General features: G+C 61.5%; 97 protein-coding genes and 6 pseudogenes (1 of these 103 only partly in view). 41 read left to right on the forward strand and 62 right to left on the reverse strand.

Features of this window, described 5'->3' with window-relative positions:
- Window positions 1-725: IS66 family transposase (tnpC, locus tag ACIPZC_RS12685; RefSeq protein ID WP_400627256.1), on the forward strand; the 725-nt coding region annotated here is incomplete at its 5' end.
- Window positions 726-906: 181 nt separating this feature from the next.
- Here tnpC and ACIPZC_RS12690 read toward each other — a convergent pair.
- The 3 genes and pseudogenes from ACIPZC_RS12690 to ACIPZC_RS12700 all read right to left on the reverse strand — a co-directional run.
- Window positions 907-1,437 carry a DUF4303 domain-containing protein gene (locus tag ACIPZC_RS12690; RefSeq protein WP_400627258.1) on the reverse strand — a complete coding sequence of 177 codons (531 nt, stop codon included), beginning with the start codon at window positions 1,435-1,437 and terminating at the stop codon, window positions 907-909.
- Between the two features lie 9 nt (window positions 1,438-1,446).
- Entirely contained in the window at window positions 1,447-1,695 is a 249-nt protein-coding gene (locus ACIPZC_RS12695; RefSeq protein ID WP_400627260.1) for a hypothetical protein, read from the reverse strand.
- A 123-nt stretch (window positions 1,696-1,818) separates the two neighbouring features.
- Window positions 1,819-3,060, reverse strand: a pseudogene (locus ACIPZC_RS12700) (RHS repeat-associated core domain-containing protein); the annotation flags it as partial.
- Here ACIPZC_RS12700 and ACIPZC_RS12705 point away from each other — a divergent pair.
- A pseudogene (locus ACIPZC_RS12705) lies at window positions 3,050-3,353 on the forward strand (transposase); the annotation flags it as partial. The pseudogenes ACIPZC_RS12700 and ACIPZC_RS12705 overlap by 11 nt on opposite strands.
- A gap of 66 nt (window positions 3,354-3,419) precedes the next feature.
- Here ACIPZC_RS12705 and ACIPZC_RS12710 read toward each other — a convergent pair.
- The 7 genes and pseudogenes from ACIPZC_RS12710 to ACIPZC_RS12740 all read right to left on the reverse strand — a co-directional run bounded on the left by ACIPZC_RS12710 (window position 3,420) and on the right by ACIPZC_RS12740 (window position 14,919).
- On the reverse strand, window positions 3,420-3,884 hold the full coding sequence (locus ACIPZC_RS12710; RefSeq protein ID WP_400627262.1) for a hypothetical protein: 465 nt from the start codon (window positions 3,882-3,884) through the stop codon (window positions 3,420-3,422).
- A pseudogene (locus tag ACIPZC_RS12715) lies at window positions 3,878-4,995 on the reverse strand (RHS repeat domain-containing protein); the annotation flags it as partial. The pseudogene ACIPZC_RS12715 and the gene ACIPZC_RS12710, both read right to left, overlap by 7 nt.
- 571 nt (window positions 4,996-5,566) lie before the next feature.
- Complete coding sequence (locus tag ACIPZC_RS12720) at window positions 5,567-6,352, reverse strand: hypothetical protein (protein ID WP_400627264.1); 786 nt, start codon at window positions 6,350-6,352, stop codon at window positions 5,567-5,569.
- An 8-nt stretch (window positions 6,353-6,360) separates the two neighbouring features.
- Window positions 6,361-9,381: pseudogene (locus ACIPZC_RS12725) on the reverse strand (RHS repeat-associated core domain-containing protein); the annotation flags it as partial.
- Window positions 9,382-9,607: 226 nt separating this feature from the next.
- On the reverse strand, window positions 9,608-10,081 hold the full coding sequence (locus ACIPZC_RS12730; protein ID WP_400627266.1) for an SMI1/KNR4 family protein: 474 nt from the start codon (window positions 10,079-10,081) through the stop codon (window positions 9,608-9,610).
- Window positions 10,082-10,093: 12 nt separating this feature from the next.
- The gene (locus tag ACIPZC_RS12735) at window positions 10,094-14,302 is read right to left on the reverse strand and encodes an RHS repeat-associated core domain-containing protein (protein WP_400627268.1); all 4,209 of its coding nucleotides are present in this window, start codon (window positions 14,300-14,302) and stop codon (window positions 10,094-10,096) included.
- Between the two features lie 5 nt (window positions 14,303-14,307).
- Window positions 14,308-14,919 carry a hypothetical protein gene (locus tag ACIPZC_RS12740; protein ID WP_400627270.1) on the reverse strand — a complete coding sequence of 204 codons (612 nt, stop codon included), beginning with the start codon at window positions 14,917-14,919 and terminating at the stop codon, window positions 14,308-14,310.
- A 320-nt stretch (window positions 14,920-15,239) separates the two neighbouring features.
- Here ACIPZC_RS12740 and ACIPZC_RS12745 point away from each other — a divergent pair.
- The 4 genes and pseudogenes from ACIPZC_RS12745 to ACIPZC_RS12760 form a co-directional block, all read left to right on the forward strand.
- A pseudogene (locus tag ACIPZC_RS12745) lies at window positions 15,240-15,455 on the forward strand (MFS transporter); the annotation flags it as partial.
- A 9-nt stretch (window positions 15,456-15,464) separates the two neighbouring features.
- Window positions 15,465-16,244, forward strand: a complete 780-nt coding sequence (locus tag ACIPZC_RS12750) for a 5-oxoprolinase subunit PxpA (RefSeq protein WP_267818017.1) — start codon at window positions 15,465-15,467, stop codon at window positions 16,242-16,244.
- Entirely contained in the window at window positions 16,241-16,936 is a 696-nt protein-coding gene (pxpB, locus tag ACIPZC_RS12755; protein WP_400627273.1) for a 5-oxoprolinase subunit PxpB, read from the forward strand. The genes ACIPZC_RS12750 and pxpB overlap by 4 nt, the downstream gene beginning before the upstream one ends.
- Entirely contained in the window at window positions 16,933-17,850 is a 918-nt protein-coding gene (locus ACIPZC_RS12760; RefSeq protein WP_400627275.1) for a biotin-dependent carboxyltransferase family protein, read from the forward strand. Before pxpB ends, ACIPZC_RS12760 begins: the two co-directional genes overlap by 4 nt.
- 148 nt (window positions 17,851-17,998) lie before the next feature.
- Here ACIPZC_RS12760 and ACIPZC_RS12765 read toward each other — a convergent pair whose 3' ends face one another.
- The 3 genes from ACIPZC_RS12765 to ACIPZC_RS12775 all read right to left on the reverse strand — a co-directional run bounded on the left by ACIPZC_RS12765 (window position 17,999) and on the right by ACIPZC_RS12775 (window position 21,277).
- On the reverse strand, window positions 17,999-19,177 hold the full coding sequence (locus ACIPZC_RS12765) for a VWA domain-containing protein (protein WP_012315698.1): 1,179 nt from the start codon (window positions 19,175-19,177) through the stop codon (window positions 17,999-18,001).
- A gap of 12 nt (window positions 19,178-19,189) precedes the next feature.
- On the reverse strand, window positions 19,190-20,035 hold the full coding sequence (locus tag ACIPZC_RS12770) for a MoxR family ATPase (RefSeq protein ID WP_349974671.1): 846 nt from the start codon (window positions 20,033-20,035) through the stop codon (window positions 19,190-19,192).
- A gap of 168 nt (window positions 20,036-20,203) precedes the next feature.
- Complete coding sequence (locus ACIPZC_RS12775) at window positions 20,204-21,277, reverse strand: DUF748 domain-containing protein (RefSeq protein WP_400627277.1); 1,074 nt, start codon at window positions 21,275-21,277, stop codon at window positions 20,204-20,206.
- 132 nt (window positions 21,278-21,409) lie between these two features.
- Here ACIPZC_RS12775 and cysK point away from each other — a divergent pair, with 132 nt between their 5' ends.
- Window positions 21,410-22,384 carry a cysteine synthase A gene (gene cysK, locus ACIPZC_RS12780; RefSeq protein WP_241806033.1) on the forward strand — a complete coding sequence of 325 codons (975 nt, stop codon included), beginning with the start codon at window positions 21,410-21,412 and terminating at the stop codon, window positions 22,382-22,384.
- 277 nt (window positions 22,385-22,661) lie between these two features.
- Entirely contained in the window at window positions 22,662-23,597 is a 936-nt protein-coding gene (locus ACIPZC_RS12785; protein WP_241806034.1) for an aspartyl/asparaginyl beta-hydroxylase domain-containing protein, read from the forward strand.
- Between the two features lie 66 nt (window positions 23,598-23,663).
- Here the strand turns inward: ACIPZC_RS12785 and ACIPZC_RS12790 are convergent, their stop codons facing one another.
- Window positions 23,664-23,819: a hypothetical protein gene (locus ACIPZC_RS12790; protein WP_400627280.1), complete on the reverse strand. Its 156-nt coding sequence runs from the start codon at window positions 23,817-23,819 to the stop codon at window positions 23,664-23,666.
- 185 nt (window positions 23,820-24,004) lie between these two features.
- On the opposite strand from ACIPZC_RS12790, the gene ACIPZC_RS12795 reads away from it, so the two are divergent.
- Window positions 24,005-24,886, forward strand: a complete 882-nt coding sequence (locus ACIPZC_RS12795; RefSeq protein ID WP_400627282.1) for a DMT family transporter — start codon at window positions 24,005-24,007, stop codon at window positions 24,884-24,886.
- A 4-nt stretch (window positions 24,887-24,890) separates the two neighbouring features.
- On the opposite strand, the gene ACIPZC_RS12800 is transcribed toward ACIPZC_RS12795, so the two are convergent.
- The 18 genes from ACIPZC_RS12800 to ACIPZC_RS12885 form a co-directional block, all read right to left on the reverse strand.
- Window positions 24,891-25,361 carry a DUF4265 domain-containing protein gene (locus ACIPZC_RS12800; RefSeq protein ID WP_400627284.1) on the reverse strand — a complete coding sequence of 157 codons (471 nt, stop codon included), beginning with the start codon at window positions 25,359-25,361 and terminating at the stop codon, window positions 24,891-24,893.
- Window positions 25,362-25,561: 200 nt separating this feature from the next.
- Complete coding sequence (locus tag ACIPZC_RS12805) at window positions 25,562-26,791, reverse strand: hypothetical protein (RefSeq protein WP_400627286.1); 1,230 nt, start codon at window positions 26,789-26,791, stop codon at window positions 25,562-25,564.
- 387 nt (window positions 26,792-27,178) lie between these two features.
- Window positions 27,179-28,138 (reverse strand): PDR/VanB family oxidoreductase, encoded by a 960-nt coding sequence (locus ACIPZC_RS12810; RefSeq protein ID WP_400627288.1) that lies wholly within the window; start codon window positions 28,136-28,138, stop codon window positions 27,179-27,181.
- An 8-nt stretch (window positions 28,139-28,146) separates the two neighbouring features.
- Window positions 28,147-29,181, reverse strand: a complete 1,035-nt coding sequence (locus ACIPZC_RS12815; protein ID WP_241806040.1) for an aromatic ring-hydroxylating dioxygenase subunit alpha — start codon at window positions 29,179-29,181, stop codon at window positions 28,147-28,149.
- Between the two features lie 19 nt (window positions 29,182-29,200).
- Window positions 29,201-29,428: a recombinase-like helix-turn-helix domain-containing protein gene (locus tag ACIPZC_RS12820; RefSeq protein WP_241806041.1), complete on the reverse strand. Its 228-nt coding sequence runs from the start codon at window positions 29,426-29,428 to the stop codon at window positions 29,201-29,203.
- Window positions 29,429-29,438: 10 nt separating this feature from the next.
- On the reverse strand, window positions 29,439-30,407 hold the full coding sequence (locus ACIPZC_RS12825; RefSeq protein ID WP_400627290.1) for a VOC family protein: 969 nt from the start codon (window positions 30,405-30,407) through the stop codon (window positions 29,439-29,441).
- Window positions 30,404-31,894 (reverse strand): aldehyde dehydrogenase, encoded by a 1,491-nt coding sequence (locus tag ACIPZC_RS12830; protein ID WP_267817987.1) that lies wholly within the window; start codon window positions 31,892-31,894, stop codon window positions 30,404-30,406. Before ACIPZC_RS12830 ends, ACIPZC_RS12825 begins: the two co-directional genes overlap by 4 nt.
- 10 nt (window positions 31,895-31,904) lie before the next feature.
- Window positions 31,905-32,708, reverse strand: coding sequence for an aspartate dehydrogenase (locus tag ACIPZC_RS12835; protein WP_400627292.1), 804 nt, complete (start codon window positions 32,706-32,708; stop codon window positions 31,905-31,907).
- Between the two features lie 10 nt (window positions 32,709-32,718).
- Entirely contained in the window at window positions 32,719-34,401 is a 1,683-nt protein-coding gene (locus ACIPZC_RS12840) for a thiamine pyrophosphate-binding protein (RefSeq protein ID WP_241806045.1), read from the reverse strand.
- Window positions 34,394-35,191, reverse strand: coding sequence for an SDR family oxidoreductase (locus ACIPZC_RS12845; RefSeq protein WP_400627294.1), 798 nt, complete (start codon window positions 35,189-35,191; stop codon window positions 34,394-34,396). Before ACIPZC_RS12845 ends, ACIPZC_RS12840 begins: the two co-directional genes overlap by 8 nt.
- Before the next feature lies 1 nt (window position 35,192).
- A complete protein-coding gene (locus tag ACIPZC_RS12850; RefSeq protein WP_400627580.1) occupies window positions 35,193-36,011 on the reverse strand; it encodes an IclR family transcriptional regulator in 819 nt (272 codons plus the stop codon).
- Window positions 36,012-36,016: 5 nt separating this feature from the next.
- Window positions 36,017-36,874: an alpha/beta fold hydrolase gene (locus ACIPZC_RS12855; RefSeq protein WP_400627296.1), complete on the reverse strand. Its 858-nt coding sequence runs from the start codon at window positions 36,872-36,874 to the stop codon at window positions 36,017-36,019.
- A 4-nt stretch (window positions 36,875-36,878) separates the two neighbouring features.
- Entirely contained in the window at window positions 36,879-37,418 is a 540-nt protein-coding gene (locus ACIPZC_RS12860; protein ID WP_241806048.1) for a cupin domain-containing protein, read from the reverse strand.
- A gap of 15 nt (window positions 37,419-37,433) precedes the next feature.
- Entirely contained in the window at window positions 37,434-38,201 is a 768-nt protein-coding gene (locus ACIPZC_RS12865; protein ID WP_400627298.1) for an SDR family oxidoreductase, read from the reverse strand.
- The gene (locus ACIPZC_RS12870) at window positions 38,198-38,974 is read right to left on the reverse strand and encodes an ABC transporter permease (RefSeq protein WP_241806050.1); all 777 of its coding nucleotides are present in this window, start codon (window positions 38,972-38,974) and stop codon (window positions 38,198-38,200) included. The genes ACIPZC_RS12865 and ACIPZC_RS12870 overlap by 4 nt, the downstream gene beginning before the upstream one ends.
- 29 nt (window positions 38,975-39,003) lie before the next feature.
- Window positions 39,004-39,981, reverse strand: a complete 978-nt coding sequence (locus ACIPZC_RS12875) for an ABC transporter substrate-binding protein (RefSeq protein WP_400627582.1) — start codon at window positions 39,979-39,981, stop codon at window positions 39,004-39,006.
- 55 nt (window positions 39,982-40,036) lie between these two features.
- On the reverse strand, window positions 40,037-40,873 hold the full coding sequence (locus ACIPZC_RS12880) for an ABC transporter ATP-binding protein (protein ID WP_349974840.1): 837 nt from the start codon (window positions 40,871-40,873) through the stop codon (window positions 40,037-40,039).
- 359 nt (window positions 40,874-41,232) lie between these two features.
- The gene (locus tag ACIPZC_RS12885; protein WP_349974660.1) at window positions 41,233-42,117 is read right to left on the reverse strand and encodes a DMT family transporter; all 885 of its coding nucleotides are present in this window, start codon (window positions 42,115-42,117) and stop codon (window positions 41,233-41,235) included.
- Window positions 42,118-42,266: 149 nt separating this feature from the next.
- On the opposite strand from ACIPZC_RS12885, the gene aceK reads away from it, so the two are divergent.
- Window positions 42,267-43,976, forward strand: a complete 1,710-nt coding sequence (aceK, locus tag ACIPZC_RS12890; protein ID WP_400627301.1) for a bifunctional isocitrate dehydrogenase kinase/phosphatase — start codon at window positions 42,267-42,269, stop codon at window positions 43,974-43,976.
- 22 nt (window positions 43,977-43,998) lie between these two features.
- Here the strand turns inward: aceK and ACIPZC_RS12895 are convergent, their stop codons facing one another.
- Window positions 43,999-44,859, reverse strand: coding sequence for a DUF6279 family lipoprotein (locus ACIPZC_RS12895; protein ID WP_400627303.1), 861 nt, complete (start codon window positions 44,857-44,859; stop codon window positions 43,999-44,001).
- Window positions 44,860-44,991: 132 nt separating this feature from the next.
- Between ACIPZC_RS12895 and ACIPZC_RS12900 the strand changes: the two genes are divergently transcribed.
- Window positions 44,992-45,828, forward strand: coding sequence for a S1 RNA-binding domain-containing protein (locus ACIPZC_RS12900; protein WP_241806054.1), 837 nt, complete (start codon window positions 44,992-44,994; stop codon window positions 45,826-45,828).
- A 2-nt stretch (window positions 45,829-45,830) separates the two neighbouring features.
- Here ACIPZC_RS12900 and ACIPZC_RS12905 read toward each other — a convergent pair whose 3' ends face one another.
- Together ACIPZC_RS12905 and ACIPZC_RS12910 are read right to left on the reverse strand one after the other, a co-directional pair.
- Window positions 45,831-46,211: a hypothetical protein gene (locus ACIPZC_RS12905; protein ID WP_241806055.1), complete on the reverse strand. Its 381-nt coding sequence runs from the start codon at window positions 46,209-46,211 to the stop codon at window positions 45,831-45,833.
- Between the two features lie 110 nt (window positions 46,212-46,321).
- A complete protein-coding gene (locus tag ACIPZC_RS12910; RefSeq protein WP_400627305.1) occupies window positions 46,322-47,791 on the reverse strand; it encodes a nitrous oxide reductase family maturation protein NosD in 1,470 nt (489 codons plus the stop codon).
- Between the two features lie 245 nt (window positions 47,792-48,036).
- Between ACIPZC_RS12910 and ACIPZC_RS12915 the strand changes: the two genes are divergently transcribed.
- From ACIPZC_RS12915 to def, 3 genes are all read left to right on the forward strand, one after another.
- On the forward strand, window positions 48,037-48,216 hold the full coding sequence (locus tag ACIPZC_RS12915) for a CsbD family protein (protein ID WP_241806057.1): 180 nt from the start codon (window positions 48,037-48,039) through the stop codon (window positions 48,214-48,216).
- Window positions 48,217-48,370: 154 nt separating this feature from the next.
- Window positions 48,371-49,324, forward strand: a complete 954-nt coding sequence (locus tag ACIPZC_RS12920; RefSeq protein ID WP_241806058.1) for a YihY/virulence factor BrkB family protein — start codon at window positions 48,371-48,373, stop codon at window positions 49,322-49,324.
- Window positions 49,321-49,857, forward strand: a complete 537-nt coding sequence (gene def, locus ACIPZC_RS12925) for a peptide deformylase (RefSeq protein WP_267817967.1) — start codon at window positions 49,321-49,323, stop codon at window positions 49,855-49,857. Before ACIPZC_RS12920 ends, def begins: the two co-directional genes overlap by 4 nt.
- Here def and ACIPZC_RS12930 read toward each other — a convergent pair.
- Window positions 49,812-50,261, reverse strand: coding sequence for a GNAT family N-acetyltransferase (locus ACIPZC_RS12930; protein ID WP_400627308.1), 450 nt, complete (start codon window positions 50,259-50,261; stop codon window positions 49,812-49,814). The two genes, def and ACIPZC_RS12930, sit on opposite strands and share 46 nt — an antisense overlap.
- 276 nt (window positions 50,262-50,537) lie before the next feature.
- Between ACIPZC_RS12930 and ACIPZC_RS12935 the strand changes: the two genes are divergently transcribed.
- The gene (locus ACIPZC_RS12935) at window positions 50,538-50,795 is read left to right on the forward strand and encodes a DUF2790 domain-containing protein (RefSeq protein WP_008098787.1); all 258 of its coding nucleotides are present in this window, start codon (window positions 50,538-50,540) and stop codon (window positions 50,793-50,795) included.
- 66 nt (window positions 50,796-50,861) lie between these two features.
- On the opposite strand, the gene ACIPZC_RS12940 is transcribed toward ACIPZC_RS12935, so the two are convergent.
- Entirely contained in the window at window positions 50,862-52,223 is a 1,362-nt protein-coding gene (locus tag ACIPZC_RS12940; RefSeq protein ID WP_400627584.1) for a PLP-dependent aminotransferase family protein, read from the reverse strand.
- 76 nt (window positions 52,224-52,299) lie between these two features.
- Here ACIPZC_RS12940 and ACIPZC_RS12945 point away from each other — a divergent pair, with 76 nt between their 5' ends.
- From ACIPZC_RS12945 to ACIPZC_RS12970, 6 genes are all read left to right on the forward strand, one after another.
- Complete coding sequence (locus tag ACIPZC_RS12945) at window positions 52,300-53,268, forward strand: threonine dehydratase (protein WP_400627311.1); 969 nt, start codon at window positions 52,300-52,302, stop codon at window positions 53,266-53,268.
- 111 nt (window positions 53,269-53,379) lie between these two features.
- Window positions 53,380-54,024, forward strand: a complete 645-nt coding sequence (locus ACIPZC_RS12950) for a LysE family translocator (protein WP_241806062.1) — start codon at window positions 53,380-53,382, stop codon at window positions 54,022-54,024.
- 125 nt (window positions 54,025-54,149) lie between these two features.
- Window positions 54,150-54,575, forward strand: a complete 426-nt coding sequence (locus ACIPZC_RS12955; protein WP_241806063.1) for a nuclear transport factor 2 family protein — start codon at window positions 54,150-54,152, stop codon at window positions 54,573-54,575.
- Between the two features lie 44 nt (window positions 54,576-54,619).
- Window positions 54,620-54,964, forward strand: coding sequence for a YciI family protein (locus tag ACIPZC_RS12960; protein ID WP_241806064.1), 345 nt, complete (start codon window positions 54,620-54,622; stop codon window positions 54,962-54,964).
- A 21-nt stretch (window positions 54,965-54,985) separates the two neighbouring features.
- Complete coding sequence (locus ACIPZC_RS12965) at window positions 54,986-55,471, forward strand: SRPBCC family protein (protein ID WP_241806065.1); 486 nt, start codon at window positions 54,986-54,988, stop codon at window positions 55,469-55,471.
- On the forward strand, window positions 55,471-56,709 hold the full coding sequence (locus ACIPZC_RS12970; RefSeq protein WP_400627314.1) for an RNA polymerase sigma factor: 1,239 nt from the start codon (window positions 55,471-55,473) through the stop codon (window positions 56,707-56,709). Before ACIPZC_RS12965 ends, ACIPZC_RS12970 begins: the two co-directional genes overlap by 1 nt.
- Before the next feature lie 40 nt (window positions 56,710-56,749).
- On the opposite strand, the gene ACIPZC_RS12975 is transcribed toward ACIPZC_RS12970, so the two are convergent.
- A complete protein-coding gene (locus ACIPZC_RS12975; protein WP_012315672.1) occupies window positions 56,750-57,220 on the reverse strand; it encodes a MaoC family dehydratase in 471 nt (156 codons plus the stop codon).
- 33 nt (window positions 57,221-57,253) lie between these two features.
- Window positions 57,254-58,198, reverse strand: a complete 945-nt coding sequence (locus tag ACIPZC_RS12980; protein WP_400627316.1) for a lysophospholipase — start codon at window positions 58,196-58,198, stop codon at window positions 57,254-57,256.
- A 209-nt stretch (window positions 58,199-58,407) separates the two neighbouring features.
- Between ACIPZC_RS12980 and fadD2 the strand changes: the two genes are divergently transcribed.
- Together fadD2 and fadD1 are read left to right on the forward strand one after the other, a co-directional pair.
- Complete coding sequence (gene fadD2, locus ACIPZC_RS12985; protein WP_400627318.1) at window positions 58,408-60,096, forward strand: long-chain-fatty-acid--CoA ligase FadD2; 1,689 nt, start codon at window positions 58,408-58,410, stop codon at window positions 60,094-60,096.
- 309 nt (window positions 60,097-60,405) lie between these two features.
- Window positions 60,406-62,103, forward strand: coding sequence for a long-chain-fatty-acid--CoA ligase FadD1 (gene fadD1 / locus ACIPZC_RS12990; protein WP_400627320.1), 1,698 nt, complete (start codon window positions 60,406-60,408; stop codon window positions 62,101-62,103).
- 99 nt (window positions 62,104-62,202) lie between these two features.
- On the opposite strand, the gene ACIPZC_RS12995 is transcribed toward fadD1, so the two are convergent.
- Window positions 62,203-63,510 carry an NAD(P)/FAD-dependent oxidoreductase gene (locus tag ACIPZC_RS12995; RefSeq protein ID WP_400627322.1) on the reverse strand — a complete coding sequence of 436 codons (1,308 nt, stop codon included), beginning with the start codon at window positions 63,508-63,510 and terminating at the stop codon, window positions 62,203-62,205.
- Between the two features lie 30 nt (window positions 63,511-63,540).
- Entirely contained in the window at window positions 63,541-64,905 is a 1,365-nt protein-coding gene (locus ACIPZC_RS13000; RefSeq protein WP_400627324.1) for a glutamine synthetase family protein, read from the reverse strand.
- Between the two features lie 432 nt (window positions 64,906-65,337).
- Here ACIPZC_RS13000 and hrpA point away from each other — a divergent pair, with 432 nt between their 5' ends.
- Together hrpA and ACIPZC_RS13010 are read left to right on the forward strand one after the other, a co-directional pair.
- Window positions 65,338-69,243: an ATP-dependent RNA helicase HrpA gene (gene hrpA, locus ACIPZC_RS13005; RefSeq protein WP_400627326.1), complete on the forward strand. Its 3,906-nt coding sequence runs from the start codon at window positions 65,338-65,340 to the stop codon at window positions 69,241-69,243.
- A 145-nt stretch (window positions 69,244-69,388) separates the two neighbouring features.
- The gene (locus ACIPZC_RS13010) at window positions 69,389-70,510 is read left to right on the forward strand and encodes a beta-ketoacyl-ACP synthase III (RefSeq protein WP_400627328.1); all 1,122 of its coding nucleotides are present in this window, start codon (window positions 69,389-69,391) and stop codon (window positions 70,508-70,510) included.
- Window positions 70,511-70,638: 128 nt separating this feature from the next.
- Here ACIPZC_RS13010 and ACIPZC_RS13015 read toward each other — a convergent pair whose 3' ends face one another.
- The gene (locus ACIPZC_RS13015; RefSeq protein WP_349974645.1) at window positions 70,639-71,883 is read right to left on the reverse strand and encodes a putative porin; all 1,245 of its coding nucleotides are present in this window, start codon (window positions 71,881-71,883) and stop codon (window positions 70,639-70,641) included.
- Window positions 71,884-72,144: 261 nt separating this feature from the next.
- Here ACIPZC_RS13015 and ACIPZC_RS13020 point away from each other — a divergent pair, with 261 nt between their 5' ends.
- A complete protein-coding gene (locus ACIPZC_RS13020) occupies window positions 72,145-73,272 on the forward strand; it encodes a GNAT family N-acetyltransferase (RefSeq protein ID WP_400627330.1) in 1,128 nt (375 codons plus the stop codon).
- 13 nt (window positions 73,273-73,285) lie between these two features.
- Here ACIPZC_RS13020 and ACIPZC_RS13025 read toward each other — a convergent pair whose 3' ends face one another.
- From ACIPZC_RS13025 to ACIPZC_RS13040, 4 genes are all read right to left on the reverse strand, one after another.
- Window positions 73,286-75,118 (reverse strand): ABC transporter ATP-binding protein, encoded by a 1,833-nt coding sequence (locus ACIPZC_RS13025; RefSeq protein ID WP_267817933.1) that lies wholly within the window; start codon window positions 75,116-75,118, stop codon window positions 73,286-73,288.
- A 63-nt stretch (window positions 75,119-75,181) separates the two neighbouring features.
- Entirely contained in the window at window positions 75,182-75,739 is a 558-nt protein-coding gene (locus ACIPZC_RS13030) for a peptidylprolyl isomerase (RefSeq protein WP_241806077.1), read from the reverse strand.
- Complete coding sequence (locus ACIPZC_RS13035) at window positions 75,733-76,545, reverse strand: alpha/beta fold hydrolase (protein ID WP_400627333.1); 813 nt, start codon at window positions 76,543-76,545, stop codon at window positions 75,733-75,735. Before ACIPZC_RS13035 ends, ACIPZC_RS13030 begins: the two co-directional genes overlap by 7 nt.
- A 13-nt stretch (window positions 76,546-76,558) precedes the next feature.
- Entirely contained in the window at window positions 76,559-77,482 is a 924-nt protein-coding gene (locus ACIPZC_RS13040) for a LysR family transcriptional regulator (protein ID WP_012315658.1), read from the reverse strand.
- Between the two features lie 48 nt (window positions 77,483-77,530).
- On the opposite strand from ACIPZC_RS13040, the gene ACIPZC_RS13045 reads away from it, so the two are divergent.
- The 6 genes from ACIPZC_RS13045 (at window position 77,531) to ACIPZC_RS13070 (ending at window position 81,518) form a co-directional block, all read left to right on the forward strand.
- Window positions 77,531-77,845, forward strand: a complete 315-nt coding sequence (locus ACIPZC_RS13045) for a 3-phosphoglycerate kinase (protein ID WP_241806080.1) — start codon at window positions 77,531-77,533, stop codon at window positions 77,843-77,845.
- 109 nt (window positions 77,846-77,954) lie between these two features.
- Complete coding sequence (locus ACIPZC_RS13050) at window positions 77,955-78,554, forward strand: FMN-dependent NADH-azoreductase (protein ID WP_241806081.1); 600 nt, start codon at window positions 77,955-77,957, stop codon at window positions 78,552-78,554.
- A gap of 188 nt (window positions 78,555-78,742) precedes the next feature.
- A complete protein-coding gene (locus tag ACIPZC_RS13055) occupies window positions 78,743-79,618 on the forward strand; it encodes a carboxylate/amino acid/amine transporter (protein WP_241806082.1) in 876 nt (291 codons plus the stop codon).
- A 1-nt stretch (window position 79,619) separates the two neighbouring features.
- The gene (locus ACIPZC_RS13060; protein WP_400627336.1) at window positions 79,620-80,555 is read left to right on the forward strand and encodes an AEC family transporter; all 936 of its coding nucleotides are present in this window, start codon (window positions 79,620-79,622) and stop codon (window positions 80,553-80,555) included.
- Between the two features lie 400 nt (window positions 80,556-80,955).
- Entirely contained in the window at window positions 80,956-81,198 is a 243-nt protein-coding gene (locus tag ACIPZC_RS13065; RefSeq protein ID WP_400627338.1) for a hypothetical protein, read from the forward strand.
- A 74-nt stretch (window positions 81,199-81,272) separates the two neighbouring features.
- Window positions 81,273-81,518: a DUF3077 domain-containing protein gene (locus ACIPZC_RS13070; protein WP_400627586.1), complete on the forward strand. Its 246-nt coding sequence runs from the start codon at window positions 81,273-81,275 to the stop codon at window positions 81,516-81,518.
- Window positions 81,519-81,728: 210 nt separating this feature from the next.
- Here the strand turns inward: ACIPZC_RS13070 and ACIPZC_RS13075 are convergent, their stop codons facing one another.
- On the reverse strand, window positions 81,729-83,030 hold the full coding sequence (locus ACIPZC_RS13075) for a mechanosensitive ion channel family protein (protein ID WP_400627340.1): 1,302 nt from the start codon (window positions 83,028-83,030) through the stop codon (window positions 81,729-81,731).
- Between the two features lie 105 nt (window positions 83,031-83,135).
- Between ACIPZC_RS13075 and ACIPZC_RS13080 the strand changes: the two genes are divergently transcribed.
- Complete coding sequence (locus ACIPZC_RS13080) at window positions 83,136-84,497, forward strand: DEAD/DEAH box helicase (RefSeq protein ID WP_241807212.1); 1,362 nt, start codon at window positions 83,136-83,138, stop codon at window positions 84,495-84,497.
- Between the two features lie 94 nt (window positions 84,498-84,591).
- Here the strand turns inward: ACIPZC_RS13080 and ACIPZC_RS13085 are convergent, their stop codons facing one another.
- Complete coding sequence (locus tag ACIPZC_RS13085) at window positions 84,592-84,864, reverse strand: hypothetical protein (protein WP_039604425.1); 273 nt, start codon at window positions 84,862-84,864, stop codon at window positions 84,592-84,594.
- Window positions 84,865-85,049: 185 nt separating this feature from the next.
- On the opposite strand from ACIPZC_RS13085, the gene ACIPZC_RS13090 reads away from it, so the two are divergent.
- Together ACIPZC_RS13090 and ACIPZC_RS13095 are read left to right on the forward strand one after the other, a co-directional pair.
- Window positions 85,050-85,445 (forward strand): transcriptional regulator, encoded by a 396-nt coding sequence (locus ACIPZC_RS13090; RefSeq protein ID WP_241807210.1) that lies wholly within the window; start codon window positions 85,050-85,052, stop codon window positions 85,443-85,445.
- Window positions 85,446-85,550: 105 nt separating this feature from the next.
- On the forward strand, window positions 85,551-86,477 hold the full coding sequence (locus ACIPZC_RS13095) for a DMT family transporter (RefSeq protein WP_241807209.1): 927 nt from the start codon (window positions 85,551-85,553) through the stop codon (window positions 86,475-86,477).
- A gap of 247 nt (window positions 86,478-86,724) precedes the next feature.
- On the opposite strand, the gene ACIPZC_RS13100 is transcribed toward ACIPZC_RS13095, so the two are convergent.
- Complete coding sequence (locus ACIPZC_RS13100; RefSeq protein ID WP_400627343.1) at window positions 86,725-87,894, reverse strand: MFS transporter; 1,170 nt, start codon at window positions 87,892-87,894, stop codon at window positions 86,725-86,727.
- A gap of 106 nt (window positions 87,895-88,000) precedes the next feature.
- Between ACIPZC_RS13100 and ACIPZC_RS13105 the strand changes: the two genes are divergently transcribed.
- Both ACIPZC_RS13105 and ACIPZC_RS13110 read left to right on the forward strand, forming a co-directional pair.
- Entirely contained in the window at window positions 88,001-88,894 is an 894-nt protein-coding gene (locus tag ACIPZC_RS13105) for a LysR substrate-binding domain-containing protein (protein ID WP_400627345.1), read from the forward strand.
- A gap of 124 nt (window positions 88,895-89,018) precedes the next feature.
- Window positions 89,019-89,147, forward strand: coding sequence for a PA1414 family protein (locus tag ACIPZC_RS13110; protein ID WP_008090807.1), 129 nt, complete (start codon window positions 89,019-89,021; stop codon window positions 89,145-89,147).
- Between the two features lie 146 nt (window positions 89,148-89,293).
- On the opposite strand, the gene ACIPZC_RS13115 is transcribed toward ACIPZC_RS13110, so the two are convergent.
- Entirely contained in the window at window positions 89,294-90,673 is a 1,380-nt protein-coding gene (locus ACIPZC_RS13115; RefSeq protein ID WP_400627348.1) for a sodium:solute symporter, read from the reverse strand.
- Window positions 90,674-90,806: 133 nt separating this feature from the next.
- Window positions 90,807-91,757, reverse strand: a complete 951-nt coding sequence (gene speB / locus ACIPZC_RS13120; protein WP_400627350.1) for an agmatinase — start codon at window positions 91,755-91,757, stop codon at window positions 90,807-90,809.
- A 224-nt stretch (window positions 91,758-91,981) separates the two neighbouring features.
- On the opposite strand from speB, the gene ACIPZC_RS13125 reads away from it, so the two are divergent.
- From ACIPZC_RS13125 to ACIPZC_RS13135, 3 genes are all read left to right on the forward strand, one after another.
- Window positions 91,982-92,875 carry a LysR family transcriptional regulator gene (locus ACIPZC_RS13125; RefSeq protein ID WP_241804681.1) on the forward strand — a complete coding sequence of 298 codons (894 nt, stop codon included), beginning with the start codon at window positions 91,982-91,984 and terminating at the stop codon, window positions 92,873-92,875.
- Between the two features lie 137 nt (window positions 92,876-93,012).
- Window positions 93,013-94,578, forward strand: coding sequence for a PAS domain-containing methyl-accepting chemotaxis protein (locus ACIPZC_RS13130; protein ID WP_241804680.1), 1,566 nt, complete (start codon window positions 93,013-93,015; stop codon window positions 94,576-94,578).
- A gap of 74 nt (window positions 94,579-94,652) precedes the next feature.
- Window positions 94,653-95,252, forward strand: coding sequence for a tRNA-uridine aminocarboxypropyltransferase (locus ACIPZC_RS13135; protein WP_400627352.1), 600 nt, complete (start codon window positions 94,653-94,655; stop codon window positions 95,250-95,252).
- 121 nt (window positions 95,253-95,373) lie between these two features.
- Here the strand turns inward: ACIPZC_RS13135 and ACIPZC_RS13140 are convergent, their stop codons facing one another.
- The 3 genes from ACIPZC_RS13140 to ACIPZC_RS13150 all read right to left on the reverse strand — a co-directional run bounded on the left by ACIPZC_RS13140 (window position 95,374) and on the right by ACIPZC_RS13150 (window position 100,326).
- Window positions 95,374-96,729, reverse strand: coding sequence for an HlyD family type I secretion periplasmic adaptor subunit (locus tag ACIPZC_RS13140; protein WP_400627354.1), 1,356 nt, complete (start codon window positions 96,727-96,729; stop codon window positions 95,374-95,376).
- A 9-nt stretch (window positions 96,730-96,738) separates the two neighbouring features.
- A complete protein-coding gene (locus ACIPZC_RS13145; RefSeq protein ID WP_400627588.1) occupies window positions 96,739-98,874 on the reverse strand; it encodes a type I secretion system permease/ATPase in 2,136 nt (711 codons plus the stop codon).
- Window positions 98,875-98,952: 78 nt separating this feature from the next.
- The gene (locus ACIPZC_RS13150; RefSeq protein WP_241804676.1) at window positions 98,953-100,326 is read right to left on the reverse strand and encodes a TolC family outer membrane protein; all 1,374 of its coding nucleotides are present in this window, start codon (window positions 100,324-100,326) and stop codon (window positions 98,953-98,955) included.
- Between the two features lie 470 nt (window positions 100,327-100,796).
- On the opposite strand from ACIPZC_RS13150, the gene ACIPZC_RS13155 reads away from it, so the two are divergent.
- The gene (locus tag ACIPZC_RS13155) at window positions 100,797-108,401 is read left to right on the forward strand and encodes a retention module-containing protein (protein WP_400627356.1); all 7,605 of its coding nucleotides are present in this window, start codon (window positions 100,797-100,799) and stop codon (window positions 108,399-108,401) included.
- Between the two features lie 131 nt (window positions 108,402-108,532).
- Here ACIPZC_RS13155 and ACIPZC_RS13160 read toward each other — a convergent pair whose 3' ends face one another.
- From ACIPZC_RS13160 to ACIPZC_RS13195, 8 genes and pseudogenes are all read right to left on the reverse strand, one after another.
- Window positions 108,533-108,790: a PAAR domain-containing protein gene (locus tag ACIPZC_RS13160; RefSeq protein WP_400627358.1), complete on the reverse strand. Its 258-nt coding sequence runs from the start codon at window positions 108,788-108,790 to the stop codon at window positions 108,533-108,535.
- Window positions 108,787-109,590: a DUF6708 domain-containing protein gene (locus ACIPZC_RS13165; RefSeq protein ID WP_400627360.1), complete on the reverse strand. Its 804-nt coding sequence runs from the start codon at window positions 109,588-109,590 to the stop codon at window positions 108,787-108,789. The genes ACIPZC_RS13160 and ACIPZC_RS13165 overlap by 4 nt, the downstream gene beginning before the upstream one ends.
- Window positions 109,591-109,703: 113 nt before the next feature.
- Window positions 109,704-109,964 carry a PAAR domain-containing protein gene (locus ACIPZC_RS13170; protein WP_241804672.1) on the reverse strand — a complete coding sequence of 87 codons (261 nt, stop codon included), beginning with the start codon at window positions 109,962-109,964 and terminating at the stop codon, window positions 109,704-109,706.
- Complete coding sequence (locus ACIPZC_RS13175) at window positions 109,961-110,764, reverse strand: DUF6708 domain-containing protein (RefSeq protein WP_400627362.1); 804 nt, start codon at window positions 110,762-110,764, stop codon at window positions 109,961-109,963. Before ACIPZC_RS13175 ends, ACIPZC_RS13170 begins: the two co-directional genes overlap by 4 nt.
- Before the next feature lie 148 nt (window positions 110,765-110,912).
- Complete coding sequence (locus tag ACIPZC_RS13180; RefSeq protein ID WP_349974624.1) at window positions 110,913-111,053, reverse strand: hypothetical protein; 141 nt, start codon at window positions 111,051-111,053, stop codon at window positions 110,913-110,915.
- Complete coding sequence (locus ACIPZC_RS13185) at window positions 111,050-111,853, reverse strand: DUF6708 domain-containing protein (protein ID WP_400627364.1); 804 nt, start codon at window positions 111,851-111,853, stop codon at window positions 111,050-111,052. Before ACIPZC_RS13185 ends, ACIPZC_RS13180 begins: the two co-directional genes overlap by 4 nt.
- Window positions 111,850-112,125: pseudogene (locus ACIPZC_RS13190) on the reverse strand (hypothetical protein); the annotation flags it as partial. The pseudogene ACIPZC_RS13190 and the gene ACIPZC_RS13185, both read right to left, overlap by 4 nt.
- Before the next feature lie 95 nt (window positions 112,126-112,220).
- On the reverse strand, window positions 112,221-112,356 hold the final stretch of the coding sequence (locus tag ACIPZC_RS13195; RefSeq protein ID WP_400627366.1) for a DUF6708 domain-containing protein. The gene runs 485 nt beyond the window's last position; 136 of the gene's 621 nt are visible here — the last part of the coding sequence; its start codon lies beyond the right edge, outside the window; its stop codon occupies window positions 112,221-112,223.

The raw sequence follows: 112,356 nt of genomic DNA on the forward strand, positions 1-112,356 counted from the left end.
GCCCGCCTGATCGACAAGTTGTGCTGTTCGACTACACCACCAGCCGTGCGCAGGAAGTACCATTGCGTCTGCTGCAAGGCTATCGCGGCTATGTGATGACCGACGATTATGCGGGTTACAACGCTTTGGCGTTGCAGCCCGGTATCGAGCGACTGGCATGCATGGTTCACGCGCGCCGCAAGTTCGTCGAAGCACAAAAGGTGCAGCCCAAGGGTAAGACCGGACGAGCCGATGTGGCGCTGACGATGATCAATAAGCTGTATGACATCGAGCGCGACCTCAAGGAGGTCAGCGACGAACAGCGGTTCATCGGTCGCCAGGAAAGAAGCTTACCGATCCTCGGTCAGCTGAAAAGCTGGCTGGACAAGACGTACGCCCAGGTGACGCCGCAAAGCGTATTGGGCAAGGCGGTGCATTACCTGGCAAACAACTGGAGCCGCCTGGAACGGTATGTCGAAGCGGGCCATTTGCCAATCGACAACAACCTGGCAGAGCGTGCGATAAAACCGTTTGTCATTGGGCGCAAGGCTTGGCTGTTCAGTGACACGCCCAAGGGCGCCACGGCAAGTGCGCAGATATACAGCTTGGTCGAGACCGCCAAGGTCAACGGCCAGGAGCCCTATACGTGGCTGCGCCACGTACTTGAGCGCCTGCCGTATGCGTCGTCGGTCTCAGACTACGAAGCCTTGCTGCCATGGAACTGCTCGCCAGAGATACCACGGTAAGCTGAGGCCCTATCTTTTAGAAGGTGGGGTTCATGGATCGCACTCCTACCTTTTACGCGTCACTCCAACCACACATCAAAACCATAACATATAAAACTTAACTTTCGGATGACCGGCAATAATAATCGCTGAAATTTTAATCCATCTTACTGCCGATCATCTAACGCTCACGAAAACATGATCAAGCTTCATACCTGCTTGAAAACTCCTCATAAACATCCAAAGAATTAAGCCTGCAAGCCGTTCTATTTTCAAGCTCTTCAGCAGCATTGTCATCGGTAACGCTAACAAACAAAATAGGTTCTGTCACCAAGAAGCTCTGAAAGAAGCCTGTCTCTCGCAACGAACTTAAAACTCGTGTCATGACAGAATAAAGCCCCTCCCTGAAGGTCGAGATATCAGTACGCTCACTGTCCTCTCTCAACTCCTTACAAGCATTTTTAAACAGATCTCTACGCCAGCCCTCGTACACCCACTCCGAAGTAGCCCACTTAAAATACGGGACGGAATCCTCGCGATCTTCCTCATCTTCTTTCTGAACTTTTAGATCCAACGCTTCGAGAGAGTTGCCTGCAACGGCAATAGTCATTGCACTGCTGTCAGTATAAAGAGAAAATGCGTAAAATCTCTCGTCAGAGTGCGTCCTCTGCAACTCATCCAAAGCTTGTTTGACAAGCGGCGTAATTTTGCTTTCAAATTCCGTCCAGTTCATCATCCACTCCTACAAAGTACCAAAAACTTCAACACCTATTTTTTGCAGCTCGCCCTTCATGGCTGAAACAGCCTGATTGAAGGGTAAGTCTTGCCCCATGATAGCTCTATCTGCAGCCTCTAGTTTACTCGCAACGAGTTTTGCATTCGCAATGGTGTGACCCTGGTTTTCCGCCCACATCATCGCAGACGTATCATGCACAGGATCGATTTTATACCTAGCCAGTACAGCCCTGCTGCGCTCGAGCGCTTTTTGCATACTTGGCCATTTTGCGAACTCTCCCTTAAATACGATGTGATGTGCGTGGGGTCGCTCCATTGTAACTGGCGGGCGAGTCCCCGTCTGCCGCGCATAATACGCCCCCTAGTCCTTACCAGCGCATAGCCCCCACGCATCAATCCAGATAACTGGATTCGCAGCATATTGATATAAATTAAAACCACCCATCAAGCCTATTGGATCTTGTGACGCAAATCGCCCGACCTCAGGATCGTAATATCTAAAAGTATTGTAGTGCAGGCCCGTTTTACTTTCAAAATACTGGCCTTGGAATCGCAGATTCTGCTCGATTTCATTGATCGTCAGCTGCTCAATCGCCCCCCACGAACGATACGTCGCCTGCCAAACGATCTCACCTTCACTATTGCTCATTTCAAGGGGCGTGCCGATCTGATCGGTGTGGAAGTAGTAGACCTTCTGCTCTTGGCCTTCCGCCTGATCAACCCGAGCCAACGGCGCATAGCTGCCCGGCTCATAGCAATACAGAATACTCTGCCCAGGCGTCTCCTTACGCAGCATCCGCAGCCCTTGCCAGAGGAAGCGCTTCTGCTCCGTGATGCCGTTGATCTCCGATTGCTTGGCTACCCGGCGTCCCAGGCTGTCATAGCGATACGTGCCGGTGCTTTCCAACTTGCCATTGACCAGCGTCTCAGCCCGAACCAGCCGGTTCTCGCAGTCATAGCTAAAGCTCTGCAGCTTGCTGTGCCCCGAGTGCTTCTCGATCAGGTTGCCCCACGGGTCATAGCGATACTCCTGGTCGCGCCAACGCTTGATGCGGTTGTCTTGGACCTTCTCAAACTGACGCGCATTGAAGTCCAGCCTGTTGGCGGCCGGGTCGTAGCGGAACTCTTCACTACCTACGAGGGATCCGGTATCACGGCTGTGCAACTGGCCGTTGGCTTCGTACTCGTATTTGATTTCGCCACGTAATTTGTCGAGGGTGCGTACCAACTCGCCAGCCGGGTCGTACTGGTAACGGCGGTGAATCGGGTTGTACGCATGCTCCACCAGCAACGACGTATTGATCCCGGGGTTGTGCACTTGCGACAGCTTTTCCGCTGGCAAGGTCGACGCAAACTGCCACGCCTTGCGCCCCATGGCATCATAGCCAAAGCAACTGGTTAGCTTGCCCTGGGTGCGATACACCGCGCGGTGTAGGTCATCGCGCTCCATGTCGCTGATGACCTGGCCGTCCAGGTTCAGCTGGTGCAGGTGACCACTGCCGTAGTACAGGTGGTTGACTTTGCGCCCGTCTGTCAGGGTCAGTGTGGTCAGGTTGCTGAGGGGGTCGTATTCATTATCCAGCGCACCGCTCGGGGTCAGTTCCTGCGTCAAACGCCGCAAATGGCTGTTTGCCGACAAGGGCTACGACGCCGAAGCGCTACGCCGCTACTGCGATCAATATCGATATCCCTCTGCGTTCGGTGAAGCGGCAGCCAAAGCCTGATTTACCGGAATTCTTTATCGACCCAAATACCGGCAGCGCAACATCATTGAGCGCACGCTCCACTGGGCCGCCGGATCGTATCGCGCTTCGACAAACCCGTGAAAGCTACGCCGCCATAGTATCCCTGGCTTGTTCCATGCAATGTTTGCGAAGTTTTCGTACAGCACCTAAATCTACACCTCATCATTAACAGTAACATTGAAAAACACTATGCTTCGTCGCGAATAACTCAGCAGCCTGACCAGAACAAAACAGATCACCCAGATATTGACTTGTACATCCCCTTCAATTGAGCCGAATACTTCTTGGCTCCAGGAATTCGAATGGATTTCAAGTAATCCTCCAAGTCACTTGAATTGAAACGCAAGAAATGCAACTCTATTAAATATAAATTTAGGAAGTTCTGATAAAATGCATGTGTCTCTATAATCACGTCATCTTCATCGTCCGGGCTTTTGCCTTCTTGCTCATCAGGCACCTCGCTGAAAGCATTAAGCTTTTCTGCAATGTAGCGACAAGCCAGATCAGCATCCTGAGCGACCGCAATAAGTGCGGACGGCTCCAGCTTTGCCAGATTCAACTTATTAGCATCAAGCTGAAGGACCGTATCAGGAACAGGATCAGAGTTAACACTCAAGTTTAGATTTTCAACAACAGTATCTAGTAAACTTGCATACACAGTACTATTGATCCAAGCACGAACATCTTCTGCAGCTACCATATGTCAAGCCCCTTAATAATTTTAATCAAGTCATTACCTACATGCCTGAACGGGTCAACCGCTTCGTGCTCCCAGGGTGTCAGAGCGTCTAGGTTTTGAGTCTGGTGTACTCCGTCGCCACCTATTCGCTGCGGAATGTCTCTATGATGTAACTCCATAGAAACGTCCTTGGTCTGAGGAAGGCCCGTCCTTCTATTAACCACTTCTACAGTTATTTTTGGTGCCTTACCATCTGCCATGCGAGCCATGTTCCCAGCGGAGTATGTTCTCGTGGGTGCTTTAGCTTCGGCTTTCCAGTAATTTTTTCTTGCACTACTCCAACATTCCCACCCCCAAGGATCGAACCAGCCAGTCGGATTGGACACATAATTATATAGGTTAAAACCACCATCTATACCTATTGGATCCTGTGTGACAAATCGCCCGAGCCCAGAATCGTAATACCGAAACGTGTTGTAGTGCAGCCCTGTCTCATCATCTTGGTACTGCCCCTGGAATCGCAGATTCTGCTCGACTTCATTGATCGTCAGCTGCTCGATCGCGCCCCAAGACCGATATGTGGCCTGCCAGACAATCTCACCCTCGCTATTGCTCATTTCTACGGGCGTGCCGATCTGGTCCGTATGGAAGTAGTAGACCTTCTGCTCTTGGCCCTCCGCCTGATCAACCCGAGCCAACGGTGCATAGCTGCCCGGCTCATAGAAATACAGGATGCTCTGCTCAGGCGTCTCCTCACGCAGCATCCTCAGCCCTTGCCAGAGGAAGCGCTTATGCTCCGTGATGCCGTTGATCTCCGATTGCTTGGCTACCCTGCGTCCCAGGCTGTCATAGCGATACGTGCCGGTGCTTTCCAACTTGCCATTGACCAGCGTCTCAGCCCGAACCAGCCGGTTCTCGCAGTCATAGCTAAAGCTCTGCAGCTTGCTGTGCCCCGAGTGCTTCTCGATCAGGTTGCCCCACGGGTCATAGCGATACTCCTGATCCCGCCAACGCTTGATGCGGTTGTCTTTGACCTCTCAAACTACTGCGCATTGAAGTCCAAGCGGTTGGCCGCAGCGTCATGGCGGAACTCTCCGCTATGTACAAGCGAACCGGTATCGGGGCTGTGTAACTAGCCGTTGGCATCGCGGTTGACAGTCGCCAAAGCACTCGACCTTGGCGTCGCAGTTGAGATACTGGATATTCGAACACATTTAGCGACTGGCGACCTCAGATGTGACGACGCTGCGAATTGTATTTATCAGCTATTGAGGCGGCTACCGCCCCGCTGCCATTTTTTAAAAAACATCCACTTCGTGACGCCCCCTAGACAGACACGCTTAGGAATACAGAAGCATAGGCCGAGAACACTTAACCCAATAATTGCCGTTATTCTAAGCTTGAGACTGAAGTGAAAATGCTACACCACTCTGTGCCTGCCATGCTTAACAAGTATGTTCACAAAGCGCCTCAAGAGCTTTTCCGATCCCACCGCATCGATCAAACTACTTGAATCATCAGGCATGTCATGAACAACCCAAGCTTTTGAAATCATTCCGCCAGCATCCACTAATTGTATACAGCGTCATCCGAGTCGGATGCCAGCATGACCGCCAATTGCTCTTAAGGTCCCAAGCAGGCTCTGCGAACAAATAACTGGCCCAAGCAGCAAATTTCGCACCAAACCTTGCTCGAAATAAAAGTCAAAAGCGCTTTTTGACATCCGGTTTTTTCCATGAAATCAGGATGCCGGCCTCGCCCAAACACTGATTTACGTTTTGAAGCTGATCCGCTTCGAGGTACCACAGCCATGTCGAAGGAGTTAACGGCTCGAGCGCTCCTCGCCCGACACTCTCACCAATCCAATCTTTCAGTACCACCCCCGCAACATCCGCCTCCAAATGCCGGTCACTTAATACATTAACGGGATAAACCATCCTCAATAAATTCTCCTTGTAGCGCTCTCGACCCTGAAATCTGCCAGGAACTTCCTTCTTGAATGCAGATGAATTCTCGCACGGATATATCGTTACCATATTATTACCAGCAGCATAACTAAGTGCTTTACTTACTTTTTCGCACTGATAGATAATCCCATAAGGCACTACAATGTCAGCACTGAGATCTTTGACAAATTTCACCAGGCTCTCTAGCCCCACAGAGTCATCAGAGCATTGACCATCAAAGTGATAGAAACTGCCAAAATCATTCGTAGAATAACCAAAGGATGCAAACCACGGGATAGCACCTGCGGCCTCGTTGTATATTCTAAACGCCGTAGCTGTACCGTTATTCACTCTCTCCTCGAGTTCGGTCAACTCCACCGCTACAAGATCGTGATCGCCAACATGATCCCCATCACACAAATACCTATAATAACCCGCACCTGTAATCGACAGATTAATGCAAGCAAAAAAGTGCTTAGCAAATTTCAGGGCCAATTTAGGGTTAACTTCTTCGACACCGTATAAAGCCAACGCTACAGACATATAACCACCTATATTCCAGAAATCAAATCATCAAGCAAAGACTTCATGTCAGAAGCACTGTATGGATGCTCTAACACTAAAACTTCGCCTTGCTTACTAAGCGGCAAATTACTCATTGCGGTTTCGTTACGCGAAGTAAGCGTCGGAAGTTTTCTGCCCATATCCGTCTTGGAGGCAAGTTCGATCGCATGGACCTTACCGTTCACATCAATAGCCATAACATCTGGACGTCGAGCTGAGACGCCTCGCCCATTCGCGAAGCTATATGAACGATTCAAATACACATCCGAGAACTTTCCACTCATAGCCAATTTATTGGCGATTGCTTCTGAAAACTGATCATGTCCAGGCGTTCCGTCTACCTGCCCACGACCGTGAATCTTTGTGTTATTAACAACTCGCACTTGACATGGAGCGAGCCCCGTTGGATCAATCCAGTAAATCGGATTTACGTTGTATCTGAAAAGATTCACACCCCCGCGCAAGCCAATGGGGTCTGGACCAATGAATCTACCAACTTCAGGATCGTAATATCTTAGGGTATTGTAATGAAGCGACGTCTCGCGATCAAAGTACTGGCCCTGGAACCGTAAATTTTGGTCAATCTCATTGATCGTCAGCTGCTCAATCGCCCCCCACGAACGATACGTCGCCTGCCAAACGATCTCACCTTCACTATTGCTCATTTCAAGGGGCGTGCCGATCTGATCGGTGTGGAAGTAGTAGACCTTCTGCTCTTGGCCCTCCGCCTGATCAACCCGAGCCAACGGCGCATAGCTGCCCGGCTCATAGCAATACAGAATACTCTGCCCAGGCGTCTCCTCACGCAGCATCCTCAGCCCTTGCCAGAGGAAGCGCTTCTGCTCCGTGATGCCGTTGATCTCCGATTGCTTGGCTACCCGCCGTCCCAGGCTGTCATAGCGATACGTGCCGGTGCTTTCCAACTTGCCATTGACCAGCGTCTCCGCTCGAACCAGCCGGTTCTCGCAGTCATAGCTAAAGCTCTGCAGCTTGCTGTGCCCCGAGTGCTTCTCGATCAGGTTGCCCCACGGGTCATAGCGATACTCCTGATCCCGCCAACGCTTGATGCGGTTGTCTTGGACCTTCTCAAACTGACGCGCATTGAAGTCCAGCCTGTTGGCGGCCGGGTCGTAGCGGAACTCTTCACTACCTACGAGGGAACCGGTATCACGGCTGTGCAACTGGCCGTTGGCTTCGTACTCGTATTTGATTTCGCCACGCAATTTGTCGAGGGTGCGTACCAACTCCCCAGCCGGGTCGTACTGGTAACGGCGGTGAATCGGGTTGTACGCATGCTCCACCAGCAACGACGTATTGATGCCGGGGTTGTGCACTTGCGACAGCTTTTCCGCTGGCAAGGTCGACGCAAACTGCCACGCCTTGCGCCCCAAGGCATCGTAACCAAAGCAACTGGTTAGCTTGCCCTGCGTGCGATACACCTCGCGGTGCAGGTCATCGCGTTCCATATCGCTGATGACCTGACCGTCCAGGTTCAGCTGGTGCAGGTGACCGCTGCCGTAGTACAGGTGGTTGACCTTGCGGCCATCCGGCAGGGTCAGTGTGGTCAGGTTGCTCAGCGGGTCGTATTTATAATCCAGTGCTCCGCTCGGGGTCAGTTCCTGCGTCAAGCGTCCCAGCAGGTCATAGCGGTAACTTAGCTTTTCATCCGTGATGCCCAATTGCTTGCCCAGACTGCTCGGCGTGCGCTGAATGCTCAGCAGTCGGTCGGCCTCGTCGTACTCGAAATCCTGGCGGGCATCGCGGTTGACCTTGGCCAGCAAGCGGCCAATCGCGTCACGCTCGAACAGTGTATTGCGTTCCGGGCGCTCGCCGTTTTCGCCATAGCCGATTTCGTCCAAGCGAACCAGATTTCCGCCCGCGTCATAGCTGAAGCGCCGGGTCAGGTTGTCCACCCGCACTTCTTCACTCAGGCGGTCCGAGGCGTCATAGGCAAAGCGGTAGGCCGCGCTGTTTTCGTTGACCAACGCCGTCAGGCGAATCGCTTTGTCGTACTCGTAACGAATCCACTGCCCTTTGGCATCCTGGCGGCTGCTGGGCAGGCCACGCGAGGTGCGCTGCAGACGCGTGGTCTGGCCTTTGCCGTCGGTGTGGGTCAGCACCTGGCCCAGGGCGTTGTAGGTAAAGGATTCGGCGGTGCCATCCGGATGGCAGATGCGCAGCACTTCGCCGTCGGGTTTGCGCTCCAGCGTCGTGGTCTGGTTCAGCGCGTCGGTGACGGCGATCAGGTGCTGCCGCTCATCGTAGCGGTAGTAGGTGCTTTTGCCTGAGCAGTCCTCGAAACGATCGACCTGGGCGTAGGCGTTCCACCACAGGTACTTGGACTTGAAGTTCGCATCGATGATCGTGTGCGGCAGGCCGTCTTCGCCGTTGAGGTACTCGGTCTTGTGGCCTAGGGGATCGATTTCGGCGATCAGGTTGCCCTTGCCGTCGTATCGGGACTTCCAGACGCTGCCATCGGGGAACTGGGTTTCCGTTACCAGCGGGGTGGCGAGGTGGTGCTTGTAGCGGATCGTGCGGCCCAGGGGGTCGGTTTCTTCGACCAAGCGGCCAAAGTCGTCGTACTTGAGCGCCAGGTGATTACCGTCCGGCAAGGTGAAGCCAATGATGTTGCCGAACGCATCGAATTCCATGGCGTAGCGCTCGCCGCCAAAGTCACGGCTGGCGACGACCCGGTGGTCTTCGTTGTAGTGGATCTCCAGCTCCCGGCCCAGTACGTCCGTGGCCCAGCTCGTGCGCAGGGCGAAGTCGTAGCGGAAATGATAATGCTCGCCGTCGCTGGTCCAGTGCTCGACAACGCGGGGTTTGTCGCTCTGGGTTTGCCACCGGTATTCGCAGATCAGGCCGAGGGCATTGCTGTGGCGAATCATCAGGCCTTCAGCGTAATGGAACTGTCGGACCGAATCACCGTTACGGTTGATGACTTCAGTCAGTTGACCGCTGTCGTCATAGCGGTAACGGACCAGGGTTTCCACGGCCCACTGGTCGACGATGCGTTCTTCTTTAACCAGACTATAAATGTGCATGAGGGGAGAATAAATTCCCCCTATGCACCTACCAATATATTAAAGAGCCCTAGCGCTACTATAAAATTATCAATATACGGTAAAAATAGTAAATCTGAAAAACGGCACCAAGTGCATTACGCCTCGCACATCGCACTAGAATACCACCCATCATCACCATCCGGCCCTTATCACAGCCACCACCTAGTGATCAGTCCAGCTCTTTAATAGCCTGCCTGATCATATCACTAAAAAACTCTCTGAAACTTTGGTGGATGACATTTTTTTCACCTGTACGCTTAAAAGAAAGCTCCGTCTCTACCACCACTGGTTCTCCATCGTCACCAATAATTGAGGTGTCTATAGAGTAAATAGGCCCATACCCCGATGCTTTAATTACAATCATCGAGCTGTCAGCATCACCATCTGCACGCGCACTTTTTGTAGCAAAAGCCACACTCGGAATGGCTGTAGCGTCTACACCACTTTTTGTAATACCGTAGTATGTGTCGCCGGCAAAAGAGAGCGCTCCATATTTTTTAAGAAACAATATGTAAGATGGGGGGAAATTAACACCCAGAGCGCTCTCGAAATCACGTATCACGTCATCCGACGCTCCCCCAGCAAAAGCGGGATCCTCTCCACTGGCAATGATTTCAGCTTCCAATTTATCTATATAACTCATCGCATACCTCTCTTAAAAATCCAAAGCGCGAATTTTCCAGTATGATTTTTTCCAAGTATTGAAAGGCCCTCTATTCATACTTGGCGGGGCACTGTTATATAGGCGCCTAACACCATCGTGCCCGACCCAACTTTTATCCCACTGATTCGAATACATATGTAAAACCCTATCATGCTTCGAGTGGAAGCTACTCAAGACCTCCGCCATGGGGCCGGGTTCATCCTGAGTGAGATGATGAAGATTGACTTCTTTACCATCTCTGCCAATCGGTGCGTCGCCTTTCTTCATTCTCTGAATATTGGTCCTACCAAGGTCATCCATATAGTGGGGATCAAATATGTCATTTCGCTGATGGACTTTTCTTCCAGCCACACTTTTTGGTGACCAACATGCCCAACCTAAAGGATCGATCCACGCAATTGGATTCGAGGCGAATTTGTACAAATTTGTGCCACCACCCAGCCCAATTGGGTCCTGAGATGTAAAACGCCCGACCTCAGTGTCATAGTAGCGAAATGTGTTGTAGTGTAAACCTGTTTCACTATCAAAATACTGGCCTTGGAATCGCAGATTCTGCTCAATCTCATTAACAGCAAGGCTCTCAATCGCCCCCCACGAACGGTACGCGGCCTGCCAAACGATCTCACCTTCACTATTGCTCATTTCAAGGGGCGTGCCGATCTGATCGGTGTGGAAGTAGTAGACCTTCTGCTCTTGTCCCTCCGCCTGATCAACACGAGCCAACGGCGCATAGCTGCCCGGCTCATAGCAATACAGAATACTCTGCCCAGGCGTCTCCTCACGCAGCATCCTCAGCCCTTGCCAGAGGAAGCGCTTCTGCTCCGTGATGCCGTTGATCTCCGATTGCTTGGCTACCCGCCGTCCCAGGCTGTCATAGCGATACGTGCCGGTGCTTTCCAACTTGCCATTGACCAGCGTCTCCGCTCGAACCAGCCGGTTCTCGCAGTCATAGCTAAAGCTCTGCAGCTTGCTGTGCCCCGAGTGCTTCTCGATCAGGTTGCCCCACGGGTCATAGCGATACTCCTGATCCCGCCAACGCTTGATGCGGTTGTCTTGGACCTTCTCAAACTGACGCGCATTGAAGTCCAGCCTGTTGGCGGCCGGGTCGTAGCGGAACTCTTCACTACCTACGAGGGATCCGGTATCACGGCTGTGCAACTGGCCGTTGGCTTCGTACTCGTATTTGATTTCGCCACGCAATTTGTCGAGGGTGCGTACCAACTCTCCAGCCGGGTCGTACTGGTAACGGCGGTGAATCGGGTTGTACGCATGCTCCACCAGCAACGACGTATTGATGCCGGGGTTGTGCACTCGCGACAGCTTGTCGGCGGGTAGCGTTGACGCAAACTGCCAGGCCTTGCGGCCCATCGCATCGTAACCAAAGCAACTGGTTAGCTTGCCCTGCGTGCGATACACCTCGCGGTGCAGGTCATCGCGTTCCATGTCGCTGATGACCTGGCCGTCCAGGTTCAGCTGGTGCAGGTGACCGCTGCCGTAGTACAGGTGGTTGACCTTGCGCCCGTCTGGCAGGGTCAGTGTGGTCAGGTTGCTCAGCGGGTCGTATTCATAATCCAGTGCTCCGCTCGGGGTCAGTTCCTGCGTCAAGCGTCCCAGCAGATCGTAGCGGTAACTCAGCCTTTCATCCGTGATGCCCAACTGCTTGCCCAGACTGCTCGGCGTGCGCTGAATGCTCAGCAGTCGGTCGGCCTCGTCGTACTCGAAATCTTGACGGGCATCGCGGTTGACCTTGGCCAGCAAGCGGCCAATCGCGTCACGCTCGAACAGCGTATTGCGTTCCGGGCGCTCGCCGTTTTCGCCATAGCCGATTTCGTCCAGGCGAACCAGATTTCCGCCCGCGTCATAGCTGAAGCGCCGGGTCAGGTTGTCCACCCGCACTTCTTCACTCAGGCGGTCCGAGGCGTCATAGGCAAAGCGGTAGGCCGCGCTGTTTTCGTTGACCAACGCAGTCAGGCGAATCGCTTTGTCGTACTCGTAACGAATGAACTGCCCTTTGGCATCCTGGCGGCTGCTGGGCAGGCCACGCGAAGTACGTTGCAGGCGCGTGATCTGGCCTTTGCCGTCGGTGTGGGTCAGCACTTGGCCGAGGGCGTTGTAGGTAAAGGATTCGGCGGTGCCATCCGGATGACAGATGCGCAGCACTTCGCCGTCGGGTTTGCGCTCCAGCGTCGTGGTCTGGTTCAGCGCGTCGGTGACGGCGATCAGGTGCTGCCGCTCATCGTAGCGGTAATAGGTGCTTTTGCCTGAGCAGTCCTCGAAACGCTCGACCTGGGCGTAGGCGTTCCACCACAGGTACTTGGACTTGAAGGTCGCATCGATGATCGTGTGCGGCAGGCCGTCTTCGCCGTTGAGGTACTCGGTCTTGTGGCCCAGGGGATCGATTTCGGCGATCAGGTTGCCCTTGGAATCGTAACGAGATTTCCAGATGCTGCCATCGGGGAAGCGGGTTTCAGTCACCAGTGGCGTGGCGAGGTGATGTTTGTAGCTGATCTTGCGGCCCAGTGGGTCGGTTTCCTCGACGAGCCTGCCAAAGTCGTCGTACTTGAGCGCCAGGTGATTACCGTCCGGCAAGATGAAGCCAATGATGTTGCCGAACGCATCGAACTCCATGCCGTAGCGCTCGCCGCCAAAGTCACGGCTGGCGACGACCCGGTGGTCTTCGTTGTAGCGGATCTCCAGCTCCCGGCCCAGTACGTCGGTGGCCCAGCTCGTGCGCTGGGCGAAGTCGTAGCGGAAATGGTAATGCTCGCCGTCGGTGGTCGAGTGTTCGACCACCCGGGGTTGGCCATCGATGACTTGCCAGAGGTACTCGCTGATCAGGCCAAGGGCATTGGTGTGGCGGCACATCAGGCCGTCGGCGTAGGCAAACGTGCGGGTGGTATCGCCGTTGCGGTTGACCACCTGGGCAAGCTGCCCCTTGTTGTCGTAGCTATAACGCACCAAGGTCTCGACGGCTGCGTCGGCAATGATGCGCTTGACCGAGGCCAGTCGGCCAAAGGGGGCCTCGTAGTGCAGGTGCAGCCGTATGCCGCCTGGTGCGCTGATGTCGGTGAGGCAGCCATCGGCGTTGCGTGTGAAGTGCAGGTAGTGGCCCAAAGCGTTTTCCATACGCTGCAGGGGCACTTCCTGGTTGTCGTTGGGTACTTCGCCGAAGTAGAAAAACAGGTTGTCGAGTGTCTGCAGGATGTAATGGCCACCGAGGGTGCGCACCAGCGTCAACTGCTCGTGTGGATTGTAGATGCGCTCGCCCGGCTCGACATCGGCGAAAGGAACACTGCGCCCCTGGTTATCCTTGAGGTAAACGAAGCACCCATTGCGGCGCAGGCTCTGCTCCCAGGGCAGAGTCCAGCCGCGCCCTAGCACGCTGCCGGTATCGAGGTCGCTGGCGTAGAAGCGTGACCACTCGATGGGCATGAGGCCGGGGATGACGAAATCAGTTTCGTCCGCCAGTACCTTGCGCCCGCGGGTGAGGTCAACCGGGTTGCCGACGAAACCAGCGATGGCCCGCTCCACGGCAGGGCCGATCAGGTAGCGGCCTGCCAGATAGCTGCCGGCGATGGTCACCCCAACCTGCAAGGCGCAGGGCCCTGCGGCCTTGAGGCCTGCCTGCAAACCCATGGTCGCGACGTTGAATACTGAGCGGCCCATGGAGGCCACGACCATCAGCACATCGACGGTGACGCGCAGCTCGTCCGGCACTTCCTCACTGACCTTGAGGTAGCGCTGCGTGCCGCCGCCGATGAATACGTTGTTCGACCCAGCTGCGATGCTGGCACCACAGGTCAGCTTGTCACCCTTGCGTGCCGCCGCGACGCCGTTGATGAACACGTTGCTGGACCCCTCGGCAACTTGTACGGGGGCTGGGTGCTGCTCGCATACGGCGGTACTTTCGGTGACATGCGCAGCGTTGCGGCCGTTGATGAAGACGTTCGGGGAACAACCGGGCTGCTCGATCTGCCCTGTGGGTGAGCCAAAGGTCGAACCGAGATCCTCACCCAGACCGGGCAGGGCGCTCGCGCCCAGGCCAACGACCATGAGCAGCAGAAAAGCACCCAACCCGCCTGTACAGACCATGAACGTTGCGGCTGCAACCAGCGCCACCCCCGCAACCGCTCCGGCAAGGAACCCTGTGAGGGCTGAGGTGTGCTCGATGTCGTCACCCCAGCGTGCTGCTTCGAACATGGCAACTACTCCCGGGCCACGGCTGGCGCGCTGGTGATGTTGGCCAGCATGGCATCGAAGGTGATCAACCAGCTGGACAAGGGCTCGTGATCGGGGTCGACGATGGTGGTGAGCATGAGCGCCTGCGCTTCCTGGCCAACACGTTCAGGCACCAGAATCATTACCGCTCGACAGTGGCGGGCCTCTGGGCCATTGGTGAAGCGGTAGTCGAGATTGAGCGCGTCGTGCCCTGCCAAGGTGCAGGGGTGCTTGCGGATAAGGGTGACTTCCGTATAGCGCTGAAGCGCCTCTGCCAGATGCTGTTCAAGCAGATGGTCGAGTGTTTGCCCTTGTGCAACGCTTTGGCGTTTTGCAGCCAGGGTCACCTGGTGCGGACCCAGTTGCAGCGTCGTGATGGACTCGTGGAGGTTCAGGCCTGGCGGCATGACCAGGCGCAACCCGGCAGCATGCAGTTCGTTGTGATCGGCTACCAGTGGCAAAGGTCGGGCGCGCTCGGCAAGTGTTGCCGCTTGCAAGGCCGCTTCAGCGGCGGCCTGTCGTTCTGCTTCTTCCTTGGCGAGTGCTTCAGCGGCTTCGCGCCTTTGTGAGAGGCGGTCGTACATGTTCCCTTTAATCATGGCCTACCGCTCTTGTTCAACGGTGCTGAGACGGCCATGCGCAGTATTGCAATACTCATATCAGACGTATCTCCCTGTCAGTATGGCCAGCCCGTCAATGCGGTGCTCCGTGCTCTGGCCTTGAAACGGGGGGAAGTAAATACCTGGATAGACAGAGCTGTCAACGCGGGCATCTAGCAAAATCGCGGCATTCATGGAAGTTACGAGATATCGAATTACCGCTTTGGCTAGGGTTCAAGCGATGTTGTGTCCACCACGATAGGGGAGGGGGAGGGCGAATTTCAGAAGGGTCTGTAGGATGTGTTACTGCACGTCGGTGGCTGTTCCCCACCCGCATCCGTGGCTCGGGGCAGGGGTTCTGCTACAACGTCGGCAAGATCATCGCCGCGATGTTCCCCTTGCTGATCGGCCTGCTTGGCCAGAAGGTGCCGCTGGGGCTGGGCATTGGCGGGTTCGCCGCGGTGTCGTACGGTGTGGTGATCCTGGCGGCCTTGAGCCTGCCGGAAACCCGCGGCAAACACCTTCAGGCGCGTTAAGGTAGGCACATGAACATCGACACGGGAGCTCGCCAGGTGAAACGCCTGCTACTCAATTGTGACATGGGGGAAAGCTTTGGCAGCTGGCGCATGGGCCTGGATGCCGAGGTGATGCCCTACATCGACTGCGCCAACATCGCCTGCGGCTACCATGCCGGCGACCCCGGCACCATGCGCCGGACCGTGGCGCTGGCCCTGCAGCATGGCGTGACCATCGGCGCCCATCCGGCCTACCCGGACCTGGTCGGCTTCGGTCGCCGCTCCATGGCCTGCAGTACCGAGGAGATTCGCGACCTGCTGCACTATCAGATCGGTGCTCTCGACGGTATCTGCAAGGTCCAGGGTGGCCGCGTGGCCTACATCAAGCCCCACGGCGCGCTCTACAACGACATGATGGCCGACCCGCTCAAGCTGCGTGCCGTGCTCGAAGCCGTGGCGGGGTATGACCCCAGTTTGCCCTTGATGCTCATGGCCACGGCCGACGACAGCGCAGCACGGGCCTTGGGTGACGAGGTTGGCGTGCCGTTGTGGTTCGAGGCGTTCGCCGACCGCGCCTACACCGCCAGCGGCCATTTGCTGTCGCGGCGCCTGCCGGGTGCGGTTCACCACGATTCGGCCCTGGTGGTCGAGCAGGCCTTGCGCCTGGCCCGTGGTGAAACGCTGGTGGCCGACGATGGCAGTGCCTTGCGCCTGCAGGCGAGTACGTTGTGCGTGCACGGTGACAATGACAGCTCGGTAGCGGCGGTGCGGCAGATCCGCCAGGCGCTCGATGCGCTGGGGTCGGCATGAAGCTGCGTATCGAGGCGGTCGCGATCGATAGCCTGATGGTGCGCCTGTTCGACCGTATCGATGAGGCCAACATGCCGTGGCTGCTGGCGGCGAGCCAACGTTTGAGTGCCGCCTTCGGTGAGCACCTGGTGGACCTGGTGCCGTCCTATACCACGCTGATGGTGCAGTTCGATATGCCGCCAGGGCAGGCGAGGGCGTTGATCGGCCAGGCGCTGGAGGGGCTGCAGCCAAGCTCGGGCAGCAGCGGCCGCCGGCACGAGATTGCCGTATGGTACGACGCCTCCGTTGGCCCTGAGCTGCCCTTGCTGGCCGCACGCAGTGGCTTGAGCGAGCAAGCGGTGATCCGCTTGCACAGCGAGCGCGAGTACCCGGTGTTCGCCCTTGGCTTCGCTCCGGGGTTCGGCTTCATGGGGCTGGTGGACGAACGCCTGGCCTCCCCGCGGCTGAGCACTCCGCGCAAGCGCGTGGCGGCCGGCAGTGTCGGCATTGCCGAGCGCCAGACAGCGGCCTATCCGGCGGTGTCGCCGGGCGGCTGGAACCTGATCGGGCGTACCCCGGTTCGCCTGTTCGATCGCGAGCGCGAAGGCTACAGCCTGCTGCAGCCGGGTGATCGGGTGCGTTTCGTGGCGGTGTCCCATGCCGAGCTCCTGGCATTGGGCGGCGATGACAGCCCGTTGGAGGCACAGGCATGACGCTGTTGAAGATCGAAGCCAGCACTGCCTTGTGCCAGTTGCAGGATGCCGGGCGCTTTGGCGTGCGGCACCTGGGGGTAACCCAAGGCGGGGCGCTGGACTGGGTGGCGATGCAGTGGGCCAACTGGCTGCTGGGCAACCCGCTGGGCGCGCCGGTGGTCGAGGTGGCGCTGGGCGGCTTCACCGTGGTGGCCGCACAGGATTGCGTGCTGGCCCTGGCCGGTGCCGACCTGGATGCTCGCGTCGATGACCAGCCGCTGGCACCCTGGCGCAGCTTTGCCCTGGCCAAGGGCCAGCGGCTGACCTTGAAACAACCCCGGCAGGGCGTGCGTGCTTACCTTGCGGCGCCGGGCGGCTTCGAAGGTGAAGCCGTGCTGGGTAGCTGCGCCACCGTTGTGCGTGAAGCACTGGGTGGCATCGATGGGCGAGGGGCGGCGCTGGGCAAAGGGCAATCGCTGGCGTTCGCCGGCTCGCAGCCAGCCTTGCGCGAAGTGCCAGAGGTGCTGCGGCCCTGTTATCCGCACAAGCCCGTGCTCGATCTGGTCATTGGCGCGCAGATCGGTGATTTCAGCGGTAACAGCCTGTTCGAGGCGTTCAACCGTGACTGGACGCTGGACAGCCGAGCAGACCGTATGGGCATTCGGTTGCTCGGGCCGCAGTTGGTTTATCAGGGCGCGCCGATGATTTCGGAGGGTATTGCGCTGGGGGCGGTGCAGGTGCCACCGGATGGCCAGCCGATCGTGCTGCTCAATGACCGGCAGACCATAGGTGGCTATCCGCGGCTGGGGGCGCTGACGCCGTTGGCGTTGGCGCAGCTGGCGCAGTGCATGCCGGGGGCGTCGGTGCGGTTCAGGGCGGTGGTGCAGGAAGAGGCTTGGCGGGAGCAGCAGGCTTGTCTGAACCGGTGGCGGTGACCCGACCGGCCCTATCGCCGGCAAGCCGGCTCCCACCGCGACCGCACAGTTCTTCAGGCCTGCGCCAGGCAGCTGTCTTGCGCAATTTCTGAAAGCCGGCGTAATCCATGTGGCCGGCTTGCCGGCGATAGGGCCGGTACAGGCGAAACTACTTGGACAGATACCGCATCCCATCCTCCAACCCTTGCAAGGTCAGCGGATACATCTTGTCCTCGATCAGGTCACGCACCAGGTGTGTCGATGCGGTGTAATCCCACGCCTGTTTCGGGTAAGGGTTGATCCAGATGATCTTCTTGAATTTCTCCATGAAGCGCTGCATCCACACATACCCGGCCTCCTCGTTCCAGTGCTCCACACTGCCACCGGGCTGGGTGATCTCATAAGGCGCCATGGCGGCGTCGCCGACGAACACCACCTTGTAGTCATCGCCATACTTGTGCAGCAGGTCGAAGGTGGAGAAGCGCTCCGAAGTACGCCGCAGATTGTTCTTCCAGACCGACTCGTAAACGAAGTTGTGGAAGTAGTAGTACTCCAGGTGCTTGAACTCGGTCTTGCAGGCCGAAAACAGCTCTTCGCAGACTTTGACATGGGCATCCATCGAGCCGCCGATGTCGAACAGCAACAGCAGCTTGACCGTGTTGCGCCGCTCAGGGCGCATCTGGATGTTCAACAGCCCGGCGTCACGTGCGGTATGGTCGATGGTGCCATCGATGTCCAGCTCTTCGGCGGCGCCTTCGCGGGCGAACTTGCGCAGCCGGCGCAGGGCCAGCTTGATGTTGCGCGTGCCCAACTCCACTTGGTCGTCGAGGTTCTTGTACTCGCGCTGGTCCCAGACCTTCACCGCCTTGCCCTGGCGTTTGCCGGCGTCGCCCACGCGGATGCCTTCAGGGTTGAAACCGCCAGAGCCGAACGGGCTGGTACCGCCGGTGCCGATCCACTTGTTGCCACCGGCGTGGCGTTCCTTCTGCTCTTCGAGGCGTTTCTTGAATTCCTCGATGAGTTTGTCCAGGCCGCCCAGCGACTGGATCTGCGCCCGCTCCTCATCTGTCAGCGAGCGCTCGAACTCCTTGCGCAGCCAGTCTTCCGGGATCAGTGCTTCGAGATGCCGGTCGAGGTTTTCCAAGCCTTTGAAGTAGGCCGAGAAAGCCCGGTCGAACTTGTCGAAATGGCGCTCGTCCTTCACCAGGATGGCCCGTGCCAGGTAGTAGAACTCGTCCATGTCGGCGAACACCACACGCTGTTGCAGGGCGTTGAGCAGGTCGAGCAGTTCGCGCACCGATACCGGCACCTTGGCCGCACGCATTTCGTTGAACAGGTTGAGCAGCATGGCCGGCTCCTGTCAGCGGTTGCCGCGCCGGCTCATGAAGGCCAGGCGTTCGAGCAGTTGAACGTCCTGCTCATTTTTCACCAGGGCCCCGGCCAGCGGCGGGATGGCCTTGGTCGGGTCGCGCTCGCGCAATACCGCTTCGCCGATGTTGTCGGCCATCAACAGCTTGAGCCAGTCGACCAGCTCGCTGGTGGAGGGTTTTTTCTTCAGCCCCGGCACCTTGCGCACGTCGAAGAACACGTCAAGCGCTTCGCTGACCAGCGATTGCTTGATGTTGGGGTAGTGCACATCGACGATCCGCTGCAGGGTGTCGCGGTCCGGGAAGGCGATGTAGTGGAAGAAGCAGCGGCGCAAGAACGCGTCGGGCAGCTCTTTTTCGTTGTTGGAGGTGATGATGATGATCGGGCGTTGCTTGGCCTTGATGGTTTCGTCGATTTCATAGACGTAGAACTCCATCTTGTCGAGTTCCTGCAACAGGTCGTTGGGGAACTCGATATCGGCCTTGTCGATCTCGTCGATCAACAGGATGACCCGCTCTTCGGCCTCGAAGGCTTCCCAGAGCTTGCCCTTCTTCAGGTAGTTGCGCACATCGTGGACTTTTTCAGTGCCCAGCTGCGAGTCGCGCAGGCGGCTGACCGCGTCGTACTCATAGAGGCCCTGGTGGGCCTTGGTGGTGGATTTGATGTGCCAGGTGATCAGGCGCGCGCCGAACGAGGCGGCCAGCTGTTCGGCAAGCATGGTCTTGCCGGTGCCTGGCTCGCCCTTGACCAGCAATGGGCGTTCGAGGGTGATGGCCGCGTTGACCGCCAGTTTCAGGTCGTCTGTGGCGACGTAGTCGCGGGTGCCTTCGAACTTCATTGGGAATGTCCTCTGCGGGGTGCCTGTTGCGGCCCTATCGCCGGCTTGCCGGCGATAGGGCCAGTACAGGCAACACATGTTTATCGTTTGTCAGCGACTATACCCCGGCCCCAGGCGGCTGCAAACGCAGACCGGGTATTCAGTCCCTGAATGGCTCGTCACGCCTGTTCAGTCGGAATCAGGCGCAGGCTGCTCATAGCGTGCGTTGAACGCCTGGACGAAGCCGTTGCGCAAAATCTGCAAAAACGCCTCGAAGGCGCTGATGTTCTGCTGGTGCACGCTGCCGCTGAGCTCCACACGGGTGGCGAACTGGTTTTTCGGCTGGTTCTTCAACACCGTTTCGCTGGCCCCGACCAGTGCTTCCCACACCGAGCGGAAAAAGCCCTTGTCCTTGTCCTCTATGTCCTGCTGCCAGTTGAACACGTCCACGTCGCGCAGCAACGGCTTGATGTAGCCGTTGAGCCGGCCGTTTTCCGCCTGGGCCTCGATCACCACATCGCCGTGCCCGGCATTGAAATCGAACTTGCCATAGGCACTGGCGAAGTCGTTCAGCCTGCGCAGCTCCATGCCAGTTGCGCGCAGCCGGAATTCGAAATCATCGAAGTCGCTGAACGGGTCGAAGGTCGCGCGGCTCTCGACCTTGGCGTCGCCCAACAGCAGGGCCTTGGCTTCGAAACTGGCGTCGCGCCGGCCTTTTTCGTCACGTACGTTGGTCAGGTTGCGGATGTTGGCGTCGAGCCGGGTGGCCTTGAGATCGACCGGCGGCTTGGAGTTGAAGTTGTGAAACGTGAGCGTGCCGTCATCGATGCGCACATCGTTGAGGGTGATCGGCAGCAGCTTCTCCAGCTGTTGGCGCCAGTCGGTACCTTGGCCGGTCTGAGAGTCCTGCTTGTCGCCGCCGTCGACGAAGTTGAGCTCGGGGCGTAGGAAGGTGACTTCGGCCACCACGGCATGGTCGTACCACAGCGCGTGCCAGCTCACCGACAGGTCGATCAGTGGCGCATCGAGCAGTGGCACCGGGACTTTGCCGCTGGTCTTGACGATCTTCAAGCCGTCGATCTGGTAGGCACCGCGCCACCAGGCCAGCTCGACGTCCGTGACCTGGCCACGGTACTCACCCATGTCTGCCAGCTTGTCGTTGAGGTAGTCGCGCACCAGGTAAGGCAGCGCCAGGTGCAGTGCCACCAACAGCACGACCAGGCTGGCCAGGCCGACCAGTGGCCAGCGATAACGGGCTTTCATCGCAGCAATCTCCAAGGCGGGTTGTGAGGTTGACCGCACGCCGCCTGGGCGAGTTCGAACGGACTTTACGGGCCAGCGGGGCAGGCTTACCCTTTAAGTCTTTCCCTGCCACTTCATGCCAAGGACCCTGCCATGAGCCGTATCTACGCAGACAACGCCCATTCCATCGGCAATACGCCGCTGGTGCAGATCAACCGCATCGCCCCGCGCGGGGTGACCATCCTTGCCAAGATCGAAGGGCGCAACCCTGGGTACTCGGTCAAGTGCCGCATAGGCGCGAGCATGGTCTGGGACGCCGAGGGCAGCGGCAAGCTCAAGCCCGGCATGACCATCGTCGAGCCTACTTCAGGCAACACCGGCATTGGCCTGGCCTTCGTCGCCGCCGCCCGGGGTTACAAGCTGCTCCTGACCATGCCGGCCTCGATGAGCCTGGAGCGTCGCAAGGTGCTGAAGGCCTTAGGCGCCGAGCTGGTGTTGACCGAGCCTGCCAAGGGCATGAAAGGCGCGATCGAGAAGGCCAACGAGATCGTCGCTTCGGACCCGTCGCAATACTTCCTGCCAGGCCAGTTCGACAACCCGGCCAACCCGGCCATTCATGAAAAGACCACTGGCCCGGAAATCTGGAACGACACTGACGGTGCGGTCGACGTGCTGGTGGCCGGTGTGGGCACCGGTGGCACCATTACCGGCGTGTCGCGCTATATCAAGCACACCCAGGGCAAGGCGATCCTTTCGGTGGCGGTCGAACCTGTGGCCTCGCCGCTGATCAGCCAGACCTTGGCCGGTGAGGAGCTCAAGCCCAGCCCGCACAAGATCCAGGGCATCGGTGCCGGCTTTGTGCCGAAGAACCTTGACCTGTCGATCGTCGATCAGGTCGAGACCGTGACCGATGACGAGGCCAAGGCGATGGCCATCCGCCTGATGCAGGAGGAGGGGATCCTCTGCGGCATTTCCTGTGGCGCGGCGATGGCGGCGGCGGTGCGGCTTGCGGAAAAGCCGGAGATGCAGGGTAAGACCATCGTCGTGATCCTGCCCGACTCCGGTGAGCGCTACCTGTCGAGCATGCTGTTTGCCGACATGTTCAGCGAGCAGGAGAATCAGCAGTAAGCGGCAAGCGGCAAGCGGCAAGCTGCAAGCTGCAAGCTGCAAGCTAAAGCGGACTGTGGGGGCCTTTCGCTTGAGGCTTAAAGCTTAAAGCTTGAAGCTTGAAGCTTGAAGCTTGAAGCTTGAAGCTTGCGGCTTGCAGCTTTCGTTTATTGCAAAATCTTCATGAGTGAGTTCTCGCCCGGGTTGTTTTTACCTGGGCGTGATGGGTTTATGATGGCCGGATGATTTTTATTGGGGGTAGGCAGCGCTGGCCTGCGCCCTCTCCAAGGAGTGTTGCATGACCTTTTCCTTCGTCGCCAAGGCAGGTGTTCTGCTGGTTTTTTTCGGCAGCGTGCTGTTCGTTCACCTGCGCGGCAAGGCTCGGTTGCCGGTCCTGCGCCAGTTCGTCAACCATTCCGCGTTGTTCGCCCCCTACAACGCGTTGATGTACCTGTTCTCCGGGGTGCCGTCCAAGCCGTACCTGGACCGCCAGCGCTTCCCTGAACTGGACGTGCTCAAGGACAACTGGCAGCAGATCCGTGAGGAGGCCATGCGCCTGTTCGATGAGGGCTACATCCGCGCTGCTGAAAAAGACAACGACGCAGGCTTCGGCTCGTTCTTCAAGAAGGGCTGGAAGCGCTTCTACCTGAAGTGGTACGACAAACCGCTGCCGTCGGCCGAGGCGCTGTGCCCCAAGACCGTCGAACTGGTCAGCGCCATTCCCAACGTCAAAGGCGCGATGTTTGCCCTGTTGCCCGGTGGCAGCCACCTCAACCCGCACCGCGACCCCTTCGCCGGTTCGCTGCGTTATCACTTGGGCTTGTCCACGCCGAACTCCGACAATTGCCGCATCTACGTCGACGGCCAGGCCTACGCCTGGCGCGATGGCGAAGACGTGATGTTCGACGAAACCTACGTGCACTGGGTCAAGAACGAAACCGACGTCACCCGGGTGATCCTGTTCTGCGACATCGAACGCCCGCTCAGCAGCCCGCTGATGACCCGCATCAACCGCAAGGTCAGCGACTTCCTCGGCCGTGCCACTGCACCGCAGAACACCGATGACGAGCGCGTGGGCGGGATCAACCAGGCGTACGCCTGGAGCAAACGCTTCAGCAACCGGATCAGCACCCACGTGAAGCAGTTCAAGCGTGCCAACCCTAAGGCCTACCGCATTCTGCGGCCGGTGCTGGCGGTGGTCGTGGCCTACCTGCTGTATCGCTGGTTGTTCTGAAGGTTCGGTGCCTGTTGGGCTCAATCGCCGGCGGCGATGGGGCCCACCAGGCATCACAGCCGCCCGCTATTGTCCCGGCTCTGATTCACCGCTATAGTCCAGAGCATTCACCTCCCCGAAGATCTGCTCATGCCTGCCAATCTGTCCACCACAAGCTTTGCCCTCGCGCCAGTCGCGGGCATGGTCGTGCGTGGCAGCCAGCAGCCGGTCATGGTCAGTCATTACCCACCACCTGTCAGTGGCGTTGTAGGCGGCGTAGCTCCGCCTCCTTGTGTGGTCGTGCTGGGCTGATCGGCTTTTTGCCGAACCCCTTCACACACGCAACCTACTGAATACGGTCGGCTACTTCCCTCGCTGAAGCGCACGCCGTCCGTTTGGCTTATCTGCCTACTATCAGGTGGCAATACATGTCTGTCTTTACCAAAGCATCCGTGGCCTCGGCGGCCACTACCAGCCTGTTCGTCCTGCTGTGGAGCAGTGGCGCCATCGTCTCCAAGCTCGGCCTGGCCCAGGCCAGCCCGTTTGCCTTCCTGCTGCTGCGCTCAGCGCTGGCACTCACCGGGTTGCTGCTGATCGGCCCGTTGCTTGGGCTGCGCTGGCCGCGCACACGGGGCGCGATGCTGCGCGCCCTTGGCACCGGCTGCGTGCTGCTCGGTGCCTACCAGATCTTCTACCTGCTGGCGCTCAATACCCACGTGACCCCCGGCGTGATGGCCACGGTGATGGGGGTACAACCGATCCTCACTGTGGTGCTGATGGAGCGCCAGCGCTCCTGGCGTCGGCTGTTCGGTCTGGGCCTGGGGCTGGGCGGGCTGGTGATGGTGGTCTATCAGGGTATGAACCTGGGCGGTGTGTCGCTGGCCGGGATGCTGTTCGCCTTGCTGGCGCTAGGCAGCATGACCTTGGGTTCGATCCTGCAAAAACGCATCACGGAAAACCCCATGGGCACGCTGGGGCTGCAGTATCTGGCGGGGTTTGCCCTGTGTGCGGTGATCGCGCCGCTGCAGCCGCTGCACGTTACATGGAGCGGCAGTTTCATCGGTGCGCTGCTATGGATGGGGCTGGTGGTTTCGCTGCTGGCGACCCTGCTGCTGTACCGTCTGATCGCCAACGGCAATCTGGTCAACGTCACCAGCCTGTTCTACCTGGTGCCGGCGGTGACTGCGGTGATGGACTTGCTGATCTTCGGTAATCGCCTGGCACCGCTCAGCCTGCTGGGCATGGGGCTGATCGTGGTCGGTTTGCTGTTCGTGTTCGGCAAGCCTGCCAGTCGTCTGGCCCGAGCCTAGGCCGTCAGCGAAACTCTTCGGGGATGGGGTGGCGCAGCACGCCTTCCTCGAAGTCCAGGTTGCCGGCCTCGCGCTGTGTCAGCAGGTAGTAGAGCAGGGTGTCGAGTGAGCGCGAGGGCGGGACTTCGACGGCCAGCATCCTGACCGCTTTTTCGACTTCGCTGGTGCAGCCGAACTCTTCGAGTGCTGCACGCACCTGCTCAAGGTCGCCGGCTGCTTTCACAAGAATGCGAAATACCGAAGCGCCGCCACTGCGCAGCAAACCTTCGAACCAGCACTGCTCGCCCTCTTCGCTGATGCTGATGGTATCGCCGGGAGCGATGCCGTAGGCATAGAACGGGAGGCTGTCGACCTGGTAGCCAGCCGCGGTGCGTTTTGCCCACAGGCCTTCGACCGATGCGGGTGGATAGCCTTGGGCATCCTGCTCCAGGCGCCAGAGCACGATCTTGTAGGCTGGGGTTTGCTCGGGGGGCATGGGCGTTACGTGTCTTGAGGGCTGCTTATCGTAATGCCCTTTGGCGGCGTTGTCTGTACTGGCCCTATCGCCGGCAAGCCGGCGATAGGCTGCGCAGCAGCCCCCATAGCAGAGCTGTAATACCCCGAGCGTGCTCGATGGGACCAGCGAGCATCTGGGGCCGCTTTGCGGCCCATCGCCGGCGCAGGCAACCAAGGCGGTTAGAAGTAATAGCCGATATTGATATTGGTTCGGTAATACCAGTCATTGCTGCCCACCGAGCTGGTGCTGGTCCAGCCTGTGCCATTTTCCGCCCCACCAAACGGGTTGGCATTGCGCGCCCAGGTCAGGTCCACCCAGGCCATGATCGGCATGGCCAGGAACTGCGCGCCAACAGTGAACATCTGCGAATCATCCCAGCCGTGCTCATCCTTCATCATCCGGCTGTAGTCGGTATAGAGCTTGATTTTCTTAAGCTGCCCCAGCTTCGGGGTCAGTACGTCATAGCCGACGTTGACCGCTGCGAGGGTGGCCTTGGCGGCGATCAGGTAGGCAGGGGTCAGGCCGTTACCGCCCATCAGCACTGCGTCATTGCTGACGCCCGCCGGGTTCTTCGGAGCGTACTCATAACGGATCGCCTGGCCCGTGATCGTCCAAGGGCCTGTGTTGAGCAGCGCGTGGACCCCGCCTGCCCAGTAATCGCCATCGTCATGGGTGGTGGCGTTGTACAGCTCGGCAGCCGCCAGCGAGGCCCCCAGTTCGGTCTTCCAGCCATCACCGCTGAAGGTACGGGCGACACGGGCGTTGACCTGGTTGTGTTTCTCGTTGTCCTGGCGCGATTGGGTAAACGGCACGGCATTGTCGTCCAGGTCGGCATAACGCCCGACTTCTGGTGAGTAGCGCAGGCTTGAAGGCAGCATGCGCGGGAAGTAACCCAATTGCAGATCCCACTGCGCATCCTTGTAGCTGTATTTGAGGCCTGTGCCTGCGCTGACGCCGTAACCCATGAAGAACGGTATGTGATAACTCCAGCCAAACTGTGGGTACGGCTCCAGGCCGAACGGTTTGAACGGCGCCCCGACTTGCAGGTTGGCTTGGGCGCTGAAGCGGTAGCCAATGTAGCCACGGTCGATCGAACGCTTGCCGTCGTCCTGGAACCAGTAGCCGACATCGCTGAACAGCTGGCGATGACTGGCCTGCACGTCGAGGCGGAAAGTATCGAACAGCAAGCGGCCGTTGTTTTCGGTGGTGTCCCAGTGTTCGTCGCGGTAGTTGACGCGCAGGGCGCCACCGATATCCAGGCTGCTCTGGCCGTCCTCGCTGCGCCAGGCGATGTGCGGGAAAGGCTTTTTCGCCGTGGGTGGCTGGTCCGGGGCGGCGGGGCCGGGTTCGGACGCGAAGCTTGCGCAACTGCCGAGAATCAGACCGAGGCTTATCACATATCTTTTCATGCCATGCCCTGCAAGGTTGGGAAGTTTTCCGCAGGCAAAAGGGGAGCGTCGCCCGGTTCTGCGGGTATTTTGTTTTATGGGTGAGATGTTGTTTGACGAAGGGAATGGAGCAGGTTCTGTGCCAAGTTCTCTTGTTAAATAAAAGTGTATAAATAACAATTATTTATATTTGAAACGGCCTTGTTTGTACCGTATCTGGAACAGGCTGAAAGTTTGGTTACTGTTATGCCCAGGCACTGTGCGTCGGTGCACTATTTTGTCTTGGGTTGTATCAGTACCTGCCTTGTCGCTGGCAAATCGCCGATAAGGAATGAACCGTAATAAAATCAGGTCAAAAAAAACCGGCCCTTGAGGCCGGTCAAATTTACGCGTGAGCAAATGCTCGGTTCACAGGTCAAGCACCAACCGCCGGCTCTTGCACCCGGAAACACACACCATCATCGATTGGTTCGCCGCCCGTTCAGCTTTGGTCAGCACCCCGTCCCGATGGTCCACATCCCCCTCCAGCACCCGTGTCTCGCAAGAGCCACACACACCCTCACGGCAGCTGTACTCGATATCGCAACCGGCTTCGAGCAATACATCCAGCAGGTTCAACCCAGGTTCGACGCTGACCGTCCTGCCTGAGCGGCTCAGCTCGACGCTGTAGCTGGCCTGGGCATCGTCCGAGGCCGCCACCTCGGCTGCGGTAAAGCGCTCGATATGCGCATGGGGGTAACCCAGGCGTTCGCAGGTCTGCTCGAAGGCATCGAGCATCGGCGTCGGCCCACAGCAGTAGAAGTGCGTGTCTGCAGGCCGCCCGTCCAGGTAGCCGGCCAGGTCCGGCAGGCCGCCTTTTTCGTCGTTGAAGTGGTAGATCACTTTTGCCCCAAGCCCGCTGATTTCCTCCAGCAGTGCGGCTTCGGCACGCGAGCGTGCACAGTAGATCAGCTCGGCCGAGCGCCCCAGCGCCAGCAACTGGCGGAACATGCAGTAGATCGGCGTGATGCCGATGCCACCTGCCACCAGTACGCTGTGGCTGGCGCGCGTGTCCAAGGCAAACTTGTTGCGTGGCTGGGAGATCTGCAGTTGCGTGCCCACGCGCAGTTGCTCGTGCACATAGCGCGACCCCCCGCGGCTGGCCCGGTCACGCAGGATACCGACCACATAACGGCCCTGGTCGCTTGGCGCGTTCAGCAGCGAGTAGCTGCGTACCAGGCCATTGGGCAGGTGCAGGTCGATGTGCGAACCGGCATCGAACGGCGCGAACACAGTGTCGCCCCAGGGGCGCAGCTCGACGCTGATGATGCCTTCGGCTTCATGGCGCAGGGTGTGCACCCGTGCGCTGATGGTTGCGGAGTTGGACATCGGGCACCTCAGGCCAGTTGCTGGGTTTCGATCAGGGCCAACTGTTCCTTGGCCTTGCCCTTGAGGTAGCGGCGCAGGCGCACCACGCCAAGGTCGTGCTGGTAGAGGTTTTCCCGTTGGTTGGCGTCGAACTCCATGAACTCCAGCAGCACCCGGTCCTGCTCCAGCACCGCCCAGTGGCGCGCTTCCAGGCGGTTCTTGTAGAGGAAGCGCCAGGTGTCGCGCTGCCAGCCGGTCAGCGGCCGCGCGCGCCAGTGGAACACGGCCGACAACGCTCGGCTGCTCGGCGTGTAGCTGCCGATGATGGTGAAGTTGCCGCCTGGGCCACCGGTCTTGGGGTATGGGATTTCCAGGCGCAGCCAGTGGCAGCCATTGTCGAGGAATTCGGTCCAGTCGAAGTTGACCCCGCGCTGGCCTTCTTTCTCGAAGACAAAGCCTTGTTCGGTATCGCGGGTGACGAACCTGGCGGTGGCTTCGCCCTCGCTCATGGAATGGGACATCTTGTGCAAGTAGGTGCCGTGCATCGGGTCCATGACGTTGTCGAGCACGTAGCGGTAGTCGCCTTTCCATTCGGTGTAGCAAAGGAAGCTGCTCCACTGGGGCGAGGTCAGCTGCTCGGGCAATACCAGCTCTGGTGGTGTGTCCAGGTGCGGGTCGGCGGCGTTGAACAGAAAGATTGCCCCTGCAGCCTCGCGGGTGTGGAACATCCGTGTAGGGCGGCTGCCTTCGAGTTTGCAGCCTGGGCTACCGGGCACTTTGGTGACAGTGCCGTCGCAGCGCACCTCGATGCCGTGGTACGGGCACTGCAGGCGATCACCCAGCACCGGCCCTTGGGACAGCGGCGCGCCACGGTGCGGGCAGTGGTCCTCAAGCGCGTGCACCTGGCCATCGTTGTCGCGCCACAGGGCGATCTTGTAGCCCAGGCGACGGATGGAAAGGGGTTTTTCGTTCAACAGTTCCGATGGCAGCACCGGGAACCAGAGGTCTTTCAGGCCATTGGCCAGGTGTTGTTCAACAGGGTCGACGGTTATATGCATGTTCATCTTGTTCTTCTCCGCAGGCTCATTCGCCCAGCCGTGCCATCAGGGTTACAAAGGCGTCTTCAGTCCACTCTCCGCTGGTCAGCGGGCAAGGCGGGCCGGCCAGGTTGAGGTGGGCGAGCAATTGCGCCAGCTCGCTCACGCCATTGCCGTAGGCGCGCTCGATGGAGTCGCCGAGCAGGTCCTCGAACGGTGTGTTGGGGCGTTTGCGTGCCTGATGCGGCTGCAGGTAAACCTCGGGTGTGCTCATGGGATCGACCTCAGTTGTGCTTGGGCTTGTCGGTGAGGAATTTGCCTTGCGGTGCTTCTGCGTGCTGCTGGCGCCGGGTGTTGCCGTCGATGCCGCCGGCAATCGCCCATTCGGCGAACACCGTCGGGCCGGGTTCGAACTCGCGTGGCTGCCAGTCGCCGGTCAGCTGGTCTTCGTCGGCGTAGTACTCGACCAGCGCCCCGGCCGGGTTCTTGAAGTACCAGAAGAACGCCGATGAAACCGGGTGGCGGCCCGGGCCGATTTCGGTGGCCCAACCGCAGCGGGAGATATGCATGCCGCCGCCGAACACTTCGTGCAGGTCACGTACGGTGAACGCCACGTGGTTGAGGCCGGCGCGCGGGGCTGGCAGCTGGAGCATGAACAGGTCGTGGTGGCCGCCTTCCTCGGCGGTGCGCAGGAAGGCGCCGCGGTTGGGGTAACGGTCCGATGCCTGGAAGCCGAAACGTTCGTGGTAGAAAGCCTCGCAGGCGTTCACGTCCTTGACGAAGAACACCACGTGGCCCACTTCGATGGGCGTGGCGCGGTCGTAGATCGGCGCCGGTTTGTTGATCCGGCCCTTGGTCTGCCAGGTGTTGTGGCCGCTGCACTCGATGTCCAGCGTGCGTTTGCGGGTGACCTGCAAGCGGATCGCCAGGCCGTTGGGGTCGGTGCAGCCGATGCGGCCATTGCCTTCGACAAAGCCCGGGTCGTTGGCGATGCGCTGGCTGTACAGGGCAAGGTCCGCCTGGCTTGCCACTCCCCACACCACTTCACGCACGGTCGAACCGGGCTCGATGGCTGGCGGCAGGTCGGGTTTGTCGAGGGCGGCCAGCACCACGCGGCAGCCATTGAGGGTTTCGAAGATCACCTCGTCAGGCTGATCGCTGACCTTGCTCAAGCCCCAGTCGGTGAAGAAGCGGACGCAGGTGGCGAGGTCCTCCACGCCATAGGTGACTTCGTCGATGCCCAGTACGCTCATTGCCCTGCCTCCACGCCGGCCCAGGCCAGCGGCTGTTGGTTCATGCCCCAGTAGAGGCTTTTCTGTTCCATGTACTGCAGGATGCCCAGACGGCCTTTTTCTCGGCCAAGGCCACTGTCCCGCCAGCCGCCGAACGGCGTCGAGATGGAGAACTGCTTGTAGGTGTTGATCCACACCGTGCCGGCCTGAAGCTTGCGGCCAAGCGCCCAGGCACGCTTGTAGTCACGGCTCCAGATACCGGCGGCAAGGGCGTACAGGCTGTCGTTGGCCTGGGCCAGCAGGTCTTCTTCGCTGTCGAACGGGAGGGCCACCAGTACCGGGCCAAAGATCTCCTCCTGACATACCTGCTGGTGGTTGCCCAACCCTTCGAGGATGGTCGGCGGGTAGAAGTAACCCTGGTCGTACAGGCCGCCGCTCGGGCGCTCACCGCCCAGGCGCAGGCGGCCACCTTCGGCCAGGCCCAGGGCCACGTAGCGCTCCACCGACGCGCGGTGGCCGGCACTGATCAGCGGGCCCATCTGCGTGCGCTCGTCAGCCGGGTCACCCAGGCGCAGTTGCGCGGCGGCAGTGGTCAGCCGGGCCATGAACGGCTCGTACAGGGCACGGGCGACAAACAGCCGGGAGCCTGCAATGCATGCCTCGCCCGAGGAGCTGAAGATGCCGTACAGCACACCGGCAACGGCATGGTCGAGGTCGGCGTCGTCAAGGACGATGGTCGGCGACTTGCCGCCCAGCTCCAGCGACACCGGCATCATCTTGTCGGCGGCGATATGGGCGATGTGTTTGCCGGTGCGGGTACCGCCGGTGAAGGACACACGTTTGACCAGCGGGTGGCGGGTCAATGCGTCACCCAGTAAGGAACCCTTGCCTGGCAGCACGCTGACCAGGCCTTTGGGCAGCCCGGCGTCTTCACAGATGCGGGCCAGCTGCAGGGCCAGCAGCGGGGTGATTTCCGCCGGCTTGATCACCACTGCATTGCCACCGGCCAGGGCCGGGGCGACCTTTTGCGCCTCGCTGGCGATAGGTGAGTTCCATGGCGTGATCGCCGCGACCACACCCATCGGCTCGTACACGCTCATGCTGACGAAATCGCCGCGCGATGGGGTGATGGTTTCCTCCAGGGTTTCGCAGGCCGCGGCGAAGAACTGGAAAGTCCCTGCCGCGCTGGCGACCAAGGCGCGGGTTTCGTTGATCGGCTTGCCGTTGTCCTGGCGTTGCAGTTGCGCCAGCTCTTCAGCGCGCTCGCGGATCAGGCCGGCGATGCGGTACAGCACCGCGGCACGTTCGTGCGGCTTACGCTGGGCCCAGCCGCTGTGCAGGAAGGCCTGGTGGGCCCCTTGTACGGCGGCTTCGACATCCTCGAGGCTGGCGGCATTGAGCCAGGCGACGGGCTCACCGGTCGCCGGGTAGCACGAGGCGTAACGCTCGCCGCCGCCCAGGCGCCAGGTGCCGGCGATGCAGATCGGTAAGGTCTGTTCCAGAGTCATTGGCAGTTCCCTAGATGGAAATGGCATGGGCGTGGTTGCCGAGGGCGCGTACCACGCTGTAGACGGTCAGTGCCGAGGTCTTCGGGTTGGCCGGCAGCGGTTTGCCGCGCAGGCTCATTTCGAAGCGGCCGAAGGCGCCGTGGGCTTCGACCTTGTGCACGTTTTCTTCGCTGAGCGGGTCGGCGATCAGGGTCACACGGGTGCGGTCGAGGCCCAGCCCGGCCAGTGACAGGGTGGCCGCGACGTTGGCGTTTTTCGGGTACAGCCGCGCCGCCTCACGGGCGCTGCCGTCGAAGATCACGGTCGCTTCTGTGAGGGCGTCCAGCGCGCAGACCTGCTCGGCGGGTGTGTTTTGCCAGGCCTGTGCCGGTTTGCGGCCGGTGTAGCTGACCGCGTCCAGGCCGCCGACCTTGGCGGCCGACAGTGCGTCGATGCCACCAATGGCGCCGGGCAGCAGCTCGATTCGTGTGTTGCCGTGTGCCGCTGCCGCTTCCAGGCGCTCGACCAGGCCAGGCTCGGACAGCGCACCAACCGAGACGATCAGGCAGGCGATGCCGCGCTCCAGCGCTGGCAGCACGTGCTCTTCGATCGCCTTGTGGCCGGCGCATTCGACCAGCAAGTCAGGGCGCGCGTCGGCCGGCAGGGCGGTGAGGACCTGCGGTGGCCGGCGCAAGCTCGCCAGTCGCTGGCGTACCAGCGCTTCAGAGCCGGCCGAGGCAATCACCGCATCGACGCACAGCAGCGGGTCTTTCTCCAGCAGTTCAAGCACACCGACGCCAATGGCACCGCAGCCGATCATGGTGATATGCAACATGGCGGGGTCCTCAGGCCGTGGCCTTCTGCGCCTTGGTTTCGCTGTTGGGCGGGCCGGCGAACTGGGTAGCGAAGCCACCCACGCTGAGCATGTCCACTTCCAGCAGGAACGGGCCTTGCGCGCCCAGCGCGCCTTCGAGCACCTCACCGAACTGCTTCAGGTCGCTGACCAGCCCATGGCGCAGGCCCAGCGATTCCGAGAGCTTGCTGTAGTTCGGCGTGTGCAGTTCGACGTAGGCGTGGCGGGCACCGTAGATGGCGTCCTGGATGTTGCGGATCACGCCATAGCGCTGGTCGTTCATGAGCAGGATGACCACGTTGGCGTTCTCCTGCACCAGGGTCGCCAGCTCACCCAGGTTGAGAATGAAGCCACCATCGCCTGCCAGGGCGAACACCTTGCGCTCCGGCGCCGTCTGCGCCGCCGCCACGGCAGCGCCGATGCCCATCGCCAGGCCTTGGCCGATGCCACCGCCGAGCGCGTGCACACCGGACAGGGGGTGATAGAGGTTGAGCAGGCGGTTGCCCCAGATGCTGTTGGACAGGGTCACGTCGCGCACCCAGGTGAAGTTGCGCCCAGTCTGCGCCTGCAACTGCTCCACCAGCGATGCGTACGGGCCCAGGTCGGCGACCAGCTGTTTGCGTGCCTGCTCGCGCACGGCCTTGAGTTCGGGCAGGAAGCTTGGGTCTATGTTCAGGCGGCCCTGCAGGCGGTCGGCCAGGCCCTGCAGGGCCAGCGCGGCGTCGCCACAGATGAACAGATCGCTGGGGTAGCTGCGGCCTTCGATGGCCGGGTTGACGTCGATGCGCAGGGTCGTGCGCGGCAGCTTCAGGGCGTACTTGAAGGTCTCATTGCTGCGCAGGCGCGAGCCCGCTACTACCAGGGCATCGCAGGTCTGCATGAAGCCTTCGACCAGCTTGTTCTGCGAGAAGGCTCCCAGGCAGCGCTCATCGTCTTCGTTGACCACGCCACGGCCTTGAGTCGAGGTGATCACGCCGACGCCCATGTCCAGCAGGCGCTTGACCTGTGCGCCGGCATGCCGGGCACCGCCGCCCAGCCACAGCAGTGGGCGGGTGGCGCTGGCCAGGCGTTCGGCAACCAAGTCGAGGGCTTCGGCGGCAGGTGCGGCGACCGGGATAGGCAGTGGCGACAGGTCGGTCGGCATGGGGATGAAAGCTGACTGGATATCGATCGGGATCTCTACACTGACCGGGCCGGTTGGGGCGGTCAGTGCGGTCTGCACGGCCAGCTTCAAGGTGCTCAGCGCGGTTTCGACGCTGCGCACGCGAAACGCTGCCTTGGACACGGCCTTGAGCATGGTCAGCTGGTCGCGGGCCTCGTGAATGTAGGCCAGCTCCTGGTCCAGGTAGGGGGTTTCGATCTGCCCGGTGATGTGCAGCAGTGGGGTACCGGCGGTCAGCGCTTCGACCATGGCCCCGGCGGCGTTGCCGGCAGCCGTACCGGTGGAGGTCAGGCACACGCCCAGGCCGCCGATGCTGCGGGCATAGGCATCGGCCATGTTGGTCGCCCCGGCTTCGCCGCGGGCCATGACGAAGCGGATATTGCCGCGCACAGCGAAGGCATCGAGGATCGGCATGTTGTGGATCGAGATCACGCCGAACGCCGCCCTGACGTCGCATTGCTCCAGGAACGCGGTGATGACGGCACCGACGGTGACAGTATTTTCGTTACGCATGACGGGACAGGCCTCCGGATACATCGATATGACTGCCAGTGGTGTAGGCCGACAGAGGCGAAGCCAGGAACAGGATCGCCTGCGCCGCTTCCTTCGGCAGGCCAAGGCGGCCCAAGGGAATGTGTTTGCGTTGCGCCAGCTGTGCGGTCCATTGCGACCAGTCCAGGTCGCGCTCCTCGCGGGCTTCGAAGCGGCGGCGCCATTGCCCGGACTCGACCAGGCCGATAAGGATGCCGTTGACCCGGATGCCGTGTTCGGCGAATTCGAACGCCATCGAGCGGACCAGGTTCTTCAGCCCGGCACGGGCGGCCGAGGTGGCGACCATATGCGGTTCGGGCTGGCTGGCCAGCAGCGAGTTGACGCACACGATCGAGGCGTTGGGCTGGCCCTGCAGTTGCGCCATGAACGCGCGTACCGGGTGGATGACCGAAAAGAATTTGAGTTGCAGCTCGTCGTTCCAGGCCTGGTCGGTGGTGTCGGCAAACGTCGACACACGGCCTTGGCCGGCATTGTTGACCAGCGCCTGGGCCGGGCCCAGCGCGGCTTGGCTGGCGGCGGCGAAGGCCCGTACCGACTCGGCATCGAGCACGTCGCACACCTGGGCCAGCAGGCCTGCCTCGGGGAAGCGTTGGCGCAGCCGGGTTTCGGCACTGCGCAGGCGGTCTTCATTGCGCCCGCAGAAGGCGACGCGGGCGCCGGCTTCGAGCAGCAGCTCGACACAGGCGTAACCGATGCCGGACGAGCCGCCGGTGACGATCACCGTGCTGTCTTGAAGTGGGTAGGGGTTCATCTCAGTCCCTCATCAGCGCGGTGACGCGGTGGTGACCGGTGTTGGGCGTGTAGTTGAGCAACCGCGACAACTCATCGGCGCTGCCCCGTACCTGGCCCAGCAGGTTGTCGAAATTGACGTGGCCGATCTGCACGGTCGGGATGGTCAGGCCGAGCGCGGCGACTACCTGGCCACTGTCATCACGCACGGGTGCAGCCACCGTGGAGATGGTCGACTCGAAGAAGCCTTCGCCACTGACATAGCCGCGCAGGCGATCGGCCTGGACCAGGTCGAACAGCTCCAGCACGGTTTTGGGCGTGCACGGCGAGAACTGCTCCAGGTGTTCTTCGGGATACAGCTCCCGCAACTCGCTCAGGCTCAGGTCGGCCAGCAGGATGCGCCCAAGCACCGTGGCATGGGCAGGCAGGCGTGTGCCGACGGTGACTACGCTGGAGAACACCGAGGGCGGTGAAACCTTGGCCACGTAGACGATCGAGCGGCCGTCGCGCACCACCAGGTTGCTTGGATAGTTCAGGCGATCGCACAGCCGTGCCAGCAGTGGCTGGCCCAGTTCGGTCAGCTCCAGCGAGGCCAGGTATTCGAAGCCCAGGCGCAGCACCGACATGCCCAGGCGGTATTCGTTGCCGCTGCGGGTGACGAAGCCCATGGTTTCCAGGGTGGTCAGCAGGCGGAAGATGGTCGAGCGCGGCAGCGACAGGCGCCGGGCCAGCTCGGGGGCGGTCAGGGTACGGTTCTGCCGGCTGAATTCGCACAGCAGCAGCAGGCCGCGTTCCAGGCCCGGGACAATGTACTTGTCCTGGTTTTCCTTCGACGGATCCATTTCGTTCATAGCGCGCTACCTGTGAGAGAGGCGTCGAGGGCGCGGGCCAGCAGGCCCGTCACCGTGTCAGGTTGTTCGATGGCGCAGGCATGGCCAGCGCCGGGTATCAGTTGGAAAGGGGCGCCCAGAGCGTCGGCCAAGGCCTGGCAGTCGTCGGCGCGGGTGATGCTGTCGGCGCTGCCGCAGTGCACTTCGCAGGGCACTGCCAGCGGCGCGTGGCGCAACAGGTGGTCGCCGCACAGCAGCTCGATGGCCTGGCGGTAGCCGTGCGGCTGTAGCCGCGCCATGTTCCACTGCACCCAGGCCAGCGCCTGGGCACCTGCGTCTGGCGAGAGCAAATGTGCACTGCGCTCGCGGGCCATTTGCCCGATGCCCAGGTGCGCCAGGCTGTGCAGGCGTTTGCTGCGCACGGCCAGCCCTTGCGCCGGTTGCGCGCCGTAACCGCGTGCCGGGCTGAGCAGTACCAGGCGCTTGACCCGCTGCGGGTGGGCCTGGGCGAACGCGGCGGCAGTCAGCGCCCCCAGGGAATGGCCGACCAGCACACAGCGCTCGATGCCCAAGGCATCGAGTGTCTGCAGCAAGCGCCCGGCATAGTCGCCGGCGCCCGGCGCAGCCTTGGGCAGTGGCGTGGACTGGCCATAGCCTGGGGCATCCCAGGCGATCACCCGTGCCCGCTCGCTCAGGTTCAAGGCCACTTGCAACCAGCTGGCCGCGCCCGAGCCGATGCCATGCAGCAGCACGATGGCAGCGCCGCTGCCCGCTTCACGTACCGCCTGCAGGCCCTGGTCAAGGCGTAGCAGGCGTTCGGCGAAGCGCTGTTCGAGCAGGCTGAGCAAGGGGGCGATGAGGGTGGTCGGCATCATCGGCTTACCCGCGCTTGATCGAGGCCAGCGGGTGCGCTGGTGGATAGGTCGGGGTCAATGGCTTCTTGGCACCGAGCATCACGCACATCAGTGCGTCCTCGTCACCCACATTGATCTCTTCGCGGTACACCCCTGGCGGCACCGAGATCAGGTCGCGGTCGGTGAGGATGGTTTCGAAGCGCTCGCCGTCTTTTTCGATGATCACCTTGAGCTTGCCGCGCAGCACGAAGAACACTTCCTCGACGTCGGTGTGCAGGTGGGGCGGGCCTTCGTGGCCGGCTGGGATGACCATGGTGGAGAAGGTGAAGTGCTCGGAGGCAATGGTGTTCATGTCACTGCCAACGCCCGTGCCGCCGGTGCCCACGTAGCGCATCTGCGCGCGGCGGTACTTGGGGTCGTAGTCGGCCTGGAACTTCAGCGCATCCCAGTCGTAGCGGCGCGTCTCATAGCGCGCGATGCGCGTCTGCATCCAGCTGGCCAGGTCGGCGTCGGCGGGGCGGTCCCAGGTCTTGGGGGCGTCGTGTTGCACAGAGAGGTCGGTCATGAAGGTCTCCTTTGCTCAGGGCATGACGAACCCGCCGTTGACCGGCAGGGTTTGTCCAGTGATGAAGCGCGACAAGTCGGACAGGGCGAACAGCACCGCGCCACTGACGTCGTCGGGCAGTTGCGGGCGCTGGATGGCCCGTTGTTCGGTGTACAGGCGGTGGCGGGCCTCGGGCACATAGGCGGTGGCTTCGACCAGCACCAGGCCGGGGGCGATGGCGTTGACGGTGATGTTGGCGTTGCCCAGCTCGCGGGCCAGGCTGCGGGTCATGGCGATCACCGCCCCTTTGCTGGCGACATAGGCCAGCAGGTTCGGTGCACCCCACAGGGGGGTGTCGGACGCCAGGTTGATGACCGCGCCACGGCCACTTTCGCGCAGTGCCGGGAGGGCGGCGCGGGTCATCAGCCAGGTGCCGCGCACATTCACCTGCATGACCTGGTCCCAGGTCTCGATGTCCAGTTCCTCGCAGCTCTTGCCGCCGGAATTGGTGATCGAGGCGTTGTTGACCAGGCCGTCCAGGCCGCCCAGGCGTTTGACCGTGCGCTCGATGCAGGCCTCGATGGACTCGGGGCTGGCAAGGTCCAGGCTGACGCCGCTGACATCCAGGCCCATACCGCTCAGCTCGCAGGCAGCCTGTTGCACACGCCCGGCGAGCACATCGGCGATGACCACCCGTGCGCCGGCCTGGGCTATGGCCTGGGCAAAGGCATAGCCCAGCCCGCGGGCACCGCCTGTGACCAGCACGCGGCGGCCCTGGAGAAGGTTGTTGAAGCTGCTCATCATTGGCTACTCAGCATGGCTTTGGGGAGGTAGTGCAGGACGCGCTTCTCGGCCCAGACCACGGCGCCGTAGGCGAGTACGCCGATCAGCGTGAGCATGACGATGGCGACGAACACGCCTGCGGTGTTGCCCTGGCCTTCGGCATCCACCAGCAGGAAGCCCAGGCCCTGGTTGCCGCCCACCAGTTCGCCGACGGTGACGCCGATCACGGCCAGGGTCGAGGCGATGCGCAGGCCGGAGAACAACGCGGCCATGGCCGAAGGGAACTCCACCAGGCGGAAGATCTGCCAGCGGCTGGCGTTCATGGTGCGCACCAGGTTGATCATGTCGGGGTCGACGGTGCGGATGGCCGAAAGCACGTTGATCATCACCGGGAAGAACACGATCAGGATGGCGATGAGGATCTTCGGGTAGATGGTGTAGCCCAGCCACATCACGAACAGCGGGGCGAAGGCCACCTTGGGCGCGATCTGCAGCGCCAGGATGTAAGGTGAAAGCATCGCTTCGGCCGAGGGCGACAGCCCCAGCGAGACGCCGATAGCGACCCCCAGCAGAGCACCAAGGGCGAAGCCGACGATGATTTCGAAGGCGGTGATCAGGGTGTGTTCCAGCAGGCCGCCGGAATGCCACATCAGCACGCTTTCCTGAGCCACCCGGCTCAGTTGTGGCATAACGAACTCGGGCATGCCGACCAGCCCCGGGCCCCATTGCCAGAGCACCAGGAACAAGACCAGCAGGGCGATGCTGCCGGCCACGGAAGGGTTGAGCTTTCTCATCGGGCGCTTACCTTGTCATTGCCGGGCCGTCATTGGGCCGCGGTTCGGGTTTCGATGAACTGGTTGCTGTAGAGCTCTTCGAGCTTGGGTTCGCGGTTGACGATGCCCTCGCTGACGTAGAACTTGCGCACGGTGTCCAGGCGCACCGGGTCGATGCGGCCGAGTACCGGCTGGCCGGCGTAGACGTATTCCACGTACAGGCGCAGGGTCTTTTCCAGCGAGGCCTCTTTGCCGGCGTAAGCCGGGACTGCACGGGCGAAGGTGGCGGCGGCGGCCTTGGGGTCATCGATGATGTCCTGCAGGCCGCGCAGGGTGGCCTGAACCACACCGCGAACGATCTGCGGGTGATGCTCGATGGCGTCGTCTGACGCGAGGATCGCCTGGGCCATGCTTTCGAACACCTGTTCGCGTGGAATCAGCGCGTACTTGAGCCCGGCGTCTTCAGCGTTGACCACCCAGTCCGGTACCCCGGCCATGGCCTGGGCCTTGCTGGCCGAGAACAGTTGCCACACGCCCGAGGGGCCGGCTGCCTGGATATCCACATCGTCCTTGCTCAAACCAGCCTTGCGCAACGAAGCGAGCAGGGCGTAGTAGGTGGTGTCGGAGTAGGACATCACCGTCAGTGTCTTGCCCTTGAGCTGGCTGACCGAGTGGATGTTTTCGCCGGCGTTGGTCGCGATCATGGTGACCCCGCCGCCACCGAGCACCGCCACTGCACGTACCGGGATGCCGTTGGGGCGCACGATGATCGGCGTATCACCGATGGCGCCGCCAACCAGGGCGTTGCCGGCGCCGATCTGCTTGGCCACGTCGACGCCGCCTTTGGCGGCGATGAAAGTCAGGTCCAGATCCTGGGCCTGGTAGTAGCCTTTCTCCTTGGCGATGATCCACGGCGCGAACGCTGGCAGGCTGGGTGGAGCAGGCAGCAGGTAGGTGACCTTTGTCGGCTCGGCCTGGGCCTGGGTTGCCAGGCTCAGTGCCAAGGCTGCCAGGGCGGTATGAGCCATGCGCTTGAGGTGTGTGGTGAACATGCTAACTCCCGAATGGTGAGTGGGGCGTCGGTCAGTGCAGGTCGAGGTCTTCGCCGACCTTCAGCAGATCCATCAGGCGGCCGGCCAGCGGGCCGATTTCCGGCAGCTTTCGGCGTTCCAGCGGGTTGTTGCGATAGGGCAGGTCGATTTCGATCTCTTCGATGATCGTGCCGGGGCGGGCGCTCATCACCAGCAGGCGGTCGGACAGCGCAATGGCCTCGACCAGGTCGTGGGTGATGAACAGGGCGGTCTTGTTTTCCTCGAACAGCATCTGCGCCAGGTCCTGTTGCAGGATCATCTTGGTCTGCGCATCAAGGGCCGAGAACGGTTCGTCGAGAAACAGTACCTGCGGGTCGATCGCCAGGGTGCGGGCGAGCGCGGCGCGCTGGCGCATGCCTCCTGACAGTTGGAACGGGTAGTGGTCGGCGAAGCCTTGCAGGTGGCAGCGCTTGAGCAGATCCTCGGCGATGGCTTTGCGTTGGCTGGCAGGCATGCCCTGGATTTCCAGGCCCAGCTCGACGTTGCGGCGGATGCTGCGCCATGGCATCAGAAGGTCTTTCTGCAGCATGAAGGCGACTTTCGGGACCGGGCCGTTGACGGCTTCACCGCCGACCAGCACTTCGCCTTCAGTGGGCCGGTACAGGCCCGAGCCCATGTTGAGGATGGTGCTCTTGCCACAGCCTGAGGGACCGATGATCGACACCACTTCGCCGCGACGGATCTGGAAGTTCACGCCATGAATGGCGAACGGGGCATCGGCCTGGCCCTTGGCGGGGAACGCCTTGCCGACATTGCGGAATTCGATTTCCGTGGGGGCCGGGTGTTCGTTGCGCTGCGGTTCATGCCATTGCGGGGCGATTGCGTACATCTCTTTCACAGCCATGGGCGCGGTCTCTGGTCTGTTTTATAGGTGATACGCCGTTTAGTGCATGAACAATGCCAGGTGAGAAATTTCCAAAATTAAATATGAAAGTGTTTATTTATTAATGAGTTGCGAATTTCTGATAAGTTTTGCTTTGTTTTATATATGAAACGTAGTTTTCTATGTGGCACAAAAATGCCCAGCAACTGCGCATGAGTTGGCTTCGTGCGTAGTTGCCGGGCATTTTCGGTAACGTGAAACTGTGTGGTTTTACAGGTGAAACGGTGTTGCGTTCATCGCCGGCAAGCCGGCTCCCACCGGGATCGCGCCAACTTTTAGAAGTTGAGCAAGGCAGTAGCTCTCTCTCAGGCCAGGGCGCGGCGTGTGGGCTTGAGGACCAGCCAGAGGGCGGCTGCAATCAGCACGCCGCCATACAGGTGGCCCATCGACAGCGATTCGTCCAGCAGCCACGCACCCCACAGCACGCCGAAAACCGGAATCAAAAAGGTCACGGTACTGGCCTTGACCGGCCCTATCTCGGCCAGCAGACGGAAATACAGGATGTAGGCGAAGGCCGTGCACACAAGGCCCAGGCCCAGCAGCGACAGCCATACCTGCCAGCCGCCCCAGCTGGCAGGCGGCTGGGTCAGCGCACTCCAGGCAAACAGGGGCGTCATCATCAGGGTGGCACCGAGCATGCTGCCGAGCGCTGACAGGCGGCTGTCCAGGCCACTGATCCAGCGCCGCGCCAGAAAGCCTGCGAAGCCATAGCAGGTGGTTGCCGCCAGGCAGGCCAGGGCGCCCTGCAGCAGTGCCAGGTCCAGCGCCACCGGGCCCGCGCCACTGAGAATGCCGACACCGAACAGGCCAAGGAAGATGCCGCACAGCTTGGGCAGGGTCATGGCCTCGCGGAAGAACAGTGCGCCGATCAGCACACCCATCAGGGGCGTGGTGGCGTTGAAGATCGCCGAATAGCCTGCCGGCAGTACCTGGGCTGCCACCGAATAGAAGGTGGCGGGGATGCCTGAGTTGATCATGCCCAGCACCAGGCAAGCGCCGAGTTTGCCCTCGAAGTTCCAGCGTACGCGCGCTGCTGCGAGTATGGCGATCAGGCCCAGGCAGGCGATTGAGACGCGAAAGAAGGCGGTAGGTACGGTGCCCAGTTCAGGTGCGATGATGCGCATGAACAGAAAGCTCGCCCCCCAGACGGCGGCAAGGGTCAGCAGGCGGGTCAGGGCGATGGGGCTCACGGTGGTCTCCGGGTACAGGGCAGGGCGCGAGTGTACGCGATGGCGCTCGGGCTGATCTTGTCCTTTCTTGCGCTGCAAGCCGGTAGAGGCGTCGCAAAGCTCCACCGGCGGCTAAGCTGTCTATCTCACCCCGCACCGAGGTGTCCTGCATGACCCAGCACTGGCCGGCCGGCGAAATCGCCCGAATGATCCTCGATGGCTTCGATGACTACCGCGAACACTTTCGCCGCATCACCCTGGGCGCCCGCGAGCGCTTCGAGCAGGCGCGCTGGCAGGATATCCAGCGGGCAGCAGCGGCGCGGATCAACCTCTACGAGCAGAAGGTCGGTGAGGTCAACGGCTGGCTGCGGGACGGGTTCGACGAGGAGGTGCTGCTGGAGGTCGAGCAGTGGCCGTTGGTGAAAAGTGCCTATATACGCCTGATCGACCCGCGGCTGGACGATGAGCTGTCGGAGACCTGGTACAACTCCTTGTTCTGCAGCCTGTTCAGCCATGATCAGATCAACGACGGCTGCATGTTCATCCATACCACCCGGCCTTCGATACGCAGCCACGAGCGCGCCGCACAGACCCACACCTATAGACCCGACGGCAGCCTCAAGGGCCTGTTGCGGTCTATCTTCTGCGCCTATGCGTTCGATTACGGTGACCTCGAGAGCGACCTGTCACGCCTTGAAGAGCAGTTGCGCGACTGCCTGCCTGACTGGGTGTGCAAGGACCCGGCGCTGGCCGTTGAGTTGTTCGTGCCGGTGCTGTACCGCAACAAGGGTGCCTACCTGGTGGGCCGGTTGTACAACAGCGATGAGCAGTGGCCCCTGGTGATACCGCTGCTGCACCGCGAAGGCCATGGCATCGAAGCGGATGCGCTGATCACCGACGAGGCCGAGGTGTCGATCATCTTTTCCTTCACCCGTTCGTACTTCATGGTCGACGTGCCGGTGCCGGCGGAGTTCGTCAATTTTCTCAAGCGCATCTTGCCAGGCAAGCACATTGCCGAGCTGTATACCTCGATCGGCTTCTACAAGCATGGCAAGTCGGAATTCTACCGCGCCCTGATCAACCACCTGGCCAGTACCGACGATCGTTTCATCATGGCACCCGGTGTGCGCGGCATGGTCATGAGTGTGTTTACCCTGCCGGGCTTCAATACCGTATTCAAGATCATCAAGGACCGCTTTTCGCCCTCCAAGACGGTCGACCGCGCCACCGTGATCGACAAGTATCGCCTGGTGAAGAGTGTCGACCGGGTCGGGCGCATGGCCGATACGCAGGAGTTCGCCGACTTTCGTTTCCCCCGGGGCAAGTTCGAGCCAGAGTGCCTGGCCGAGCTGCTGGAGGTGGCGCCGTCCACCGTGACCGTGGAGGGCGACACGGTGCTGGTCCGCCATTGCTGGACCGAACGGCGCATGATCCCGCTCAATCTGTACCTGGAGCAGGCCAGCGCAGCCCAGGTACACGAAGCGCTGGAGGACTATGGCCTGGCCATCAAGCAGCTGGCCGCAGCCAACATCTTTCCGGGGGACATGCTGCTGAAGAACTTCGGGGTTACCCGCCATGGTCGTGTGGTGTTCTACGACTATGACGAGATCAGCTACCTGACCGAGGTGAACTTCCGCCATATCCCACCGCCGCGCTACCCGGAGGACGAGATGTCGGGGGAACCGTGGTATTCGATCGGGCCGCACGATGTGTTCCCGGAGGAGTTCCCGCCGTTTCTGTTTGCCGATATGGGCCAGCGGCGTTTATTCAGCAAGTTGCATGGGGAACTGTACGACGCGGACTACTGGAAAGGGCTGCAGGCCTCCATCCGCGAAGGCAAGGTGATCGATGTGTTCCCGTATCGGCGCAAAGGGCGCTGAGGCGGGTTGTCGGGCCGCCTGCCTAGCCCTTCAGGCACTTGAGCTCACTGAAGTCGGTACGCACCTTGGCCAGCCGCTGCTCAAGATACTGCCGCTGGGCCGGGCTACTCTGTTGCAGCAGGTCGATCAACAGGCTGCGTGTCTGCTGTTCGCTGTTCTCAAAGGCGGCGCGGTATTGCGGGGTCCACAGGCTTTCCTTGCGCTGCAGCAATTGCGCCAGGCGCGGTTCGAAACTGGCATCGCTGCGCTGGTTCATGGCCAGCATCAGCTGTTGTTGCCAGTGCGCACGGTTGGCGATCCACTGGCGGTTCTGGTCGCCCAGCGCCTGTGCCCAGGTTTGCACACGCTGGCGTTGTGCGGCGGTGAGTTCGCCGAACCAGGGTGCCAGGCGCTTTTCCATGCGCTCGGCGCGGCGGGCGACTTGTTTGGGCAGGGGGGTATCGACGTATTTCTTTTGCCGTTCACTGATGTCTTCACGGAATGCATCGCCCATCTGTGCGACCTGGGCGTCGCTCATGCCACGCAGCAGCTCGGTGGCCGACGGGGTGATCGCTTCTGCGACGCGACCGATCGCCTGGCGGGCTTCATTCATGCGCTGTTGCAGCGCCTGGTCAGTGACTTGCCCCTCGGCGACCATGGAGCGTATGCGGTCGAGCCAGTCGAGGTAGCCAGGCAGTTGGGTCGTGCAATGCCAGGCCAGGTGCTGCTTGAGGCGTTCGTCGAGCAGCGACCGCTGGTCGCGGTTCATGGCCAGGTAGTCGTCCAGCGACCACGGGACCAGCCGGTCGAGGTTGCGGTAGGCCAGGTCTATACGGCTGCAGGCCACCAGTGCCAGCGCGAATGCCGTGGCGATGATCAGGGCTTTGGACAGGCGTAGAAACATGTGCTGATCCCTTGCAGATGGCTGGCCACACGGTAGTCGCGAGTACCCCGCGACGGTTCCGCCGAATCAGCGGTCGGGCGGCGCGCTGGCTTCAGGTGTAGAATAGCCGCCTTGTCTTGAGGAACATCGGAAATGGCTCTGCTTGGGCGTTACAACAGTTTGCAAATCGTGAAACACGTGGACTTCGGCCTCTACCTGGACGGCGGCCCCGACGGCGAGATCCTGCTGCCCGGGCGCTATATCCCGAAGAACGCCGAAACCGAGGTCGATGACTGGCTCAACGTGTTTCTCTATCTGGACAGCGAAGACCAGCTGATCGCCACCACCGAAAAGCCCAAGGTGCAGGTGGGCGAGTTTGCCAGCCTCAAGGTCAAGGACATCAACGGTGCGGGCATCTTCCTCGATTGGGGCCTGTCCAAGGACCTGCTGATGCCGTACTCGGAAGAGGCGCGGCCGCTGAAGGTCGGCGATTACTGCGTGGTACATGTCTACCTCGACAAGCGCACCCGGCGCATCACCGCCACGTCACGCCTGGACCGCTATCTGGACCGCACTCCGGCCGATTATCAGGTCGGTCAGCCGGTCGAGCTGCTGGTGGCGGGGGAGACGCCGATGGGCTTCAAAGCCATCATCAACAACCGCCATTGGGGCCTGATTCACAAGAATGAGATCTTCAAGTTCATGCGTTCGGGCATGCATGAGAAGGGTTTCATCAAAGAAGTGCGCCATGACGGCAAGATCGCGTTGAGCCTGCAGCCGGTCGGCCAGGCCCTGGCGGACGGGCTGCATGAGCAGATCATGCAGCGCCTGGAGGCCGAAGGGGGCGTTTTGCCCGTGTGCGACAAGAGCGACCCTGCGGTGATCAGCCGCATGTTCAACGTCAGCAAGGGCAACTTCAAGAAGGCCATCGGCGCGTTGTTCAAACAGGGCCGGATCGTCATCCATGACGATCGCATCGAGCGGGTCTGAGGTCAGGCCTGCACGAATGTGCTGAAGTCGAGCTGCTCGCCGCCCGGGCGGGTGTCGCGCAGCAGCGAATCACGGTCGGCGCTCAGCGCCAGGCTGATGGTCGAGCGGCGCTTGCCAGCATTGCGCACTTCCATCTGCTCCTGATGCGCCTTGAGGAAGTTGGTGGGGACCTTCAGGTGCTGCAGTTCGTCGCTTTCAGGGCTGTGCAGCAGCAGGTTGACCCAGTCGGGCTGGCCCTTGCGCAGCAGCGCCACCGGCACTTCGAACCACCACAGGTTGCGTTTGGGGTCGAGGATGGCGAACAGTGTGTTGGCACTGGTCAGCACTGGCTTGGCCAATGCTTCGTTGCGCCGGGCAATGGCGGCGGGTTTGTCGAGTTTCATGCAGGTTCCTGCGGCGTGACGCTATAAAGGGCTGCATTGTGAGGCGTGGCGGGTGGCGGAGCAAGGTTTGCGGGCCTCCTCGTCGCGTACCGGCGAGGAGGCCATCGACACTAACGGCGAAGCGGCTGGCTCAACTCGGAGGTCGCGCCGTCTGCCGTGGTCACGGTGGCGGTGAAGCTGCGCATCCCCTCGGCATTCTCCAGCACCTGGGCAAACTGCGCCTGCCCCTTGGCATCGCTGGTTACCAGCACTTCCCCCAGGTACTGCTCGGCCTCAGTGCCTTGTACCTGGGCATTGCCAAACAGCTCGATCCGCAGCAGGCTCGATGCCGGGCCCTGCACTTCACCGCGCAGCACATTGCCTTCCAGGGCCAGCAGCCGTGGGGCTTGCTGGTTGTGGTTGGGCAACGCCTGGCAGGGCTTGGGCTGGCCCTGGGCATCGCAGATCGCGGCCTGGTCCTTTTTCGGCAGCTCTGCACCGACCCCGCGTGAACCTACGTACAGTGCATGGGCCTGGGCTGGCACGCCAAACACGATGGCGCCTGTGCGCTGATCGGGTACGCAGGAGCCGCCAGCTTCGCAGCGGCGGATAGCCTGGCTGTTGCCCCAGATCCGGTTACCGGTCAGGCGCGTGGTGGTGACCTCCGGCTCTGGGCGCAGGGCCACGCCGATGCGGTTGCCGTGGATCAGGTTGCCGTCGAGGATATTGCCTTGGCCGGTGACGCTGACCCCGATCGAGTTGCCGCTGAAGGTGTTGGCGCCCAGATAGTTACGGTTGCCCCAGTTGATCTGCAAGCCGTCGGAGTAGTTTTCGAAACGGTTGCGGACCACGCTGTTGTCGTTGCCCAGCAGAATCTCGATGCCTTGGGACGGCTCTGGGTTGGCGTCAGTCGAGCGGAACAGGTTGTCGGCCACCAGGTTGAACGCCGCGCCGCGGGTCAGCTCCAGGCCGTCGCCATTGTCGATCAACTGGTTACGCAGCACCTTGTTGTTCACCGTGGTGGTGGCTGTGGGGTTACCGGCACCGTCATCGCCGGTGAGCATGATGCCGGCACCGCCCTTGTTGGCGACGATGCGGTTGTCTTCGATGACGTTGCGGCTGGCGCGGTTGACCAGAATGCCGATGCAGAAATTGCGCACTTCCAGGCCACTGAGGTGGACGCCCTGGGTGTCGCGCAGCACCAGCCCTGGGTTGGTGGTGGTGCGCACGTTGGTGCCGAACTGGCCGGGCAGGGCGCCGGGACAGGTACGTACACCCTGGTCCTTGATGTAGCCGGCGCCGTCAATGGCGATGTATTGGCCGTCGCGCGCCCAAGGCAGGCCGGTGATCTGCACCGGGCCTTTGATTTCAGGCAGCGCGCGGGTCGGCCGAATGACGAACGGCGCTTGGCCGACTGCGGCGATGTCGATGCGGTAGTGGCCGGGGTTCTGGTTGCTGGTTTCGATCGCCCAGCGCAGGGTGCCTGGCTGGCCGTCGTCGGCGTAGCGGTCGACCCGCAGGGTTTCGGTGGCCGGTGCGCCAGCGAGCGCAGGCAGGGGAAGCAGCGGCAGCAAAGCTGCGAGCAGGGGCATCAAACGCATGGGTGCAGGGTTCCGTAAGCTGTTGTTTTTATAAGCATGCAGCCGCCATTGGGCTGCTGTTTGCCCGCGATTCTAGGGCAGCAGGCCGGCAATGCGCAGGCGTAGGTAGCCGATTCAGTGCGGTATTCGCCCGCAGATTTACCGCTCGGCTTGAGATTGCAAAAATGTTTGAAACTCCTGGCGTGGCCGCTGGGTCCACCTTCTGTCGACACGGTTTACGTGTCTCCATTTGCAGGAGATTTGCCATGAGCGGCACTAAAGACAAAGTCAAAGGTATGGCCAACGAAGCAGTGGGCAACATCAAGCAAGGTGTTGGCAAAGTCACCGACAATGACAAGCTGCGTGCGGAAGGCAAGGCCCAGGAAGTCAAGGGCGAAGGGCAGCAGATCAAAGGTGACGTCAAGGATGCTGTGAAAAAGCCTTGATCGAAGTATGACCACAGCCCCGTTGCCTGCAGACGGTGATGGGGCTGTAGTTCAAGAGTGCGAATTTTCTTCAAGTCCAGCAGGGAGCAGCACACCAGTCGCGTGGTCTATTAGACTTCCCTGATGTACTGATCAAGCGGCGAAAGGAGACGCTATGATTTTTCCCGACCTGGGTGGCTTGCCCCTTCACCGTATTCTGGTGCGCACCGTCAAGGAGTTCCTTGACGACGAGATGTCCACTTACGCCTCTGCGCTTGCTTACCAGATGCTGTTTTCTTTGTTCCCGTTCCTGCTGTTCCTCATTGCACTGATCGGCTTTCTGCACTTGCCGGACTTTTTCTCCTGGCTGCGCCTGCAGTCGGAACTGGTATTGCCCCCCCAGGCGTTGGAACAGGTCAACCCCGTCATCGATCAGTTGCAGCAGTCCAAAGGTGGCCTGCTGTCGGTGGGTATCGTCATCGCGCTGTGGACTGCATCTGCAGGCGTACGGCTGATGATGAGTGCCATGAACGCCGCCTATGACGTGCCCGAAGGGCGCCCGGTGTGGAAGCGCATACCGTTGTCGATTTTCTATACCGTCGGCATTGCCGGTATGTTGCTGGCGGCGGCCGCGTTGATGGTGCTGGGGCCGCAGGTGATGGAGTGGATCGCCGCGCAGATCGGCATGCAGGAAGTGATCGTCACGGTGTGGACGATCTTGCGTTGGCCGGCAATCATCATCCTGATGATGGTGGCGGTGGCGGTGATCTACTACGTGATGCCCGACGTGAAACAGAAGTTTCGCTTCATCACCCCAGGCTCGGTGCTGGCGGTGGTGGTCTGGATCATCGCTTCGCTGGCTTTCGCTTACTATGTGAAGACTTTCGCCGATTACAATGCCATGTATGGCAGTATCGGTGCGATCATCGTGTTGCTGTTGTATTTCTACATTTCTGCCGCCGTGTTGTTGTTGGGTGCGGAGATGAACGCTGTGATCGAACACATGTCCGCTGAGGGCAAAGACCCTGGCGAAAAGGACTTCGATGGCGATGAACCCAAGCAGACCCTGACCGTGCTCGGCCATGAACACCCTGCCGAGCCCCAGCCCACCGAGCCGAACCCGAGATGATCCGTGACATCCTCAAGATGGGCGACGAACGCCTGCTGCGCGTCGCTGCACCCGTGCCAGCCCACCTGATCGGCAGCGCCGAACTGCAGCAGTTGATCGACGACATGTTCGAAACCATGCGCCATGTCGGCGGCGTGGGGCTGGCCGCACCGCAGGTCGGTATCGACCTGCAACTGGTCATTTTCGGGTTCGAGCGCAGTGAGCGTTACCCGGATGCCGAAGCGGTGCCACAGACCATTCTTCTCAACCCGGTGATCACCCCGCTGTCCACTGAGATCGAGGAGGGTTGGGAAGGCTGCTTGTCTGTGCCCGGCCTGCGCGGGGTCGTGCCTCGCTACAAGCACATCAGCTATGAGGGCATCGACCCGCAGGGCAACCCGGTCAACCGGGTCGCTGATGGGTTTCATGCCCGCGTGGTCCAGCATGAGTGCGACCACCTGATCGGGCGGCTGTACCCTTCGCGGATTCAGGATTTCGCCAAGTTCGGTTACACCGAGGTGCTGTTCCCTGGCCTGGACGCCAGCGACGATTGACCCTGCACCATCGCTATCAGCCGTTTGCTGCGTTGATAGCGGGCCAGGCGTGACCCCAGCGCTTCAGGCAACACGCTCGCAGGGGAGAAACCCAGGCGGTGGTAAAAGGCTTCGAGGTCCGGGTGGCAGAACAGCCACGTTGGGCCACGCCCTTCGCCCAGTGCTGCGTGGACCAGGCGTGCGGCGACACCTTGGTTTCGCCACGCTGGCGCTATCAGCAGGCCGGTGAGCCACTGGCCACCGGCAACAGCGCTCAAGCTCAAGCCAGCAATGATTGCGCCCCTGCGCGCCACCCACAACTCACCGTCGCTGGCTGCGCGCATACGCGAGCCATGCTGGCGATAGAAGTGGTCCAGCAGCCGCCGTTCCAGGTCGGTCAGTGGGGTACAAAGGAGTGGAGGCATGGCGTTCCGCTGGCAAACAGCTCTAGCCCAATGATTTCGGGCCATCAAACCGTTTCGCTTTGTCGCAGATTGTTGCAAAAACTGCAAGGGTGAATGTCCGAGTTCGGGGTTCAACTATTCCATGCCGGGAGTAGAATTTGACCTATCCCCCCTGGCAGTACGACACAGCGGGATCGGTACTTCGTGTCATCTTTGCAGTTGATGACAACTTCTCCGCGCCATTGACGGCATATGAAGTCAATCGATCAGCTTGATTGATTCAAAGGCCAAACATCCATGAAACCATTACTGATTCTTGCATTGGTCGGTATGTCCTCGTTCGCCCTTGCCGATGAGGCCAAACCCGTCTCCACCGAGCCTGTGGCCCAGCAGTACGACTATTCCATGAACCTTGACATCAAACGGGTGATCAACCTGTCGACCATCCCCAATGTCTGCGAAGTGGTGCCTGCGACCATGACCTATGAAGACCATCAAGGCCAGGTGCACACCATTCAGTACCGGGCCATGGGCGAAGGTTGCCAGCAGGGTTGATGGTCCTGCGTCAGCGGCCTATTCGCACCGGGCAGTAGCGGGCAGGCCGCTTGCGTCACCCTCGGGTCATTGGCGGGTCAGTACCTGCCGTACCACCTCCAGCCCTCGTTTCAGTTCAGCCCGGCTGCTTGCCGCCGACAGGCTGATGCGCACGGCCTGCACCTCGCTCGCGCCAATGGCGAAGACACTCGCCGGGACGACTTCCACACCTTGCTCACGGCACCGCCGTACCACCCCCTCAGCCCCCTGCGGCGTGCCCAGCCACGCGTGGGGTGAAGGCTGGCCTGTGTTGCGCAGCCCATCGGCCAGCAGCCTGCGTGCCAGGCGCCAGCGCTGGCTAAGTTCTGCTTTCTGCCAGGCCAGCCGCCGGGCGGCAGTGCCGTCATCGATCCACTGGCAGGCGACATGCAGGGCCAATGGCGACACAGGCCAGTGGCTGGCCTGGGCGTGCGGGTCGACCTGTGTCAGCAACTTCGGGCTGGCCACGATCCAGCCCAGCCTCAAGCCTGCAGCCACCGTCTTGGACAGGCTGCTGATGTAGATCCCCTGATCGCCCAATAATGGGTAGAGCGGCGGTCGTCCGCTGAGCGCGCCATAAACATCATCCTCGATCACCAGCAGCCCCAGGCGTTTGACCACCCCAGCGATTGCCTGGCGGCGACCATCATCCATGCAGGCGCCTGTGGGGTTGTGCAGGGTGGGGGTGGTTACCAGCACGCGGGCACCGCTGGCGCGCGCCACCCGGTCCAGGTCATCGGGCCGCAGGCCTTGGTCGTCCAGGGCCACGCCATGTACGGGCAGCCGCAGTTGCCGGCAGGCGGCCTTGATGCCCGGCGCGGTCAGAGCTTCAAGCATCACGGGCTCGCCCGCCTGGCAGAATGACTGCAGTACCAGTGCCAGCGCTTGCTGGGCGCCGCCGCACAGCAACAGTTGGTCCGCCGACAGGGCCAGGCCGCGATTGGCCAGCCAGTGGGCGCCACGGATGCGCCCCAGCAGCAACTGCTCGGGGCCCAGGTAATGATCGAGCAAGCCCTGGTCGCGATCTTGCAGCAGCTGGCGCAAGCAGTCGTGCAGATCATGATTGTGCGGATCGGCGACTGGCACATTGGTCGACAGGTCGATCAGCGTTTTTTGCCCTTCGCAGTGCTTGAGGCGAAACAAGGTCGCTTCCTTGCTTCCAGCCAGCACATAGGTCCCACGGCCCACTTCGCCGGCCACCAGGTGGCGGGCGGCGGCTTCACGGTAGGCTTGTTGGGTGGTGCTGGGGTTCAGGCCCAGTTTCCAGGCTAGCCGCCGTTGCGGCGGCAGGCGGTCACCGACCTTGAGTACGCCGCTCTCGATCGCGTTGCCTATTGCATCGACCAAGGCCAGATACCGGGGTTGGTCATCGTCGACGAGTTGCGGGATCCACACGAAATTGCTACCCATGCAATATAAGGTTGTACCCATACAATGCCCGTCGCTTAGGATCGGATCAACTACACACCGAGAAGGGATGATCGCCATGTTCGACCTCGCCGCCCTGCGCGAAGCCGCCGATTACGTTCACCAACACGTACCCGCTACCCCCCAGCACGCCTGGCCGTTGCTGGCTGAGCGGCTGGGCTGCAAGGTGTGGGTGAAGCACGAAAATCACGCACCTACCGGGGCCTTCAAGGTCCGGGGCGGGCTGGTGTATGTGCGCTCGCTGCTGGCCGGCGGCAACCCTCCCCGCGGGCTGGTGACCGCGACACGTGGCAACCACGGGCAAAGCATGGCCCTGGCGGCGCGGCAGGCAGGCATTGCGTTGGTCATCGTAGTGCCTGAGGGCAACTCCTCAGAGAAGAACGCTGCCATGCGCTCGCTGGGCGCCGAGTTGGTCGAGTATGGTGTGGACTTCGATGTGGCCCGTGAGGAAGCGGCGCGGCTGGCTGAAGAATTGGGTTATGCCATGGTGCCTTCGTTTCACCCGGAGTTGGTGCGCGGCGTGGCCACCTATGCCCTGGAGCTGTTTGAGGCTGTGCGTGATCTGGACTGCGTTTACGTGCCGATCGGCATGGGGTCAGGCATTTGCGGGCTGATCCAGGCGCGTAACCTGCTAGGTTTGAGTACCCAGATCGTCGGTGTGGTGTCCAGTGCCGCCGATGCCTATGCACAAAGCTTCGAGCAGGGTCGTATCGTTACCACCGCCACTGCTGAAACCTTCGCCGATGGCATGGCTTGCCGGGTACCCCATCCACAAGCCTTTGCCCTGGTGCATGAGCATGCTGCGCGGATCGTGCGGGTCACCGACAGTGAGGTCGCCGAGGCCATGCGGGTTTACCACGAGGCTACGCACAACACTGCCGAAGGTGCAGGCGCTGCAGCGCTGGCCGCGTTGATGCAAGAGCGCGAACGGCAGGCCGGCAAGCGTGTGGCGGTGGTGTTGAGCGGGGCGAACGTGGACCGGGGCCGGTATGCGCAGATTCTCACGGGTAGTGAAGGTCCTGAATGATTCTTTTGCCATGAGTGCCAGCTGGGTTTGACAGCATTGTTGTGATGGGAACCTGATGCAACCTACTCGTGATAGGCTCTACGGCGCTCTTCAGCGGCCATCGAGTACCCCATGCCTTTCTCCAACGGTTTTCTCCTCAGCCTGTCCCTGTGCCTGGATATCGGTGTGGCCAATATCGCCATGATCACCTTGGCCATGCAGCGCGGTTTCCTGCAAGGCTTCTGGCTTGGCCTGGGGACGTGCGTCGGTGACCTGGTGTACGCAATCGCAGCGCTGGCCGGCATGACCGTGTTGCTGCAGTTCGAGAGCGTGCGCTGGGCCTTGTGGCTGGGTGGTTCAGCGCTGTTGGTGTGGTTCGCCCTGAAGATGCTGCTGGCGGCCTGGCGCGGCGGGCATATGCAAGTGCGTAGCGAGGCGGTGGCGGAATCGGCCTGGCGCGAGTTCATGCGCGGTATCTTCCTGGCCATGTCGTCGCCCACCGCCATTTTGTGGTTCGCCGCTGTCGGTGGCGTGCTGATTTCCCGTTCCGGTGGCGGTAGCGTGCTGGAGGCCGGCTTGTTTCTTGGCGGCTTTTTCGCCGCAGGGCTGGTCTGGTGCCTGAGCCTGTGCGGCATCGCCAGCCATGGTGGGCGCCTGCTCGGTGACCGTTTGCTGACCTGGTCGTACCTGCTTTCGGCGGCGATTTTCTGCTATTTCGCGGTGTACGTGATCCTTTCAGGTTATCGCGAATTCATACTGGCCAGCCCGGCGGTGTAGGCGGCTACTGGGGGCAACCCCGCTCTTCAGCCTTTTTTCTGCCTGTTGTCGATTTGCTGCGCTCCCGTTCGACCAGTGGTGAAGGCGCCGAGTACCGGCGCCACAAGCACGTCGGAGAGCCCCTCATGAATACCCAGGCCGAAAGCGAAATCCGTGAACTGATCGAGCGCTGGATGCAAGCGGTGCGCGATCGTGACATCCCAGCAATCACCGCCCCCTATGCCGACGACATCGTCGCCTTCGATGCGATCAAGCAATTGCAGTTCAAGGGCAAGGCCACGTACCAGGCCCATTGGGAATTGTGCATGGGCTTTTGCACCGGCCCGATGATTTTCGAATTGGCCGAACTCACGGTATACGCCGATGGCGACCTGGGCCTGGCCCATTGGCTCAACCGCTGCGGCCCGTCGGACGACGAAAGCCAGTGCGGTTTCATGCGTGTCACCGTGGGCTATCGCAAGGCCGCCGGCCAGTGGCGGGTCATCCACGAACATTGGTCGGCGCCTTTCGATATGGAAACCCAGAAAGCGCTGTTCGATCTCAAACCCTGATCCGCTATCGCCAAACGCACGTTGCCAATGCCGTGGAGATCACCATGAAATACCTGTGCCTGGTCTATTGTGACGAGGGGCTGCTGCACAGCCTGCCCGACAGCCCCGAAGACGCCGAATGCATGGCTTACGCCGAGTCGCTGCAGCGCTGTGGGCGGATGCTCGCGGCCGAGGCGCTGAAACCGGTGCAGACCGCAACCACGGTGCGCGTGCGCAGTGGCCACATGAGCCTGACCGATGGCCCGTTCGCCGAGACCAAAGAGCAGCTCGCGGGTTTTTACCTGGTCGATGCCCGCGATCTCAACGAGGCTTTGAACATTGCCAAAGGCATCCCGGCAGCACGGGTCGGCAGCGTTGAAGTGAGGCCCGTGCGCGACCTGCAACCCTGACCGCAACGGAGAACAACAAGAATGAGCCTTGCCCAACCTGCGCAAGCGCAGCACGAGTTGTCCATCAGCCGCCTGATCGACGCCCCGCCCGCCAAGGTGTTTCGTGCCTGGACCGAACCCCGGTGGCTGATGCAGTGGTGGGGGCCGCATGGCATGACCACGCCGGAATGTGAAATGCAGCTCTGGGTCGGCGGCCTGTTTCGCACTTTGATGCGTGCGCCCGACGGTACCGAGTACCCCACCCAGGGTGTGTTCCTGGAGATTGCCGCGCCACGTCGTCTGGTGTTCACCGATGCGTTCGGGCCAGGCTGGGTGCCGTCTGCCAAAGCCTTCATGACCGCAGTGGTGACGTTTGACGAGGAACATGGCAAGACCCGCTATACCGCTCGGGCCTGGCACTGGAGCGCTGCCGACTGCACGGCCCATGAAGAAATGGGGTTTCACCAGGGGTGGGGAGAAAGCCTGGACCGCCTGGTGGAGGTGGTGACCCAGCGGATGCCGGACTGATGGCAACGCTGTTGCAGGTGCGCGCTGAAATCGAGGCGGTTTACCGCCGGGACTCACGGCGTATCCTGGCCACGCTGATCCGCCTGCTGGGGGATTTCGACCTGGCAGAGGAGGCCATGCATGATGCCTTCTTCATTGCCGTCGAGCGCTGGCAGCGCGACGGTATCCCGCAAAATCCACGTGCATGGCTGGTATCGACCGGCCGTTTCAAGGCCATTGACGCGGTGCGGCGCCGCGCGCGTTTCGACCGTTCCCAGGCTGACCTGATCATGCTCATCGAGGGCCAGGGGCCAGACCCCAGTGAAGAGGCGTTGCTCGCCGATGATCGCCTGCGGCTGATTTTCACATGCTGCCACCCGGCCCTGGCTGCCGATGCGCAGGTGCCGTTGACCCTGCGCGAAGTCTGTGACCTGACCACCGAGCAGATCGCCCGTGCCTTCCTGCAGAGCCCGGCGACCATCGCCCAACGCATCGTGCGCGCCAAGGCCAAGATCCGCGATGCACGCATCCCTTACCAGGTGCCGGAGCTGAACGAATTGCCTGAGCGCCTGGAAAGCGTGTTGCGGGTGATTTACCTGGTGTTCAACGAAGGCTATTCGGCGTCTTCGGGCGAGGCTTTGTTGCAGCAGGCGTTAAGTGACGAAGCGATTCGGCTGGGCCGCTTGCTGGTGCAGTTGCTACCGGACCCGGAGGCGGTCGGGTTGCTGGCGCTGATGTTGCTGCAGGCCTCACGCCAGCGAGCACGGTGCGATGCCGAGGGCAATCTGGTGCTGCTCGACCAGCAGGATCGCAGCCTGTGGGACAGTGCGCAAATCAACGAAGGTTGTGAACTGGTGCAGCGGGCGTTGCGCAGCCGGGCGTTCGGTGCCTACACGGTGCAGGCGGCCATTGCAGCGGTGCATGCGCAGGCCAGGAGCGCCAGTGAAACGGACTGGGCACAGATTGTCGGCCTTTACGATGTGCTGCAGCGGCAATGGCCGTCACCAGTGGTGGCGCTCAACCGAGCGGTGGCGCTGGCCAAACGGGATGGGCCGCAGGCGGGGTTGGCGGAGGTTGAAACGATCCTGGCGACGGGTGAGTTGCGCGACTACCACCTGGCGCATGCGGCGAGGGCGGAGCTGCATTGCCAGTTGGGGCAGCTAGAAAAGGCCCGTGCGGCCTGGCGGCAGGCGCTGGACTTGACGCGTCAGGCGCCGGAGCGGCGGCATATCGAGGGCAAGCTCAAGGCGTTGGAATGACCCGGCAGCACCGGCCCTGTCGCCGGTACTGCCTGAATGATCAGCTGGCGACGAAATTCGGCGGCGATACCAGCTCTACCGTCTGCTGCTTGCGCGGTGCCAGGATCTCTGCTTCGCCCTCTACCACCAGCTCATCGTTCTGGTTGTACACGTTGGTGGCGATACGCACTTTGAATTTGGGCAGCTTCTCGAGGATTTCCAGGCGTACGGTCAAGGTATCGCCGATTTTCACCGGCTTCTGGAAGCTCATCTTCTGGCCCAGGTAGATGGTGCCGGGGCCGGGCAGGGTGCAGGCCACTGCCGCGCTGATCAGCGCGCCGCTGAACATGCCATGGGCGATGCGCTCACGGAACATGCTCTTGGCCGCGAATTCGGCATCCAGGTGCACCGGGTTGTGGTCACCGGACATCGCGGCGAACAGCTGGATGTCGCGTTCTTCCACAGACTTTTCGTAACTGGCCTTTTGGCCGACTTCTAGAGCTTCGTAAGGCGTGTTGGTGACCTGGGTCATTGGCGCTTCCTTGATGGGCGGACAAGGCCGTTATCATTCACTGCGGGCAGGGCGGCCAAGGGCCAGCGCCTGTTCCAGCCACGCGAGGATATCGGCGGTGACCTCGTCCCGGTTGAGTTCATTGAGCACTTCGTGGCGCGCCTTCGGGTAGACGCGCAGTTGTACATGTCGATTGCCGGTCGCGCGCAGGGCGTCGGCCAGATGGGTGAGACGCTTGCCGGCACTCACCGGATCACATTCACCGCCAATCACCAGCAACGGCAGGTTCGGATCGATCTGCGCAAGGTTCTTTGCCTGGCTGATCTGCGCCAGGCCGAGCAGCAAGTCTAGCCACAACTGGTTGCTGCAGCGAAAACCGCACAAAGGATCGCTGACGTACCTGTCCACCTCGTCAGGGTCGCGGCTGAGCCAGTCGAAGGGCGTGCGGTTGGGTTTGAACGCGTTGTTGAACGAACCGAACGACAGCCACTCGATCAGCGCACTCTTGCCTTGCGGCCCTTGGCGCCAGGCCTCCAGCCGGGCGATCAGGCGCGCCAGGCGATATAGCGCCGGCGGCTGGAAATTGGAGCCACTGAGGATCGCCCCGTGCACGCTGCCGCTGTGGTGCATCAGGTAGGCCTGGGCGATGTAGCTGCCCATGCTGTGGCCGAACAGGAACAGGGGTGCGGAGGGGAACTGCTGGCCGATGTGCTGGGTGAGCAGGGCCAGGTCGTTGACCACGGCATTCCAGCCATGTTGCCGGGCGAACAGGCCGAGGCTGCCCTGTTCGGCGGTACGCCCGTGGCCGCGCAGGTCTGCAGCCAGCAGCGCATAGCCGGCAGCGCTCAGCGCCTGGCCCAGGTGCTGGTAGCGCCCGCCATGTTCGGCCATGCCATGGGCCAGCAGCACCACCGCCTTGACCGGGGTAGCCGGCAGCCATTGGTGCACGTAGAGGTTGCAATGCTCGCTGGCCGGCAGCCAAAAGGCGTCGTAAGGCATGGCGGATCCTTTGCACTGGGGTACGAGCACAGAGTATGCGCAAGCGGCCGGATTGCAGGAAGGGCACAAATAAGATTCACAATGTTAATGGCGGCCCTTGGCATATAGGCCACCTCTGGCTTACCTGCTAACGTCGGTTGAACGCCTTTTTGCCATCAGGCAAAGGGATTACAGGCTAAGAGCGGGTTCAGGCAGAGGAACAATAATAAATGCAAGCCGACTTCTGGAATGACAAGCGCCCGGCGGGCGTGCCTTCCACCATCGATATCTATGCGTATAGCTCGGTCGTCGAGGTTTTCGAGCGCTCCTGCAAGCGCTTCGCTGACCGCCCGGCGTTCAGCAACCTGGGCAAGACCCTGACCTATGGCGAACTCGACCGCCTGTCGGCGGCCTTTGCTGCCTGGCTGCAGCAGCACACCGACCTGGTGCCGGGTGACCGCATCGCCGTACAGATGCCCAACGTGCTGCAGTATCCCATTGCGGTGTTCGGCGCCCTGCGCGCCGGGCTGATCGTGGTCAACACCAACCCGCTGTACACCGAGCGTGAAATGCGCCACCAGTTCAAAGACGCCGGTGCCCGCGCCCTGGTCTACCTGAACATGTTCGGCAAGCGGGTCCAGGAGGTGTTGCCCGATACCGGCATCCAATACCTGATCGAGGCGAAGATGGGCGACCTGTTGCCTACGGCCAAGGGCTGGTTGATCAACACCGTGGTCGACAAGGTAAAGAAAATGGTCCCGGTCTATCATCTGCCGCAGGCCATCTCGTTCAAGCAGGCACTGCGCGAGGGCGCGGCGCTGAGCCACAAACCGGTAATCCTGAGCCTCGACGACATCGCCGTGCTGCAGTACACCGGCGGCACCACGGGCCTGGCCAAGGGCGCCATGCTCACCCACGGCAACCTGGTGGCCAACATGCTGCAGGTGCTGGCGTGCTTTTCGCAGCATGGCCCGGACGGGCAGAAGCTGATCAAGGAAGGCCAGGAGGTGATGATCGCGCCGCTGCCGCTGTACCACATCTATGCCTTCACCGCGAACTGCATGTGCATGATGGTCACCGGCAACCATAACGTGTTGATCACCAACCCGCGCGATATCCCTGGCTTCATCAAGGAACTGGGCAAGTGGCGGTTCACCGCACTGCTGGGGCTGAACACCCTGTTCGTGGCGCTCATGGATCACCCGGGCTTCCGGCAGCTGGATTTCTCGGCGCTCAAGGTGACCAACTCTGGCGGTACGGCGCTGGTCAAAGCCACCGCCGAACGTTGGGAGAGCCTGACTGGCTGCCGCATTGTCGAGGGCTACGGCCTGACAGAAACGTCGCCAGTGGCCAGCACCAACCCTTATGGCGAGTTGGCACGCCTGGGTACCGTGGGAATACCGGTGGCAGACACCGCGTTCAAGGTGATCGACGATGAGGGCAATGAACTGCCGTTGGGCGAGCGGGGCGAGTTGTGTATCAAGGGCCCGCAGGTGATGAAGGGGTACTGGCAGCAACCCGAGGCGACGGCGCAGACCCTGGATGCCGATGGCTGGCTGAAGACCGGCGACATTGCGGTGATCGACCCGGACGGCTTCACGCGTATCGTCGACCGCAAGAAGGACATGATCATCGTCTCTGGCTTCAACGTGTACCCCAACGAGATCGAGGACGTGATCATGGGCCACCCGAAAGTAGCCAACTGCGCCGCCATCGGCGTGCCGGACGAGCGCTCGGGGGAGGCCGTGAAACTGTTCGTGGTGCCCCGTGAGGGCGGCCTGAGCGTCGATGAACTCAAGGCCTACTGCAAGGCCAACTTCACAGGTTACAAAGTGCCCAAGCACATCGTGCTGCGTGAGTCGTTGCCGATGACACCGGTGGGCAAGATCCTGCGTCGCGAGCTGCGCGACATCGCCTAGGGTGTTGGGAGCTGCAAGCTTCAAGCTTCAAGCTGCAAGCCGCAAGCGGGGCGCGCATGGCTCTAGCTTGCAGCTTGCGGCTTGAAGCTCGCCACTTTAAGTCAAATACTCTAAAAATGACTTGTATCGTTCATTGAGTCATTTTTGTGACCGTAAGGCCCGATTTGGCCTCTAGGCGACCCTTTGCAAAGCTGTTACTCTCGGCCCGCTTTCAGATGATTCGGTTTGCAACGAACCGCCATCTCATATCAATAATAAACGCATCGACGCGTAAATCGAACTTCGCTGTTGCTGAAGGAGTGGGCTTCCATGATCGACCATTTTTGGAAGGATAAATACCCAGCCGGGATTACGGCGGAAATCAATCCTGACGAATTTCCCAATATCCAGGCGGTACTCAAGCAATCCTGCCAACGCTTTGCCGATAAACCGGCCTTTAGCAACCTGGGCAAGACCATCACCTACGGCGAGTTGTATGCCCTGTCGGGCGCTTTTGCGGCCTGGCTGCAGCAGCACACCGACCTCAAGCCGGGTGATCGCATTGCCGTGCAGCTGCCGAATGTCCTGCAGTACCCGGTAGCAGTGTTCGGCGCCATGCGCGCCGGGCTGATCGTGGTCAACACCAACCCCCTTTACACCGCACGGGAGATGGAACACCAGTTCAACGACTCCGGTGCCAAGGCCCTGGTGTGCCTGGCCAACATGGCTCACCTGGCCGAGAAGGTGGTACCCAAGACCCAGGTCAGGCATGTCATCGTCACCGAAGTGGCCGACCTGTTGCCACCGCTCAAGCGCCTGCTGATCAACAGCGTGGTCAAGTACGTGAAGAAGATGGTGCCGGCCTACAACCTGGCGAACGCCGTGCGCTTCAACGATGCCCTGGCGCGGGGCAAGGGCCAGCCGGTGGTCGAGGCCAACCCGCAAGCCAATGATGTTGCCGTGCTGCAGTACACCGGCGGTACCACCGGTGTGGCCAAGGGCGCAATGCTCACGCACCGCAACCTGGTGGCCAACATGCTGCAGTGCCGGGCGCTGATGGGTTCGAACCTGCAGGAAGGTTGCGAGATCCTCATCACCCCGCTGCCGCTGTACCACATCTATGCCTTTACCTTCCATTGCATGGCGATGATGCTGATCGGCAACCACAACGTGCTGATCAGCAACCCGCGTGACTTGCCGGCAATGGTCAAGGAGCTGGGCAAGTGGAAGTTCAGCGGCTTCGTCGGCCTCAACACCCTGTTCGTTGCCCTGTGCAACAACGAGGCGTTCCGTGCGCTGGACTTCTCGGCGTTGAAGATCACCCTCTCCGGTGGCATGGCGCTGCAACTGAGTGTGGCCGAGCGCTGGAAAACCGTCACCGGTTGCGCCATTTGCGAAGGCTATGGCATGACCGAGACCAGCCCGGTTGCGGCGGTCAATCCGGCCGAAGCCAACCAGGTCGGTACCATCGGTATCCCGGTGCCCTCGACCCTGTGCAAGGTCATCGATGACAGTGGCAGCGAGCTACCGCTGGGCGAGGTGGGCGAGCTGTGCGTCAAAGGGCCGCAGGTGATGAAGGGCTACTGGCAGCGTGAAGAGGCCACCGCCGAGATCCTCGACAGTGACGGCTGGCTCAAGACCGGGGACATTGCCCTGATCCAGCCCGATGGCTACATGCGCATCGTCGACCGCAAGAAGGACATGATCCTGGTCTCGGGCTTCAACGTGTATCCCAACGAGCTGGAGGACGTACTGGCTGCCCTGCCGGGCGTACTGCAGTGCGCTGCGATCGGTGTGCCGGACGAAAAGTCGGGCGAATTGATCAAGGTGTTCATTGTGGTCAAGCCGGGCATGACCGTCACCAAGGAGCAGGTGATGGAGCACATGCGCGCCAACGTCACCGGCTACAAGGTGCCGCGTTACATCGAGTTCCGCGATGCGTTGCCAACCACCAACGTGGGCAAGATCCTGCGCCGCGAATTGCGTGATGAAGAGCTGAAGAAGCAGGGCCTGAAGAAGATCGCCTGATCCTCGCCAACGCCCGGCACTATCCGCATCACACTGGAAAACTGGGGCCGCTTCGCGGCCCCTTTCGCGACATCCCGCCGCGCCTGCCGGGGAGTGCAATCAGCGCAGTTTTTCCAGCATCTGGTAGTACCACATCCCCGCCGCCAACAGCGGATTGCCCAGCAGGTCCCCCATCGGTACCTTGATGTGCTTGCACCCGGCAAAGGTATCGAACTTCTCCAACGTACCGGTCAGCGCCTCGGCCATGATTTCGCCCATGATGTGGCTGGTGGCGATGCCGTGCCCCGAATAGCCCTGGCAGTACCAGACGTTGTCCGAAAGCTTGCCCAGTTGCGGTATGCGATTGACCACGATCCCCATCGCGCAACTCCACTGGAACTCGATCGGCACCCCTTTGAGGGCCGGGAAGGTGCGCTCGATGCATGGGCGCAGCTCACCTGCGATATCACGTGAATCCTTGCCTGAATAGTTGGCGCCGCCGCCGAACAGCAGGCGTTTGTCGGCAGTGAGGCGATAGTAGTCGAGCACGAAACGGCAGTCGTACACCGCCAGGTCCTGGGGGTTGATCTGTTCGGCCAGTTCGCCCAGCGGCGCGGTGGTGACGATGCCGCCCATGGCGGGGAAGATCTTGCCCTTGAGCTGACGCTTTTCCAGCTTGTGGTACACGTCGCCGGCCAGCATCACCTGGCGTGCTTCGATTCGGCCTTGGGCAGTGACCACTGCAGGGCGCGGGCCGTGCACGATGTCCAGCACCTCGGAGTTCTCGAAGATCAGCGCGCCCAGTGCGTGCGCGGCACGCGCTTCGCCCAGGCACAGGTTGAGCGGATGCAGGTGCAAGTTGCGCAGGTTCTTCAGGGCGCCCAGGTACAACGGGCTTTGCAGATGCTCGGCAACCGCGTTGCGGTCGAGCATCTGCACCTGGTCGCCCATGCCCCGGCGATGCGCCTGGGCTTCGAAGGCGCGCAGTTCATTGAGGTGTGACGGTTTCATCGCTGCATGCAGGTGGCCACGCTTGAGGTCACAGGCGATGCCATAGCGCTCGATCCGCTGCTCGATGATCTGGTGCCCGCGCCAGCGCAAGTGCCAGATAAAGTCATCCACCTCGCTGCCCAGGCGGTCGCGCATCTGCGTGCGCATGGCTTCGTCGCCCGAGAGGCTGCCGGTGACCTGGCCGCCGTTGCGGCCGCTGGCGCCCCAGCCGATGCGGTTGGTTTCCACCACCGCCACTTTCAGGCCGCGCTCGGCCAACTCCACGGCGGTGGCCACGCCGGTGAAACCGCCGCCGATAATCGCCACGTCCACCTGCACAGTGCCCGTGAGCTGCGGGTACTGCGTGTGGTCGTTGAGCGAAGCACTGTAATAGGAGGGCGCGCGCTGGGCCGGGCCGTTGTTCACTGCTGCGTTCATGGGTGTTCCTTATTTTGAATAGGGTGAGGCTCAGGCCTGGTGCAGGTACCAGCGCCAGTCCTGTTCGCTGACTTCGGCCATGAACTGGCGGTACTCGGCGCGCTTGACCTTCAGGTACACCCCGAGGAAGTCCTTGCCGAGTGCTTCGCGTGCCCACGCCGAACGCTCCAGGGCGTCGAGGGCGGTCAGCCAGTCGGTGGGCAGGTGCTCGGTGGCCTGGGCGTAGCCGTTGCCTTCGACCGGTGCGCCCGGGTCGAGTCGTTCGCGGATGCCGCAGTGGCTGGCCGCGAGAATCGCCGCGGCGGCCAGGTACGGATTGGCGTCGGCGCCACAGATCCGGTGTTCGACATGGCGGCTGTTGGCCGGCCCGCCGGGCACGCGCAAGCTCACCGTGCGGTTGTCGACACCCCAGGTTGGCGCCAGCGGTGCATAGCTGTTGGCCTGGAAGCGGCGGAACGAGTTGGCGTTGGGGCAGAACAGCAGCAGCGCGTCGCGCAGGTGGCGCAGCATGCCGGCAACCGCTTGGCGCAGCAGCGGGGTGCCGGCCTTGTCCTGGCTGGCGAACAGGTTGTTACCGGCGCTGTCGGCCAGGCTCAGGTGCATGTGCATGCCGGTGCCGGCCAGATGCTCGAAGGGTTTGGCCATGAAGCACGCCTGCATGCCGTGGGCGTGCGCCACGCCTTTGACCAGGCGCTTGTAGCGCACGGCCTGGTCCATCGCTTCCAAGGCATCGCCATGTTCGAGGGTAATTTCCACCTGGCCGGGGGCGTACTCCGAAATCGCCGTGCGGGCCGGGATGCCCTGGGCTTTGCAGGCCGCGTAAAGGTCGGCGAGAAACGGCTCTATCTGCTCCAGTTCACGCAGGCCATAGACCTGGGTGCTGCGCGGGCGGCCACCGTCGTTGTCCAACGCCGGCTGCGGACGGCCCTGGGCGTCACGCTGCTGGTCGAGCAGGAAGAACTCCAGCTCGCAGGCCATCACCGGGTGGTAGCCATCGGCCTTGAGCGCTTCGATCGTGCGTACCAGTACATGGCGCGGGTCGGCGACGCTGGCCGGCAGGCCTTCGCTGGGGTGCATGCTGACTTGCACGGCGGCGGTCGGCACGCGGCGCCACGGCAGGCGCACCAGGCTGCCCTCCAAGGGGTAGGCGCGACAGTCGATGTCGCCGACGTCCCAGACCAGCCCGGAGTTTTCCACGTCATCGCCGTTGAGGGTCAGGCCCAGGATGGTGCTGGGCAGCGGGCGGCCGCTCTGGTACACCGCCAGCAGTTCCTCGCGGTGCAGCAGCTTGCCGCGCGGCACGCCGTTGGCGTCGAGGATGAACAGTTCGAACAGCTCGATATCGGGGTTGTCGGCAAGGAAACGTTGGGCGTGTTCTACGGGTGCAAAGTGCATGAGAAATTCGCTCGTGAGCATACAGGGCCGCCGCCTGGTGGCGGCCCGGCTGAGTCAATCGGCCGAAGGGTGGCCGGGTTTTGTCAGATGCGCGAGTGAAGTGTCCGGTGGGCGGGCGTGGCGACAGTGCCAGAGAGCCCAGAAGGCCAGGATCACATGGACCAGCGGGTTCTCACCGGCGCAGGTGCGGGCCTTCGGTAGCGAAGGGCGCGAAAGCGGCGGGGCGATGGGCTGGGCACAGATCATGCGTTGGATACTCACATGCGACGTCAGGTTGATTAAAGCAGTGAATGGCAACCTTCACTCTGGTATCGGCTAAACATTCGGGCGGGCCGGTACACACAGCAAAATGCCGGCAAATCTGCGACAATCGCGCATCCTTCGAATGCCGATCATGCACAAGCAGGCTCACCTGCATCACTAAAAAGCCCCATGACTGACCACGCCATCGACAAACTGCTGCAAAACCTCGACCACGCCATGATCGCCGACCGCCATCGCCTGCGCCGGCAACTGCATGAGCTGCGCAAGCGCCCCGACGAGGCCAAGCTCGCGCAGTGGGTGGAGAAGGTCCAGGCGTCTTGCGCCCAGGTCACCGCGCGCCAGCACAGCGTGCCGCGTATCCGCTACGACGACAGCCTGCCGATTGCCGCCAAGCGCGACGAGATCAAAAAGGCATTGGCCGAAAACCAGGTCCTGGTGATTGCCGGTGAGACCGGTTCGGGCAAGACCACCCAGTTGCCCAAGATCTGCCTGGAGCTGGGCCGCGGCAGCCACGGCCTGATCGCCCACACTCAGCCACGGCGGATTGCGGCGCGCAGCGTTGCTGCCCGGGTGGCTGAAGAGCTGGGCACACCGCTGGGCGCCCTGGTCGGTTACCAGGTGCGGTTCGAGGACCAGAGCGACGCCAACACCTTGGTCAAGCTGATGACCGATGGCATCTTGCTGGCCGAAACCCAACATGACCGCTTCCTCGAGCGCTACGACACGATCATCGTCGACGAGGCGCACGAGCGCAGCCTGAACATCGATTTTTTGCTCGGCTACCTCAAGACCCTGCTGCATCGCCGCCCGGACCTGAAGCTGATCATCACCTCGGCGACCATCGACCTGGAGCGCTTCTCCAAGCATTTCGACGGGGCGCCGATCATCGAGGTGTCTGGCCGTACCTATCCGGTGGACACTTGGTATCGCCCGCTGACCAGCGAACAGGACGAAGAAGGCAACCAGGTCGAAGAGGACCTCACCGTCGACCAGGCCATCCTCGCCACCCTCGATGAGATCGCCCACCACGAGCGCAGCGAGGGCAAGGGCCCCGGCGACGTGCTGGTGTTCCTGCCGGGGGAGCGCGAGATTCGCGACGCCGCTGAAATCCTGCGCAAGGCCCAGTTGCGTCATACCGAGATCCTGCCGCTGTATGCGCGCCTGTCTCCGGCCGAGCAGCAGCGCATCTTCCAGTCGCATACCGGCCGGCGTGTGGTGCTGGCCACCAACGTGGCAGAAACCTCGCTGACCGTGCCCGGCATCCGTTACGTGATCGACACCGGTACTGCGCGCATCAGCCGCTACAGCTACCGTGCCAAGGTCCAGCGTTTGCCGATCGAAGCGGTGTCCCAGGCCAGCGCCAACCAGCGTAAAGGCCGTTGCGGCCGTGTCGAGCCGGGCATCTGCATTCGTCTTTACAGCGAAGAAGACTTCAACGGCCGGCCAGCCTTCACCGACCCCGAGATCCTGCGCACCAACCTGGCGGCGGTGATCCTGCAGATGCTGCACCTGCGTCTGGGCGCCATCGATGCCTTCCCGTTCATCGAGCCGCCCGATGGCAAGGCCATCAGCGACGGCTTCAACCTTCTGCAGGAGCTGTCGGCGGTCAACCGTGAAAACCAGCTGACGCCCTTGGGCCGTCAGCTGGCGCGCCTGCCGATCGATCCCCGGCTGGGCCGGATGCTGCTCGAAGGCGCTCGCCAGGGCAGCCTGCAGGAAGTGCTGATCGTCACCAGTGCATTGTCGGTGCAGGACCCCCGCGAGCGCCCGCCGGAGCGTCAGCAGGCGGCTGACCAGGCGCATGCGCAGTGGAAGGATGTGGATTCCGATTTCGCCGCGCTGGTCAACCTGTGGCGTGGCTTCGAGGAGCAGCGCCAGGCGCTGACGGCCAACCCGCTGCGTAACTGGTGCCGCAAGCATTTCCTCAACTATTTGCGTCTTCGCGAATGGCGCGATGCCCATCGTCAGTTGTCGCTGATCTGCCGTGACCTGCAGCTGACGGTCAACAAGGAACCGTCCGACTACCAGAAGATGCACAAAGCCATCCTCAGCGGGCTGCTCAGCCAGATCGGCCACAAGACCGAAGACGGCGACTACCAGGGTGCGCGTCAGCGGCGCTTCTGGGTACACCCTTCCTCGGGTATTGGCCGCAAGCGCCCGCAATGGGTGATGGCCGCCGAGCTGGTGGAGACCACGAAGCTGTATGCGCGCATGGTGGCCAAGATCGAGCCCGACTGGATCGAGCCGCTGGCGACTCACCTGGTCAAGAAGAACCACTTCGAACCGCACTGGGAGAAGAAGCGTGGGCAGGTGGTGGCCTACGAACAGATCACCCTGTACGGGTTGATCCTGGTCGGCCGCCGCCCAGTGCACTATGGCCCGATCGACCCGGTTACCTCGCGTGAACTGTTCATACGCGAAGGGCTGGTTGGCGGCGAGATCCAGTCGCGGGCCAAGTGCCTGGCCGCCAACAAACGCCTGCTTGAAGAGCTCGACGAGCTGGAAGCCAAGGCGCGCCGGCGCGACATTCTGGCGGATGAAGAAACCCTTTACGCCTTCTACGAAGCGCGCCTGCCAGCGGAGATCCACCAGACCGCGACCTTCGACAGCTGGTACCGCATGGGCAGCCAGAAGGATGCCAGCCTGCTGATCATGCGTGAGGAAGACGTGTTGGCCCGTGAGGCCAGTGAAGTCACGGCGGCGCAATACCCGGACAGCTTGCAGGTAGGCGAACTGCGCCTGCCGTTGAGCTACCACTTCGAACCGGGCCACCCCCGCGACGGTGTGACTGTAAGGGTACCTGCGCCGCTGCTGCCAAGCCTGCCGGGCGAGCGCCTGGAGTGGCTGGTGCCGGGCTTGCTCGAAGCCAAGTGCGTGGCGCTGGTGCGCAACCTGCCCAAGGCCTTGCGCAAGAACTTCGTACCGGTCCCGGACTTCGTCAAGGCGTCGCTGGCGCGCATGACGTTCGGCCAGGGTGCCTTGCCTCAGGCCTTGGGCCAGGAGCTGTTGCGCATGACCGGCGCCCGTGTGTCCGATGAGGCCTGGGCAGAGTCGGTAGGCCTGGTCGAAGGGCATCTGCGCATGAACATCGAGGTGGTCGATGGCCAGGGCAAGTTCCTCGGAGAGGGCCGCGACCTGGCCGAGCTGACCGCACGCTTTGCCGCCGCCAGCCAGGCAGCGCTGGCGGTGCCGCGCGAAGACAAGAGCGCGCAGCCGGTTCAGGCCAAGGCTTTCAGTGAGGTCAAGCAGACCGCCCAGCAGAAGATCGCCGGGCTGTCGATGACGGTGTACCCAGCGTTGGTGGAAGAGAGCGGCAGCGTGCGCGAAGGGCGTTTCTCGACCCAGGCCGAAGCCGAGTTCCAGCATCGCCGTGCTTTGCAGCGCCTGTTGCTGCAGCAGTTGGCCGAGCCTGCCAAGTTCTTGCGCGGCAAGCTCCCGGGGCTGACCGAACTGGGCTTGCTGTACCGCGAACTGGGCCGCGTCGAAGCGCTGGTGGAGGACATTCTGCTGGCCAGCCTCGATAGCTGCATCCTCGAAGGGGAGGCCACGCTACCGCGCGATGGCGCGGCATTGGCCGGGCTTGCCGAGCGCAAGCGGGGAAGCTGGGCGGAACATGCCGAGCGCCTGGCCCGCCAGACGCTGGAAGTGCTCAAACTCTGGCACGGCCTGCAAAAGCGCTTCAAAGGCAAGATTGACCTGAGCCAGGCGGTGGCGCTTAACGACATCAAGCAGCAGTTGGCCAACCTGGTGTATCCGGGCTTCGTGCGCGAGACGCCTGGGGTGTGGTTCAAGGAGCTGCCCCGTTATCTCAAAGCGGTGGAGTTGCGCCTTGAGAAGCTTGGCAGCCAGGTGCAGAAGGACCGGGTTTGGAGTGGCGAGCTGGCCAACCTCTGGGCCCAGTACAAGGCCCGTGCCGACAAGCATGCCCAGGAGGGCAAGCGCGACGCGCAGTTGACCTTGTACCGCTGGTTGCTGGAGGAATATCGGGTGTCGCTGTTTGCCCAGCAGTTGGGCACGAAAGTACCGATTTCTGACAAACGTCTCAGCAAACAGTGGTCTCAGGTAGAAGCCTAAACCCGGGAACTTGTGGCAATATTGAAGCAATTCGGGGCCGCATTGCGGCCCCTCGCGGGTTCAACCTGCGCCTTGGACTTGGTACTAAAGTGCTATTACTCCAGCCAGCGCCCTGTGGCGATGGCCTTTGACCAGAGGAACGATCGTGCATAACGTCGTGATCAGCGGCACCGGCCTGTATACCCCGGCCCAGAGCATTTCCAACGAAGAACTGGTGGAATCTTTCAACACCTGGTCGCAACAGTTCAACCGCGACAACGCTGCCGCCATCGAGCGCGGCGAGGTCGAGGCTGCGCCTCTTTCGGACGCTGCCTTTATCGAGAAGGCCTCGGGTATCAAGAGCCGCTTCGTCATGGACAAGGCCGGCATTCTCGACCCGCAGCGCATGAAGCCGAGGCTGGCGGAGCGTTCAAATGACGAGCAGTCGATCCTCTGCGAGATGGGCGTGGCCGCTGCCCGTCAGGCGCTTGAGCGCGCAGGGCGCACGCCTGCCGATGTCGACGGTGTGATCGTCGCCTGCTCCAACCTGCAGCGCCCGTACCCGGCCATCGCCATCGAAGTGCAGCAGGCGCTGGGTATTGAGGGCTTCGCCTTCGACATGAACGTGGCTTGCTCCTCGGCCACGTTCGGTATCCAGACCGCAGCCAACAGCGTGCAGTTGGGCCAGGCCCGTGCCTTGCTGGTGGTCAGCCCGGAAATCTGTACCGGCCACCTGAACTTCCGCGACCGCGACAGCCATTTCATTTTTGGTGACGCCGCCACCGCCGTGCTGGTCGAGCGTGCCGATCAGGCCACCTCGGCGCACCAGTTCGATATCCTCGGTACCAAGTTGCAGACCTCGTTCTCCAACAATATCCGCAACAATTTCGGCTTCCTCAACCGTGCTGCGGAAGAAGGTATCGGGACGCGGGACAAGTTGTTCGTGCAGGAAGGCCGCAAGGTATTCAAGGAAGTGTGCCCGATGGTCGCCGAGCTGATCGGCAAGCACCTGGGTGAGAACGGTCTGCAGCCCTCAGACGTCAAGCGCTTCTGGCTGCACCAGGCCAACCTGAGCATGAACCACCTGATCGTCAAGAAGCTGCTGGGGCGTGAGGTGGCCGAGGAAGATGCTCCGGTCATTCTCGACCGTTATGCCAACACCAGCTCGGCGGGGTCGGTGATCGCCTTCCACCTGTACCAGGATGACTTGGCCAAGGGTTCGCTGGGCGTGTTGAGCTCATTTGGGGCAGGTTATTCGATTGGCAGTGTGATTCTGCGCAAACGCTGACGGTGGGCACTGGCCCTGCGCCGGGTTGCCGGCGGCAGGGCCTGTGTATTTCTGGCAGGCGAAAAAAGGCGGGAAATGCCGGATGGGGTCGGCATTTCCCGCCTTGAGTGAAGCTTGGCCGTTGCAGCTTAGAACTTGGCTTCCAGGTCCACCTGCAGCGTGTCGACATCGGCGTTGCTGTTGGGCAACTGCGACAGGTCGGTCTTGGCCATCAGGTAGGCAGCGCCCAGCGAGAAGTTCTTGTCGATTTCATAACCGACCTTGAACTTGTGGCCGCGCGAGCCGGTGTAACCGTTGCCGAAGTCGGAGTCGGTGAACAGGCTGACCACGGCGTTGCGCTGAACATCGCGGTAGTTGTAGTCCAGGCTCCAGGCGCCGACTTTGGTCTTCAGGCCAGCCAGCCAGGCCTGGTCTTCGCCGTCGGTGCTTTCGGTGTTCTTCACGTACTGGCCATACGCCGACAATGGGATGGCGAGGCCGGTGAAGTCCAGCTGGCCGAAGCCTTCCACCAGGTTGAACTCGTTGGTAGTGTTGCCGAACGACTGCAGGATGGTCGCTTCCTTGTCGTTGTCGTAGCCATAGATGCTCGCGCCGACGGTGAGCTTGAGTACATCGGCGGGGGCGAACTTGGCGCCCAACTGGCCGTGGTAGACCTGGGCGTCGTGCTTGTACTGCACGCCGTCACCGTCCACGTTGTCCTTGAGCGTGTACTGGCCCGCGCTGGCGAAGACTTCGGCGCCGCCGAGGTCGGCCTTGTAGGTAGCGGCAACGCCTTCCGGGTTGATGTCGCCGTCCCAGATGATGTCACCCATGCTCACCCAAGGCTGTGCCATCTTGCCGCCGATCAGGTGCAGGTTCGGGATTGCGGTGGGGTGCCAGTCGAGGTAGGCCAGGTCGACCCACAGCGATTTCTTGTCGAAGTAGTTGTCGAAGCTCTGGTTGGTCGAACGGCGGTCTGCGCTGCTGCCGGTGGCGATGCGGATGCCAGCGTCAACTTGCGGGTTGATCTCGCTGTAGAAACCGACGCGGGCGCGGACGCGCTGGCGGTCCTGGTTGCCGCTGCTGCTGTTCGGGTCGTCGACGTTGACGTCCTCGTAGCGCAGGCGCACATCGCCTTTGACCTGGGTCTTGGCAGCCCATGCCACTTTTTGTTCGAAGGAGCTCATGCGTTCAGACTGAGCTTTCTGGTCGGCCTTTTCCTTGGTTTCTTTTGCCAGGTCACCTTGCAGTTCGTTGTACTGCGCCTGGTTGATCGAGCCGTTGGCGCGGAGCATTTCGAGCAGCTTGGCGTCGACAGCCGCACTGGCCGGAGTACTCAGAGCCAGCATCATGCCGGTAAGGCTCACTCCGGTAAGTGTAGAAACAAGACGCATAAGGTTCTCCCTACTGAAAAATATTGGGGAGGCTCAGCGTCCACCCCCATGTTGGCATGTCTTCGGAAAGGGCCTGAATAGACAGGTTCTGAGGTTCCGGAAAACAGGCGCAAGTATTGCGGGGGCGAATGACAGAATAATGTCTATTTGGTGGCACTGCCGTTAAGTAATTGAGAATCAAAGGGTCGGGCCGGCATTCGGCATTTGAGTGAGAGGCCGGTATTCCCTGATACTGATGCCCTCACTCCGCGAGTCGACATCGTGACCAGCCTCTACAGCCTTGCCCATTTGCGTGACCTCCCTGCTGCGACCTGGGACGCCCTGGTGCCTGCCGGCCAGCCGTTCCTGCGCCATGCCTTCCTGAGCGCCATGGAGGACAGTGGCAGTGTCGCGCCAGCTACCGGCTGGGCGGCAGAACACTTGGTGCTGGAGCGTGACGGGCAGGTGCGTGCGCTGCTGCCGGCGTACCGCAAGTGGCACTCGTACGGTGAGTACGTGTTCGATCATGGTTGGGCCGACGCTTGTGAGCGTGCCGGTATTGCCTATTACCCCAAACTGCTCGGCGCCGTGCCGTTCAGCCCGGTCAGCGGCCCGCGCCTGCTCAGCGTCGACCCGGCCGATGGCCTGCTGGTGCTCCAGGCGTTGCCTGAGTATTTGAGCGAAGCCGGGCTATCCGGGGCTCACATCAACTTCACCGACCCTGGCCTGGATGCAGATATGGCCGGCTTGCCTGGCTGGATGGAGCGCCTGGGGTGCCAGTTCCACTGGCGCAACCGTGGCTACCGCGACTTTCAGGACTTTCTCGACAGCTTGAGTTCGCGCAAGCGCAAACAGATGCGCAAGGAACGTGAGCAGGTGGCGGGGCAGGGCATCGACTTCCGTTCGTACCGTGGCGATGAACTCGAAGAGGCCCAATGGGATTTCATCTACCTCTGCTACGCCAATACCTACGCCGTGCGTAGGCGTACGCCGTACCTGACCCGCGAATTCTTCAGCCTGCTAGCCCAGCGCATGCCCGAGGCCCTGAGGGTAGTGATGGCCCGTCAGGGCGGTCGCGATGTGGCCATGGCCCTGAGCCTGGTGGGTGGCGACAGCCTGTTTGGGCGCTATTGGGGCTGCCTGGATGAGTTCGACCGGCTGCACTTCGAGACCTGCTTCTACCAAGGCATGGACTTTGCGATTGCCGAAGGCTTGCAGCGCTTCGATGCCGGCGCGCAGGGCGAGCACAAGCTGATTCGTGGCTTCGAGCCGGTGCTGACCCGCTCCTGGCATTATCTGCTTCACCCAGGGCTGCGCAGGGCGGTGGGTGATTTCCTGCAGCAGGAGCGGGCAGGGGTCTTGGGGTATGCCGAGCAGGCGCGTGAGATGTTGCCTTACCGCCGGGATTGAGACCTGCCAGGCCTCAATCCACCCCGACGAAGCCGCCCGTCTGGTGATGCCATAGCCTGGCATACAACCCTTGCTGGGCCAGCAGTTCACTGTGGCTGCCACTTTCGACGATATGCCCCTGATCCAGCACCACCAGGCGGTCCATCCGCGCAATGGTCGAGAGGCGGTGGGCGATGGCGATCACCGTCTTGCCTTGCATCAGGGTTTCCAGGCTTTCCTGGATCGCCGCTTCCACCTCAGAGTCCAGCGCTGAGGTGGCCTCGTCCATGATCAGGATGGGCGCGTTCTTGAGCAGCACCCGCGCGATCGCGATGCGCTGGCGCTGGCCACCGGAGAGCTTGACCCCGCGCTCGCCCACATGCGCGTCGAAGCCCGTGCGGCCTTGGGCATCCGACAACTGCGGAATGAATTCGTCGGCACGGGCCCGGCGCACGGCTTCGTGCAGCGCTTGCTCGCTGGCATCAGGGCGCCCGTACAACAGGTTGTCGCGGATCGAGCGATGCAGCAGTGAGGTGTCCTGGGTGATCATGCCGATCTGCGCCCGCAGGCTGGCCTGGCTCACCTCGGCGATATCCTGCCCATCGATCAGGATACGCCCGCCCTGCACGTCGTAAAGGCGCAGCAGCAGGTTGACCAAGGTAGATTTGCCGGCGCCGGAGGGGCCGATCAGGCCGATCTTTTCGCCCGGGCGGATGTCCAGGTTCAGCCCGTCGATCACGTTGCGAGCCTTGCCGTAGTGGAAGTCGACGTTATCGAAGCGCACCGCGCCACGGGTCACTTTCAGCGGCGCTGCCTTGGGTTTGTCGGTGACGGTGACCGGCTGGGCGATGGTCTGCAAGCCGTCCTGCACCATGCCGATGTTCTCGAAGATGCCGTTGACCACCCACATGATCCAGCCCGACATGTTGACGATACGGATCACCAGCCCGGTGGCCAGGGCGATGGCGCCGACGGTGATCAGCGATTGGCTCCACAACCAAAGGGCCAGGCCGGTGGTGGCGACCACCAGCAAGCCGTTAAGGCTGGTGATGACCACGTCCATGCTGGTGATCACCCGCGACGCCAGCTGGGTCTTTTCAGTCTGCTCGCGAATCGCTTCGCGGGCGTACTGCTGCTCGTAGTCGGTGTGGGCGAACAGCTTGAGGGTGGCGATGTTGGTGTAGCCGTCGACGATACGCCCCATCAGCTTGGAGCGGGCATCGGAGGAGATCACCGAGCGCTCCTTGACCCGTGGCACGAAGTAGAACAGCGCGGCGACATAGCTGGCAATCCAGGCCAGTAACGGCAGCATCAGGCGCCAGTCGGCCTCGGCGAACAGCACCAGCGAGGTGATCGCATAGATCAGTACATGCCACAACGCATCCACCGCCTGTACTGCCGAGTCGCGCAGGGAGTTGCCGGTCTGCATGATGCGCTGGGCGATACGCCCGGCAAAGTCGCTCTGGAAGAAGTTCAGGCTCTGCTTGAGCACATAGGTGTGGTTTTGCCAGCGGATCAGGCTGGTCATGCCCGGGTTGATGGTCTGGTGCACCAGCAGGTCATGCAGACCGAAAAACACCGGCCGTAGCAGCAGGATCACCACCAGCATCCAGATCAGCTCACCGCTGTGCTCGCTGAAGAAGTTGGCATTGGGCGTGCCCTGGGCCAGGTCGATGATGCGGCTCAGGTAGCTGAACATCGCCACCTCGATCAGCGAGGCGACCAGGCCGACCACCAGCAGGGCGAGAAAACTCGGCCACACCTGGCGTAGGTAGTAAAGGTAGAACGGCCACACCTGGGTGGGCGGCGACTCGCTGGGCGCATCGCGGAAAATATCGATCAGTTGCTCGAAACGTCGGTACAGCATGGGTGACAACACTCCTGTTCAACCCGACCCTCAGGCGGTTTCACGTCCTTGTGAAGCCTGCGGTCAGTCGATGCGTTTGGCTGACTTGATGAACACCGGGTCGGCCGGCACATCGCGCATGCCTTTCTTGACGGTGGTGGGCGAGTTGACGATCTGGTCGACCACTTCCATGCCCTTGGTCACTTTGCCGAACACGGCGTAGCCGGCGTCGCGGCCCGGGTTGAGGAAGTCGTTGTCGGCCACGTTGATGAAGAACTGGCTGGTGGCCGAGTTCGGGTTGGACGTGCGGGCCATCGACAGGGTGCCGCGGGTGTTCTGCAGGCCGTTGCTGGCTTCGTTGCGGATCGGGTCACGGGTCGGTTTTTGCACCATCTGCTCGGTGAAGCCCCCGCCCTGGACCATGAAGCCCGGGATCACGCGGTGGAAAATGGTGTTGTTGTAGAAACCGCTATCGACGTATTCGAGGAAATTCTTGGTACTGAGCGGCGCCTTCTCGGCATTGAGCTCGATTTCGACCTGGCCGAAGCTGGTGTCGAGCACTACGTGAGGGGTCTTGTCGGAGGCCATGACGGTGGTGGCAAAGGCGACCGAGCAGGCGGTGAGCAGAAGTTTTTTCAGCATGAGCTCAAAGATCCTTGAGAGGTGGAAGCGGCTGCGAGGAACTGCAGCAAAGTCTGGTTGAAGACTTCGGGTTGATCGAGGGGTGTAGCGTGCCGGGAATCATCGATGACTACCAGCCTTGCCTGCGGCATCAGGGCAACGTAGCGCTCTTTGAGTTGGACCGGGGTGTAATCGTGGTCGGCAGCGACCACCAGCGTGGGACAGTGTATCTGGCCGATGCGTTCCTGCACGCCCCAGTCGACGATGGCGTCGAAACTCTTGAGGTAGGCGCGTTTGTCGTTGCGTGCCCAGCGTTGCGCCATCTTCTGGCGCAAGTCGGCTTGCGCCGGTTTGGGGAACAGGCGCTGGGCCAGGCCCTTGCCGACCGTCTCGACACTGAGGATGCGCGCCAGGCCCCAGCGCTTGGCCCACCAGACCCAGTCGCTGCGTGTACGGCGTTTGACCTCGGGGGCGCTGTTGACGATGCACAGGCTGCGCAGCCATTGCGGATGGTCGACGGCGAATTGGAAGCCGACCATGCCGCCCATCGACAGCCCCACGAAGTGCACCGGGCCGGTCTGCAGGTGTTCGAGCAGGGCCAGCAGGTCTTCGCTGAATGTGGCGATCTGGTAGCCCTCGCGGGGCTTGTCGGAGCGGCCGTGGCCGCGGATGTCCATGAGGATCACCCGGTAGTGACGGCTGAGCGCGGGCAGCTGCAGCTCCCAGTCCTGGCTGCTGGAGCCCAGGCCGTGCAGCAGTACCAGGGGGTCGCCCTGGCCGTATTCCTGATAATGCAGCGAGCATCCTTCATGTTCGAAATAGGCCATGGGCGCGGTTCTCTCAGGCTTGCGGCGGGGCTGCGAAGGGCACGTCCAGTGGCGCGGTATCGAAATTGCGCAGCAGGTCGATGAGGATCTGCGTGGCCGGGCCCAAGGTCTTTTCTTTGCTCGAATAAAGGTAGAACAGTGGATGTCGGCTGCCACCCTGGTCCAGTGGCAGCGGCTTGAGCACCCCTTCGCGCAGTTCGCGGTCGATCATGTGCCGCGGCAGCCAGGCAAAACCCAGCCCGCTGCTGACGAAGGTGGTGGCGGTACCCAGGCTACCGACGGTCCAGCGCTGTTCGGCGCCTAGCCAGCCCACATCGCGGGGTTGGGCGCGGCCGGAGTCGCGGATCACCACTTGCAACTGGCTTTCCAGGTCCTGGAAGGTGATCTCCCGGCCCAGCCGGTGCAAGCTGTGCTCGGGGTGGGCGACGGCCACGAACTCCACAGCACTGAGCTCGGTGCCCAGATAGCCGCCGATGCTGTAGCTGCTGATGGCAAGGTCGGCGATGCCTTCATGCATGACCTCCTCCACGCCCGACAGCACTTCCTCGCGCAGGCGCACCCGGCAACCACGGCTCTGTGGCATGAACGCAGCCAGGGCACGTACCAGGCGGGCACTGGGGTAGGCGGCATCGACCACGACCCGGACCTCGGCTTCCCAGCCTTGCTCCATATGGTGCGCCAGGTCTTCCAGCTGGCTGGCCTGCTTGACCAGGTGCCGTGAGCGGCGCAGCAGTACGTTACCGGCCTCGGTCAGCACGGCTTTGCGGCCATCGATGCGCAGCAGTGGCACGCCGAGCTGCTCTTGCATGCGCGCCACCGTGTAACTGACCGACGACTGAGAACGGTGCAGAGCTTCGGCTGCCTGGGCAAACCCACCGTGATCGACCACTGCCTGCAAGGTTCGCCACTGATCCAGGGTTACGCGCGGCGCTTTCATCTTTGGCTCCTGTTGACCTAAGCTGCGCTCTTTCAAGGAGAGCGCCCCATGAAGAAATGTTGTGCGGCAATACTGATGTGCCTGCCCCTCGGGGCCATGGCTTACCCCATCGACGTGGAGAAGGAACTGGCCGGAGTCAAGCTGGACTACACCGCCTACGACACCGCGTACGACATCGGAGCCATCACCCTGAACAACTATGGGCAAGTGCCGGCGGCCTGCAAGGTGACGTTCCGCAACGGCCCGGAGGCGCCACGGGTACGCCGGGTGAACGTACCGGCGGGCAAAAGTGTGGACGTCACGGCCAAGTTCAATCGGCAGATCATCAAGCTGCGTATCGCCTTGGACTGCAAAGCGGTATAAAACTGATTATTCGATAAATTGAACCCACTTTTTACGCTTTTTTATCGATAGGTCAAGCCTTAATCTCACCTCCATCGAATCGCAACCCTTTCTGCCGATGGAGGCACCCATGTCCCGCGTACTGATCATCGAAAGCAGCGCCCGCCAACAGGATTCCGTTTCCCGTCAACTGACCCGCGACTTCATCGAACAATGGCAAGCAGCGCACCCGGCCGACGAGATCACGGTTCGCGATCTGGCGGTGACCCCGGTGCCGCACCTGGACGCCAACCTGCTCGGTGGCTGGATGAAGCCTGAAGAACAGCGCAATGCCGCTGAGCTGGACGCCCTGGCCCGTTCCAACGTGTTGACAGATGAACTGCTGGCGGCCGACGTGCTGGTGATGGCTGCACCGATGTACAACTTCACCATCCCCAGCACGCTCAAGGCCTGGCTTGACCACGTCCTGCGTGCCGGCATCACCTTCAAGTACACCCCGACCGGCCCGCAAGGCCTGCTGACCGGCAAGCGTGCCATTGTGCTGACGGCCCGTGGCGGCATCCACGCTGGCGCCACCAGCGACCATCAAGAGCCGTACCTGCGCCAGGTGATGGCATTCATCGGCATTCACGATGTGAACTTCATCCATGCCGAAGGCCTGAACATGAGCGGTGACTTCCACGAAAAAGGCCTCAACCAGGCCAAGGCCAAGCTCGCCACGATGGCCTGAGCGGCAACGAATTCCCAACCCTGACACCTTGTTTGCTCCTTTGGGTGTACCTGCCCGGCCTCGATGGCCGGGCTTTTTTGTGGGTGAATCGCTCACGCCCATGAAAAGCGCACCCCCCTCATCGCGCAGGGTTGAACACATCGGGCGCAACCCGCTAAGGTCGCGGCCTTGATTTACGAGAGGCAACCATGGGCTACCTGATAATCGTCGCGCTGATCCAGGCGTTTTCCTTCAGCCTGATCGGCGAGTACCTGGCCGGGCACGTCGACAGCTACTTTGCCGTGCTCGCACGGGTGGTGCTGGCGGGCCTGGTCTTCCTGCCGCTGACCCGCTGGCGCCAGGTCGAACCGCGCTTCATGCGCTCCATGCTGCTGATCGGTGCGCTGCAGTACGGCATCACCTATGTCTGCCTGTACCTGAGCTTCCGCGTGCTGACCGTACCTGAGGTGCTGCTGTTCACCATTCTCACGCCCTTGCACGTGACCCTGATCGAGGACGCGCTGAACCGCCGTTTCAATCCTTGGGCCTTGCTCGCCGCCCTGGTGGCGGTCGCAGGTGCGGCGGTGATCCGCTTCGACAGCATCAGTGGCGACTTCTTCATTGGCTTCCTGCTGCTGCAGTTGGCCAACTTCACCTACGCTGCCGGGCAGGTGCTGTACCGCCATCTGGTTGCCCGCCACCCCAGCGACCTGCCGCATTACAAGCGTTTCGGCTACTTCTATCTGGGTGCGTTGATCATCGTGCTGCCGGCCTTCCTGCTGTTTGGCAACACCCAGCATTTGCCGAGCACCGACGTGCAATGGCTGGTGCTGCTGTTCCTCGGGCTGTGCCCGACGGCGCTGGGCTTGTACTGGTGGAACAAGGGTGCGTGCATGGTCTCAGGCGGTACGCTGGCAGTGATGAACAACCTGCACGTGCCGGTGGGGCTACTGCTCAACCTTCTTATCTGGAACCAGCACGAGCCATTGGGGCGCCTGTTCATCGGTGGTGCGATCATCCTGGCCTCGGTGTGGCTGAGCCGTCTGGGCAGCCGTACGGATGCACCGCTGGTGCGCAGGGCCTGACATGCACACCATCCTGGTCATCGTCGCGCCGATCTTTGCGCTGATCCTGGTCGGTTACCTTTGCCGCCGCACCAACAAGCTTGGCGACAAGGCTGCGGCCGAGATCAACAAGATGGTGGTCTGGCTGTGCCTGCCGGCCCTGTTGTTCAAAGTCACGGCCACTGCAACCTGGAGTGAGGTATGGCACCCAGGGTTCATCGTGGCCTTTGGCGCAGGGGCGCTGGCCATGTTCGTGGCCACGCTGGCCTGGCGGCTGTGCAACGGCCACGGGCTGGTCGCGGCCAGTATCGATGGGCTCAGCGCGGGGTATGCCAACACCGGCTATATCGGCATCCCATTGTGTTTGCTGCTGTTCGGTCAGCCCGGATTGCAGCCGGCGTTGATCTCGTCGTTGATCGTGGTCTGCCTGGTACTCGCGATATCGCTGACGCTGATCGAGATCGGTCTACAGGACGAGAAGCGGATCGGCCGCGCCATGTGGGTAGTGGGCAAGGCGCTGGCGAAGAATCCCTTGGTGATTTCGCCCGTGGTGGGGGCTGCTTGGGCAATGACCGGTCTGGGCTTGGCGGAACCGGTGATGCATTTTCTCGACATGCTGGCCGTGGCGACCACGCCGTGTGCGTTGATTTCGCTGGGGGCGTTTCTGGCAGAGAAACGCAGCGGCGCCCAGGCCAGCCCATGGCCACTGATTGCGATGAAGCTGGTGGGGCAGCCGGCGCTGACGTGGGTGTTGGCGTTCAAGGTGTTCAGCCTGCCGACCATGTGGGCCGCTTCAGCGGTGCTGCTGGCTGCACTGCCGACGGGGACCGGGCCCTTCATGCTGGCGGAGTATTACAACCGGGAAGCGGGGCTGATATCGCGCACCATCCTGTTGTCGACGGTGGCTTCTCTGGTCACCTTGACTGGTTTGCTGTACCTGCTGGGGTATGCGGGGTGATTTGGAGTTGCTGTGCAGCCCTTTCGCGACACAAGGCCGCTTCTACGGACGAATCTTGAAGCGCACATGGTCTGCATGCCTTACACGCTGTTACGTCTAGCGGATAACTAAATCAGATTTAGTCCCTTTCCTGTAGGGCATTTCCCAAAGATACTGCCGGTGATTGTGGTGTTTTGGGTTGGCTACTAGTCTCGGCTGGTCGTTGAGTTTCAACGATCGGCTTTGACAGGCCGACTCAAATTGCAATCCATAGCTTTGCCTTCAATGGTGGCTGTGCGTGGGGCGCCTTCGGGTGCGCCGGGTTTCTCAATTTGACCGGTCTGTCAACCCGTGCACAGCTGCCACCCTTTGTTTGACAGCAAAGGGCGGTGGTCCCGATCCACAAATTGAGGGTTACATCATGCTGAAGATAGTCCCCGATCCACCCTACAACCTCCACTCCCTGGAAGACACGCTGCTGATGGCCGCCGACTATGCGCTATGTGCAGAAGCCGTCGCTCAGCAAGCCGTTTTGTTGCAACCGAGGTCACCCGTTTCGGTGTTGATGATGACGTCCATGCACGAACTTGAAACCCTGCGCAGGTTACTTGAATCAGCGCTGGCTCAAGTCCAAAAGCCAGCGGATTCTCAAACGTTACATTAATCCGCATCATGATTTGCCTGGGCTGACCTGTGGTGATAGGGCGAGTCCAGGCATCTGGAAAGTCAGGGAGATGAATCTGTGGCCACCGAAGAAACCAACTTCACTGTTGGCAGAACCATCCATTATTCCGCATCGAACCCGGCATCCCTTGCCAGAGTGCTCGCGAACAGGCCTCAGAACTGATGGGTTATGCCCGTGACCTGTCCATCGACGGGCTGATGGAAGATAAACCCCAGCTACTTTGGGCCTCGCATTACCTCTGCGCCCTAGCCAAGGCCCTGCTTGATGATGCCGAACTGGGGATGATGAAAAACTCTTGAACCAGTCACTGCGCCGTTCCCCTTTTGTGTTTATGCGGGGTAGCTGAGGGCCTCATCGCCGGCAAGCCGGCTCCCACCACGACCGTGCAGTTCTTCAGGTCTGCGCTTTACCTGTGCAAGCAACCGTCTTGTCCAAATTTTTAGAGGCCGGCGCAATCCATGTGGGAGCCGGGCTTGCCGGCGATGGGCCGCACAGCGGCCCCTGGGATCTCAAGCCTCGCTCAGGTCTTCCAGGCGATGCGGCGCTCGCTCCGTCGAAGCGCGCCCCGCCAGCCCGATGCGCATGTCATTGCCGCTCGGCTGCTGGTACAGGCTCAGCCCGAACTCCGGCAACACTGCCAGCAGGTAATCGAAGATATCCCCCTGGATCCGCTCGTAATCCGCCCACACCGTGGTGGTGGTGAAGCAGTAGATCTCCAGCGGCACCCCCTCGGCGCCGGTCTGCATCTGCCGGACCATGCAGGTCATGTCCTGATGCACGTTGGGGTGGTTTCTCAGGTAAGCCAGGGCAAAGGCGCGGAAGGTGCCGATGTTGGTCAACTGGCGACGGTTGGCCGACAGCTCGGCCACAGGCCCCAGTGCTTCGTTCCACTCAAGAAGTTCCTGGCGCTTGCCGGCCAGGTAGTCACCGAGCAGGCGCACGCCGCTCAGGCGCTGTTCTTCTTCCCGGGTCAGGAAACGCACGCCCGATGCATCGATGAACAGGCTGCGTTTGATCCGCCGGCCGCCCGATTGCTGCATGCCTCGGTAGTTGCGGAACGACTCGCTCATCAGCCGCCAGGTTGGGATCGAAACGATGGTCTTGTCGAAATTCTGCACCTTCACGGTATGCAGGGTGATATCGACCACATCGCCATCGGCACCAACCTGGGGCATCTCGATCCAGTCGCCGACATGCAGCATGTCGTTACTGGTGAGCTGCACGCTGGCGACGAACGACAGCAAGGTGTCCTTGTACACCAACAGCAATACGGCCGACATCGCACCCAGGCCAGACAGCAGCAACAGGGGGGAACGGTCGATCAGCGTGGCGACGATGACGATGGAGGCGAAAATCCACAGCATCATCTTCGCCAGTTGCACATAACCCTTGATCGAGCGGGTGCGGGCATGTTCGGTGCGGGCATAGATGTCGAGCAGGCCATCGAGCAGGCACGACAGCGCCAGGGTCATGAACAGCAGGGTGAAGGCCAGCGCCATGTTGCCAAGGAAATGCTGGGCGGTATCGGACAGCTCCGGTACCAGTTTCAGCCCGAACTGGATCACCAGCGACGGTGTGGTCTGCGCCAGGCGGTGAAACACTTTGTTGTGGCGCAGGTCGTCGAGCCATTTGAGCGCAGGCTGACGGGCCAGCAGGCGCGTGCCGTGCAGGATCAGAAAGCGCGCCAGGCGGCCGATTACCAGGGAAACCAACAGCAGCACGGCCAGGCCGATGGCGGCGTGGAGCATGGGGTGTTGGTCGAGGGTGCCCCACAGGTCGAGGCTGTCGCGCCAGAGTTTTTGCATATCCATGAGCTTCAGTACGGTCTTTACTTGCGAAACGAAGCGCCATTAGAGCGCGGTTGGCGACAAAGTTGCCAAAAGAAATTCGGCTCCGGCTGCAGAAAACGTTACCCTATGCAACTGAATTTCCCGCACTTGCCTGAGGTTACCTCCGTGTTCTCCCAATTCGCCCTGCATGAACGCCTGCTTAAAGCCGTGGCCGAGCTTAAATTTGTCGAGCCAACCCCGGTGCAGGCCGCGGCCATCCCCTTGGCCCTGCAAGGGCGTGATCTGCGGGTGACCGCGCAGACCGGCAGCGGCAAGACCGCGGCCTTCGTCCTGCCGCTGCTCAACCGCCTGGTCGACCTCAAAGGCGCGCGCGTCGAGATCCGCGCGCTGATCCTGCTGCCGACCCGTGAGCTGGCCCAGCAGACCCTCAAGCAAGTGCAGCTGTTCTCGCAGTTCACCTACATCAAGGCGGGCCTGGTCACCGGCGGTGAAGACTTCAAGGAACAGGCCGCCATGCTGCGCAAGGTGCCGGATGTGCTGATCGGCACCCCGGGCCGCCTGCTCGAGCAGCTCAATGCCGGCAACCTCGATCTGTCCCATGTACAGGTGATGATCCTCGACGAAGCCGACCGCATGCTCGACATGGGCTTCGCCGAAGACATGGAGCGCCTGTGCAAAGAATGCGAAAACCGTGAGCAAACCCTGCTGTTCTCGGCCACCACCGGCGGCGCGGCCCTGCGCGACATCATCGGCAAAGTGCTGAAAAACCCTGAGCACCTGATGCTCAACAGTGTTTCGCAGTTGGCCGAAGGCACCCGCCAGCAGGTCATCACCGCGGACCACGACCAGCACAAAGAGGCGATCGTGCAGTGGCTGCTGGCCAACGAAAAGTTCGACAAGGCGATCATCTTCACCAATACCCGCGTGCTCGCTGACCGCATCTATGGCCACCTGGTCGCCAAAGACGTAAAAGCGTTCGTGTTGCACGGTGAAAAGGACCAGAAGGACCGCAAGCTGGCCATCGAGCGCTTCAAGCAAGGCAGCTCCAAGGTACTGGTAGCCACCGACGTGGCCGCCCGTGGCCTGGACATCGACGGCCTGGACCTGGTGATCAACTTCGACATGCCGCGCAGCGGCGACGAGTATGTGCACCGCATTGGCCGCACCGGCCGTGCCGGCGGCGAAGGCCTGGCGATCTCATTGATTACCCACAATGACTGGAACCTGATGTCCAGCATCGAGCGCTACCTCAAGCAGCAGTTCGAGCGCCGTGTGATCAAGGAAGTCAAAGGCACGTACAACGGGCCGAAGAAGGTCAAGGCGTCGGGCAAGGCTGCCGGTACCAAGAAGAAAAAGACCGAGAAGAAGGCTGGCGACAAAAAAGCGGCTGCCAAGCGTAAGCCGACCGCCAAGCCAAAGGCCAACGCGCCACTGGCGAGCTCCGATGGCATGGCGCCGTTGAAGAAGCGCAAGCCTGCTGCTGAGTAATACCCTGCGCTAAGGCGCAATCGGCGGCAAGCCGGCTCGCGGGTGTTCACCTGCGAGCGCTGCTTTGCCGGCGATTGCGCCAGCAGCCCTGCTGTCAATCCGCTTTCTTTTCCGCCTCTTTCAATTCCTTGATCCGCTTGTCGATCAGCTGACACTTGTCGGGCAGGTCCTTGCTCGCGGTGCCCAGCTCCATCCCTTGGAGCTCATCATTGATCTCCTTCGCTTTCTGCGGGTTTTGTTCGGTCAACTGGCTCACCAGCCCTGCCAGTTCCTCACGTTTCTGGGTAGCCTCTTCCGGTGTGCAGGCCCAGGCGGGCAGGGCGCAGAACACGGCAGTCGCACAGGCGATGCGCAGCAGCGGTTTCATCCTTTATACCTCCGGCGGTGGTTGTGCTCGGTGGAGAGCTTGTGCGGCCCGGAAGTTCAGCGTCCGTGACGGGCGGCCGTGCCGGCAAATCTGGCTACCCCTGTGCCGAGAACATTGGAACGTACTCAAACCCCGGCTGGTCCCAACCTGTGTACTCCATTCGTACATCGCATGAGGCCATAGCCATGAGCATCACCTACGACTGGGACTTGATCGAGCGTTTGTTGCACGAGGTGCAGAACGGCGCCGGTCATAGTTTTACACCACGCCCCTATGCCGAGCAGCACGCTGCGGCGATCGCCTGCGAAGGTCAGCAAGTCACCGATGTGGATCAACTCAAGACCCGTGCCTGCGAGTACGAGAAGCTGCTGTTCGAGCGCGGCTTCATCGAAAGCCGGCCGCCGGAAGAGGGTGGTAACGGCGAGAACTTCGTGCTGACCGAACGTGGTTCGCGGCTGATGAGCCTGATCGACAGCAGCATCCCGGGCTTCGAGCACCCCCGCCAGGTGCTCGATGAACAGGAGGATGCGCTGGACGAAACCACCTTCGAGCAGGTGTCGGCGAAGGCACAGATCGCTTGAGGTCGTATTGAGGCTGGCAAGGCCTGCTCGGAAAAACCGATAATCGGCAGTTCCTGAATACTGCCGAGCCTTGCCCATGCCATCGATCACCCAAGAGGTCCGCCCATGAGTGCGGCCCGCAAGAATCCCGATGCGTTTGCCTTTCAGGTCATGCTGGGGCTGTGCCTGATCTGGGGTTGCCAACAGGTATTGATCAAATCTGCTGCGGTTGATATTGCGCCGGTGATGCAGGCTGCACTGCGTAACGGCCTTGCCGCCGTGCTGGTTGGCTTGATGATCTGCTGGCGCGGCGGCTGGGGGCAGGTGGGGAGTACTTGGCGAGGCGGGCTGCTGGCCGGCGGTTTGTTTGGCCTGGAGTTCCTGTTCATCGCCGAGGGGCTGAAGCTGACATCCGCGGCGCATATGTCAGTGTTTCTCTATACCGCACCGGTGTTCACGGCACTTGGGCTGCACCTGATGCTGCCCAGCGAGCGGCTGCGCCTGTTGCAGTGGCTGGGCATCGTCTTGGCGTTCGGCGGCATCGCTACCGCATTTGCCGGGGGGCTGTCGTTCGAGGAGATGGACGGGCGCATGCTGCTCGGCGATGCATTCGGTGTCCTGGCCGGTTTGGCTTGGGGGGCAACGACGGTGGTGGTACGGGGTTCGCGATTGTCTGAGGCGCCTGCGACGTTGACGCTGTTCTATCAGCTGGCGGTGGGGTTTGTCGGGTTGGTGCTGATCGCCTTGCTTAGCGGGCAGATCGACAAGGTCGTGTGGACGCCTTTGGCGGTCGGCAGCGTGCTGTTCCAGGGTATTGTGGTTTCTTTCGTCAGCTACCTGACGTGGTTCTGGTTGCTGCGTAAGTACCTGGCTTCGAATCTGGCGGTGTTTTCCTTCATTACCCCGTTGTTTGGGGTGACATTTGGCGTGCTGTTGCTGGATGAACCGCTGAGCGTGAATTTTGTGCTTGGGGCAGTGATGGTTTTGCTCGGCGTGGTGCTGGTCAGTGCCGAGCCTTGGGTGAAGCAGCAGTTGCGCAGGTTTGTGGGATAGGCGTCGTCTTTGCTGTACGTGCCGACCGGATCGGTAATCATCCGATCGCGCTCGACCAGATTAGCGTGGCTTTGGGGCCGCTATGCGGCCCATCGCCGGCAAGCCGGCTCCCACCTCCGTCCGCGCAGTTCTTCAGGCCTACGCTTCACCTGTGGCAGCAACTGTCTTACTCAACTTCTAAAAGCTGGCGCGATCCCATGTGGCCGGCTTGCCGGCGATAGGGCCGGTACTGATCAGCCTCGATCCATCAGGCAACCCGTCCCGCAATCTGGCAGTCCCGGTTGTGGCGTGTGCCCGTAAGCACCAACACCCCCGCCAGCCCCAACCCAGCCGCCGCCGTTGCCAGCGCCGGCTGCAAGCCCCCGCTGTAATGGTTGCTCAACGCCGCCAGCAACGGGCCGCTCAACTGTCCCAGCGCAAAGCACGCAGTCAGCAGCCCGGCATTGCGCTGCGTGGCATGGGGCGCCAGCTCCCGCGAGCGTTGCATCACCAGCTGCATGCATGCCAGAAACGGCGTACCGCAGAGCACCACGCCCAAGGCCAAGCCAAGGCCGCCGCCCATCAGGCAGGCCAGTACGCCAAGGCCTTGCAGCCACAAGGTCGCTGTCAGCCAGGCCGAAGTGCGGCCGGCGCGTCGCACACTCACCAGCACCACGCCCAACGCCGCCGCCACACCAAACCCCGGCCAGAACAGGTCCGCCATCCAGTTGCCTTGGAACTGTTGGTTGGCCATTTGCGCCAGGAACGTGGCCGGCAGGATGTAGCCCACGCCATACAAGCCATACACCAGGCCAAGGCGGCCAATGCCAACGCTGCGTGTCGCCCCTCCTTGCACCGTGCTCGGCACCCCAGCGGGTGCCTGAGCGCGAGGCAGCCAAGGGCGCACCGCCAGTAACATGACCAGCGCGGCAACGCTATACACCAGCCACAACGCCGCGGAGCTCAGCCCAAGCGAATGAGCGACCAGTGCCAGCAGGCCGGTCACGGCGATGCCCAGCCCAGGCCCGGCGAACACCAGGGCGCCAAGGCGCGGACGATTGTTGGCGTTGGCCAGTTGCTGGCTGAGGCTGGTGATCATCACCAGCACCCAGGCACTGGCTACGCCCGTACCGAAACGCAGCAGCAGGTGGCTCCAGAACCCGTCCGCAGCCCAGGATGCCAGGGTCAGCACCACACAGAGCCACAGCCCGCCATGCAGGCACAGCCTGACCTGGGCGGGGGTGCGGGCGACCATGGCATACGCCGCACCAACGAAATAGCCCAGGTAGTTGGCTGCTGCGACAAGCCCGGCGCCGGTCAGGTCGAACTGGCCTTCGGCGATCAGTTGCGGCAGTTGCGGGGTGAGAGCGAAGCGGCCGATGCCCATGGCCATCATCAGCGCCACGGCGCTGGCCAACAGTTGTACGAATGGCGACATGTGAACACTCCCGCAAGGCTGTAAACGATGAAGGGGAGGTTAGGGCGCTTTTATTTTCAATAAAATTGAATAATGATGATGAAGTTGTTCTGTTTTGGAGAATGTCATGGAGTTCAGCCAGCTGCGTATCTTCCAGGCGGTCGCTGAGGAAGGTTCCATCACCCGCGCCGCCGAGCGCTTGCACCGGGTGCCGTCGAACCTTTCGACGCGCTTGCGCCAACTCGAAGAGCAACTGGGCGTGGAGCTGTTCTTGCGTGAGCGCCAGCGCCTGCAGTTGTCACCCGCCGGCAAGGTGCTGCTGGATTACGCCAACCGTCTGGCGGCGCTGCGGGACGAAGCCATGGCCGCCGTGCAGGGCGGGCAGCCGGCCGGCGATTTCATCCTGGGTACCATGTACAGCACGGCTGCCATTCACCTGCCAGCGTTGTTGGCGCGTTACCACCAGGCCTATCCGGCCGTTAACCTGCAGGTGCAGGCTGCCCCCAGTGGCGAGTTGCTCGAGGGGTTGCTCAGCCACCGCCTGGACGCCGCCCTGGTGGACGGGCCGCCCAGCCTGGCGGGGCTGGATGGTGTGCCCTTGTGCGAAGAAGAACTGGTACTGATCACCAGCCCCGAACACCCACCGGTGCACAGCGCCAGCGATGTGGCGGGCAAGGCGGTGTTCACATTTCGTCAGGGGTGCTCCTACCGGATGCGCCTGGAGGCGTGGTATGCCCATGCCCATACGCCGATGGGGCGGGTAATGGAAATCGAGTCTTATCAGAGCATGCTGGCTTGTGTGATAGCCGGCGCGGGCGTGGCGCTGATGGCGCAGTCGATGCTCGACAGCCTGCCGGGGCGGGACCGCGTGCAGGTCCACCGGCTGCAGGCGCCGTTCGATCAGGCGGTGACCTGGCTGATGTGGCGGCAGGGGATGCGTGGGGCGAATTTGCAGGCGTGGATCGATTTGCAACAAAGCGAAACGATTAACCAACCGTCGGAATCCACCGTTTCCGCTTGATCCGCGTCAAACTTGCCCCTATCTGTAACCACAAGGGCATGCGTAATACAGGACATCGGACTATGATCTGTATGAAACATCGTAGGATTGATTGACCGAGAGGCTGACCCGTCAAGGGGGCACTATGAAAAACCAAATGTTCAACTGGCTCCACGACTTGGCTGTCGCCCTGGGGCTGATACCACCACCTCTACAGCCGGTGCCGATCCCGACTGATGAAGAGCAGCGCAGGCGCCAGCCGCGTCGTCGCTGAACACAACGAGGCCGCGATATCAGTGATGATGGCGCGGCTTTTTTCGTTGTTGCCCGGATGCATGCTTTGATTTTGCGCTTGCTTGGAACCGAGCGCTGCCTGCGCGGCACTCGATCCCATAGGCGTTGTTAAGGCCTGCGCCATCCTCAAGCCAGCGTCGCCACTCCCACCGGTTTGCGCGACAGCAGGCTGACCAGCACGAAGCTCACCAGGCCAACCGCCAGGCTGTAGTAGATCGGCGTATTGGCGTCCAGCCCATCCTTGAACATGAACAACAGCGCCGTGGCAAAGCCCAGCGTCATGCTGGCGATGGCCCCTGCGGTGGTCGCACGTTTCCAGAAGATCGCCCCGATCAGCGGGATCAGCATTCCGCCGACCAGCAGGTTATAGGCCAGGGTCAGTGCGCTGATCACATCGTTCACCGCCAGCGCGATGCCCAGCACCACCAAGCCGGTGAGCAGGGTGAACAGGCGGCTGACACCCAGGCTCGATTGCTTGCCGCCACGCAATTTAGGCAGCAGGTCTTCGGTAATGGTGGTCGAGGCGGCCAGCAGACCGGCACTGGCGGTCGACATCATCGCAGCCAGGGCAGCGGCCATCAGCAGGCCACGGATACCATCAGGCAACTGGCTCTTGATCATTTCGGCGAACGCGTTGTTCGGGTTGGCCAGGTCCGGCATCAGCACGTGCGCGGCCATGCCGATCAGGGCACAAGCCAGGCCATAGAGCACGCAGTACAGGCCTGCAGTGGTACCGGCACGTTGGCAGACCTTCTCGTCGCGGGCGGTGAATACCCGCTGCCAGATGTCCTGGCCAATCAGGATGCCGAAGAAGTAGATCAGGAAGTAGGTGATGATGGTGTCCCAGCCGATGGTGGTCCAGGCGAAGCTGGCCGCCGGCAGCTTGGCTACCAGGGTGTCCCAGCCACCAGCGTTGTACAGGCACACCGGCAGCAGGATGAACATCAGGCCCACGGTCTTGATCACGAACTGGACGATGTCGGTCAGGGTCAACGACCACATGCCGCCGATGGTCGAGTAGACCACCACCACCCCGCCGCCGAGCAGCAGCGACATCCAGAACGGCAAGTCCAGCAATACCTGCAGGACAGTCGCCATGGCCAGGGTCGAGGTGACGCCGATCATCAGCGCGTAGGCCAGCATGATTGCCGCACTGGCCTGGCGCGCCATGGGGTTGTAGCGCCGCTCCAGTACCTGGGTCACGGTGAAGATCTTCAGGCGCAGCAGCGGTTTGGCGAGGAACAGGTTGAGGGCGATGATGCCCAGGCCCAAGGCTGCGCATAGCCAGAAGCCGGAGATGCCGTGCACATAGCCAAGGCGTACGGTGCCGACGGTGGAGGCGCCGCCGAGCACGGTGGTGGCCATGGTGCCCATGTACAAGGTCGGGCCCAGGTTGCGCCCTGCCACCAGGTAGTCTTCGTGTGTTTTCGCGCGCCGCATGCCATACCAGCCCAGCCCGAGCATGCCGGCGGTATAGATCATTACAACAATGATGTCCAAGGCCATTGGGGGTCTCCCGATTATCTTTATTATGGCGAGATCGACCACTCAGGCGGCTTCACGGCGCCTGGCGGTCTTGTCTTGTGTTGGCGGGCCTCTGTGGCCCTCCCTCATGGCTCCTGCCGGGGTGCAACACGTTTCAGCGGCGCACGACGCCCGGTAGCACGCAGAGCATTTCGAACAGCAGGTTGGCACCGAGCAGCGAGGTGTTGCCGGTGGTGTCGTAAGGCGGGGAGACTTCGACAAGGTCACAGCCGATCAGGTCCAGGCCGTGGCAGCCGCGAATGATCTCCATCGCCTGGATGGTGGTCAAGCCGCCAATTTCCGGGGTACCGGTGCCAGGTGCCCAGGCCGGGTCGATACCGTCGATGTCGAAGGACAGGTACACCGGGCCGCCGCCGACTTTTTCACGTACTTCGGCCATCAGCGGTTCCAGTGACTTGTGCCAGCACTCTTCGGCCTGCACCACGCGAAAACCTTGGCGGCGGCTCCAGTTGAAGTCGTCGGCGGTATAGCCCTGGGCGCGCAGGCCGATCTGGACCACGCGGTCGCAATCGAGCAGGCCCTCTTCCACCGCGCGGCGGAAGGTGGTGCCGTGGGCGATTTTCTCGCCGAACATGTGGTCGTTGACGTCGGCGTGAGCGTCGATGTGCACCAGGCCAATCTTGCCGTGTTTCTTGTGCAGGGCGCGCAGGATCGGCAGGGTGATGGTGTGGTCGCCACCCAGCGTCATCGGGATGACGTTGTGCTCGACGATCTCGTCGTAGGCTTCTTCGATGATGCGCACGGCATCGAGCAGGTTGAAGGTGTTGATCGGCACGTCACCGATGTCGGCCACCGACAGCGAGTCGAACGGGGCGGCACCGGTGGCCATGTTGTACGGGCGGATCATCACCGATTCGGCGCGGATCTGCCGTGGCCCGAAGCGGGTGCCGGAGCGCAGCGAGGTGCCGATGTCCAGGGGTACGCCGATGAACGCGGCATCCAGGCCTTCAGCGCTTTGCAGGTGGGGTAGACGGAGCATGGTGGCGATGCCGCCGAAACGCGGCATTTCGTTGCCGCCCAGTGGTTGATGGAGAACTTTGTCCACGGTGGGCCTCATCAGTCGGTCGATTGTTTTGTTTGTTCGAACCTGTGCCGCCGCGCGCCTTGAAATACGGTCATGCCGGCGGGCAGGGACATTTCGGCCAAGTCTGCTGAAGGTAGTGCGTGGGAAAAATCGCTACCGGCAAATACTTACTTCAGGAATTTCTGAACTAAACGCCACCGTAGCGGGTAGACTGCGCGCAAACGACACTGCGGAACCGTTGCACCATGGCCTCGACCTTGCCTGACCTGAAACTGCTGCGCATCTTTGTCAGCGTGGTGCGCCACCAAGGCTTTGCCAATGCACAGCGCGATCTCAACCTGTCGACCTCGGCGATCAGTACCTACATGAGCCAGCTCGAAGGTGCCTTGGGCATCGTGCTGTGCCACCGGGGCCGTGGCGGCTTCAGCCTGACCAGCAAGGGCGAGCTGTTCCACCAGGAGACCTTGCGCCTGCTGGCGGAGCTCGATGGCTTCGAGCAATACGCCGCAGCGCTCAAGGGTGAGCTGCGCGGTACGCTCAACCTCGGGGTGATCGACTCAACCGTGGGCGACCGCGCGCTGCCTTTGGCTGAAGCGATCGGCGCCTACAGCCAGGAGCACCCGGCGGTGCACCTGCACCTTTCGGTGTCCAGCCCCTATGAGCTGCAACTGGGCGTGCAGGACAACCGCCTGGACCTGGCGATCGGGGCATTCTCCTCGCGCATGAGTGGCCTGGTTTACCAGCCGCTGTACCGCGAGCAGCATTGGTTGTACTGCAGCAGTCGCCACCCGTTGTTCGTCGAGCGGCGTATCCCCGAGCCGGTGGTGACCCAACAGCGCATGGTCGGGCGTGGTTACTGGAGCCAGGCGGAGTTGGCCCGGCACGGCTTCAAACACAGCGCGGCGACCGTCGAGAGTATGGAGGCGCAGCTGATTCTGATCCTGTCCGGTGCCTATATCGGCTACCTGCCCGAGCACTATGCCCAGGCTTGGGTCGACAAGGGCGACTTGCGTGTACTATCTCCGGCCACTTTCGGCTATCAAGCGCCATTTTCGTTGATCATCCGCCGCGGCCGCAGCCGGGAGCCCTTGATTCAGACCTTCCGCGATTTGCTCAAAAGCCAGCTCAATGTTGGCTGATGTACAAGGCGTTCTGGTCATTCCGTCGGGATGAGTAAATTTCCTACAAACCTGACCACTACGCTGATGGCGTTCTGCTAAACCTCTACTTGCTTTGATGATTTTCCCCTTCATCTATACAAGCAAGGACCGCCCAGATGCGCATGAATTTGCCCGTCACTGAGCATGAAAGAACCTTTTCCAGCGACCAGCGGCTGATCTCTACCACCGACCTGAACAGCCACATCACGTACTGCAACGACGCGTTCGTGGCGATAAGCGGGTTCACCTACGACGAGCTGGTGGGCCAGCCCCACAACCTAGTGCGTCACCCCGACATGCCACCGGCGGTTTTCGGGCATATGTGGGACACCCTCAAACAAGGTAAACCTTGGATGGGCGTGGTGAAGAACCGCGCCAAGAATGGTGATTTCTACTGGGTGAGTGCCTATGTCACCGCCATCTATGAGAATGGCCGCGTCAGCGGTTACGAGTCGGTGCGTTCGGTGCCCAGCCGTGAGCAGATCCGCCGCGCAGAGCGGCTGTATGCGCGCCTGCGCGCCGGGCGCCCGGCCGTACCCTGGGCCGCGCGGCTGGGGCGTGGCGTTGGCGATGGCTGGCCGCTGATCGGTGCAGGCCTGCTGTCGGCCGCTGGCTACCTCTGGTTACCGCCCTATGCAGCGCTGGGCGTACTGATGGCCAGTATGCTGTTGGCCTGGTACCTGATCGAACAGCGGCATAACCAGGCGATCCGCCGCACACTGGCCGAACATCCCAAGGCCTTCACCAGCCCGCTGGTAGCGCTGACGTACAGTGACAACCCGGGCCTGCATGGCCAGCTCGACCTGGCGATCATCAGCGAGGAAGCCAGGCTGCAGACCGCCCTGACGCGGCTGGTGGACGCCGGCGTCGGCGTGAAGTCGCGGGCCGCCCAGTCGGCCGACCTGTCCGATGCCCAGGCGCAGATGCTCGATCGCCAGCGCAGTGAGACCGATCAGTCGGCCACCGCCATTGCGCAAATGGCGGCAACCATTCAGGAAGTGACGCATAACGTGCAAAGCACCGCGCATGCGGCAGGCGATGCCGACCAGTTGGCGCAGCAGGGCAGCGAACTGGCCCAGCAGAGCCTCAAGGCGATGGGCAGCATGAGCGAGGCGGTCAGCGACATTGGCCAGGCGGTCAATGCCCTGGCTGAACAGACCCAGTCGATCGGCAGTGTGGTCGACACCATCACCTCGATTGCCGAACAGACCAATTTGCTGGCGCTCAATGCCGCGATCGAGGCGGCGCGGGCGGGTGAGCAGGGCAGGGGCTTTGCCGTGGTGGCTGATGAGGTGCGCTCGCTGGCGCAGCGCACGCGTACCTCGACCGAGGAGATCCACCAGATCATCGCCTCGCTGCGCGCTGGCGCCGAGCGGGCGGTGAGTACTGCCAGCCGTGGCGAACAGATTTCACGCGACAGCGTGCACAGTGTCGAGGCGGTGCAGTCGGCGCTGGCCGGGATTGCCCAGGCGGTCAGCCGTATCACGGGCATGAGCCAGCAGATGGCGACGGCGTCCGAGCAGCAAAGCCACGTGGCTGAAGACATCAACCAGCAGATCGTGCGCATCGCCCAGTTGTGTGACCAAACGGCGGGGCAGGCCAAGCAGGGGGCTGAGATCAGCCAGGACCTGGAGCGAATGGCGGAGTATCTGCACAGCCTGGCGGAGCGCTTCAACCGCTGATTACAGCCTCTCCCACAAGGATGTGGGGCTTTTCCTCAGGGCTGTGGCACACTGCGCCCGGTAAGGAGAAGCCGATGTCCAGACCCCGCTGCGAGCGCTGCCAGCGCCCGCTCGATCACTGCCTTTGCCCACTGATCCCCTCGCTCGACAGCCGCACCCGTGTGGTCCTGCTGCAGCACCCCAGTGAAACTTCGCACGCCCTGAACACCGCACGCCTGGCTGCGCTTGGGCTGGTCAATGCCGAGTTGCGCGTTGGCGAGGTGTTTGAAGACCTGGGTGATTTGCTGAGCGCACCGGGGTATCGGCCGGTGCTCTTGTTCCCAGGTGAGCAGGCCCAGGTGCTCGCCGCCTATGGCGATGCAGAGGGCAGGCCGCTCATGCTGATTGTCCCCGATGGCACCTGGCGCAAGGCCCGCAAGCTTTTGTACCTCAATCCACTGCTCGAAGCGTTGCCCAGGGTGACGCTGGCGCAGGTGTCGCCCTCGCGCTACCGCGTGCGCAAGGCGCCGGAGCCGGGAGCGGTGTCGACCATAGAGGCGGTGGTGCAGGCCTTGAATGTGCTGGAGCAGCCGGCGTGTTTCGATGCGTTGCTGCGCCCGTTCGAAGCGTTGATCGAAGGGCAGATCAGGGCGATGGGGACTGAGACGTTCCAAAGAAATCATGGTGAAGGCTGATAACGGCACTGGCGGGGGCTTTATCTGCCAACGATTGCAGGCGTTTTTTTAGCCTGTAGCCTCGTGCCAGGGCGGCTGTGCGCGGGAGACCTTAAGGTCTGCCGAGTTCCAGGCTCCCGGTTCACCGCTCCCGCAACGCCTCGGTCCGTGCTTTGAGCACCGGCTTGAGCAGATAATCCAGCACACTCTTCTGCCCGGTGATGATATCCACCGTGGCCACCATCCCGGGGATGATCAGCAGCGGCTTGTTGTCGCCGCCCAGGTGGTTCTTCTCGGTGCGTACCTGAATCAGGTAAAACGCATTGCCTTTGTCATCGGTCACGGTATCGGCACCGATCAGCTCGAGCTTGGCCTTCATGCCGCCATAAATGGTGTAGTCATACGCACTGAACTTCACCATCGCCGTTTGCCCCGGGTGCAGGAACGCCACGTCCTGTGGCCGCACCTTCGCCTCGATCAGCAGATTGTCCTCGATCGGCACGATCTCCACCAGGTCGCTGCCCGGCTGCACCACGCCGCCAATGGTGTTGACCTTGAGCATCTTGACGATACCTCGCACCGGCGACACCACGGTGGTGCGGTTGACCCGGTCGTCGATGGCGATGCTGGTGGCAGTGATCTTCGACAGCTCCGTGCGTTTGTCGTTGAGCTCTTTGGCGGCGTCGGAGCGAAAGGCGGCCTCTGATTCCTGGATCTTGCTCCTGATCTCAGCCACGGCTGCCTCGGCACGGGGGATGGCCAGGTTGGTGGCGTTGAGTTGGCCGCGGGCTTCCACGGTGCGTTGCTTGAGCCGCAGGATTTCCACCGGTGAGATGGCACCTTTGCTCACCAGGGGGGCCGACATGTCCAATTCCTGTTGCAGCAGGCCTACCGCCGAGCGGTACTGCTCGACCTTGGAACGGAACTCGGCCAATTCCTGGGTCTTCTGTCGCAACTGCTCGTTGAGGGTCTGCTTTTCACTGGCCAGGCGACGCTGGCGCGAGTCGTACAGCGACAGCTCGTCCTCGGCCACCTGGGGCGCCTTGGCCCGTACCTCCTCGGACAGCACGAAGGGCCGGCCTTCGGCTTCTGCTGACAGGCGCTCGACCTGGGCAGTCAAGGCATAGCGGTCAGCCTCGCTTTCGCCTTTGTTGGACTGGAACCGCGTGTCGTCCAGGCGCAGCAGGGTGGCGCCTTTGTCCACCATCTGGCCTTCGCGCACGAAGATCTCGGTGACGATGCCGCCTTCAAGGTTCTGCACCACCTGCACCTTGCTCGAAGGGATCGCCTTGCCCTCGCCGACCGTCACCTCGTCGAGCACTGCCAGGCTTGCCCAGATCACGGCCGCCAGCAGTAGCGCCGCCGCCAGCCATACGGTCAGGCGCGACAGGCGCGGGGAATCCTGCAGGGTGGCGCTGGCCAGCTCTGGCATGTAGTCGTGTTCGGTGCGCTTGTCGGCGCTGCTGTGGGTGCTGCGCACGCTGTGGCCGATGGGCATGTGAACCTCCTAGAGAGCTGCGCCGATGCGGCCCTTGCGCAGGGCATCGATGACCGCATCCTTGGGCCCGTCGGCGACGATCTTGCCGTTGTCCAGCACCAGCAGGCGGTCCACCAGGCTCAGCATCGAGGTGCGGTGGGTGACCAGCAGCAGGGTCTTGCCAGGCACCCAGTTCAGCAGGCGTTGGCGCAGTTGCTCTTCACTGCTGTTGTCCATGTGGCTGGTAGGTTCGTCGAGGATCAGGATGGGCGGCTCCAGCAGCAGCGCACGGGCCAGTAGCACGGCCTGGCGCTGCCCGCCAGAGAGCAGCTGGCCGCGTTCGCCCACCGGGCGGTCGAAACCCTGCGGGTGCTGGCGGGCCAGCTCGCTGACGCCGGTCAGCTCGGCCACTTCGAGCATGCGCGCATCGCTCACGTGGCGGGCACCGAGGGTGAGGTTGTCACGCAGGCTGCCGGCCAGCAGGGGCAGGTCATGGGCGACGTAGCCAAGCTGGCTGCGCAGGTCGGCGATGTCCAGTTGGCGCAGGTCGAGGTTATCCAGCAACACCTGGCCTTCTTCTGGGTGATGAAAGCCCATCAGTAGCCGGCCCAAGGTACTTTTGCCCGAGCCGCTGCGGCCAATGATGCCGATCCGCTCACCCGGCTTGATGGTCACATTGACATCCTGCAGTGCCGGGCCGATCTGTGCTGGGTAACGGAAGCTGACATGGCTGAGGGTCAGGCCGCCCTTGAGGGCGGTGTGTTCCAGGGCTTGCTGTTCGGCCTGGCGTTCTTGCGGCAGGGCCATCAGGGCATCGGTGCTGCGCATCGTCAGTTTCGCTTGCTGATAGCGGGTGATCAGCCCTGCGATCTGCCCGAGCGGTGCCAGTACTCGGCTACCGAGCATGTAGCTGGCGACCAGGGCGCCGACACTGAGGTTACCGGCGATGATGCTGTACACCCCGGCGACGATGGTGGCCATGCCGCAGAACTGTTGGATGAACAGCGTGCCGTTGCTCGCCAGCGACGACAGGTTGCGGGCGTGGGCGTCGAGCCGGGCGATGGCGCCATTGGTGTGTTCCCACTGGTACTGGCGCTCGCTCTGAGCACCGCAGGCCTTGAGGGTTTCCAGGCCACCGAGGGTTTCGATCAGCAATGCCTGGCGTACCGCACCGAGGCTGAGGCTTTTTTGCACGGTGTCGCGCAGGCGTGCCTGAATGAGCAGGGCAAAGCCCACCGCCAGCGGGAAGGCGATCAGCGGGATCAGTACCAGCCAGCCGCCCAGCAGGCCGATCACCAGTAGCATGAGGGCGACGAAGGGCAGGTCGATGATGCTGGTCAGGGTGACTGCGGTGAGGAATTCGCGCAGGCCCTGGAAGTCGTGGATGCTCTGGGCGAAGCCGCCGATGCTGGCAGGTTTGGCCTTCATCGCCATGCCGGTGATGCGTTCGAACAGGGCGGCGGAGAGGATCAGGTCGGTCTTCTTGCCGGCCTGGTCCAGCAGGTGGGCGCGGACCATGCGCAGCACCAGCTCGAAGGCGGTGCCGATGAACAGGCCAGCGACCAGCACCCACAGGGTCGACAGAGCCTGATTGGGTACTACGCGGTCGTAGGTCTGCATCACGAACAGCGGCACCATCAGGCCCAGCAGGTTGATCAGCAGGCTGGCCAGCAACGCATCGCCGTACAGCCAGCGGGAATGGCGCAATGTATCGCGGAACCAGGCCTCGACCCGCGGTAGCAGTGGCGAGCGGACCTCCTCCAGGGTATGACGGGGGCGTGCGAACAGGGCGTGGCCTGCGTAGGCCTGTTCCAGCGCCTCGCGCTCTACCCATTGTTCGCCGCCTTCAGCCTCGCAGGGCAGGATCAGCGCCCGGCCATCTTCGCCCCAGCGCTGCAGCACGGCGCTGCGGCCGTCTTTGAGCAACAGCAGCACCGGCAGGTTGAGCGGCGAAATGGCCTCCAGTTCACGCTGCAACACACGCCCTTGCAAACCGGCACGCGCCGCAGCGCGTGGCAGCAAATCCGCCCCCAGGCGTTGCTGGAACAGTGGCAGCCCACTGCTCAGGCTGGCGCGGCTGGCCGGCCTACCATGCAGGTGGCATAGGATCAGCAGGCCATCGAGCAGCGGGTCATCGATATCGGGGCGCGGTTGTGCGCTTTGCATACTGGTCACGATGAACTACTCCCGCCACGATGTTAGGGGGTGAGGTGCGGTACTGCGTGCCAGTTGCGTGCGACTGGCTCAGCGCATGTCAGGCAACCTGGCTTCGATGCGTACGTCGTTGTTGGCAATGGCCTCCGGCGGCAGCGAAATACGCTGTTTGCTCAACAGCTCACCCATGGTCGCCAGCACGCGATACATCGAGTACTCCTCGGTGTAACGCACCTCGGTGTAACGGCGGTTGGCGTTGTAGAGCTCATTCTCGCTGTCGAGCACATCGAGCAGGGTGCGTTGGCCCAGGCCGAACTGGTCCTGATAAGCGGCGCGCACACGCTGCGTCGTTTCTGCGTACTCGCGGGCGGTAGGGGTCTGCTTACGCGCGTTGTTCATGGCGTTCCAGGCCAGGCTGAGGTTTTCGGTCAGCTCGCGCAACGCGTTGTTGCGGATGTCCAGCGCCTGGTTGATCTTGTGTGCGTCGGACTGCAGGCGGGCCTTGTCGCTGCCGCCGCGGAACAGGTTGTAGCTGAGTTCTACGCCGGCCTGCCAGTCGTTGTTGCTGTGGCCTTTTTCACCACCGAGGTTGTTGTTGGCGCCGGTGGCCAGCACCGCGTCCAGGCGCGGGTAGAACGGTGATTTGGCCACTTCGTACTGCTGCTCGGCGGCGTTGACGTCGGCCTGGGCAGATTTCAGGTAGGGGTTGTTCTGGCGCATGCCTTCGCGCGCCTCGTCCAGCGTGCCCGGCATTTGCACCTTGACCGATTGCGGGCCTTCCAGCTCATCCGGCAGGCGGCCGACCACGCTGTAGAAATTGGCTTCGGCATCGGCCAGGTCGACCTCGGCGGTGTCCAGATTGTTTTCCGCCAGAGCCCGGCGTGCGCGGGACTGGTCAAGGTCGGCAGTGCTGCCCACGCCCCGCTCGCTACGCAGGCCTATCTGGTCGCTGACGCGCAAGTGCGCCTGCAGGTTGTTCTTTGCCAGGGTCACCAACTCGCGGCGTTTGAGCACTTCCAGGTACACCTCGATGGCGCGCAGGGCGACATCTTGGGCGACGGCCTGTGTGTAGTAGGCGCGGGAGGTCGCTACCGCCTCGGTACGCCCCACTTCGTTGGCGGTGTTGAAACCATCGAAGATCATTTGCCGAAGACGCAACTCCGACTGGGTGTAGTTCAGGGTTTCTTTGTTGTGGTTGCGCGTACCGTCAGGGTTCAGGCCGCGGGTGTTGAGGTTGTCCGAACGCTGCCTACCGTACCCGGCTACCAGGTCGACGGTTGGGTAGTAGCCGCCACGGGCGAATTTCACGTCCTCGTCGGCGGATAACCGGCTGTTACGGTTGGAGCTTATTTCCGGGTGGTAGTCCACGGCGCTCTGGACGGCCTCGGTGAGTGACATCGCCTGAACGTTGGCGCACGCCATGGCCAACAGAATTGCACTGGTGATGGGGTTGAAAACGCGCATGGGGTACTTCTCCCTGATCTCAAAATGGTCCTGCTATTCGCCAAAAAAATGACGATTTTTTTAGTTAAAACCGTTTCATGTTTGTAACAACAGAGCTAAGAACATTTAGCGCGCGAGCTAAGAAGATTTTTTCATAAGCCCTATGCGAAAAAAAACTTATGCGCTCTATCGAAACCAAGACATTGTTTTACCCAAGTGATTTGGGAAGCCGCTGTAGCCTGCGAGTTTCCTGCATCGCAAAGAGTTCCAGAGTTTTTATGGCTAAGGACGTGGGGTAGGTAGGTAAAAGCGGAATTTGGCGACAAAAATTTGGCATCAACTGATGGCAAATTCACATTGTTACTATCGCCAAATCAGTGACCTTCGCGCACGATTCTCACGGTTGAGACAATCGGACGGACGCGAAGCCGTTGACCTCCCTCTGCCATGTTGTTGGCTGTGTAGCCAATCGGTTAGGGAGGCGTGCGCTCATGGCTAAGTCAGTCGGTGTGGTCAGTAAGGTGGTGGGGCAGGTATTCGCCGTTGGCAGCGATGGCAGCCAGCGTCTTCTGATCGAGGGTGACCGCCTGTACGCGGGCGAGCAGCTGCAAACGGGTGTCGCCGGCGCCGTGGCTGTGCGCTTGGATAACGGCGCCGAGCTGACACTCGGCCGCGATAGCAGCCTTGTGATGACCCACGAACTCCTGGCTAACCAGCCAGCCCACGTTCAGGCGCAGGATGTTGCGCCGAGCCAGGCGCAATTGAGCGACGTCGAGCGTATTCAGCGGGCGATTGCCGCCGGCGACGACCCCAGTGTCAGCACTGAAGCGCCTGCCGCTGGTAATGGTGGCAACGGCGCGCCAGGGGCACTGGGCGGTGGCCACAGTTTTGTGATGCTTACCGAAGTGGCGGATCGGGTTGACCCGGTGGTGGGCTTCCCCACGGCTGGCTTCAATGGCATTCCTGAATTGGCCAACCGCTATGTGGGTGACGAATCTGGCGCTGACAACGCGGGCAACGCGGGCTTGCCGCCCAGTCCGCCGGAGCAGCCCAATCCACCCGTCACGCCGATCGATGAAGACCGCCCGGTAGAGCTTTCCGGGTTGGATGTGAGCCCTGGCGAGCTGACGCTGGATGAGGCCAGTCTGCTCCTGGGCTCGGCCAGCGACCCCGCAGCCCTGACCCAGCAAGGCAGCTTTACCGTGCTGGCGCCAGACGGGGTGTACAACCTCAGTGTGGGTGGCATCAACGTGGTGACGGCTGGTGTGGTCACCGGTGTTGGCCAATCGATAACCACAGGCCTGGGCAACACCCTGACCATCACCGGATATAACCCTGCCACGGGCGTGGTGAGCTACAGCTACACCCTGACCGGTGCCGAGCAGCACGTCGAGGGCGGGGGCAACAACTCCCACAGCGAACATCTCCCGGTACTGGTCAGCGACAGTGACGGCGATGTCGCCCAAGGGTCGCTGGACGTGGTCATCCGTGACGATGTGCCCCAAGCCGTGGATGACAGCAATGCGGTTGCGGCCACCGAACAGCACACCGAATTGACCGGGAATGTACTGGGCAATGACATACAGGGCGCCGACCGTGTGCCCGGTGGCCCGGTAATCGCCGGGACCTTCACCGGTACTTACGGCACCTTGGTGCTCGCCGCAGACGGTTCCTACACCTACACGCTGAACACCAGCGACCCGGACTTCAAGAACCTGGGTGGCGGCGGCCAGGGCGTGGAGAGTTTCAACTACACCATCAAGGACGCCGACGGCGACACCAGCAGCGCGACGTTGACGCTGAACGTGACCAACCTCAATGACCCGGTCTCGCTCGATGGCCTTGGCGTGCAGGGTGGCGAGCTGACGGTCTACGAAAAGAACCTGCAGGACGGCAGCGCACCCGATGCCGCCGCCCTGACCCAGCAGGGCACCTTCAAGATCACTGCACCAGACGGTTTGCAAAGCCTGAGCGTGGGTGGCATCAGTGTGGTCAGCGGTGGCGTGGTGGCGGGCTTCCCGCAGTCGATTGTCACGCCTGAAGGCAACACCCTGACCGTGACCGGGTATGACCCGGCGACGGGCGTGGTGAGCTACAGCTACACCCTCACGGGGGCAGAGCAGCATGCCGACGGCGCGGGCAGCAACTCACTGAGCGAGCACTTCCAAGTGATCGCCAAGGATGTCGATGGCAGCACGGCGACCGGCAGCCTGGATGTGACCATCCGTGACGATGTGCCCCAAGCCGTGGATGACAGCAATGCGGTTGCCGCCACCGAACAGCACACCGCACTGACCGGGAATGTACTGGGCAATGACATAAAGGGCGCCGACCGTGTGCCCGGTGGCCCGGTAATCGCCGGGACCTTCACCGGTACTTACGGCACCTTGGTGCTCGCCGCAGACGGTTCCTACACCTACACGCTGAACACCAGCGACCCGGACTTCAAGAACCTGGGTGGCGGCGGCCAGGGCGTGGAAAGTTTCAACTACACCATCAAGGACGCCGACGGCGACACCAGCAGCGCGACGTTGACGTTGAACGTGACCAACCTCAACGACCCCGTCTCGCTCGATGGCCTTGGCGTGCAGGGCGGCGAGCTGACGGTCTACGAAAAAAACCTGCAGGACGGCAGCGCACCTGATGCCGGCGCCCTGACCCAGCAGGGTACCTTCAAGATCACTGCACCAGACGGTTTGCAGAGCCTGAGCGTGGGTGGCATCAGCGTAGTCAGCGGTGGCGTGGTGACGGGCTTCCCGCAGTCGATTGTCACGCCTGAAGGCAACACCCTGACCGTGACCGGGTATGACCCGGCGACGGGCGTGGTGAGCTACAGCTATACCCTGACGGGTGCAGAGCAGCATGCCGACGGCGCGGGCAGCAACTCGCTGAGCGAGCACTTCCAAGTGATCGCCAAGGATGTCGATGGCAGCACCGCGACCGGCAGCCTGGATGTCAACATAGTCGACGATCTGCCTCAGGCTCATGACGATCACGCCGCCGTGGATAAAGGCGGTGTGGTGTACGGCAATGTGATGTACAACGACGTGGTCGGTGCCGATACACGCGGCGACGGCCAGCACGTGGTCGGCGTGCGTGCCGGCAGCGATACCTCTACGTCGGCTATCGGCCAGCTCAATACCCAGATCAACGGCCAGTACGGCTACCTGATCATCGATGCCCAGGGCAACGCGGAATACCACTCCAACCCCAGTGTCGTTTCTCCACGGGACGCTGTAGACACCTTCGTCTATACCATTCGCGACGCCGATGGCGACGAAAGCACCACGACCATAACCGTGAATGTGCACAATTCGTTGATGGCCTGCGAAGACCGTGACATCACGGTTTACGAGAAAGCCCTGGACCTGCAAAAGGACGGTAACGACCTGGCCGCCGGCAATGTCACGGGCAGCGACCCGGGTTCGAGCCAGGAAACCACATCCGGTACATTGGTCGGCTCAGCCAGCGGCGGAGTAGGTGCGCTCACCTACACACTGGTCGGAAATGCCGTAGGCCAGTACGGCCAGATTCAGCTCAACGCTGATGGCTCCTACACCTATACGCTGACTTCGCCGGCGAACTCCCCGAACCCTGCCAATGACGGCGCCAATACCGTGACCGAAACCTTCACCTACCAGGTGCAGGACTCCCTGGGCAATTCGACCACCAGCACCATCGTCATAACCGTCGTCGACGACGTGCCCACCGCCAACAGCGATTTTGTCAGCGTCTTCAAAGGCGACGTGGTGCGCGGCAACGTGATGCACAACGACGTGGTGGGCGCCGATACCCGCGGCGACGGCCAGTATGTGGTAGGTGTGCGTGCTGGCAGCGATACCTCCAGCTCGGCCATCGGCCAGCTCAACACGCAGGTGAACGGCCAGTACGGCTACCTGACCATCGATGCCTATGGCAACGCGGAATACCATTCCAACCCCGCTATCGCCTCGCCCCGGGATGCCATCGACACCTTCGTCTACACCATCCGTGACGCCGACGGTGACGAAAGCACCACGACCCTCACCGTCAATGTGCATAACGGTCTGATCGTCTGTGCTGACCGTGATGTGACCGTGTATGAAAACGCGCTGGACTTGCACAAGGACGGTAGCGACCTGGCGGCAGGTACGGTCACCGGCAGCAACCCTGGCTCGACCCACGAAACGGCGTCCGGCACGCTTACGGTCGGTGGGGTGGGCGCATTGACCTTTACCCTGGTGGGCAATGCCGTAGGCCAATACGGCCAGATCCAGCTGAACGCGGATGGCTCCTACACCTACACGCTTACCTCGCCCGCCAATTCGCCCACCCATGCCAACGATGGGGCGAATGCCGTGACCGAGACCTTCACCTACCAGGTGCAGGATTCGCTGGGCAATTCGGCCATCAATACCATCGTTATCACCATCGTCGACGACGTACCCACCGCCAACAGCGATTTCGTCAGCGTTGACAAAGGCGATGTGGTGCGCGGCAACGTCATGTACAACGACGTGGTCGGTGCTGACACCCGAGGCGATGGCCAGTATGTGGTCGGCGTGCGCGCCGGCAGCGATACTTCGACCTCTGCCATCGGCCAGCTCAACACCCAGGTCAATGGCCAGTTTGGCTACCTGACCATCGATGCCTACGGCAATGCCGAATACCACTCCAACCCCAACGTTGCCTCGCCGCGTGATGCCGTCGACACCTTCGTCTACACCCTCCGCGATGCCGACGGCGACGAAAGCACGACCACCCTCACCATCAACGTGCACAGTGCACTGATGACCTGTGAGGACCGCGATGTGACGGTGTACGAGAAGGCCCTGGACCTGCAAAAGGACGGCAACGATCTTGCGGCAGGCACGGTTACGGGGAGCGACCCCGGCTCGCCGCAGGAAACAGCTGCCGGCACCTTGGCCGGCTCCACCAGCGGCGGCGTTGGCGCGCTGACCTACACCTTGGTCGGCAACGCTGTAGGCCAATACGGGCAGATCCACCTGAACGCAGATGGGTCCTACACCTACACACTGACTTCACCGGCGAATTCGCCGACCCATGCCAACGATGGCGCGAATACCTTGACGGAAAGCTTCACCTACCAGGTGCAGGATTCCGCCGGCCATTCGACCACCAGCACCATCGTCATCACCATCGTCGACGACGTGCCCACCGCCAACAGCGACTTCGTCAGTGTGTACAAGGGCGACGTGGTGAGCGGCAACGTGATGTACAACGACGTGGTCGGTGCCGACACCCGTGGCGACGGCCAGTACGTGGTCGGCGTGCGCGCCGGCAGTGACACCTCCACGTCTGCCATCGGCCAGCTCAACAGCCAGGTGCATGGCCAGTATGGTTACCTGACCATCGATGCCCAGGGCAATGCCCAGTACCACTCCAACCCGGATGCCGTGGCACCGCGTGACGCGCTCGACACCTTCGTCTACACCATTCGCGATGGCGATGGCGACGAGAGCACCACGACCCTCACCATCAATGTGCACAACCCGGCGCTGCAGCCGTGCGGTGATGGAGGCGTGTGGGTGTACGAGAACGCCCTGGACCTGTACAAGGATGGCAACGACCTAGCGGCCGGCAGCGTCACTGGCAGTGACCCCAGCTCAACCCGCGAGACTGCGTCCGGCAGCCTGGTCGGGCAAGTCGCTGGTGGCGTGGGGGCGTTGACCTACACCCTGGTCGGCAATGCCGTCGGCCAATTCGGCCAGTTGCACCTGAACGCTGACGGCTCCTATACCTACACGCTGACCTCGCCGGCGAATTCGCCGACCCATGCCAACGACGGCGCCAATACCGTCAGTGAATCCTTCACCTACCGGGTGGAGGACACGGTGGGCAACTGGACCACCAGCACGGTCAAGATCACCGTCGTCGATGACGTCCCGCAGGCCCATTGCGACTTTGTCAGCGTGGCCAAAGGCGACGTCGTGCGCGGCAACGTGATGTACAACGACGTGGTCGGTGCCGACACGCTGGGCGACGGCGCCTACGTGGTCGGGGTGCGCGCCGGTCATGACACCTCCAGTTCGGCGGTTGGCCAGCTCGGCAGCCACGTCTACGGCCAATACGGCTACCTGACTCTCGATGCCCAAGGCAACGCGGAGTACCACGCCAACCCCAATGCCGTGGCGCCGCGCGACGCGATCGACACCTTCGTCTACACCCTGCGCGATGGCGACGGCGACGAAAGCACCGCCACCGTGACCATCAACGTGCACGACAAATCGCTGCACCCATGCGGCGATGGCGGCGTCACCGTGTTCGAGAAAGCCCTGGACCTCAACAAGGACGGCCATGACCTGGCGGCCGGTAGCGTCAATGGCAGTGACCCAGGTTCGCCAGCGGAAACCGCCTCCGGCAGCCTGGTCGGGCAGGTGGGGGGTGGAGTGGGGGCACTGACCTACACCTTGATCGGGCACGCCGTCGGCCAGTACGGCCAGATCCATCTGAACGCAGACGGTTCCTACACCTACACGCTGACCTCGCCAGCCAATTCCCAACCCCACGGCAACGATGGCGCCACTACCGTGAGCGAATCCTTCACCTACAGGGTCGAGGACACGGTGGGCAATTGGACCACCAGCACGGTCAACATCACCATCGTCGACGACGTTCCGCAGGCCCATTGCGACACCGTGAGTGTCAGCAAAGGCGATGAGGTGCGGGGCAACGTGCTGTACAACGACGCCATCGGTGCCGATCTGCCCGCTGACTGCGGCTACGTGGTGGGCGTGCGCGCCGGCCATGACACCTCCACCTCGGCCATCGGCCAGCTGGGCAGCCATGTGGCAGGCCAGTTCGGCTACCTCACCCTGGACGCCCAGGGCAACGCGGTCTACCACTCCGACCCGAACGTTGCTGCGCCGCGCGATGCCATCGACACGTTCGTCTACACCCTCCGCGATGGCGACGGCGACGAGAGCACCGCGACCATTACCATCAATGTGCACGACAGCTCGATGTCCGAATGTGCTGACGGCTATGGCAGGGCGCAGGGGCAGCGGGTGATCGATCGCGGCGCGTTCACCCTCGATGCCAGCAGCATGACTGCAGCGTTGGTGGTGCTCGGCTACCTCGGCGCCACAGGCGCGGCTGCGGCGCAAGGCAATGCCGAAGAGGTGATCAACGTCAGCCTGCGCAAGGGTGAGACCCTGCAGCTCGACCACGACCAGCACGGTGGCAACCTGGCGCTGGAGTGGAAGGACGCCGGCGGCAGTTACCAGCCCATTGCCGCCGGTGGCAGCTTCACGGCCAGCCATGACGGGGTGTACAGCATCCATGCCAGCGACCCGACGGGGGCGGGCAAGGCGGGCGAAAGCTACAAGCTGAGCCTGGTCGTGGACTATGCGCAGGCCGCGGCGCCGCACCTCAATGGCGGCAGTGAGCACTCCGCTGCGGGCCTTTCCAGCCCGGTCGACATCGCATCGCTACAGGCGCCTGCACCTGCCGGCGATGAGCACGACGGCCACACTGCCAACTACGCGCAGGCCAAGGCCGCGGTAACAATCGACCTGAACCATGAAGGGGCGCAGGACACCGGTGGTGCCGGTGTGGAGACCTTGAACGGCATCCACAACCTGGTCGGCTCGGACTACGGCGATACCCTCATCGGCAACAGCGCCGACAACGTGCTCGACGGCGGTGCGGGCAATGATGTGCTCAAGGGTGGGGGTGGCAACGACATCCTGATCGGCGGGCCGGGCAACGACAGCATGACCGGCGGCAACGGTAACGACACGTTCGTCTGGCAGAAAGGCGACACGGGGCATGACACCGTCACCGACTTCACCCCGGGCAGCGATAAGCTCGACCTGTCACAACTGCTGCAGGGGGAACACGGCACCGCTGCGTCATTGGACGACTACCTGCACTTCAAGGTCAGCGGCACAGGGGCCGATGTGGTCTCGACCATCGAGGTCAGCAGCGTGGCGGGGGCTGCGCCGGTACAGACCATCGACCTGGCTGGCGTAGACCTGGCTCAGCATTACGGGGTGTCGGCAGGGGCAGGGGGAGTGGTATCGGCGGGGCATGACACGGCGACCATCATCAACGGGATGCTGGATGACCATTCGTTGAAGGTGGATACGGTGTGAGGTGTCCGGACGTGCGTTAAACGGGCTGGCCTCATCGCGGGCAAGCCCGTTCGTACAGGGTTGCCGCTGGCCTGTAGGAGCGGGTTTTCCGCGATCAGGCCAGCACTGGCGACCCAAAACACCAAGCCCAATCACCCAACTAGCCAGTCACTATCGCCCTCGACCAGCATCCCATCGTGGTCCGTCCGATCGCCTTCGCGTGCGACCTCTTTGCCCTCGATCAGATAACTCGCCGAACCACCGGTGATCACCGCACCACAACTGATCCGGTCGCCCACTCGGGCTACGGCCTTGCCATTGAAGGTGTAGTCGGCGCTGCCTGTTTCCACTACGCCAATGCCATGTATCGGGCAATCATGGCGGTGACCCACCAGGACGACGGGATTCATGGGTGTTCTCCTTGGGCGGGGGCGGTGCGGGATTCCAGGTCCATTTCGGGGGGCCATTGAACTTTGGGGGCTAGACGATGAAATGGGTTGCGCAGATCATCACTGTTCCAGTCCGTAGGCGCGTGGGTAAATGCTGGGAGGGCGTCCGGGCCTTCCTGCATAAAAATTCTCGCAAGTGCCCAGAATTGTTTGCCCTGTTCAATATTGCCGGCGAAAAAAACGCGGTCGATCACTTCGTCGGTGCCGGGTTTGCGGACTGAGATCATGACTTTTTCAACTCGCCCACCGTATCCCATTGGGGCAGTAACACTATAGACTTCGGCAGTAAGCTGTTCCCAGTCGTAGGCGATAGGTTTAACGCCCCAGTTTTTCCGACCAAAGGGATGCAGTCGATCATGTCTGTATTGATAGAAATACACCCTCTGGCGGCGCCTGTTGAATCGAATAGGCTCGTTGCGAGGGTATGTAAGGTCCATGCGTATGTACGCAAATGTGATGAAGAAACAAATTGCATAAGTGGCTGCAATTGTGAGTAGTCCGCTAACGTCTGCTCTGGTGGGGGAGGTGAAATCGTCGTAGATGAAGTAAATGAGAATAATTAACCACGCGAGCATGAGTGAGCCGCCTACAATAGGGTTGTATCCTCTGAATTTGAATAGCGATCTCGGAAGCTCAATGTATATTGAGTCAACATGGCTTGGTGGTGCCAGAAATTCTTCTGTCACTGGGCGAAAATCTGAAGGGGTGGCTGGGTCGGGTAAGTCATATTTCCAGCCGAAAGCTCTTCTGGGCAAAATCATTTGTTAACTTCCTGTAGTTCAATTTCGACCTATGCACTTGGGATGTTGCGCTCTGGCCAATAGGTCAAACCTCATCGCGGGCAAGCGCGCTCGTAAAGGTTTGTCGCCGGCCTTTAGGGGCGGGCTTGCCCGCGATGAGGCCAGTAATGGCGACCCCCATCGTGGATCGTCTGATCTCCTTCGCATGCGACCGCTGTGCCCTTGATCAGATAACCCGCCGAACCATCGGTGATTACCTCACCACTACTGATCCGGCCGCCCACTCGGGCAACGGCCTTGCCATTGAAGGCGTAGTCGGCGCTACCTGTTTTCACTACGCCAATGCGATGTTTTGGACAGTCATGGCGGTGATCTACCAGGACGACGGGATTCATGGTTGTTCTCCTTGGCCGGGGGCGGTGCGGGATTCAAGATCCATTTCGGGGGGCCATTGGACTTTGGGGGCTAGGCGTTCGAACGGGTTGGAAAAGTCTTTTGTATTCCAGTCAACGGAGCTATGCACGAACGCTGGAATAGCTTCGATACCGTCCTGCATGAAAAGCTTCGCAAGCTCCCAGTACTGCTTCCCTTGTTCGAGATCACAGGAAAAAAATACCCGGTCGATTACCTCATCAGTTTCCGGGTTGCGAACTGATAACAGGATGTTTTCAATAAGTCCGCCGCCCCCCATGGGTCTGTAGATACGATAGACCTCTGCTGTAAGATCATCCCAGTTGTGAGCGACAGGTTTAACTCCCCAATTTCTTTTGCCTAAAGGGTTAAGTCGATCAAATCGGTACTGGTAGAAGTAGACCTTTCGACGAGCCCTGTTGAAGCGGATAGGTTCGTTGCACGGTGTTTCTATTTCCATTCTTATGTATGGGATTATGAGCCAATAACAAAAAAGGCATGTGGAAAGGGCGATTGCAGTCGTTTCCAAGGCTGTTTGTGACGGTGAGGCCAATGCTTCCAGGGTCGCCCAGCCTATTACGAAGAGGCTCAGTGGCGTCGTTATGATCCCTGTTAGAATCCAGTAGCCTCTGATTCTTATCGTCTTTCTGGTGAGCTCCATGTAGATACTACTCACATGGGTGGGTGCTATGTCCAGTTGAGCTGTGATGCCATCCGTTTTGGCTGGAATGTTTGGGCCGGGTAAGTTGTAAGCCCTACCTCGTGGGCAATAGACGTCTGGCATTAGATGTAATCCTGAATTGTGATCTCGGCGTAACTGTTCGGGCTGTCGCAACTACTGCAGGGTGAACACAGAACGGCCGCGTCATTGGACGACTACCTGAACTTCGAGGTCAGCGGCAGAGGGGCAATGTGGTCTCGACCATTAGAGGTCAGCAGCGTGGCGGGAGCTGCGCCGGTGCTCGCGCAACGGCCTTGCCATTGAAGGTGTAGTCGGCGCTGCCTGTTTCCACTACGCCAATGCCACATTTTGGGCAGTCATGGCGGTGATCTACCAGGACGACGGTATTCATGGTTGTTCTCCTTGGCCGGGAGCGGTGCGAGATTCAAGATCCATTTCGGGTGGCCATTGGACTTTGGGCGCTAGACGATGAAATGGGTTGCGCAGATCATCACTGTTCCAGTCCGTAGGCGCGTGGGTAAATGCTGGGAGGGCGTCCGGGCCTTCCTGCATAAAAATTCTCGCAAGTGCCCAGAATTGTTTGCCCTGTTCAATATTACCGGCGAAAAAAACGCGGTCGATCACTTCGTCGGTGCCGGGTTTGCGGACTGAGATCATGACTTTTTCAACTCGCCCACCGTATCCCATTGGGGTATTAACACTATAGACTTCGGCGGTAAGCTGTTCCCAGTCGTAGGCAACAGGTTTAACACCCCAGTCTTTCCGACCAAAGGGGTGAAGTCGATCAAATCTGTATTGATAGAAATAAACCCTCTGGCGGCGCCTGTTGAATCGAATAGGCTCGTTGCGCGGGTATGTAAGGTCCATGCGTATGTACGCAAATGTGATGAAGAAAACAATTGCGTAATAGGTTGTAAAAATGAGTAGGTCACTAACTTCTACTCTGGTGGGGGAGGTGAATTCTTCGTAGATGAAGTAGACGAGCATAATTAAACCCACGAGCATGAGTGAGCCGCCTACAATAGGGTTGTAGCCTCTGAATTTGAATAGCGATCTCGGAAGCTCAATGTATATCGAGTCAACATGGCTTGGTGGTGCCAGAAACTCTTCTATCACTGGGTGGAAATCTGAAGGGGTGGCTGAGTCGGGTAAGTCATATTTCCAGCCGAAAGCTCTTCTGGGCAACGTCATATGTTAACTTCCTGTAGTTCAATTTCGGCATATGCACTTGGGATGTCGCGCTCTGGCAATAGGTCAAACCTCGTCGCGGCCAAGCCCGCTCGTAAAGGTTTGTCGCTGGCCTTAGGGGCGGGCTTGCTTGCGATGAGGCCAGTAATGGCGACCCCATCGTGGATCGTCTGATCTCCTTCGCATGCGACCGCTGTGCCCTTGATCAGATAACCCGCCGAACCATCAGTGATCACCGCACCACTACTGATCCGGCCGCCCACTCGGGCAACGGCCTTGCCATTGAAGCCTTAGTCGGCGCTGCCTGTTTCCACTATCCTAATGCCATGTATCGAGCAAACACGGCGGTGGCCTAACAGGGCGACGGCGTTCATGTTTTGTCTCCTTGGCCGGGGGCGGTGCGGGATTCCAGGTCCATTTCGGGGGGCCATTGGACTTTGGGGGCTAGGCGTTCGAACGGGTTGGAAAAGTCTTTTGTATTCCAGTCAACGGAGCTATGCACGAAC

It is taken from the genome of Pseudomonas sp. NPDC089743 (assembly GCF_044748785.1).
In the GTDB taxonomy this organism is placed as follows: Bacteria; Pseudomonadota; Gammaproteobacteria; order Pseudomonadales; family Pseudomonadaceae; genus Aquipseudomonas; species Aquipseudomonas putida_X.

What these genes read in the sequence shown, in the direction of transcription:
- ACIPZC_RS12690 (WP_400627258.1), bottom strand. Translation starts at nt 1,437, where the DNA reads ATGAACTGGACGGAATTTGAAAGCAAAATTACGCCGCTTGTCAAACAA.
- ACIPZC_RS12695 (WP_400627260.1), bottom strand. Translation starts at nt 1,695, where the DNA reads ATGCAAAAAGCGCTCGAGCGCAGCAGGGCTGTACTGGCTAGGTATAAA.
- ACIPZC_RS12710 (WP_400627262.1), bottom strand. Translation starts at nt 3,884, where the DNA reads ATGGTAGCTGCAGAAGATGTTCGTGCTTGGATCAATAGTACTGTGTAT.
- ACIPZC_RS12720 (WP_400627264.1), bottom strand. Translation starts at nt 6,352, where the DNA reads ATGTCTGTAGCGTTGGCTTTATACGGTGTCGAAGAAGTTAACCCTAAA.
- ACIPZC_RS12730 (WP_400627266.1), bottom strand. Translation starts at nt 10,081, where the DNA reads ATGAGTTATATAGATAAATTGGAAGCTGAAATCATTGCCAGTGGAGAG.
- ACIPZC_RS12735 (WP_400627268.1), bottom strand. Translation starts at nt 14,302, where the DNA reads ATGTTCGAAGCAGCACGCTGGGGTGACGACATCGAGCACACCTCAGCC.
- ACIPZC_RS12740 (WP_400627270.1), bottom strand. Translation starts at nt 14,919, where the DNA reads ATGATTAAAGGGAACATGTACGACCGCCTCTCACAAAGGCGCGAAGCC.
- ACIPZC_RS12750 (WP_267818017.1), top strand. Translation starts at nt 15,465, where the DNA reads ATGAACATCGACACGGGAGCTCGCCAGGTGAAACGCCTGCTACTCAAT.
- pxpB (WP_400627273.1), top strand. Translation starts at nt 16,241, where the DNA reads ATGAAGCTGCGTATCGAGGCGGTCGCGATCGATAGCCTGATGGTGCGC.
- ACIPZC_RS12760 (WP_400627275.1), top strand. Translation starts at nt 16,933, where the DNA reads ATGACGCTGTTGAAGATCGAAGCCAGCACTGCCTTGTGCCAGTTGCAG.
- ACIPZC_RS12765 (WP_012315698.1), bottom strand. Translation starts at nt 19,177, where the DNA reads ATGCTGCTCAACCTGTTCAACGAAATGCGTGCGGCCAAGGTGCCGGTA.
- ACIPZC_RS12770 (WP_349974671.1), bottom strand. Translation starts at nt 20,035, where the DNA reads ATGAAGTTCGAAGGCACCCGCGACTACGTCGCCACAGACGACCTGAAA.
- ACIPZC_RS12775 (WP_400627277.1), bottom strand. Translation starts at nt 21,277, where the DNA reads ATGAAAGCCCGTTATCGCTGGCCACTGGTCGGCCTGGCCAGCCTGGTC.
- cysK (WP_241806033.1), top strand. Translation starts at nt 21,410, where the DNA reads ATGAGCCGTATCTACGCAGACAACGCCCATTCCATCGGCAATACGCCG.
- ACIPZC_RS12785 (WP_241806034.1), top strand. Translation starts at nt 22,662, where the DNA reads ATGACCTTTTCCTTCGTCGCCAAGGCAGGTGTTCTGCTGGTTTTTTTC.
- ACIPZC_RS12790 (WP_400627280.1), bottom strand. Translation starts at nt 23,819, where the DNA reads ATGACTGACCATGACCGGCTGCTGGCTGCCACGCACGACCATGCCCGC.
- ACIPZC_RS12795 (WP_400627282.1), top strand. Translation starts at nt 24,005, where the DNA reads ATGTCTGTCTTTACCAAAGCATCCGTGGCCTCGGCGGCCACTACCAGC.
- ACIPZC_RS12800 (WP_400627284.1), bottom strand. Translation starts at nt 25,361, where the DNA reads ATGCCCCCCGAGCAAACCCCAGCCTACAAGATCGTGCTCTGGCGCCTG.
- ACIPZC_RS12805 (WP_400627286.1), bottom strand. Translation starts at nt 26,791, where the DNA reads ATGAAAAGATATGTGATAAGCCTCGGTCTGATTCTCGGCAGTTGCGCA.
- ACIPZC_RS12810 (WP_400627288.1), bottom strand. Translation starts at nt 28,138, where the DNA reads ATGTCCAACTCCGCAACCATCAGCGCACGGGTGCACACCCTGCGCCAT.
- ACIPZC_RS12815 (WP_241806040.1), bottom strand. Translation starts at nt 29,181, where the DNA reads ATGAACATGCATATAACCGTCGACCCTGTTGAACAACACCTGGCCAAT.
- ACIPZC_RS12820 (WP_241806041.1), bottom strand. Translation starts at nt 29,428, where the DNA reads ATGAGCACACCCGAGGTTTACCTGCAGCCGCATCAGGCACGCAAACGC.
- ACIPZC_RS12825 (WP_400627290.1), bottom strand. Translation starts at nt 30,407, where the DNA reads ATGAGCGTACTGGGCATCGACGAAGTCACCTATGGCGTGGAGGACCTC.
- ACIPZC_RS12830 (WP_267817987.1), bottom strand. Translation starts at nt 31,894, where the DNA reads ATGACTCTGGAACAGACCTTACCGATCTGCATCGCCGGCACCTGGCGC.
- ACIPZC_RS12835 (WP_400627292.1), bottom strand. Translation starts at nt 32,708, where the DNA reads ATGTTGCATATCACCATGATCGGCTGCGGTGCCATTGGCGTCGGTGTG.
- ACIPZC_RS12840 (WP_241806045.1), bottom strand. Translation starts at nt 34,401, where the DNA reads ATGCGTAACGAAAATACTGTCACCGTCGGTGCCGTCATCACCGCGTTC.
- ACIPZC_RS12845 (WP_400627294.1), bottom strand. Translation starts at nt 35,191, where the DNA reads ATGAACCCCTACCCACTTCAAGACAGCACGGTGATCGTCACCGGCGGC.
- ACIPZC_RS12850 (WP_400627580.1), bottom strand. Translation starts at nt 36,011, where the DNA reads ATGGATCCGTCGAAGGAAAACCAGGACAAGTACATTGTCCCGGGCCTG.
- ACIPZC_RS12855 (WP_400627296.1), bottom strand. Translation starts at nt 36,874, where the DNA reads ATGATGCCGACCACCCTCATCGCCCCCTTGCTCAGCCTGCTCGAACAG.
- ACIPZC_RS12860 (WP_241806048.1), bottom strand. Translation starts at nt 37,418, where the DNA reads ATGACCGACCTCTCTGTGCAACACGACGCCCCCAAGACCTGGGACCGC.
- ACIPZC_RS12865 (WP_400627298.1), bottom strand. Translation starts at nt 38,201, where the DNA reads ATGATGAGCAGCTTCAACAACCTTCTCCAGGGCCGCCGCGTGCTGGTC.
- ACIPZC_RS12870 (WP_241806050.1), bottom strand. Translation starts at nt 38,974, where the DNA reads ATGAGAAAGCTCAACCCTTCCGTGGCCGGCAGCATCGCCCTGCTGGTC.
- ACIPZC_RS12875 (WP_400627582.1), bottom strand. Translation starts at nt 39,981, where the DNA reads ATGGCTCATACCGCCCTGGCAGCCTTGGCACTGAGCCTGGCAACCCAG.
- ACIPZC_RS12880 (WP_349974840.1), bottom strand. Translation starts at nt 40,873, where the DNA reads ATGTACGCAATCGCCCCGCAATGGCATGAACCGCAGCGCAACGAACAC.
- aceK (WP_400627301.1), top strand. Translation starts at nt 42,267, where the DNA reads ATGACCCAGCACTGGCCGGCCGGCGAAATCGCCCGAATGATCCTCGAT.
- ACIPZC_RS12895 (WP_400627303.1), bottom strand. Translation starts at nt 44,859, where the DNA reads ATGTTTCTACGCCTGTCCAAAGCCCTGATCATCGCCACGGCATTCGCG.
- ACIPZC_RS12900 (WP_241806054.1), top strand. Translation starts at nt 44,992, where the DNA reads ATGGCTCTGCTTGGGCGTTACAACAGTTTGCAAATCGTGAAACACGTG.
- ACIPZC_RS12905 (WP_241806055.1), bottom strand. Translation starts at nt 46,211, where the DNA reads ATGAAACTCGACAAACCCGCCGCCATTGCCCGGCGCAACGAAGCATTG.
- ACIPZC_RS12910 (WP_400627305.1), bottom strand. Translation starts at nt 47,791, where the DNA reads ATGCGTTTGATGCCCCTGCTCGCAGCTTTGCTGCCGCTGCTTCCCCTG.
- ACIPZC_RS12915 (WP_241806057.1), top strand. Translation starts at nt 48,037, where the DNA reads ATGAGCGGCACTAAAGACAAAGTCAAAGGTATGGCCAACGAAGCAGTG.
- ACIPZC_RS12920 (WP_241806058.1), top strand. Translation starts at nt 48,371, where the DNA reads ATGATTTTTCCCGACCTGGGTGGCTTGCCCCTTCACCGTATTCTGGTG.
- def (WP_267817967.1), top strand. Translation starts at nt 49,321, where the DNA reads ATGATCCGTGACATCCTCAAGATGGGCGACGAACGCCTGCTGCGCGTC.
- ACIPZC_RS12930 (WP_400627308.1), bottom strand. Translation starts at nt 50,261, where the DNA reads ATGCCTCCACTCCTTTGTACCCCACTGACCGACCTGGAACGGCGGCTG.
- ACIPZC_RS12935 (WP_008098787.1), top strand. Translation starts at nt 50,538, where the DNA reads ATGAAACCATTACTGATTCTTGCATTGGTCGGTATGTCCTCGTTCGCC.
- ACIPZC_RS12940 (WP_400627584.1), bottom strand. Translation starts at nt 52,223, where the DNA reads ATGGGTAGCAATTTCGTGTGGATCCCGCAACTCGTCGACGATGACCAA.
- ACIPZC_RS12945 (WP_400627311.1), top strand. Translation starts at nt 52,300, where the DNA reads ATGTTCGACCTCGCCGCCCTGCGCGAAGCCGCCGATTACGTTCACCAA.
- ACIPZC_RS12950 (WP_241806062.1), top strand. Translation starts at nt 53,380, where the DNA reads ATGCCTTTCTCCAACGGTTTTCTCCTCAGCCTGTCCCTGTGCCTGGAT.
- ACIPZC_RS12955 (WP_241806063.1), top strand. Translation starts at nt 54,150, where the DNA reads ATGAATACCCAGGCCGAAAGCGAAATCCGTGAACTGATCGAGCGCTGG.
- ACIPZC_RS12960 (WP_241806064.1), top strand. Translation starts at nt 54,620, where the DNA reads ATGAAATACCTGTGCCTGGTCTATTGTGACGAGGGGCTGCTGCACAGC.
- ACIPZC_RS12965 (WP_241806065.1), top strand. Translation starts at nt 54,986, where the DNA reads ATGAGCCTTGCCCAACCTGCGCAAGCGCAGCACGAGTTGTCCATCAGC.
- ACIPZC_RS12970 (WP_400627314.1), top strand. Translation starts at nt 55,471, where the DNA reads ATGGCAACGCTGTTGCAGGTGCGCGCTGAAATCGAGGCGGTTTACCGC.
- ACIPZC_RS12975 (WP_012315672.1), bottom strand. Translation starts at nt 57,220, where the DNA reads ATGACCCAGGTCACCAACACGCCTTACGAAGCTCTAGAAGTCGGCCAA.
- ACIPZC_RS12980 (WP_400627316.1), bottom strand. Translation starts at nt 58,198, where the DNA reads ATGCCTTACGACGCCTTTTGGCTGCCGGCCAGCGAGCATTGCAACCTC.
- fadD2 (WP_400627318.1), top strand. Translation starts at nt 58,408, where the DNA reads ATGCAAGCCGACTTCTGGAATGACAAGCGCCCGGCGGGCGTGCCTTCC.
- fadD1 (WP_400627320.1), top strand. Translation starts at nt 60,406, where the DNA reads ATGATCGACCATTTTTGGAAGGATAAATACCCAGCCGGGATTACGGCG.
- ACIPZC_RS12995 (WP_400627322.1), bottom strand. Translation starts at nt 63,510, where the DNA reads ATGAACGCAGCAGTGAACAACGGCCCGGCCCAGCGCGCGCCCTCCTAT.
- ACIPZC_RS13000 (WP_400627324.1), bottom strand. Translation starts at nt 64,905, where the DNA reads ATGCACTTTGCACCCGTAGAACACGCCCAACGTTTCCTTGCCGACAAC.
- hrpA (WP_400627326.1), top strand. Translation starts at nt 65,338, where the DNA reads ATGACTGACCACGCCATCGACAAACTGCTGCAAAACCTCGACCACGCC.
- ACIPZC_RS13015 (WP_349974645.1), bottom strand. Translation starts at nt 71,883, where the DNA reads ATGCGTCTTGTTTCTACACTTACCGGAGTGAGCCTTACCGGCATGATG.
- ACIPZC_RS13025 (WP_267817933.1), bottom strand. Translation starts at nt 75,118, where the DNA reads ATGCTGTACCGACGTTTCGAGCAACTGATCGATATTTTCCGCGATGCG.
- ACIPZC_RS13030 (WP_241806077.1), bottom strand. Translation starts at nt 75,739, where the DNA reads ATGCTGAAAAAACTTCTGCTCACCGCCTGCTCGGTCGCCTTTGCCACC.
- ACIPZC_RS13035 (WP_400627333.1), bottom strand. Translation starts at nt 76,545, where the DNA reads ATGGCCTATTTCGAACATGAAGGATGCTCGCTGCATTATCAGGAATAC.
- ACIPZC_RS13040 (WP_012315658.1), bottom strand. Translation starts at nt 77,482, where the DNA reads ATGAAAGCGCCGCGCGTAACCCTGGATCAGTGGCGAACCTTGCAGGCA.
- ACIPZC_RS13045 (WP_241806080.1), top strand. Translation starts at nt 77,531, where the DNA reads ATGAAGAAATGTTGTGCGGCAATACTGATGTGCCTGCCCCTCGGGGCC.
- ACIPZC_RS13050 (WP_241806081.1), top strand. Translation starts at nt 77,955, where the DNA reads ATGTCCCGCGTACTGATCATCGAAAGCAGCGCCCGCCAACAGGATTCC.
- ACIPZC_RS13055 (WP_241806082.1), top strand. Translation starts at nt 78,743, where the DNA reads ATGGGCTACCTGATAATCGTCGCGCTGATCCAGGCGTTTTCCTTCAGC.
- ACIPZC_RS13060 (WP_400627336.1), top strand. Translation starts at nt 79,620, where the DNA reads ATGCACACCATCCTGGTCATCGTCGCGCCGATCTTTGCGCTGATCCTG.
- ACIPZC_RS13065 (WP_400627338.1), top strand. Translation starts at nt 80,956, where the DNA reads ATGCTGAAGATAGTCCCCGATCCACCCTACAACCTCCACTCCCTGGAA.
- ACIPZC_RS13075 (WP_400627340.1), bottom strand. Translation starts at nt 83,030, where the DNA reads ATGGATATGCAAAAACTCTGGCGCGACAGCCTCGACCTGTGGGGCACC.
- ACIPZC_RS13080 (WP_241807212.1), top strand. Translation starts at nt 83,136, where the DNA reads ATGCAACTGAATTTCCCGCACTTGCCTGAGGTTACCTCCGTGTTCTCC.
- ACIPZC_RS13085 (WP_039604425.1), bottom strand. Translation starts at nt 84,864, where the DNA reads ATGAAACCGCTGCTGCGCATCGCCTGTGCGACTGCCGTGTTCTGCGCC.
- ACIPZC_RS13090 (WP_241807210.1), top strand. Translation starts at nt 85,050, where the DNA reads ATGAGCATCACCTACGACTGGGACTTGATCGAGCGTTTGTTGCACGAG.
- ACIPZC_RS13095 (WP_241807209.1), top strand. Translation starts at nt 85,551, where the DNA reads ATGAGTGCGGCCCGCAAGAATCCCGATGCGTTTGCCTTTCAGGTCATG.
- ACIPZC_RS13100 (WP_400627343.1), bottom strand. Translation starts at nt 87,894, where the DNA reads ATGTCGCCATTCGTACAACTGTTGGCCAGCGCCGTGGCGCTGATGATG.
- ACIPZC_RS13105 (WP_400627345.1), top strand. Translation starts at nt 88,001, where the DNA reads ATGGAGTTCAGCCAGCTGCGTATCTTCCAGGCGGTCGCTGAGGAAGGT.
- ACIPZC_RS13110 (WP_008090807.1), top strand. Translation starts at nt 89,019, where the DNA reads ATGAAAAACCAAATGTTCAACTGGCTCCACGACTTGGCTGTCGCCCTG.
- ACIPZC_RS13115 (WP_400627348.1), bottom strand. Translation starts at nt 90,673, where the DNA reads ATGGCCTTGGACATCATTGTTGTAATGATCTATACCGCCGGCATGCTC.
- ACIPZC_RS13125 (WP_241804681.1), top strand. Translation starts at nt 91,982, where the DNA reads ATGGCCTCGACCTTGCCTGACCTGAAACTGCTGCGCATCTTTGTCAGC.
- ACIPZC_RS13130 (WP_241804680.1), top strand. Translation starts at nt 93,013, where the DNA reads ATGCGCATGAATTTGCCCGTCACTGAGCATGAAAGAACCTTTTCCAGC.
- ACIPZC_RS13135 (WP_400627352.1), top strand. Translation starts at nt 94,653, where the DNA reads ATGTCCAGACCCCGCTGCGAGCGCTGCCAGCGCCCGCTCGATCACTGC.
- ACIPZC_RS13140 (WP_400627354.1), bottom strand. Translation starts at nt 96,729, where the DNA reads ATGCCCATCGGCCACAGCGTGCGCAGCACCCACAGCAGCGCCGACAAG.
- ACIPZC_RS13145 (WP_400627588.1), bottom strand. Translation starts at nt 98,874, where the DNA reads ATGCAAAGCGCACAACCGCGCCCCGATATCGATGACCCGCTGCTCGAT.
- ACIPZC_RS13150 (WP_241804676.1), bottom strand. Translation starts at nt 100,326, where the DNA reads ATGCGCGTTTTCAACCCCATCACCAGTGCAATTCTGTTGGCCATGGCG.
- ACIPZC_RS13155 (WP_400627356.1), top strand. Translation starts at nt 100,797, where the DNA reads ATGGCTAAGTCAGTCGGTGTGGTCAGTAAGGTGGTGGGGCAGGTATTC.
- ACIPZC_RS13160 (WP_400627358.1), bottom strand. Translation starts at nt 108,790, where the DNA reads ATGAATCCCGTCGTCCTGGTGGGTCACCGCCATGATTGCCCGATACAT.
- ACIPZC_RS13165 (WP_400627360.1), bottom strand. Translation starts at nt 109,590, where the DNA reads ATGATTTTGCCCAGAAGAGCTTTCGGCTGGAAATATGACTTACCCGAC.
- ACIPZC_RS13170 (WP_241804672.1), bottom strand. Translation starts at nt 109,964, where the DNA reads ATGAATCCCGTCGTCCTGGTAGATCACCGCCATGACTGTCCAAAACAT.
- ACIPZC_RS13175 (WP_400627362.1), bottom strand. Translation starts at nt 110,764, where the DNA reads ATGCCAGACGTCTATTGCCCACGAGGTAGGGCTTACAACTTACCCGGC.
- ACIPZC_RS13180 (WP_349974624.1), bottom strand. Translation starts at nt 111,053, where the DNA reads ATGAATACCGTCGTCCTGGTAGATCACCGCCATGACTGCCCAAAATGT.
- ACIPZC_RS13185 (WP_400627364.1), bottom strand. Translation starts at nt 111,853, where the DNA reads ATGACGTTGCCCAGAAGAGCTTTCGGCTGGAAATATGACTTACCCGAC.